Below are 115,343 nucleotides of genomic sequence, written 5' to 3' on the forward strand. Positions count from 1 at the left end.
GCCGACAGCAGAGGCAAGGAAACGCAGCGTCTCATGGATATCGGTGTACGTGCTGAAGGGCAAAGCAACCGTCGGGGCGATTTTGTCATATTGCTCCAAAATTTTCTCGTCGCCGGTCCACGTTACGATGATATCGGGCTTCAAGTCGAGTATTTTCTCAAGATTGCGTTCGCCTGTGCTTTCGATGCCGTCAATTTGGTCTTGGATAACTTTGTTCTCAAGCTCCCATGAGGTGGAGCCGACGGGCTTAATGCCCATGACAAGCATCTCCGGCAAATAGCCGTCTGTTACGATACGCTGCGGATTAATGGGCACCTCAACGTCTCCCCGATGCGTCTTTACGATGCGGGTCGTTGCTTCTGGAGAAGCTTCGGCCTCCACAGCTGCAGAAGGAGAAGGCGATGGCGAGTCCGAGGCAACGGCATTGCCGCTGCTATTGCTGCCGCCTGCCGAGTTTCCGCAAGCAGCGAGCGATAGTGCAAGTAGAAGCAAGGCAAACAATTTCGTAACTTTATGTAACTGATACATGTGATCCTCCGATAAAATAATAATGATTATCATTCGCGATGATAATTCTATTATAACGGCAGCGGAAGAGAAAGGTCGATGTGATAAAGTTGGATATTTGGCTGGGAAAATTGTTGGATTTATCCGTCTATTTTTGAACTTTCAGCTGCATCGGATAGTAGAAGCTCCACCATTATATCTAGCTGCTTCTCTAGCGACACTCCATCGTCCATCCAAAACTCATTCAGCTTCAGCAGATAGATTTTATGGCCCTGCTCCTTCACGAGCTGCTGCCAAAAGCTGCGCTCCATGAGTTTGCCTCTTACAGCCTCAGTGTCATCTGCTGGCACAATCAGAAACATATGCTTGGCGGCATAAGGCAGCAAATGCTGTTCCCGCAAGGCTAGATGGGTGTTCGCATCAATAACTTCCTTCTGAATAGCAGCGGGAGGCGTCAGCCCGAGCAGCTTATAAAGGATGAAGGCGGAACGAACAGGCGGATGAAGAATCATCCATGAATCATCATATCTTAGCTCATATAAGCCGAACGTATCATCAGGGGCTAAAAGCTGCGCTAGTCGCTGCTTCGCCGCTGCTCCTTGCTGCTGCAAGCCGGCTATCCAATTTTCCGCCTCCGCTGTACGTCCAAGCAGCCTGCCTATCATGCGCACCTCCTCCAGTTTGTCCATCTCGCCCCATGGCAGCATAATGACGGGAGCGATATGTTCAAGCGCCTTGAGCATATGAGGCATGTTGTAATGGTAGGTAGGCGCAATAATTAAATCAGGTGCTAGCACTCGAAGCTCCTCGACCTGCTCGATGTCTGCCAGCTCCATGATGCCTTGCAGCCGGCCACGCAGCAGCGACGAAGAGCGGAGCACCTCGCGCGGTGCGGCCAGCGGCTCAATGCCGACAGCAAGCAGAGCTCCAAGAAACTGCATGCCCACAATGCGCGTTGCATGCTTCCTGCTGCGGAAGCTGCTGGGCGACAGATGAGTGATTTTTTGGAACGTCTTGCCCAAATAGGAGCCGTCCGCAAAGCCGGTTTTATAAGCGATTTCCTGCATTTTATCGTTGGTGAGCAGCAGCAGCAGCTTGGCCTCGTCAATGCGCAGCCGGTATACATATTCGGCGAAGCTCCAGCCGGTTTCCTTGCGGAACAGCGAGGAGAAATAGCTTTCGTTGAAGCCGGCCATTTTCGCCAAATAAGCACGGCTGAGCGGCGAGCGGTAATGCTGCTTCATATAAGCAAGCACCTGATGAATAGGCTTATCCTTTTTCAAATAATGGTTGCTGTACAAATCGCGGGAAAAAAGCAAATCCAGCAGCTCATGCAGCATGAAATGCAGCCTTGGCGTATTTTGAATAGACCCTGTCAGCTTAACCACCTGCAGCAGCTCATGCAGCAGGCCCGCAGCCTGGCGCGGAAATTCGAGCAGCTGCCCGTGTTCTGGCAACTGCTCGCTGCTTAGCTCATAGACCAGCCGGCTTTTTCCACGCTCCGTTATTCGGTAGCTGTTGAACGAAATGCCGTAGATGGGCTGGAATGGCTTGCCATCCGTGCTTCTGAGATGCAGATTATTTTCTGCTTGCCGCAGCAAAATCGCTTGCCCTTTCTCTACTGGATAAGTATTGCTATCCGACCCGACAACGATTGCTTCCGTTGGAACGATAATCGCCGGGAAAGTCGTAAAGGCAAGGACGGACGGGCTCGTCGTCCCGTTATCTGCAAGCAAGGAGGCTCCAAGCAGCTCATAGGTAATGGGGTTCATCGTTAATCACCTGTTATTTTTATTTGCTACCCAGTCTATCATTGCTGAATAAAGAGTACAATTCACATTAATGCTTTTCATTCCGGCTCGATACTGATACAATTTTAATTGAAAACGTTTCTCAATAAAGGTGGGTAAATAAGGATGAAACATACGTTGGAAGCCCAACATATCGAATCTTTATATAATGAATGGATTGGTGTAGAGCTAGGCGTTCCGGTGGAGCAGCTTGCAGATACGGTTAAGCTTCCTGAGCAATGGGGAGACGGCTATTTGCAGCGCACGCGCCTGCGGCCGGGCATGGAGCTGCATACGATTGATGTGAAGCTGCATGAAAATCATATTTTTTATATTGACGTGCAGTATCCGCATTTGGAAATTTCATTAACGCAGCATGGCAATGGCTGTTGGACGATTGAGGGCAGGCGAGGGGAGCGGGCGATGGGCTCGGGCGGGACGCAAATGATCTATTTGCACGATACGCGCATCCATTTCGAGCAATTGCATTCGGATCGGTTGGCCCATATGGAGCTGCGAATCGATTTTAGAATATGGAAGCATCTATTCTCGTATTTCCCTTGGCAGGCTGGCGATACGTTTTATTGCGAGCAGCAGCAGCTGACACCGGAAATTAAGCAGGTGTTCGATCAATTGAAGAATTGCCCGTATACCGGCCCTATTCGGCAGCATTATTTGGAGGGCAAAGCGTTTGAGCTGATTGCCTTGTTCTGGTACGGGCTGGAGCAGAAGAGCGAGCTGGAATCCGCCGCTTCGCGCTTAAAGACAGCCGATGTGGAGCGGCTTCATCTGGCGAAAAACATTTTATACCACAACCGCACCAATCCGCCGGGCTTGCTGGAGCTGGCGCGCCAGACGGGACTGAATGATTTTAAGCTCAAGGCAGGCTTTAAAGAGCTGTTTGGCACAACCGTGTTCGGCTATATTCGCGAGGAGCGGATGAGGGAAGCGAAGCTGCTGCTGGAGCAGGGGAGAATGAATGTCAGTGAAGCGGCGATTATGGTCGGGTATACGAATATGAGCCATTTTGCCTCGTTGTTCCGCAAAACGTTTGGGGTTAATCCAAGCGAATATGCCAGGCAGCAGAGCCGCTCGATGTGAGTGGCAACCCGCTTGAAAAGTATAGGAGAGCCGGAGCCACGGCGACGTTAACGTTAGAAATGACGATAACGCCGCCACGGCTCCGGCTTTTTCTCATATAAAATGGCTGCTATGCGGCTGCATCTCCGTCCACCGTCAGGAATAATCCGTCCAGAGGTAGCTGATATTCATTAATGATGATAATGTTTCTCAATAGTAGTGTCATAAGGGGAGGATTTTCGCTTGAATATACAGGAATTGATTAAAGACAGAAGGACGATCCGGAAGTTTAATACACAGCCGCTTTCGCAGGAGACGATCCTGGAGCTGATGAATATCGCGGTGTGGGCGCCAAATCATAAGCTGCGCGAGCCATGGCGGTTCATTTGTGCGACTGAGATGGAGTCGAAGGCGAGGCTGGCGGATCATATGGTGGGTTCGCTGTCGGAGCTCAAGCGCTATAAGCTGATGCCGAGCAAAATCAAGCAAATGTACAAGGACAAAATTCAGCTAATACCTGCGGTTTTGTTCAAATATAGGAAAGGATATGATTTTCTCATCCATTCTCTATATTTCTCGGAATGAAACGCGCTGCGCCGCCAAATGACGGCGACAGCGGTTTCACCTTGGTCGTCGTGAAGGAGGAGAAAAGCAAGGTGAAGCGCGATGAGGATTTTGCAGCGGCGTGCGCATTGATTCAGAATTTTCAGCTGTGCGCTTGGGAGCAGGGCATCGGCATGGTGTGGTCGATTGATGACACGTTATGCGGAAGCGCGCCCTTCTGCAGCTCACTCGGAATACGCAGCGATGAGCGCATCGCCGGCATGCTGTATTTAGGGTACTTCGATCAGAAGCCAGCACCTGGCAACCGCATTTCGGCTGATAAAAAAATGACGTGGCTGTAGGGCAGCACGTCCCGATGATTTTTGCCTGAAGGAGAGGAAGCTATCATGGCTGGAAAAACAGCTGGAGAAATCGCAGGGAAAAAGGGAATCGCAAGGCTGCTGGAATTGGCGGGAGAACGCCGAGGGCTGCTTGCTGTATCAGGGATTTTTTCCGCATTAAGTGCCATATGCATGCTGATTCCATATATATCGGTCTATTTTATAATAAAAGAACTGCTGGAGCATGCGGCGAACCCGGCAGCAGCGGACAGCGGGCTAATGATTCGTTGGGGCCTCGTTGCACTAGGCGGCCTGTTAGCCAGTTTGCTCCTGATGTATGGCGGCGGTCTGGCTTCGCATATTGCGGCGTTTCGGATTTTGTATGGCCTGCGGGTGAAGCTGTCCTCGCATATTGGCCGTCTGCCACTCGGCTGGCTAAACAGCACCTCGACCGGAGCAGTCAAGAAGACGCTGGATCAAAATGTTGAGAAGGTCGAGACGTTCGTCGCGCATCAGCTGCCGGATCTCATTCATATGGCAGTCACGATCGTTATAATGATTATCGCCATGTTTTGGCTGAATGTGTGGCTCGCTGCTGCCTGCCTGATTCCGATTGTGCTGGGCTTCGTGCTGCAAATGCTGATGATGTCAGGCTCGAAGAAGCAGGAAAGCATCAAGCAGTATTATGATTCGCTGGAGCGGCTGAATGGTTCAGCCATTCAATACGTGCGGGGAATGCCAGTCATTAAAGTATTTGGGCAGACGGTGTTTTCCTTCCGTCAATTTTATGAGGATATGGTCAAATACCGGGATTTTTGCGTGAAATATACGGATCAATTTCAGTATGGTTTTTTATCGTTCAAAGTCGTTCTCGGCTCATTCACAGCCTTCATCCTGCCAGTAGGCGTGTTCCTGCTCCAGCGTGATCCGGGCAATGTGGCTTTTGCCGCTGTGCTGCTGTTCTTCCTCATTTTGTCGCCGGGCATTACCGCGCCGATGTTCAAGATTATGCATCTTGCATCTGGGCTGCGCGACATAAATGAAGGGGTTGAGCGAATTGACAAAATTTTCGCCGAGCAGCCCGTACCAGAGCCGGAATTTCCTAAACGTCCGGTTTCCTACGAGGTGACCTTTCATGATGTATCCTTCTCTTATGGACAGGCCGACAGTCTCGTGTTGTCCAACGTGAGCTTTGTGGCGCAGCAGGGGGAAGTAACGGCGCTCGTTGGGCCATCGGGGGCGGGGAAATCGACGGTGGCAAGCTTGCTTCCTCGCTTCTGGGATGTCCGTGAAGGAGCGATTCAAATTGGCGGCGTCGATATCCGCGATATGGCGACGGAGGAGTTAATGAATACGGTAGCGTTTGTTTTTCAGCAGACGTTTCTATTTTACGATACCGTCTACAATAACATTGCGATCGGCGTGCCTGATGCTAAGCCAGAAGCGGTATATGCAGCAGCGAAAGCGGCACAGTGCGATACGTTTATCACTCAGCTTCCGCAGGGCTACCATACGCTGATTGGCGAGGGCGGCGTTTATTTGTCAGGTGGCGAGGAGCAGCGTATTGCGGTAGCGAGAGCGATTTTGAAAAATGCGCCAGTGCTTGTGCTGGATGAAGCAACGGCTTTTGCCGATCCGGAAAACGAATTTGAAATGCAGCTTGCATTGAAGGAGCTGACGAAGGGCAAGACGGTTATCGTCATTGCGCACCGGCTGTCTACGATTCGCGATGCGTCGCAAATTATTGTCATGGACGAGGGCTGTATTGCCGAGCGTGGCAAGCATGAGCAGCTAGTCGCCGCCGGGGGGCTGTATTCGAAGCTATGGAACGCTTATACGGCAGCAACAGGCTGGCGAATTGGAGCAGGGAAGGAGGCAGGGAACAAACATGGGAATGCTGAGCAATATAACAGCAGGTAATCCAAAAGCATTATGGAAGCCAATTGCATATACAACGCTCTCCAACCTGGTAGCGATTATTCCTTTTATTATGCTCGTTGAGGTGGCGCAGCTTATCTTTACTTCGTTTGCCGAACCGGGTACAGCTCTTGATATGACGAGGCTTTGGTGGGTATGCGCCAGCATGATTGGGGCGTTGGTGCTGCTTTATTTAAGCGAAATACCCGCCTATCGCGCGCAATTCCGCGGTGCCTACACCGCAGCGGTCGATGGCAGAAGCCGTCTTGCGGAGCATTTGCGCAAGCTGTCGCTCGGGTATTTGAATAAGCGTGATCCCGGCGATCTCGCCAATATGATGATGGGGGATTTTGCGCTCGTTGAGCATGGTATTTCCCATGTGGCGCCGCAGCTGTTTGCCGCTGCCCTGACGCCGATTTTAGCTTTGATTGGGCTGTCGCTGCTGGACTGGCGGCTCGCTTTGGCGCTGTTCGCGACGCTGCCCTTTACGATTGTCATCGTACTGGCGACCTCGGGACTAACCCGTAGGCTGGGTGCGAACCATATGGCGGCGAAAATCAATGCCTCCAATCGGCTCCAGGAATATTTGAATGGCATTCAGGTGATTAAGGCTTTTAATTTGACGGGAGAGCGCTTCGTGCGGCTTGAGCAATCATTTAAAGATTTTATGCGTCACAGCATTCGGATTGAGGGGCTTCTGGGTCCAGTCGTGCTGAGTGCAATCGCCTTTCTTCGCGCGGGATTAACGCTAATGACCATTGTCGGGGTATATTTGCTTGCTGGAGGCAGCCTTAATTTGATCACCTTCGTTACCTTTTTGCTAATAGGCACGAGAATTTATGATCCGTTGACGACGGCGCTGACTAGCTTTACAGAGTTCCGCTACAATGAGCAGGCGGGAAAACGAATCATTGAGCTGATGAAGGAGCCCGTCATGCCTGGAGAGAAGCAGCCTCCTGCTGGTCATGATCTCGTTTTTGACAAGGTGACGTTCGGCTATAATGAGCATGCCGTTATTCAGCAGGCAAGTCTAAGCTTGCCGTCAGGCTCCTTCACCGCGCTGGTCGGCCCTTCGGGCAGCGGCAAAAGCACGATGCTGCGGCTGATTGCCCGTTTCTACGATCCAAGCGAGGGGCAGGTGCTGCTCAGCGGGGAGGACATTCGGGAGATGAACCCGGAGGCGCTGCTGCGCAAAGTATCCATGGTATTTCAGGATGTGTATTTGTTCCAGGATACAATTGCGAATAATATAAGTGTCGGCAAAGCTGGGGCGACCCAGCACGAAGTAGAGGAAGCGGCTCGCCAGGCATGCTGCCATAATTTTATTATGAAGCTGCCGCAAGGCTATGAAACGCTAGTTGGAGAAGGCGGAAGCACATTGTCCGGCGGGGAGAAGCAGCGCATTTCAATTGCGCGGGCGATACTGAAGGATGCTCCGATTGTGCTGCTGGATGAAGCGACGGCTTCGCTCGATCCTGAAAATGAAGCCGATATTCAGCAGGCGATCGACCGCCTCATTCAAGGGCGTACCGTTATTGCCATCGCCCATCTGCTCAAGACGGTTATGAGTGCCGACCAAATTATTGTGCTGGATCAAGGCCGAATCGTTGAGCAGGGCCAGCATGAGGAGCTATTGGGCGCGGACCGCTTGTATGCGCGGCTATGGAAGCTGCAGCAGCAGACGGCGGGCTGGCAGATTTCTTCTTAGATTTTGCATGGTGATTGGATAGAGAAAGGCCAAAAGGGAATGTCGAATGGAGCTTATCCATTCGGCATTTTTATTTTTGACGGGAGCAGGTTAAAGCTTATCATAAATGGTTGAATTATAAGAACATGTGTTCTATAATGTGGAGGGGTGACTGGAACGAATTGGAATGAGAGAGGGCTGGATCAGAGTATGCCATTAAATATTAATGTAGTTGAACGCATGGGGCATTATGGAGTGGCAGGTTTAAGTGCTGTGTTTATTCGGCAGGGGCAGTTGAGCGAGGCAGAGTGCTTTGGTGTTCTGGAGCAAGGAGCCTCGCATCTGGTGAATAGCGATACGATTTTCAACGCATGTTCCATTAGCAAGTTTTTAACAGCTATGCTCGTTATGAAATTGGTCGAGGATGGTCTTCTAGCATTAGATGAGGATGTAAATGATAGGCTCATTTCATGGAAGGTTCCGGGTCATCCATGGACTGCTAGCAGCAAAGTGACTCTTAGGAAGCTGCTTAGCCATCAAGCGGGCATTGTTGATCCAGAGGGAGGATTTGACGAGCTTCATTCCAGGGCGCTTTTTCCTCCAATGGTGGCGTTGTTAGAGGGAGAGACGTCTTATTGCAAAGTGCCTATTAAGGTGGAATATGAGCCGGGAAGCGACTTTCAATATTCAGATGCAGGCTATTGCATCATTCAGCAGCTCATAGAGGATGTTTCAGGGAAGCCCTTTGAAATCGTCATGAGCGAGCTTATATTTGAACCTTTACATATGAACAACAGCACGTTTCGTCCATCATTATTAGAAGCAATGAGCGGGAGAGTTTGCTGTGGACACGATAAGCAGGGAAAGGCAGTGGAAGGGAAATATCCGATTTATCCTTATCCGGCAGCAGCCGGGCTTTGGACAACGCCGTCGGACTTGGCCATTTTAGTTGTGGAATTAATGAATGCTCTTAAAGATCAAAGTGAAATAGGATTGTCCGCAAGCTATGCGAAGGAGCTCGTTACCCCTCAAGGCGTTACAGAATGGACGGGGCTTGGCCTTTTTCTAGACCATTCCAAGCATGAGCTGGAAATTTCCTCGCTCGGCTGGGGCGTAGGCTTTCAATGTATGCTAGTTGCTTTCCCATTCACAGGAACGGGAACCGTTATTATGACGAATACTGATTTAGGCATTCATCAGTTAAAAGGGATGATTGGGGAAATGATCTCTCCGTCTTGAGCCTGAGGCAATATCCGCTTTCCGTTCAGTGAAATACTGGATAAAGGTCCGTTCCGGTTACCCTGTCCATTCCTTTAAAGTTAAGGCAAGAAGCTAATAGGGAATGGATGGGATAATATGATTAGGAATTTAGGTGCGGAAGCGGGCTCGCAATGGGAGGAGCCAGCAAAGAAGGTTCGTCTGTTTCAGGGGGAGGGCCTGCTGGCGTCACTAGGCATATTTGGCTTTGTGCTGGCAGCGGTATGCGTGGTCTGGATGCTGCTCTATGGTGGCGAGGTTGCGCCAAAAGGGGATGTAAGCAAAGCGGCTTCCTTTAATGCGGCATTGGGTATTTTTTTGCTTTCGACAGCGGCGATATTGCCTTTGTCCGCTATGAGCACGAGAGGCAAGGCGATTTTTCGCTGGTCTTATGCGGTTCTTTCCATGTATTCGTATTTCGCTGAAAATGTACAAAATATGCGCGGCATGAATCCGCGTTTTGCAGAAGGCGGTACAGTCTTTGATATAGCTGTGGCAGCCGGTTTTAGCCTTGTGGCCATGCTGCTGATCGTGTTTTATTGCGTGTTGGCCGTTGCTTTCTTCCGCAGCAGATCGTATAAGCTAAGACCGGAGCTGGTGCTTGCCATCCGCTATGCGATGGTGGCGATATTGCTTTCCTTCGCCGCTGGCATTTGGATTTCCTTGACGGGGAGCCGCATGACAGGCGGGAATGGGAATATCATCTGGCTTCATGGTCTGGGTTTTCATGCGATCCAAGCTGTACCGCTTGTCGCATGGCTGTCGGAGCGCACGAGGCTGCGCCCGCAGGAGCGCCGCAAGTGGGTGCATGTGGCGGGAGCTGCCTATATACTGGGCTTGCTTGAAGTAGGCTGGCAAACTTGGATCGGCGGAGCCATGCTGGAATGGTCGCCGCTGCCGCTGCTCGCTTTGTTCTTCTTCTTGCTGTCTCTCGGGTCTGGCTGCTTTATGTTATGGCAGTCCGTAGCAGGCGGGAAGAGCGCAGAGGTGAACAGCCCGTCGCTGGAACGAGAGGGATAATACGTTACAGGGAGAAGCCTTGCATTCTTGTGCAGAGAATGCAAGGCTATTTTATGTTACTTTAAGTATAGTAGTGAGCAGAGGAGGGCTGGATAATGGATTGGGTATTACATATGAACGCAGCCATTGGCTATATTGAAGATCATTTGGCTGATGAGATTGATTATGCGGAAGCAGCCCATATAGCGGGATGTTCACTCTATCATTTTCAGCGGATGTTCCCCTACATTATGGAGGTGTCGTTATCGGAATACATTCGCAGACGACGGCTCAGTCTGGCAGCGTTTGAGCTGCAAAACAGCACGGTAAAGGTTATCGATGTGGCGCTCAAATATGGTTACGATTCCCCCGAAGCGTTCGCCCGTGCTTTCCAGCAGCTGCATGGTACTACACCGACTGCTGCGAGAAGTGCCGGTACAAAGCTGAAGGCCTATCCGCGACTATCCTTTCAAATTTCAGTAAAAGGAGCGGCAGCAATGAATTATCGAATCGAGGAGCTTGGCGCATTTTCTGTCGTTGGTCTTTCGGAGCAGGTGCGCAATAGCGAGGTGTTTGAGACGGTACCGCGTTTATGGGCTGAGGCAGCACAGGCTGGACTGTTTGAAAAGCTATGGGAAATCCGCGCAGCCGAACCCGGTATCCGTGGCATACTTGGCGTATGTGCGGACGGAGGGCACGGGCAAAATGAGTTTTTGAACTACATTTTAGCAATTGAAACAGAGCAAGAGGCTCCTGAAGCTATGGTCCGCCGAGAGTTTTCGCCATCATCATGGGTGGTATTTGAAGTGGAGGGCGGACCAGATCAGCTGGCCGGTATTTGGAAGCGGCTGTATACGGAATGGCTGCCTACCTCAGCCTATCGGCTCGCCGAATTGCCGGCTATCGAATGTTATTTGCCGCCAGAAGAAAACCGTAATGAGCTATGGGTGGCGGTTGAGGCGAGAGCTTAAGAGACCGACAGCCGAGCTGCTGCACGATTTAGTTGGCGAATAGCGCGCATTTCGGCAATCTAGTAAGTGTGAAATAAAGCAAAAGAAGAAGCCGTCTTCGCCTCGCAGCGCAGGTGGCTTCTTCTTTTTTACTTGGAGTCCTATCTATCCTACTGCCTGCTACTTGCTGTTCACTAAATGATCCGCATGAGTAATGCGGTTTCTTCCGCCCGTCTTTGAAGCATAGAGTGCAGTATCCGCTTTATGGATCAGCGTCTGGTCCGTGTCGCCCGGTGTAACGGTTGCTGCGCCAATGCTGACTGTAATACTGTACTCTCCCCAATCCATAGAAGCGGTTGTCGTGCAGTATCGTTCTGCGGCAACGATCGCTTTTTCCTGATTGGCGCCGGAAAGAATGATGACGAATTCCTCGCCCCCATAGCGGGCGGCAATGTCCTTCTCCCGAGACATCGTTTGCAGCAAACGGGCCAGATTGGTCAGCACAAGATCGCCGACGGGATGTCCGTAGGTGTCATTAATCTTTTTGAAATGGTCGATATCAATAATGAGCAGCGAGAAGGGCTGCTGTGTTTCTTGGAACAAGGCAAGCTGTGCCAGCAAGCTGTCCTGGAAAAAACGCCGATTTTTAAGCCCGGTCAGCGCATCCGTGGAGGCCATCGTTTCGAGGCGATGGTTGATCCCTAACAGCTCCTGCTGTTTAAGCTCATACTCCTCATGCAGGAGCTCGAGCTTCTTATTGGCTTCATGAGTGGCCTGATACAACTCTTCAAGCTTCGTCTTGGTTTGTAAAATATCCTTCTCGTGCTCGATTCGCTTGCGCATCACTAACACAACGCAGTCAATGAAGGTAACCCCGTCACGCTCCTGGCGAACCCCGTTCAGCAATACAGGCACATCTTCATGGCTGCTCGTCCGAAAAGAAAAGTACATTTCATCGACGCGCCCATACAATTGAATGTACGGATAAAAATACGTTTGAAAAAACATTTTGTTCGTCACCGACATGGTGGAATGAATATGCTGGCCAAGCAGCTCATCGCGCTCATAGTGCAGCATGTCCAGTAAAGTCTGATTAACCGATTGAATCAAGCCTGCGTCCGATATGGAGAAATATCCGCAGGGAGCTTTATCTAATTGAATATCCATATAAGGGCTGCCTTTCTTTAAAATATAGGAAAGGATATGATGTTCCCATCCTTCCTCTATATTTCTCGGATTGAAACGCGCCGCGCCGCCAGAGGACGGCGAAAGCCGTTTCACCTTGCCTACTAAACACTTGCTAAATATTCTTTAATCATCTGGCTCGTCTCTTCAGGCTGACTTAAATGCGGATAATGCCCGGTCGCTGTCATCTGCCGAAGGACGCTGTTTTTGAGATGGGCATGCAAGTAATGGCCTACTTCAACCGGAGCGATACTATCGTCGGTGCATTGAAGAATCAGTGTAGGCACAGATGCATGCTGAAGGCTGACACGGCAATCGGAGAAAAAAGTAACTTCTGCGAACTGCCTCGCGATATGCGGGTCTCTGGAGCAGAAGCTTTTTTCCAATTCCTCGCTTAATTCCTTGCGCTCGCTATTTTGCATGACAATGGGAGCCAAGTAGCTGGCCCAGCCAATGAAATTCATTTCCATCATGGAAAGCAATTCTTCTATATCGCGTTTGTCAAAACCTCCGTAATAATCCGGAAGATCGTTCACATAGCGCGGAGAAGGACCGAGCATAACGATACGCTCGAAATATTTAGCATCATGAATGGAAGCGAGCATGCCAATCATGCTGCTAACCGAATGGCCGACGAAAATAGCATCTCGCAAATCCAGCGTTTCCATTACATCCAGCACATCCTGGGCGTAGCCCTCTAGGTCATTATATTTTTTTGAATCGTAATTGTGAATTTGCGATTTTCCAGAGCCTACATAATCAAACAATACAATTCGATAGTTGTCTACAAAGCTAGGAACCATATAACGCCACATATCCTGATCGCATCCAAAGCCATGAGCAAAAACAATCGTTTTGCTGCCTGTACCCATTACCTTTACATTATTCCGTTCCAAAACGTCGATAGTCATATGAAGCTCCTCTCTGAAGCGCCCTGATGAAGGGATAGCGATGAATGTTGGCTTCTTGTTCATTATATCGGAAAATGGAGGAAGATTGATGATGGTTAGCAAGATTCAATGCTGGAACTAGAGAAATAAAGCATGAAGCAGACGTCACAGTTTGCTGGGGCTCAGGGCTATTTTCCAAAAAATGCGATTATAACTTAGCTGTCTGGGGTAAAAGGCCATAAAGCATAAAATATCCGGTACCGTGAAGAGATTCAAGTTTTTGCCAAGTTTGACCGATAAGTATAAGAGTGAGTTAAGCAGGGAGGAATAGCACGACCATGCCACAAACGATCAAGACTCTGCGCCAGCGGTGGGGTGGAGGCCATATAGAAGAATATCGCAAGTCCACCGCATCGTTCGCCCCCAAGCAGCAATTCGAAAGCATTTCCCTTCAAAATAAACCGTTGATTACGGCTTTCCACGATAGTCTCTCTACCATTAAGGATCATCTCACAGGCAATTATTTATTTCTGCTGACTGATGCGAAGGGCGTTCTGCTTGCCATGGATTACAGCGACAATTTGAAACAGACGGTTGCCAAATCGAAGCTGCGCCTTGGCATGTACTTTACTGAAAAAAGCTGCGGCGTCAATGCGATTTCGGCAGCGATGGCATCGAATGGACCGGTATATTTACTGCCGGAGCAGCATGGAAGCCCTCTTTTTCAAAGCTGGCACTGCTTCTCTACCCCTCTTGAGGTGAATGGGGAAACGGTCGGTTATTTGGATGTGTCCACGATTAATGCGGATATGAAAAGCGAGCTGATTGCGATAGCCAAGCTGATTCCGACCGACATGCTGTTCCGTTACGACAAGCAGCAGGCTGCGGAGGATTTGGACCAAGGGCTGGGCACGGTGCAATTAACGGAACGCCAGCTTAAGGTGCTGCAGCTGATCTCACAGGGAATGAAGGTCAAGGCGATTGCATTGAAGCTCAAAATTAAGGAGAGTACGGTCAATCATCATAAGCGAATGATTTTTGAGAAGCTTGGTGTGCAATCGAGTACAGAAGCGGTATCTATCGCCAGTAAATGCGCTTATTTGTAAAAAACAACCTATAGTTTTTTGTAGGTGGAAAATAATAGGGTCTATGCTACACTTTCGAAGTACACAAATAGAGAATATTTATCGGAGGGTATTATGTCTAAAATGTCTAAAAAGAAGCTAGGTTCCTTATCGCTGCTGCTCGTGCTTGTAGCTGTATTGGTTGCAGCATGCGGAGGCAGCACGAAAGATGTTGATCTAGGGACGACAGCAAAAGGAACGTATAGCAATGAATATTTCGGCGTATCGCTGAACTTCCCGGAAGAGTGGGAATATCAAGATGCTGAAACGATGAACCAACTGACTAGTGAGGTTGGAGAAGCGATTGTCGGCAACGATGATAAAAAGAAAAAACAGCTCGACTACGCTCAAACGAAGACGCTTAATTTGTTGATGGCTTCGCAATACCCGATCGGGGGAGAGCAGACGGGAGCATCCGTTATGGCGATTGCGGAAAAGCTGAGCATGCTGCAAGGCATCAAAACAGGCAAAGACTATTTGGAAGCATCCAAAAAATTCATGGTCGAGAGCCAATTGCCTTACGAATACAAAGATATCGTCTCGACGAAAGTTGGCGGCAAAGATTTTGATATGATGGAAGTTACAATCAATGCAGGCGAAGTGACGGTTACGCAGCATTACTACAGTGCGATTCTGGAAGGCTATGCGTTCAACCTGATTACGACTTATTTGGATGATGAAACGAAAAAAACGACGGACGATGTAATAAGCTCCGTTACGTTTAAATAAGCAAGCGCACTATTTGCGGTTGAAAATAGAGCATTAACAGCCCGGCAGCTGTCCTGAATGGACGCTGCCGGGCTGTTTTTTTTATATGGTTGCAGATATGTCGAGGCAAGGCTGTGTTTATCAGTACTTTACTCTACACTACACTAGTCTTCACTACACTAAGATAAATGCTTAACGCTGCGAATGAGGCTTACCAGAAAAATCTGCCCGCCAATACGTTTTCTTGCAGAAGCTTTAAGGTGTCGGCTGGTAGCTCTTTTTCCATGCGGGAAAGCACATCTGCTTTCTTGTAATATTCATTCGACATATGAATCGTCTGATGCTCATTTGAAGCATCCAGACGCAAAATGCGATCAGCGCCATTCTTCGCCGTCCACGGTGTCCATGCTGGCAGGAAGCTGGCATTTGGATTGCCGGTGTAGAGGAAGTTTTTCCAGTAACCGTGAATGGCTGCTGTCAGTTCATTGCGACCAGGCTCATTTTGCTCGGAGAAATAGCCGTCAGGGAAATACGCAGCAATGCCAGCTTTGCGTCCGAGAATGAAATCCATGTCAGCGCCGTGCGTTGCGCCAATCAACTGCTGCAGGCTGCTCGAAATGACGCCATCCTGTGTGCCCCATGCAAAACGGTACGCATAAACGGCTGGCTGTCCAGAGCGTGCCGTCAGTACCTCGGCTGCGCGCTCTGCATTGAAGCCGGAATACAGCTCGCTGCCATATTTGATAGCTGCTGCATATTGTGGCCCCTTCACCGGGTCCTTCAGCAGGCTGCCGTCAGCGAAGCCAGCAGCGAATGAGGGATCGCTCAAGGCGAAGGCGGAAAACTCCGTCGCTGTGCTGCCCAAAATCATCGGAAGCTGCGCATATTTGCCGCTCTTCAATACGTTAAAGCCCTCCGCTGGCAGCACCGTGCCATCGCTAAATAAATGCGGGAACGGCGCCATGCGGATGGCCGTTCCACCAAACTGCTGCACGAGGTCGGCAGCAGGCTGCTTGCGCAAATATGCCGCGAGCTGCTCGGCTGTTTGGCCAGCCACCCACTTGGCAGCCGCCGCTTCATCGGCGGCTGTGCCATCCGCAGCGGCCAGCTTCGCCAGCACGCTGTTCACCTTGGCGTCGCCGTCCGCCGTAGGCGCGGTCGTCATGCCGCCGCTGAGCACAATGGCTTTCTGAAACAGCCCTTGGCTCAGTGGAGAGATGACGGCCGCCATGACATCGCGGCCGCCGGCCGATTGGCCGGAAAGCGTCACATTGGCCGCGTCTCCGCCGAATCCGCCAATGTTGCCCTGCACCCATTTGAGCGCCTGGAAAATATCCAGCAGCCCATAGTTGCCTGAATCCTGAACCGCATCGCCTGTTGCTAGGGAAGGGTGATGGAAGAAGCCGAGCGCACCGAGGCGATAGTTGATCGATACGACGATGCTGTTCGTCGCTTCGGCAAGCAGGTCGCCTTTGAAATCTTTGCCGGAGCCGGTCATATTGCCGCCGCCGTGCGCGAAGACAAGAACGGGCAGGCTTGTGCTGCTGTCAGCCGGCCGCCAAATGTTCAAATACAGGCAGTCCTCGCTGCCTGCTGCCTTGCCAGCTGCGAGCTGGGTGCAATTCGCAGCGAAAGCGGTCGTCGCCAGCGTGCTTGTCCAAGCTGCTGGCGCTTGCGGTGCTTGCCAGCGAAGCTCGCCGACTGGCGCCTTCGCATAAGGCACGCCGAGCCAGCTAAGCGTGCTGCTCGCTTCATCCTTGGCGCCTTTAATCGCGCCATAGGCGGTCTGTTGCGTCACATCGGCAGTGAAAGGCGCTTGTGCCGCTTGTCTAATTATAATCGCGGCCAGCGTTTCGCCGCTGATTTTATGCTTTGCTTTCAGCGCTTGCGCCGTGGCGGTGGCAAGCTGGGCATTGGTCAGCTTGCCGCCAGTTTTCAATGCGGCTAGCCCCTGCTTGGCTGCAAAAGCCAGCACCTCGGCTTCTTTATAATCTATGCCAGCTTCATAGCCGAGCGCCTTCAGCAGCACCCGGGCATATTCCTGCGCGGTGACAGCCTGCTGTGGCGCGAAGCGGCCATCCTTATCTGCAAGCCAACCGAGATGCGGATGAGCTTTCAAATAGTTAATCAGCGGCTGAAGCACTTTGCCTGCTTTCGCCGCATCAGGGAAGGAATCGCTTCCCGAATAGCTAAGCGCTTCTTTCTCTAAGCCTTTCAAACGAAGAAACAGCGTCGCAGCTTGTGCGCGAGTCGCTTGCTTGCTCCAATATTTTTCGCTGAGCGCTTTGCCATTGCCCTTAATCATTCCTTGATCGATGAGCGACTGAATTTCGGCAGATACTGCCGCAGCAGCAGGCACCGTCATGCTCGCGTAGCTGTAAATGGGCATGCTTCCGAATAAAACAGCAAGCAGTAAAGCAACAACGCTTATTTGTCTGACCTTCCCCATTGTACAATCATCCTCTCTGTTGTCATCCTTTATGATGCCTTTTCATTATAAGAAGTTGCTTTCAATGCCACTACGACGATAACGACATCTAACATGTTCAAATCCGACTTATTGTAATCGCTTTCATTTAAATGATCATTTTGTATAAACGGGTTTGTCGAAATGCCGCCAAATATCGAACACATGCGTGCTCAGCGAGCTAAGCGAAAGCTGGCGGACGCTGCTGCATACCGTAGCCGATTATTTTGGACGAGTGGGGCAAGCAGGGCAGGTCATATACAGACGGAGGCAGAGGCTTTGCTGCTGTGGTTTTGTATGGAGATTTGGGATTATGCCCGTCGCCGGCGGTACAGATAGGTCCTGTTCCTTCCAAAGCGGTTGGTTCGCGCATGATCAAGATGACGCTTGAGGAGCTTGCGCTGCTATCAGCTGACCATCTGTTTATCACGTTCGACAAGTGGCACAGCCAAGCGGAAGGAGAGGAGCGCCGGCTGCTGGAGCAGCCCGAGTGGCGCAGCCTTCCCGCTGTACAGAATAGCTGTGTGTACGAGGTTGATTTTCTTCTTGGATGAACAATGGCGTCATTTCCAATAGTAAAAAAATCGATGATATATTGCGCGCGCTTGCTTGAAAAAATGCTCAAAGTCAGTCGTCGTCACCGACCAAATTCGATGATTGCGCGGCCCCGGCTGGATGGTTGAGGACCAGATGATGCGATAAGCCTGAGCGGCGGTATCAAAAAAGATTTCCGGCGCCCACGTATTTTGCGTATCCGGCTCCGCTTCCATAACGGGAATCAGCTTCGCCTCTTCCCAGTGCAGAAGATCGGCTGAACGCGCATAGCCAATGCTGCAGCTGCTCCAGCCATCGGTCCAAACGAGGTGGTACAGGCCGCGCTTCGGGTCTGGCAAAATAAACGGGTCGCGGATTAGCCCGCTGCCCAGCTCCGATTGAAAGACTGCCTCGCCGCCCGCGAAGTCGCGCCAGCTGTAGCCATCCTCGCTTTCGGCTAGAAACAGCCGCTCATCCGTTTCTTTAAAATAACTGAACATATACATGGCAGCACTCTTCCTTTGCTAGCTTATTTAAGTCCTGAAGTGGCGAAAATATGTAATAATATGAGCGCCGGCTCCGTCAATTCGAATATCGTTGGCACGTGGCGGCAAAAAACCTTCCGTACGGCTGCTCATATAATCCCAGTAAGGCTTATCTTTCATACGTTCCTGCTCATAAATGCCGTTAGGATTGGAATAATTGTAGATGCTCATGCGGTCGGTAATGATAATAATTTCGCTAATATCGGAGCGAGAGTAGGCCGTATTGGACAGCAGGTCAGTAATCGACTCATTGCTGCGGATTTGCTGATAAATGTCGGCGCCCCAGCGCCCGTCCTCCAAAATTTGAATCACATTTTGATTAATGACAATAGACAGTGCTAGCGAGCGAATCGACTGCATCTGCTGCGTCAGGCTCTCATTAGTCTGCTCCAGCTGTGACAGCGAAGCATCGCTAATTTTAGCGGACATTAGCTGTGAAGTAGAGTAGTAAACGATGATCGCCTGCACCGCAAGCAGCAGCAAAATAACCAAGCTGCTTACGATAACGAGCGTTGGCTGCAGCTTATAGCGCTTGAACCACTTCATCTTGTTGGCCTCCATCTAGGTTAAAGTGAAAATCTGAGCGAGAAAGTTAAAACCTATCTTACTGTTTAATGTTTCGGGTGGCAAGGAAGCGCTTGTGATTTAATTTGTAGGACTTTAGATGGGGGGGAGGTATAGGCGGCGAAAGACGCTTGCGAGAACAGTAAGGCTGCTGATAGCGAATGAAATAAGGGTTTTGGCAGTGCGATAATATGGAAAAAATCACAAGTGAAAGAAGAGGAGCGACTAGGCTTGGATAGCTCGCATAACGGCTGCTGAACGTAGAAAATTGGTTATTTATGCAGAAAATCAGCGAATTTAGGAGCATAATGAGGAGTTTGGTGAGTTTTTGTGACGAAAAGATCCGAAAAATGGATTGACAATATTTTATAAAATAGGGTAAAGTATAAAATAATTATGAAGCGAAGCACGCTTAAATCCTCCTGGGTTTTTTGCGTGCTTTTTTGCGCTTTATGGGGGGATGGGCTGTGCCATTTTACCTATGAAGGAGTCCCCGCATGAAGAAAAATCAATTTATGTTAACGGTTGTTGTCGCGCTTGCCTTTAATCCGGTTTTGCATGCCCAGGCAGCAGAGGCGAAGCAGCAGCTAAACGATATGGACGGCCATTGGGCCCGTATTCCCGTGGAGCAGGCGGTACAATCCGGTTATGTGAGCGGTTATGCGGATGGTACCTTTCGACCGAATAAGCTGGTAACTCGAGCAGAGCTGCTTGCCGCAGTCGTAAAAGCACAGCAGCTTAAGGTCGCCAATATGGACACGCCTTTTCTGGATGACACCGGATGGTTCCGCCCTTATTTGGCTGCCGGGTTGAAGCTCAGTCTATTGAAGATGACGGAATATGATTCTGCCAAGTTCAAGCCGAATCACGCGATCACGCGCGGAGAAGCGGCGAGGCTTTTCGTTCGGGCAGCAGGCGAGGACAAGGCGGGGAGCACGAAAGGCTATGTCTATATGTCCAAGCAGCTTGGCCTAATGAAGGGTGATACTGCCGGGAGGATCGGGATGGGCCGCAAGATGACGCGTGCGGAAGCGATTGTGGTCATTTATCGGTTGCTGAATTGGCAGTCTGCGCAGCTTCGGGCTGCTGGGGGCATTACGGAGCAGTCCGCTTATACATCTACGGGGGAGCTGAAGCAGCTGGTTTTGTCACTCGAAAGCTTTTCGGGCGATGTGATGGTTAGTGGTCAAACGGTGCTGCTTAATCCTGAAGGCAGCGGAAAACCTGCAGATTATAAATTAGTGTTGGAGTATGACAGCAGGAAAAAAGCAACGATGATATGGCTATATGAGAAGCCCTCATTACATAAGGAGTTGTTAATGGAACTCTTGGCCCGTTATGTAGGCGAGTCTGCGGATACGGCTTACCGGGATGCGGTCAAGCTGGACGCTGGAAAAGCGTTAGAGGCTAGACTGCTGAAAACCTATAAGGGGAAGAAAATCATAATGGACAAAAGTAGGGCCAGCAAGTCTTTGGCTATTATTATTTATGCAAACTAATCTAATCGGAAGAAGGTTAAATAAGATGGGGAAAATGGGATTGCAATGGTGGAAAGGCTCTATTGTATGGCTAGTGTTGGTGGCGGTAGTGTTTACGGTTACGTTGTCGTTAACGTCGGTAGATTCTAAAGTTGCTGAGGCAGCCGCGCCTGTGTTTAAGGATATTTCAGGACACTGGGCGAAGGAATCGATTGAAGCTGCGGTGAAGGCGGGAATTTTGAACGGGTATCCGGATCAAACGTTTAAGCCGCAAAATCCGATTACGCGTGCGGAGCTGCTCAAGGTTATTGCGCTGACGACGAAGGTGGAGGCAGCAGCAGCTCCTGCTGGCAAGCCGTGGTATGCAGGCTATCAGAAGGCGCTGACTGATGCGAAAATCTATGCCGCAGGCGATTTTACGGGCGATCTGAGCAAGGCGGTAACACGCGTGGAAATGGCTAAGCTCGCCGTACGCGGAGCAAATGCTGAGTATCGCGGAGCAAAGCTGACGGCGGATGAGTTGATGTTCCGCGCCGTGAACGCGGGCTTGCTATCGCGTACAGGAGCCAAGGCGGAAACGATAGACCCAGATGGTACGACTACTCGGGCACAAGCGGCGGTTATCGTCACGCGCCTGCTGAAGCTTGCTGGTGGCGGGAAGCTGTCGGTAGATCAGGGGGCTTCTAGTGCCGCTGAGATTAAATGGCATGATCATAATGTGATTACTATGTTAGGCCAAGATGATTTGGTGAAGCTACCGTTTACGAAGGAAATGCGGTCAGGTTTCGAAGTATCGATTCAGCAATTAGTAATTATGGATCCACTCGATAAAAACGGCTATTATGCTGAGTATTTGGAGGGTGCAGAGTATCAGATGAACGGTAAAGATTTAGATCCAAAAAAGACACCTGGGCTTGTCTTTGGGTATAAACTCGTAAGTAAAAACTTAATAGTTGATTCGAATAGAAGTGAAAGTGGCCCTTCTAGTTTCTATATGTATACTGAAGGCGAAGGGGATGTAGCTGCAACTCAAATTCAAGATAAATTTTATTATTATGACATGAAAACGATTGAACGCAAGGGCATATTTAAAAACAAAATGGAGCTTTATTTTGGTACGAAAAACAACGTCGAGTATAATTGGCAACTTCCTTTCGTTCCTAAGACGGTTATAGAAGCACAAGTGAAGAAATATGGAGGATTTCCAATTCATTTGAGAACATACAGTTCACAAAAAGACTACTATTTGACAGGAGTTAAAGATGTATGGGCAAAATAAAACCGTTATTATCATTACTACTGATCTTTTCCATAGTAATAGGTATTTTTCAGATTCAACCTCCAACGATATTGGCTGCTACCTCTGAAACTATCACAAAAAGTTATAAAGTAAAGTTAGGGGCAGATGGTCTTTTCGATTTAGCTTCTAGTAGAAGTAATGTAACTACTGTAAATGCACTGATTCCGGATGGCTATAAAATTAAATCCTTTGAACTTTGGTCAATGGTGGCTAATAGTAAAGGTGAATTGAAGTTAACCAATTCAGGGAGCGCTCAAAGTAATTTTAGTTATTCAAATAATGAAATAACAGTGAAAAAGTTTTCTGGAACAAAAGTAACCGCCACATCTGAAGGCTACAATCCAGATATGTATTTTGCCGTTAATAGACGATCAAACGGTAAAGAATGGGTCTTTAAAGGTGTTGATGGTGTAACTTACAACGTAACACCGCCTGCTGGCGATGCTTGTTGGCAGGGTAACATGTCCATTTGCCCAGGAATACTACCATCAAAAGATGTGACTGGAAAGACAATATCTACTCATATGAAAGATTCTCAAGGATGGGCTGTTGTTACAAACCCCCAGTTTGATGGTCCTCAGTATTACACATTTAATAACGAGTCGGTAATTATAAAGAAATTAATTCCATCAACCATTAAAATTACAGACGCACGAGTTACTTCGAAAAATTTCGAGAAGATATTTCACAAGATAGTAGAAGCTAAAAAAGGAAACGATGGTTATGGTTATATCTCAGTAGCTGTTCCGATGGATAAAACAAATATTAACTGGTCGTATAACGATTGTAATGGTTGCACAGGAAATGCTATAGGAATGAAATACCTTATTTCAGCATCAACTGATTGGACAGGACAAACCTACTATTACGAAGGTGAAGTCCGAGTCACATACGAAAAACTACCTCCAATAGACCAGCCCTACCTCGACTGCTCCTGCAAAGCTGATCCATCAACTGTTGCCTTTGCAGACAAAGACGTTACTGTAAACTCAACAATTACTGCAACGATAAAACAGCGAGGCTCGCTTAAAATAAAAAACTGGAAAGTATTTGGCCGCCTTGAAGACGGGACCCAATATCAGACGCAGAACATAGCTCAGGCATTGGACACGATCAGCTATAAATTTGCATTCACAATACCGAAAACCCAGTTGAGTGGCCGAGACAGCTTCACCGAGACATTTGTCATGCGCGCCATAGTCACATTCACGGACGGAACGACAGCGGAGCAGGCCATTGAATGCACGACGACCGTTACAAAGCCGGGAGCATCTACGCCAATCGCTACAGCTTCCAATGGAGGATCCGAGCCGACGCCTGCGCCAAGACCAATCCTCGAAGTGAATGCAAACTGGAGTCCAACCTCCATTTTCACCGGTGATCGGGCTACATTATCGGCGACAGCCCGAGGATATACCGATTATTCGTGGGAATTAACTGAAAATTTAGACGAATTTAATTTTGATCAAAAAGCTTTCTCTCATCCCACGGTGACCTTTAATGAACCGGGCGTTTATAAGGCTACGCTGAATGTATCTAACGACTATGAAAGCCAATCAGATACGGCGTTGCTTTATGTCAATGACCCGAAACCAGTCGCCATCATTTCTGGTGTAACGCGCTGGATTCAGGGGAGGTCCTTCCCGCAGCCTTATCATCTGAATAACTCGTTTTCACCACTGTCGGAGCGGGGAGTGACCATTGATTTCAGCAAGTCGGAAATTCGCTATAAGAAAAATGATAGTGGTCCTTATACGGTCGGTGTATGGCCTGCTAAAGCACCGGATCAGCTAGGAGCCTACACTCTTGAAGGCAAGGTCCATGATTCTCAAGGGAGAGAAAGCGAATGGACGGCTTATCCATTGGAGGTTGTTCCTGATCAGCCGCCTGTAGTGGCGCTTTTAGCTGCCGAGCAAGGCGTGCGCGATAACGAAAACACGATTTATATGGATGCAAGCAGCCCAGATGGCGACAAGCTGGAGCGCCTTTTGCTTGAAGAGCGTTACGATGGTGACAATGATGGGGATTTTAATGAGGAACCATGGCACACGTTGTATAACGGGACTTACAAGGAGGTGCATAGTGTAAAATATGCGACAGTTGGCAAGCGGCAGTACCGGGCAACGGTTACGGAGGATTATGGCTTGTCGGCACAGTCTGCTATTGTAGAAACGGACATTATTAATCGCGCGCCAAGTGTGGATTTTACAGCTATCGGCCTGACGCAGCAGCCGGATCAGGGGGAGAGCAGCGGTCCGCCAATTACCTCATATTCTCCGGAATCGATTTTGCGATCATGGGTTAATAAGACGCCATATGAAGGAGGGGCGACAAATAAGGCAAGCTGGAAATCAAATGGAGTTAATCTAACGACCCGCAATGCGCTATGGGCAGATTTTAATGGAAGCTATAACTTGGCGAAAAAGGTGAAGCCGCTGCCGGCATGGGAAGGCAGTATCGGTCAAATTTATGCTGGCTACAAAACGACAGTGATGACCGAGGCTGGGTATTATTATGCTTATAGCTACAAACCGCCAGAGTCTAAAAACTGGGTGTTTTCCATTCGTGATGTATGGACAGGCCAGATTGAACATACGTATGTGCATCCCGGAAGCACATTCAAAGGGGCATTTTATCAATATCATCCAGCCCAAATGAAGCAGGCTTATTTTCTAGAAGAAGGAACAGTGAATGTTTCTGGGGATGCGCTGCGCATATATGACATCGAGACCGGGCAGCTATTGGAGGAATACCCTAACATCGCACCCCCAGCGACTGGAGGTGCAGCGGGCAGCAGCTATTGGGACGATCCGAGCAATAAGGTCATCGGCACTGCTTTTTCGCCAGATCGGCAGTTTCTGTATGTCGCTTATCGGGAAAACAACGGAGGTCGGACGTTTGAAATTCGGCAAAAGCTTTATGTAGCTAAATATTCTATCGCACAAAAAACGCTGTATTGGACAAAGCTTGTACATGCAGGAATAGATTCATGGAACGTTTACCAGATCGGCAGTGTAGATGTCGATGCAAATGGCAATTTGTTAGTGGCTGCAAACATGCGCAGAGGTACGGAAGATAATTGGACGGCATTATTTTATGTCGTAAACCCTAATGGTCAGCTTATAGCCAATCATGTTACGGGCAATGGCATGCTTTCTGCTATTACGATGTCTGCTGACCGAATGAAAAGCTATGCGACTTCCATGCGTTTTGAGTTTGGAAATTACGGATATTCTCAGGTGAGTGGCGTTCTGTCTTACGGTACAGCAACGAATAGCTTTACGAGGCCGGAGAAAAACAGCGGCACGATTGATGTATTGAAATTCCCTTACGAGCTCGCGAAAACAGCGGTAAATAAGTCAGGAGTTATGGCAACGCCGTATGGTTTTTTGATAATGCCGGACGGTTCCATAACGAGAGGCGATGATAGAAATCCATATCGAATGCTGGACGATTTTATAGTTGCAAATGATAAAAGCCCGTCGCCAAGCGATCCGATCATGACGCAAATTTTATGGCCTAAAACAGGCTTAATCGGTCCTTTTTCACAGCCTTCGGATGAATTTTGGGCAATGGCATCTGGTGTGAAGCTATTTAATCAAATTACTTATCAGACATCGGGTGGCCAGCAAGTTTGGGCAAGCTCAACATTTCAAAAATTACAGCATTGGGCAGGTGTATTGGGCATTAATCAAACGCCGTCTTTAGGTGCGGAAACTTATGAGAACAAAGCCTATTTTGTGACGGAAACGATGAAATATTCAGATGGAAATGGCTATGATGGAGTTGCTTTTAACGCTTCATCCAATGTCCTTCCGAATGGTTCGGTTTTAGGCATCGGAACAGATGTTATCTATACGGGACCATATTCAGGCTCACTCACGAGCAAAAAAGTAGTTATTCCTTTCACAGGTGAATCAACAGGAGATTTGCCGCGTCTGCTAAACGATGCTACGGTTGAGATTGATAGTGAGGCATGGGGCGGACTGCTTTACGATCCGAATAGCATAATGAGAAATCAGGTGCTTGAATTTGAGCTATCCATTAATCATTTATCGAATGATAGACCAGTAGGGGCAGCTATTCAAATTCAAGATGAAAAAAATATGTACGCATTGGAGTGGACGAGCAGCTCCCTTACGCTTTACAAAGTGACGAGCGGCAACAAGACCGTTTTGGCTCAGGCAGCCATGCCGCTAAGTGCGGGTATCCCTTATGCTTTCAGGCTAGAATCGCTCGCAGGTGTACACCGAGTTTCTATTAATGGGGTTAACAAGCTTGAAGCGACGGACGCTACTTACAAAAAAGGTTCAGCAGGCTTAATGTCGCTTGGTCAGCAGCAAGCCTCGTTTAGCCAAGTGAAGCGCACCAATTATGGCGATTCTATTCCAGAGGAAACCTATGAAGCCGTGCTTATAGGCGAACAGATTTTATACAATAAGCTGTTTAATGATCCTGAGACGGATGCGAAATTGGCGGAAAAATGGAGCTACGCGCATAACCCAAAATATTTTGCCAATACGCTTGGCCTTAGCCAGTATGATGGGAGAGCATTTGGAACTGCGCTAAATTCGCTCGAAAAGCCCGGATTGTATGCCATTACTTATATGGCACAGGATAATCCCGGACTGGCTGATTACCGTTTGTTCTCGGAGCCGGTTACAAAATCGCTTTATGTGCACCGCAGACCGATTGCGCAGCCGGATATTTGGTTTACGGGCACCGTTTACGCTGGAGGGGAAGCGCTGGATTATTTGACGCACGATACGTCTTATGACCCGGATGTTCCCGGTTATTTGGCGGATCGTTTGTTTCGGACACGCTGGGCGGACGAAAGCGCCTGGACAACAGGGAAAAGATTGCTTTATAGCCGTCCCGGCATCGAGCTGATCGTTCAGGAGCAGGTGAAGGACATGCACGGAGCATGGAGCTTCTGGGCGGAGACGAGAGTTTATAAGGAGGCACTGCCTGCAGTCAATCAGTCCAAGCCAGAAATGGTCATTACCTATCCGGCAGGTTCTTCTTCCGCTCCAACAGTTGTCCTGGGCGATCCTAATCTGAAATGGTTATATCGGGATAAAGAAAATGATCCGCAGGAACAGTTTTATTTGAAACTAACTTATGTGGATAATGGCCAAACGGCGCTGGAGGTAGAATACCCGGGCAGTGATGTCAGCTTCCAGCTTGAAGCAGGCACGATAGATATTGGACGCAAGGTGAAGGTGCAGGGGCGTGTATTCAGTCGTGGAGCATGGTCGGATGATAGCAACGTCGTATATTTTATCATTGATTCGCCGCCCACAACGTACTTGCTTAGCTATAACGGGGCAACAACATCGGAGCCGATCTATACGAATAACAATCGTCCGAGCTTGCGAGTATTTACCGTTGATCCTGAAAATGATCCTATTACAGCAATCGATTATGAGGTATTTTTCCATGCTGTGGATCGTAGGGTGCTGGACACTAATATGGCGAGTGCTGCAGCCAGTCATATACCAGCATTCAATTTGCAGGAAGGTCTGCATTATTGGAAAGCGAGAGCCTATGACAGTTATGTATGGGGGCCTTACAGCAGCAACGGCTATTTCTTTGTGGATACCGTGCAGCCGGATGATGTGGAGGAGCAGCTCGAAATCAAACCGACCTCGGTAACGGTTAATTTTAATGCTTTTAGCGATGCGTCCCCATCCTCAGGCCATGCAGCTCGAGTCTTTTATATGCAAAAGGTTCATACAGATGGCAGTGTGACGACGATTGATTTAAATGGCGATGGTTCGGCCGAATACAGCATAGCCCTGCAGCAGGCGGCACGTTCTCATCAAGTAACAGGATTAATTCCCGGACAAGCGTATCGATTGACGGTCATAGATACGGATGTAGCGGGCAATCTAGGGAAATATGCGTATATTTATTTTGTGACCAATCGCCCGCCAACGATTGATGTAGACTGGTCTCCGAAACCGATTTTTGAAGGGGATATGGTAACGTTCGAGGCGATTGCAGCTGATCCGGACAAAGATACGCTGGCTCTAAAGATGGAGCTTCAGTCGCCTTCCGGGCAAAAATATGCGTACGAGTATACCGTTTCCTATCCTTACGCCAAGACAGGGCCGAAGCTCAAAATGGAGCAGACTGGCGCATGGCAGCTTAGCGTAACGGTAGATGACGGTTTAGCCGAACCAGTAACGATCTCCCAAACCGTTCAAGTGCAGCCGCTGAAAGTGGCGGGAATGGTCAATCATACGGACGATTGGAACAGCATTCGTAAATCCTATAACAAAAAGCAGGGCGGAGATGAAGAAACTCCGCGTGCATACAGCGTATTTTGGGCAGGCGAAAAGTTCATTTTGGTAGCGAATGCGACAGAAACAGGGACGGATACGAAGCCAGAGCGCGTTGAAGTTGCCATGAACAGCTATAAAACGAAGCTGGAGGTGAAAAATACGGCGGGCACATTATGGGCTGGCGCGCTATGGGATGCTTCCTTTGAAAAGCTTAACAAAGGAACATTAAGCTTCACATTTACAGCTCATTATAATAATGGAACAGTGAAGCAGGATGTTGTCCAGGTGTCGATAGATGGCACGATTAATGATGTTCTGGGTGTTCATCGCGTGCGATAGAGTTTATTTTGTGCAATTAGAATAATCAGGACGGCTCAGCTGGTCTATGCAGATTTGCTGGGCCGTTCCAATGTATAGCAGCAGGCTCTTAATTATAGCGAAATTAAAAGCAATATTTTGTTGTTGTCACTTTTTTGGTATAATTTGTTGCCAAATAGATTGAAGCAGTACGTAGATTGTCGAAACTGGAGGGAAAATGATGATAAAACGGCTTGATCATTTCGTTTTAACTGTCAGTAAATTAGAAGCGACTATACACTTTTATACACAAGTTTTGGGAATGAAGGAAGAGACGTTCGGTGTGAATCGAAAAGCTTTGCGTTTTGGTAATCAAAAAATAAATTTGCATGAGGCTGGAAAAGAATTTGAACCCAAAGCTGAGCACCCTTTACCTGGGTCTGCCGATTTATGTTTTATTACTGATATAAACATAGAAGAGGTCGTGCATCATTTACATAAAAATGGGGTTGAAATTGAGGAAGGGCCAGTAAAAAGAACAGGAGCCCTTGGCCCGATTGTCTCTGTTTATGTTCGAGATCCAGATCGGAACCTCATTGAATTATCACAGTACTTAGTATGATTCTATGAGAAGTAAAAAAGTTGATGGTAAGTTAAGGTCAGCCCTGCTTTATATTATCCCCTATAAGTAAACAGTGTGGAGCAAGCTCGTTACAATTTACTTATAGGGGATTTTTCATGAGTAAATTTTGCACAGGCAGATTTTCACTCAGTAGAGGCTGGTATGTTTTCGACTCCTGTGAAGTTAAGGAGAGGTGGATTCTATTAGACGTAAAAGCTCTTGGGGCTGGTCAATTAAAAAACTAGGTTTGCCGGATTCCAGCAGTTCCTTAGGGTCGAGTCCCCAAGTGACTCCGATTACCTTAATGCCGCATTTATGGGAAGCTACAATATCCCGCAGCTCATCGCCGACGTAGATCACGTCCTCCGGCCGGAGACGGTTTTGTTTCAAATAGGTTTGAATGGTTTTATGCTTGCCGAACAGACCGCTGGAGCTGCGTATGTCATGCAGGGTGTGAATGCCGTGGGGCTGCAAAAAATCTGCGACGTTGTTTGCAGCGTTGGATGTAATAACGGATAGCTTGATGCCGCTTTGCAGCAAATGGCTTAGTACATCTTGCATCCCGTCACAAAATGGAATCGAAGCAACATGCTCATTATATTTACGTTTGAATTCCTTGCTGATTTTGCGAAACAGCATAAACCGATAAAAGGGAACGTCAAGCGCTTTAAATCGCTCCTGCAAAGATAGCTGGCTCAGCTTCTTATATTCCTCTTCGGTTACAGGCTTAAAACGATATTGTGCCGCCATTTCATTATAGATGGTAAATACAGCGGCAGCAGAGTCGGCAATCGTACCGTCAAAATCAAAAATAACATGCTTGTACATACCAGTATCAGCTCCCTTGTTATGCCTATTTATACTATAAAAAGTAGACGATAACAACAAGGGTAGTTCATGACGGAGCTTTGCGGGTACGGGCATTTTAACATTTCTCTAGCCGTTGACCATCGAATAAATGAACATAGCGACAAGAATATTGACGATAAAAGCGGAGCCTGAGATAAGCAGGGAGAGGAGGACCTTCGCGGCAGTAGGAAGCTGGCTGCGGAATAGATTAACGTTTCCAAGCATGGCAATGGCACCAATTGCACCGCCTACAGCACCGCCCAAAAAGAGCAGCAGCAGAGGCAATGCGCTCAAAATCCATTCATAGCTCTTTAGTTTTTTGGCGAGCAGCACTTCGCGGCCATTCCATGTCACCTTCGGTACGTTATCAAGCATCGCCCGTCTAACCGTAATTTGCTGCGTCTCTCCATTGAGCGGGAAGAGGTAGCCATCATTTGATTTTTCAATTTTATTGCCATTAATAAATACGGAAAAGCGTCCTGCAAAACCAGTAGTAATTTTTAATTCAGTGTTTTCGGCCAAAATAGTTTGGAATTTCATAGATAATTCTCCTTCTGTTTATAAAAATATAATAATCCATATCCTAGTACTATTTCGATCTTTTTAACTAGAAAGTGAATAGTTCTATATTCCTAACTTTAGGAACAATACACTAATCAGAAAAAGAAAACAGCACCTGCCAGTAATCGGCAGATGCTGCTTGTTTGTAGCAATTAAGAGCGTTTAAAGATGAGGAAGCCATCTTCAACAGGAATCGTTTGTCCATTGATTGCGGAAGCTTCTTCGGAGAAGAGGAAAGCTACAACATCAGCAATTTGCTCCGGCTGAATGAGCTTTTTGCTCAGATGCTGCTCAGCAAGGAAATTTTTGAAATCATCGCCATCCTTGATAATCGGTGTATCGATGAAGCCTGGTGCGACTGCAGTTACGCGAATGCCCGCATCAGCAAGCTCCAGTGCTGCCGATTTCGTCATCATGACAACAGCAGCCTTAGCGGCTTGGTAAGCAAAGCTGCCTTTAGCAGCCATGTAACCGAAGATGGAAGCGGTGTTGATAATAATACCTTTAACACCAAGCTCTTTCATTTTCTTCGAGGCATAATAGATGCCCAGGTACACGCCAAATTGGTCTACAGAAATAACATGGTTGAAGTATTCTGGTGTGTGATCCTCAAAGGAGCGAATGTCGCCAACGCCGGCATTGTTGAAAATTCCATCAAGCGTACCGTGCGTTTCAACTGCTTTGTCGATCATGTTTTTAACATCTTCCACGCTGGAAACGTCAGCGCGAATTGCGGAAGCTTGTCCGCCAGCTTGCTTGATCAATTCAGCTGTTTCTTTGGCTGTAGCTTCATTGTAGTCGGAGGATACGACGATAGCGCCTTCGGCAGCAAGCTTCAAGGCAGTCGCACGTCCAATGCCGCTTCCCGCACCTGTAATGATGATGACTTTATTTTCAAGCTTCATTGTAGATAGTCTCCTTTTCGATTAGTTGTATATATTTATTTGCTATTGTCCAACCATACCGCCATCGACCGTATAAAGCGATGCCGTAACGAAAGATGCTTCATCGGACAGAAGGAAATTCATTACAGCAGCTACTTCTTCCGGCTCACCGTAACGGCCCATCGGCGTTGCGGCTTCATTGGCTTTTTTGAATGCCTCTGGATTGCCGAAGTTTTCTTCAATTTGGCGCATCATGCGCGTATTGATCGTACCTGGAAGAACGGCGTTGACACGAATGCCAAGCGGAGCAAGCTCATTAGCTGTAACGCGAGTCAAGCCGATTACGGCATGCTTGGACATGATATATGGGGACATGCCAGGTGCGCCCATGAGGCCCGCCAGTGATGAAGTGTTCAAAATCGCGCCGGATTTTTGTTTTTTCATAACAGGAACGACGTAGTGAAGACCAAGGAATACGCCGCGAACGTTAACGTTATATACAAGGTCAAGTGCTTTCACGCTTTGCTCTTCGATGAGCCCGGATGGACCTTCGATACCGGCATTGTTAGCGAAATAATCGATTGTGCCGAATTTTTCCACGGCTTTATTTACGTAGTTTTCAACATCTTCTTCTTTGGAGACGTCTGCTGCTACGATTAGGGAGTTGGAATCGTCAAGGCCAAGCTCGGCTACGACTTGCTGCAAAGCTTCAAGCTTCAAGTCTACCAGTACCAAATTAACTTTACGCTCTACAAAACGGCGGGCAAGCTCTTTTCCAATACCGCCAGCGGCGCCTGTAATGACTGTGGTTTTCGTTGTTGTTGTAACCATGTTTTATCGCATCCTTATCGTATAATTTAGTCGAGCGCAGCTTGTATGAATAAGTTGTATGTGTGCCATTACAGGTTACACTTCACAATGTTGTCACGACAATAATCAATACTTTCTTAAATGTCACGTAAGTGACAGGTAAAGAATGTATGTCTACTTATAGACGGAAATTGAACATATGAAACTTAATTGTTGATTTTTGCTTATGATGTATAAATGTATTCCACTGTATGCAAGCTTTGGGTGTTTAATAGGTGTGGGAGATTAGATAACATTTATTATGGAATATCGAATGAGGTATAATAGGGACAACATTACCTATAGGCTTTGGAGGCTGAGCGCATTGGCAACGGAGAAGCAACTGGACCGAAGGACGAGAAGGACGCGTCAAGCGATTAAAGCTGCATTCGTGTCGCTCATATTAGAGCGAGGATATGAGGCTGTGACCATACTTGATGTGGCAAAGCGGGCGGATTACAATCGCGGAACTTTTTATAAGCATTTTGTCGGCAAAGAAGAGCTGCTGCAAGAGATACGAAGCGAATTTCTGCTTGGCTTTGCAGAGACGTTGCTCATCCCTTACGAGGGGATGGATCTGGTAAAGGCAGAAGATATTTATCCTTCGGCGCTGCAGCTGTTTGACCATATTGAAAAACATAAAGATGAATTTCAGGCGCTGCTTTCCGTAGATCGCAGCTTTGGGTTTGAGCTTTACGACGTGCTTCGGGAGTCGATGAGGCGCGATATGCACATAACTATGGATGTGGGCAGCCCTGCTCTAGACTATGAAATTTTGCTCAGCTACCAGATGTCAGCTGCAATGGGCGTTATTCTTTATTGGGAAGAATCGGGCTTTAAATATTCGACCTCCTACATGGCTGACCAGTTAATTGGACTGGTAAATCGCAAAATGGACAAAATCACGTTCAAAAAAAATGCGCCAACGCCAGCTCCAACCGTAAGTGTCTATTCCCCTTATAATCAGTAAGCTTGCGTTCGTTAGGGTAAAGGACCAAGTTTTTGTTACAAATTTTCCTATTAATTGATATTGTAGGCTTAGCTAGGAAGATGTATAATTTTTCATAGGGGTCGTTCCCAGCTCTAACTATCGGGTATCTTGCTTGCAAAAGGGTCGGCTCTTCCAACCAAAATAGGGAGGAGGCGCGTCTGTCTAAAAATATAGACAAGTATAAGTCGTTATCTTCGTTTAAGTAGGTGGAACGACAGTACTTCGGATTTGTGAGTGGTTACCATACCCGAATAGGAAAAGGAGTGAATTAAAGAATGAGCAATCGTCAGCTTTACCCATTTATGAAAGCGCTTAAATTTCTAATTATCGTAAGTTTATTGCTTCCCCTTTACTGGGCAAAGCCTGTGCAAGCGGTGGAAACCGGGAATACCTTGCTTCAGCAAAGCGATTTTGAGGATGGTACGGTGCAGCAATGGGTTGGCCGCGGCAGTGTGGAGGTTTTGGCTGCAAATGCAGCAGCAGCGCGCAGCGGAGCATACGGCTTGGCGGTTAGTGGACGCACAAGCACTTGGCATGGGCCTTCTCTTGATGTGACAAGCCAGCTTGAGATTGGGCAAACGTATGAGTTTATTGGCTGGGTCAAGCTGCCTGCTGGAGCAGCAAACGCCAATATTTCAATGTCTCTTCAGCGCACATTGCCTGCTGGTACCCGCTATGAAAATATTGCATCTGGAGCGGTCACAGCGAGCGGCTGGACGAAGCTGCAGGCTACATTCAAAATGCTTGAGCCAGCCACACAGGTAGCGGTTTATTTTGAGGTGCCAGGAAGTGCAACCGCTTCCTTTTACCTTGATGATTTTCGTTTTGAGCGGCAGCCGGATCTTGGACCGATTATAATTGAAGACACCATACCGTCGCTTAAAGATGCCTTTGCCGGAAAATTTTTAATTGGCTCAGCTTTTACCAATGATGAGCTGCTGACCGTTCCGGATAAACAGCTGCTTTCCAAGCATTTTAACAGCGTCACACCTGGCAATGTGCTGAAGTGGGACAGCACGGAGCCGCAGGAGAATGTGTTTAATTTTACGGAGGCAGATGCTGCGGTAGCTTTCGGAGTGCAAAATGGCCAGCAAGTGCGCGGGCATACACTAGTCTGGCATTCACAAACACCTGACTGGGTGTTTCGTGATGCGAACGGAAATTTAGTCAGCAAAGCGGTGCTGTATGCACGCATGCAAAATCACATTCAGACTGTAATGGAACGATATGAGGGCAAAATTTATGCGTGGGATGTAGTTAATGAGGTTATCGATGCATCGCAGCCAGATGGCTTGCGCCGCAGCCTGTGGTATCAAATTGCAGGGGAAGAATATATTGAAAAAGCGTTCGAGTTCGCCCACGCAGTGGACCCGACCGTGAAGCTGTTCATTAACGATTACAATACACATGAATCGGCAAAAAGCCAGGCACTGTATAACTTAATTACCCGTTTGCAGGCCAAAGGCGTTCCGGTTGATGGCGTTGGCCACCAGACGCATATTAGTCTTTATTATCCAACACTTGCGGAAATTGAAAGCTCCATCATCAAGTTCAAAGCGCTTGGACTGGAGACGCATATTACCGAGCTCGACATTAGCGTCTATTCGGATAATTCGCAATCCTACGATACATTCTCCGCGGAGCTGAAGCAGCGCCAAGCCAACTTGTACAAAGCGCTGTTTCAGGTGTTTTTGCGGCATACGGACACCGTTACGAATGTAACCTTATGGGGCAAGGATGATGCGCATACGTGGCTTCGCACCTTCCCGGTAACCCGCAACAATTGGCCGCTGCTGTTCGATGAGCGTTTGCAGTCCAAGCCTGCCTATTGGTCGGTGCTGGAAACGGTCCAGACGCCTGAGGGGCCGCTCGTTCCTGCTGCACCGACTGGCCTAACAGCGACAGCTGGCAGCATGCAGGTTCAGCTTGCTTGGAATGCGGTAGCCGGCGCGACCTCGTATACGGTGAAACGGGCAACGACGAGCGGCGGGCCATATACGACGCTTTCTGCTGCTGTATCTGGCAGCGTCTATAATGACACAGCCGTTACGAACGGAACGACCTATTATTATATTATTCAGGCGGCCAACAGTGCTGGTACGGGAGCAGCCTCGGCTGAAGCCGTTGCTACACCGAGCGGTACGACCGGGCCAGAGCAGCCTTCTGGCGCCTTAGCGGTAGCTTATCGAGTAGGGGATAATAATGCAGGGGATAACCAGCTTAAGCCGCAGTTCATCATAAAAAATAACGGGACGACTCCCGTCGCAATGAGCGGACTAAAGATCCGCTACTGGTATACGATTGACGGGGAAAAACAGCAAAACTTCTTCAGCGACTATGCCCAAGTAGGCAACGGTAATGTATCGGGCAGCTTCGTCAAGCTGAGTACGCCGCGGACAGGCGCCGATTATTATGTAGAGCTGTCCTTTGGCTCTGGCGCGGGCAGCATCCCAGCGGGCGGGACATCTGGCGAAATTCATACGCGCATTCATAAGAGTGATTGGACAAATTTCAGCGAGACGGATGATTATTCTTTTAACTCGACACGGACGACTTATGCAGATTATACGAAGGTCACCTTGTATCAAAACGGAAATTTAGTGTGGGGCACGGAGCCTAGCTAATAGGGGAAACGAAAAAAAGGAAGTGCGGAAGGCAGATCGTTGCCTTTCTGCACTTCCTTTTTTAACGTCCTGCTGAACCAGCCTGTCCGCCAAAAGAAGACGATTATTTAACACGTGAGCAAGTCTATTATGCTCTACTCTTTCACTTATTCCAGCTTAGTTTGCTTGGCAGCTAATTTTTCAGCAATTTCTTCTGCCTGATAAATCGTCGTATAAGGATCAGCAGAAAGGTATTTATGAATATCGAGCTCATAAACCCGGTTATTTTTCATGGCATCCATCCCCGCCCATATTTCGGGAATATCTTCTTTATCACTGTTCTTGGACTTCATAAGCAGAAGATAATCGCCGACATATTCTCCGAACAGCTCGGAGCTGATATCCATGCTTTCCTCGCCTTTATCGATTAAGTCCTGCTTAATCTTTGTGGCAGGGGTGAGGCCGAGCAAGTCGTATACCGCTTTACCGCCTCGGTTTGCACTTTTTCCAACGATGCCTACATTAGTGAGCCAATTAAAATCAGCTATCGTAAAGGTGGCACCAGCTGGTACGGCAGCCTGTGCTTTTTTACGTGCGGCTTCTGCCCTTTGGGTAAACTGCTCGTTCCATGCTTTTGCTTCCGTCTGGCGATTCAAAATTTCGCCCATAGCGGTCACTTCCTCTTCCATGGAAGCATATTCGTCGGGCACGAAAACGACCGTCGGAGCAATTTTGGAATAGGACTCATAGGCATCTTTGCTCCATGTAATAATGAGATCAGGCTCAAGCTCTACCATTTTTTCAAGTGAAACCTGATTGTGATTTCCGATATCTGCTGTATTCTCCAGAGGTTTGCGCATAAATTCGCCATAATCGAGAAGGCTGTGAGGCACTCCGATAGGAGTGACGCCTACAGCGAGCACATGCCCAATATTCCAATCTACAATGATGCGCTCTGGCTGAGCAGGGATTTCGATCTCTCCAAGGGACGTGTTTATCATCCGGGTTTTCGGAATTTCGACTGCATCTTCCACTTGATCGGTAGTCTCTTGATTAGTGCAGCCAGAGAGAAATACTGCAAGTAACAGCATGGCGAGGCATGCCATTTTGTAAAAAGCTTGTTGTCTAAACATTTTGTACCCTCTTTCTAATTGATAACAATTTTCATTTAAATCCCACTTTAGATGAATTTTTCAGATTGTACAATGACCAATTCGGACCGAGGGCATACCCGTTTCGGAACTTGATATATATTTGTATTGAGAATTGTTATCATATATGATGAGAACGTATGCTTGTTTTGAAGCTAACGATAGGAGCTTTCTTAATGGATATAGAGCAGTATGCAGCGCTGTGGGACAATAGGCCAATTCGGCTATTGGATGTACGACGTTATGAATATGAAAGTAATCAGGTACCGAGCTCGCAAATATGCCCGTCCAACACTTTTTTATTTGTAACGCGCGGCCGAGGCATCGTGTGGCTGAATCAAGAAATGCACAGGGTTGATACCTGCTATGCCATTCATGGCAGCCAAGGGGCGCATTTAAGTGTCATAGCCGATGAGGCGATAGAGCTTTATTGGGTTGTTTATATGTTTTTGGGGCCTTTGCCCGTGGAAGCTGCGGATTTGAATGCCCACTTTGGCATGCAGCTGTCCTATCCTTCACCGCTTTTGGAGCATGTGGTGCAGCTGCAGAAGCAATGGGAAAACATTGATTATTTGGAGCGTATCCAATCGACCGCACAATTTTATCAATGGCTGTACGAGCTGTTAAAGCAAATTCGGCAGCATCGCGCGCTAGCTTTGAGCCCTGACCGAACCATGCAGGTCATCGGCTATTTGGCGGAGCATTATAAAGAGCAGATAACCGTTGAGCACGTAGCCGTTATTTTTCATTGCAGCCCCCGTTATTTAAATCGTCTGTTCCAAAATCGGCTGCATACGAGCCCGGGACGTGTGCTGTCCCAAATTCGCATGGCCCAAGCATCGAGGCTGCTCAGACAAACGGAAGCGACTCTGCAAAATATTGCCGAGCAAGTGGGATATGCGAATGGATTTACATTAAGCCGTTATTTTAAAAAAAATTTTGGAATTTCACCTATGTCTTATAGGGAACAGCTTAAAAAACACGGGCCAGCCTTTGAAATAGGAGCTGGAGATCTCGGTTCAGCTGTAAAGGTATGGTTAGGAACGGATAGCGAAGGGACGGCAAATCGGGCAAACAGCAAATCCATCGAAACCAGGACAAGAACGATTGCTACGCCAATGGGCAGCATTCAAGTTCCGGATAGGCCTAGTCGGGTAGTCGTGGATTGGGATATCGGCCACGTATTGGCGGTAGGGGTTACGCCGCTAGGAGCGCCGCATTCTTTGATCGGGAGCAAGGAGTGGTTTGCGCCCTATATGAATGCGGAGGTGAACAATATCGGCAACCATAACCAAATCTCTCTGGAAAAAGTGCTGGAACTGGAGCCGGATTTGATTATTACCTGGAACCCCTGTGCATACGCCTCGTATGCCCGCATCGCGCCAACGGTTGTTTTTCAAAGTGAAGCGTACCAGACTGTAGCGGAGGAAATTCAGGCGATGGGTCATATTTTGAATCGAAAAAAGGAAGCGGCTAATTGGCTGGACGAGTTCGCACGGCGAATTTCTCTAGTACGCCATCATGTAAGCACATATGTTTCGTCTGAGCGGACATTTACAATAGCTGACCCGAATTGGTCGGAGCATGTCGATTTGGTTGGGAACAGCAAAGGCCGTGGAGGCAGAGCTGCCTATGAGCTGCTGGGGTTCAAGCCTGCCGAAAAAGTACGCCGTGAGATCATGGAGCAGAGGCTTGAATACGCCCAAATTGAAAGAAGCGCGATTAGCAGGTTTCTTGGCGACTATTTGCTCATGCTGAATAGTTCGCAGGGCAGCCCTTCTGCCCAATCGATGCTAAAGTCTGAATTGGATAAAAAGCCGTCATGTGAAGTCATTTACTTGGAATGGAATAAATATTTTTTATCCGATCCTTTGTCGTCCCTACTGCAGGCGGAGGAAATCGCGCAGCGGATCACGGCAGTGGGTCCCATTCCTATGCGGTAATCAAACCAAACAGGACGAGGAGGAAGGAGGGATGGGAAGGGACACAGCAGCCCTTCATCCTCCAAAACCGCGAGCAAACATGGCATACATGTATGCTGAACAAGGAAGCCAAATGTTAAACCTTGCCCGAGTTTACCTGTGTATCGATGGAGCCGCCCTGAATAATAATTTGTACGGCAGCAGCGATTATAGGAGCTATTGGCAGGATGACAAGCTTTTCACCAAAAGCTTCATGCTCCTCCTGCATCGCAATCGTATCGGTGACGACGATTTCACTGATATTAGGCGATGCCAGCAAATTTCGTGCCCCTCCCGAAAAAAGCCCATGTGTCGCACAAACATAAGCATTCCCGGCGCCATTTTGCTTAAGGGCATTAACGACATTGACGATTGTATTCCCGGTATCAATCAAATCCTCAATGATAATCGGCGTTTTGCCCGCTACATCGCCAATAATATGCGTAATCTCCGTCTGGTTGTGGGCCGGGCGGTTTTTGATCATAATGGCGAATGGGCAATTGAGCTCGCCAGCAAGCTTTTCCGCTGTGGAAGCACGTCCTGCATCGGGAGAGACGACGACCGGATTTTCAATATTTTTGTTTTTTAAATGATGGATAATAAGGTCGAGGGCGGTTAAATGGTCAACCGGAATTTCAAAAAAGCCTTGAATCGGATCGGCATGAAGATCAATCGTTACGATGCGGTTCGCCCCTACGGTCGTCAGCACCTCGGCGACTAGCTTCGCCGAAATCGGCTCGCGTGGCGCGGTTTTTCGCTCTTGCCGGGCATAGCCGTAATAGGGCAAAATCAAATTGATTTTATTTGCCGAGGCACGTTTGGCAGCATCAATGAGCACAAGCAGCTCGACCAAATGTTCATTAACCGGATGGGACATCGCTTGAATAATAAAGACGTCGCAGGTGCGGATCGGCTCTTGGTAGGAAACGTGAATTTCGCCGCTTTGCTGGCGGGTAATAGCGACATCGCCAAGCGGCTGCCCAAGCAAAGAACAGACCTGCTCAGCGAGCTTGCGGTTGGATGTACCGGAAAAAAGCTTTATTTTTTGCATCTTAAGCCTCCTATAGGAAAAACGTTTCACCAATTTTTTGGCTTTGAAGCTTGTAGCTACGCAAAACGTTGACCATTGGCATCATAGTGCCGGACATCTCCGATGTGTCTTTACAGAAATTATTCGCGGCAATGAAGATTTATTCGATGATCATGTTTAGTATATTGAGCTCAAATTACAAATTGGATATGCTAGAGAGGATGAAACAGAGATGAAAAAGGAGTATGAAAAAGGAGCTGAGGGCATGGGCCAATCGTTGCGAGTAGCAGAGCTGACAGAGCTTGATGAGCATACGTTAGAGGAGTTAGCCGGGCTCATTGTCGAGGTCGTAGACGATGGAGCGTCGATCGGCTTCCTGCCGCCACTTAGCAGGGAGGATGCGAAAGGGTATTGGCAAGGCGTATTGGAGCCGGGCACTTTGCTGTGGGTTGCCAAGGAGGGAGAGCGAATTGTCGGTACCGTACAGCTCCAGCTGGCGCAAAAGCAAAATGCGTCCCACCGGGCGGAAATCGCCAAAATGATGGTGCAGCCCCAGCAGCGGCGCAAAGGCATTGCCAGACTGCTGATGCAGGCAGCGGAGGAGCGGGCTGTTGCGGAACAACGAAGCCTGCTCATCCTAGATACGCTAGAAGGAGCGCCGTCTAATATTTTGTACCAGTCGCTGGGCTTTATGGAAGCAGGGCGTATTCCGAAATTTGCCCGTTCAGGTGATGGCAACCTATATGCGACGGTATTATATTACAAAGAAATATAGTTGGTTTGATTGTCCAAAGCCCAATTAGGAGCAGCAGCTTGCCGCTCTTAATTGGGCTTTATATTGAAGCACCCTCACACTTACTGGGGCTTTGCAAACTCCCGGTCATAAATCGAGCTGACGAGATTTAGCACTTTGGCGCTTTGGTCAGTAAATTTCAGCGCAGAGGTTTTGCCATTTACAAGATAAGAGCCAGGCGCTGCGAGCTTCTGCTTGCCGACCGCTGCTTCATAAAGCAGGGAAGCGCCTTTGCTCGGATGCGGGAAAAATAGCTTCATGATGGGCTTTATATAAAAAGGCAAGCCGGAGCTTTTTCCTTTTCTAATCGTATTATTGCCGCCCGGATCAACGCTGATGATGCGCAGGCCTTCTGCAGCAAGGGCTGGAGCCAGCTCCTTTGTCCACAAGGAAAGAGCGAGCTTGGAGGTGGAGTAGGGACCGAACAGCTTCTTGAATTCCGTTGGGCGCTCCAACGTTTTCGCGTCGAATTTCTTTAAAGTTTTGAAAGAGCTGGTCGACGTATTAACGATCGTCTTATAGCTTCCTTTTTTGAGCAGCTCCTTCAGCTCCATAAAGACGGCATAAGGCGCGACCGTCTGCAAATCAAAATGCTGCTCCCGCCCTTGCTTGGTTATGGATAGCTCCGAGAAGCTGCCTCCTGCATTGTTGAATAGCACATCCAGCTTGGCTTCTGCTGCTTTAATTTGCTTCATTGCCTGCTTTAAGCTTGCAAAATCAGCTAAATCGGCTTTGTAAATGCGAAGCTGTCCCTTGCGCAGAGCAGCTTGAATCTCCTCATCGTCCTCTAGAAAATCGGAACGAATGAGCGCGGCAACATGCCAGCCTTCCCCAAGCAGCCTGCGAGTGAGCGCTAGCCCAATTCCATTGTTAGCGCCTGTAATGAGCGCGGTTTGTACATCTATTTGCTTGTTCATTATGTTTCCTCCTCGATAAGGTTGGCAATCAAACCAGCAGCTAGCTGTTGATGCTGCTCTTGATGGCATTAGCGTACAACTTGGAGGCGACTCCAAGTCAAGCAGTCAGGCAAAACTTTTTGAAACAAAGGACTTGCAAGTCTTTTTAAAAATATAAGAATTTATAGGTTTCACTCTTATAATCAGCTTATATTTCTCGGACTGAAACGCGCCGCGCCGCCAAAGGATGGCGACAGCCGTTTCACCTTGGATCGGATATAGTTTAAATCAAGTTAGTGATTGATCAATCAATACCAATTGAAAGGTTTGGTGCGTTTATGGCAAAAGGAACGGCAACAGCTGCCAGCAGGCGTTCCGACATCGTATCTGCGGCTATTGAGGTTTTTTCCGAGATTGGTTATTATCGCGCAACTACAGCGCAAGTAGCCGAGCGGGCTGAAGGTTATGTATCATCTGTTCTTCGAATCCGTTCCAGCATCTGATGAGGCAACGCGCAAAGCATGGCTGGAGCAGATTTCCTATATGGCAAGCAAGGCTTAATCGGGCAGCTTATTTCACTCATTTGTAATTGATCAATCAATAATTTTATAAGTATGTATATTGTAAAATAAGGCAGGCCGAAGTTCCCCAGGGAACGACGTGCTTGCCTTTTTTGAATTTATTTTTAGATTTGCGTGTAAATATTAAATGTAGAAACCAGTCGAATGCTGAAACATGTTACAATCTTTTCAAAAGAAAAATAAGCTTTCTAGCGGAGGCCATCATGCAGCCATTTACGAAAAGAGTTATTGAAATTATAAAACGCATTCCAGCAGGCACTGTCATGAGCTATGGGCAGATTGCCGAGCTTGCGGGAAGCCGCAGAGGAGCGCGCCAGGTCGTGCGGATTTTGCATACGCAGAGCAGCATCCATCAGCTGCCGTGGCACCGGGTTGTCAATGCGCAAGGCGAAATCGCCATCCCGAGTGAAGAGGGGAATATGGAGCAGCGGTCCCGCTTGGAGGAAGAGGGCATCGAGGTTAGTGCGCAGGGCAAGCTGGATTTGGCAAAATATCGTTTTAATCCGGCGCCAGCGGACATAATGGGAGCGTGGGATAACCTAGATCCAGACGATGTGGACCAAATGTTTTAAACCCGGATTCAGAGAAACGAGGCAGATGGATGCGTAAAATACAATCAAGCGGTTCGGGCAAAAAAGTGATCTTAACCGCAATAACGTTCGTGTTATTGTTGACGGCATGTGGACGCTCGGAGCAGCCAGCTCCATCCTCATTGCCTACATCCTCGGCAGCGCCACAGGACACGCCTATGGCAGCATTGCTGCCAGAGCAGCATTATGGTGACAAGCTGCAAATGCAGGACAAGCGGCAGAAGCTGTATCATTTTATAACGACTGAGCTGTCTGGAACCGCTGGCATTTATACGAACTTGCAGGATACGGAGCAAAATGCGGAGCTGACGACGGGGCATGAAATGCTTAGCGAGTCAGCGGGACTTATGATGCGCTTCAAAGCGTTAACGCAGCAAAAGTCTGCTTTCGAGGAGGAGTGGGCCCGCGCCAAGCAATCGTTCAATATGGAGACGGCATTCAGCTACCGCTTCAGCCCCAAGCTGCAAAAGCGTTATACGCTGAACGCAGCGGTTGACGATTTGCGCATCATCCGGGCGCTTTATGAGGCCGGCGATGTTTTTCAAAATGAAGGCTACAAGCAGGAGGCCGACAGCTTCGGCAAGCGTTTTTACGAGCATAATGTGAAAAATGGCTATTTGTATGATTTTTATGATGAAACATACAAAATAACGAATGATTTTATTACGCTCTGCTATATCGATTTGAAGACGCTGGGGCTGCTGCCTATCGAGGCGGGGGAGCGGCAAACGCTGATCGCTAATATGGAGAAAGTCATCAAGGACGGTTATTTAACGAATGAATTTCCTTTCTATGAGACGCGTTATGATTATGGCAAAGGTAAATACAGCTCGGATCATATTAATATGGTGGAATCTTTGTTAACTGTGCTGATATTAGCCGAAATGGGTGAAGAAAAACCCGAAAGCATCCGATACATAAAGGATAAGGTGAAGGCAGGTACGCTTTACGGCCAATACACGAAGGAAGGCGCAGCCACGACGGATACGCGCTCCACTGCCATCTACGCGATAACGGCGATGATTGGCTCCGTGATTGGCGACCAGACCCTATATGCCGACAGTATTGGCAAAATGAATGAGTTCCAAATCGAGGAGGTCGGAAGCCCGCTGCTCGGCGGCTTTGGCGACACGGCAGCTCAGCAGGCCTATTCCTTCGACAACCTAATGGCTTTGCTTGCTTATACTTACTAAAAGCATGGTGAAAAAGGATCATCACTGCGTGAAAGGTTTGGCTTACGATCGCTATTGCCACTGGATTTCTTGAATAAAAACGGATCTAGCTGTAGAAATCCAATGACAAATGCGAACGCTACCGCTTCTCCAGCTCAAACCTTTCACTCCGCTTGCCTTTTCAACATGCTTTTAAAAAAGATATTAAGAAAGAAGGCGCCCACCATGATAGCAGACAGGGCCAAGCACTATGCGCGGCAAGCCTACGCCTTATTGAATAGATACCTATCGCCTGCCAGCTTCGCTGCTTTGGCAGTGTTAATTATTACAATCATCGCCTTGTTCACGCCCCCGTATATTGGGATGGCGGACAATGGGGACTTTTTTCGTATTTTGTACAGCAACGGCTTATATTTTAACGCCCCGGATTATGACAGCCAATATCTCGGCTACTTTGTAAAGAAATTTGGCATTTTGCAATATTACAATGAAAATGGGACAACCTTTACGTCCTCGCAATCCTGGTTCATTCAATTGTCAGTTGCGCTGAATACGCTGCTGGCCAGCAGCCAGGTGTTCGATGTGCGTTTTCAGGCGGCCATATTGACGATTCTTTACGTCATTGCGATTTATTTGCTCGTTGAGAGCCTGACTTGGAAAATTGACCGGAAATACGGCTATATCATTGCGCTGCTGGCGATTTTTATGTTTGGCGATACGGGATATACGGCGTTTTTCAATTCTTTTTTCAGCGAAGGCATCGTGCTTATTATGATGATGCTCGTCTTTGCCTCAGGGCTGCTGCTTTACCGCCGCCGTTACAATGATTACGCGATGCTCGCTGTGTTTACAGTAAGCGGGTTTCTGCTGACGACGAGCAAGCAGCAAAATGCACCGGTTGGCGTCATTATTGCCGTCATCGGGCTGTTCTACCTGTTCATCCATGTGAAGCGGACGTTCCGCGTGCTAATGCTGACATCGCTCACCGTTCTGATGCTGGCAGGCATTGCAACGTATGTGCTCATTCCGAAGGAGTTCGTCAATATTAACAAATACCATGCGATGACGCGCGGGGTGCTGATGGGCTCAGACGATCCGGAAGGCGCCTTGGAGGCGCTCGGCATGGACAAGCAATATGCGATATTGAAGGACAGCATTTATTATGAGCCGTTTACGACGGTGGATGTGGATTCGCCGATTTTAGAGGAAAACTTCTATAGCCAGTACGGCTTTGGTGCGATTGTCGGCTATTATATCAGCCATCCGGATCAGGCTGGCAGCATGCTGAATTTGGCAGCGAAAAATGCATTCACCATCCGCCCCGCGGCGATGGGCAACTATGAGAAGTCAGCAGGCAAGCCGTTTGGCCAGCAGACGGTCTTTTTCTCCGGCTACAGCTTGCTCAAAGAGGCGCTTGCACCCAAAACCTTCGGTTTCATCGTCATTTGGATGATTGTCGTCGTTGGCGTATATATGCCGGCTTTCGTAGCGGCGATCAGGGCGCGAAATTTAAGGCGGGCTTCGCGCCTGCCACTCATCGTCATGATGATGCTGGCCGGCTTGTCCGGCATCTTCGTCTCGATTATCGGGGCGGGGGACGCCGATTTGGCGAAGCATGAATTTCTGTTTACCGCGGCTTTTGATCTCATTACGTTTTTGGTCATTGCAGATGCTGTGCGCCGCAGATTATGGCATAGCGAGCAGGAGAAGGATTCGCCAAACGAAATACATCTAGAGAGGGTGGGAAGGTGAGAAGGTGAAAAAAAGCAAATGTAGACAACCATTACCGAAAACGCTATTGCACCTGCTGCTGTTGCTCTGTTTGCTTTGTAGCTCTTCCATTTCTTCTCTCGCTGCTGCCGCAGAAAGAGAGGCGGAGCCGATCCGCGTGCTGCTGCTCTATGACAGCTTGGCCAAGGACTCGCCAAAGGCTGGCAATGTCGAGGCGCTGCAGCAGCAGCTTGCCGCTTTCGGAGCACAGGTCACACTCCTCTCCGTAGATGGTTACTCAGACGGCATGCTGGAGCAGTATAGCAAGGTGATTCTGGTGCGAAATGCAGCTGATATGGAGCTGACGAATGCCGCTTTTGTTCAGGATAGGGCAGCCTATCGGGGCGATTATTTTCACATCGGCGAGGAATTGCCTGCTCGGCAGCAGCAATCGCTGCATATTGCCATCGAACAAACACCGAGCGAGGAAACGATGCGGCTTGCGATTGGCCCATTTTCAGATGAGGCAGTGCGTGTGCAAAACACCCCGTACATCGTGATGGAGCAGACGGCAGCCAATCCTTCGGTGAATCTTCAGGCCGAGGCCTACGGCAGCTTTACCCCCAAGCAAAATAGCGGTGCGAACGGAAGCTCCCCCTACGCGGTGAGGAATGAGCATACGGCGTATGTGCCTTATTTTCAGAAGGGGAATTTGAGCGAGCTGGCGATGTCGTATGTGCTGAAGGATTGGCTGGGACTTGCCGAGCCGGGACTAACCTACTTGCTTTTTAAGGAAATTTACCCGTTTTCGGATTTAACGCTATTGGCCCAAATGGCCGATACTTTATATGATGCGGGCATTCCTTTTGCGATAAGCGTCCAGCCGGTGTTCAGCAATTCGGAGTTTCCGGCGATGCAGCGCTATCTGGAAACGTTGAAGTATGTCCAGTCGCGAAACGGCACTGTGCTGGTCAATGCGCCAGTCGTAGCTTCAACCATTGGTCAAAATGACCAGACGCTGAAAACGAAGATGACCTCGTTCATTGACGTATTAGCGGCTTACGGCATTGCCCCGCTTGGCATGGGAGCAGAAATGTATTGGTCCTACGATAAGGAATACGCTGTGGATGGCATGGGCTTCTTTAATTCGGCGGTGCTGCTGCCTAATCAGAAGCTGATGTACCGTTCGCAGACGAACGTTTCCCAGCCCTTCGCCTCATCGCTTTACAGCATAAGCCCGAGCTATCTTGCCAGCTTTGACCGTGAGGGCAAGGCTTGGGAGCCGCTTCCGATGAATACGGCGCTGACGTATGATTTTGCTGAAAATGAAGCGCAGCTCAGCGCCGATCTCGCCAGCATTACAGAGAGCTGGATGACCTTCGCAGATTATAAGCAACAAGGCCACGAGGTGCGAACCGAGGCGCATGTCATCCTGTCGCAAGGCGGCCATATGACCATTAATGGTCAAGCGGTTACCTTGAATGATGCGCTGCGGCAGGTCAGCTCTGATTTTGAATATGCAGATAAGGGCACGGTAAGCTTTACCACCTTGTTTAATGTGCAAAATAAAATTTTTATCGTCATTATTATTGTGTCGCTCTTCATATTCGGCTTCCTCTTTATGATCGGATACCGACTCTACAGACGCAAATACTTCAAATAAGGAGACAGCTATGACAATCGCAGACATCCTCATGTTGATTGCCGTTATCTGTATTTGGTCGCTTCTGCTCGTCAATGTGGTGCTGATAATCGCCGGATATTTATTTTATATTCAGAGCGAGGGGAAGCCTGTGCCGGAAATCAAGGGGGAGACCCCCTTCGTCACGATTATGGTTCCAGCCCACAATGAGGGCAAGGTCATTACGAAGACAGTAGAGTCGCTGCTTGCGCTTGATTATCCGCATGACCGCTACGAAATTATCGTCATTAACGATAATTCCTCGGATAATAGCGCGGCGCTGCTTGCCGAGGTACAGGACAGATACGTGGGACGCAATTTAATCGTTATCAACACCGACAAGGTGACAGGCGGCAAGGGCAAGTCGAATGCGCTCAACATTGGCTTTCAGCAGAGCCGCGGCGAGCTTATCGCCATTTATGACGCTGACAATACGCCGGAGCGCACAGCGCTTCGCTATCTGGTCGGTGAAATTACGAATGATGATACGCTGGGCGCGGTCATCGGAAAGTTTCGAACACGCAACCGCGATACGAATCTGCTCACCCGTTTCATTAACATAGAGACGCTGTCCTTCCAATGGATGGCGCAGGCAGGCAGATGGAAGCTGTTCAAGCTTTGCACGATACCGGGAACGAACTTCATTATGTGGCGCCATATCGTCGAGCGGATTGGCGGCTGGGATGTGAAGGCGATTGCCGAGGATACCGAAATCAGCTTCCGTATTTACATGATGGGGTACCGAATCAAATTTCAGCCGAAGGCCGTCACCTGGGAGCAGGAGCCGCAAACGGTCAAAGTATGGTTCAAGCAGCGAACGCGCTGGGCGAAGGGAAACATTTATGTCATTGTGAAAAATATCCCCTTGCTGTTTGACCGCTCGGCGACGAACATCCGCTTTGATATTTTATACTTTTTATCGATTTATTTTCTGCTTCTCACGTCGCTCGTTATGTCGGACCTGCTGCTCATACTTCACGCCTTAGGTTACGTACATACGACGATCGCCGGATTCAGCTCCTTTCTCTGGGTGCTGGCGGTCACGCTGTTTATTGTAGGCACTTATATTACGCTAACGACGGAAAAAGGCGAGCTGAGGCTGTCCAATGTGTGGATTATTATGCTGATGTACGTATCCTATTGCCAAATGTGGATGGTTGTTGCCGCTTACGGCTTATACACGTACCTCAAGGATTTAGTATTTAAGCGCGAAGCAAAATGGTACAAAACCGAACGTTATTAAAGCTGGAGGAGAGCATCATGAAAAGACGCATATTCGTCATTACCTTCATATGCATGGCGCTGCTGCTTGGACAGCTGGGCCAGCTTGGAGCAGCAACAGCAAGCGCAGCAGAGGCACCGGGAACAGAGAGTTATGATATTCCATTCATTACAGCAGATACATCCATGTCGGGTGTGTTGGCGACGCGCCAGGACTTTTTTCAAATACCGTCTTATTGGAATGTGAGCAGCGTCGTCGTCAATATGGACTATAAGGTGTCACAGCTCGCCGATAAGGACCGTTCCAGCGTCACTTTGGCGATCAATGGCGTAGCCTTCTATTCGTTCCGCCCGGATCGCACGGTAGAGAAAAAGCAGCGCCTGAGCGTGACGATTCCTCGCGAGCTGCTGGCGGAAGGCACAAACACGCTGTCGACAGAAGGAAGCATTCAGACGATTATCAATGATCAAATATGTTCGCCTGATGAGGAGCGGGACAATTGGCTCCAGCTATACAGCAGCTCCAGCGTGGATGTTCGTTATGTAAGCAAGCCGCTGGACGGCTCCATCCGTGATTTTAATGAGCGCTTTACAAGCCTCGACACGGTCAGCAAAAGCTTGAATACGATTGCAGTGCCGGCGCAGGCTTCTGCGAAAGAAATGGAAGCGGCCGTCTACGCACTGTCTGGCTTTGCCAAGGCGAATACGCTTCAGGACAAGACGATTCCGCTGCTTGCCTTCGATGATGAGTATTATGCAGGCAAAAAACTCATTACGGCTGTCGCCTTGTATGACCAGCTTCCAAGCGGGCTGAAAACGGCTGTCGGCACAGCGGATTTGAACGGTAAAGCGCTGATTCAGCTTGTGCGCCAAGGCGAGCAATGGGCGCTCGTTGTAACCGCGAAGGATGAGGCGCTGCTTGTGAAGGCAAGCCGCCTTGTGGCGAATCAGGCACTGATGAACCAGCTCAGCTCCGACCGCAAAATCGTCGATGAGAGCACCGATGTATCGACGCCTGTGGTCAACATTAGCCGCAATGTCGTTTTGACCGAATCAGGCGACGAGCTGAAGGGCCCTCGCCATCAGGAGAAAGCTTATTTTGTGTCGCTGCCAGCCAATCGTTCCATCGCTGACGCAAGCAAAATCAGTCTCGATTTCCGCTATGCGAAAAACTTGGATTTTGACCGTTCGATGGTGACAGTGCTCATCAACAATACGCCAATCGGCAGCAAGAAGCTGACGGAGGAGCTGGCAAATGGCGATTCGATTACATTGCCAATTCCGAAAAATCTGGACATTTCCGGCAACTTTTCCGTCGTTGTCGCCTTTGATCTAGAGCTGAAAAATGCCGTTTGCGTGCAAAATCAGAACCAAATGCCGTGGGCTTTCGTGACGAAGGATTCCATGCTGCAATTGAATACGAAGGATCGGACGGAGCTGTTGTTCAACAACTATCCGTATCCATTTTTAAGGGATGGAGCATTTAACCAGGTAGCGGTCGTGCTGCCGCAGGAGCGCGATTCCTATACGTATCGTACGGTAGCGAACCTGTTTAACCTGCTCGGCCAATATGCAGAGGGCAACACAGGAGACGTTCTCTTTTATAGCGATGATGTTGCTGCTGATGTTTTGAAAGCCCGCAACGTCATCGCGATCGGAACCTTCCAAAGCAACAAGGTGATTCGTGATCATAATGACGCGCTGTACTTCAAATATGATGCGAATGGCGCAGGCTTGCAATCCAATGAGAAAATGAGCATCGACTCCGATTATGGCAAGCGTATCGGGACTTTGCAGCTGATTGATTCCCCGTATGAGGCGGGACATGGTTTGCTCGCCGTTACGGGAGCGGACTCGGAATATTATTATTTAGCTTCCAAGCTGGTCGCCAGCCAAGGAACGGTATGGAAGGTGTTCGGCGATGGCGTATCGACGGACAAGGACGGCAACATTAACGCATTTCGTTTCAAAAAAGAAGCCGAGCCCGAGCAATCCTCCGTCATTAGCAATGTGATGGAACGCACCGATGTGCTCAGCTTCGTGATCGCGGCGGCACTTGTTATGGTACTGGTGCTCGTATCGCTGATTTTCCTGGCTCGCAAATATCGCAGAAGACGGGGTGATCGCGATGAGGCGTAATCAGAGCAGTCTTATTTCCGACAGCGGCTTCCTGCTGCTCATCGTCGTCAGCTTCATTTGCATCGTATTTACAGCGGGAGATCCTGACCGTTATTTGCAAAATGTTATTTTTCTGAATGTCGCTTTCCTGATTGCGATCATTACGTATTTCACGAATGTGACGACAGGGCTGATTCTCAACATTGTGTTTATTTTTGGCTTTGGTACCTATACGCTATATGGAACGCTTGTGGGGGGAGAGGCGGTCAGCGGCGGCAATTATTTCTGGCTCGTCATGACGCCGGTGTTCACCTTGGTGACGTGGATGTTCACGCTTGCAGGCAGACAGCTCCAAACGGAAAATGAACAGCTCAAGAAAACGAACAGCCGGCTGGCGACGATGGATGAAAATACGAATCTGCGCAACAGCCGCTCGTTCCAAAATGACGCCGCCGTCTTCATGGCGCTGTCCACCCGGTATCAAATTCCGCTCACACTGCTTGTTGTGAACGTGAAATATTGGGATGAGCTGCGGCGGATGGTCAGCGAGGAGCGGATGACGGAAGCGATCTTCGAGCTTTCGCAGATGAGCCAGACAAGCATTCGGACGAATGATTCGATTTATATGCTGAGCAAGGATAATCCGACTTGGGGACTGCTGCTGTTCACAGACCGCCAAGGGGCGAATATCGTCATCGAGCGCTTGCGGCATAAAATCCAGGAGTTTAATTCTGCCGAGTTTTCGCATAAATACAAGGTGGAGCTGAGCCTAAAAATCGGAGCGCTGCAATATGAGCCGGAAGCAATCCCGACGCCGCTTGATTTCATCGTGCAGGCGCGGAAGCAGCTGGAGTATGATGTGTAAGCTAGAAGGATAATGGGAAGACAGATGCCGAATGGATAGCAATCTGGCGGATAGCAAGTTATAGAGAATCCCTTGATTTCAAGGGGTTCTTTTTTTGCTGGTGATTGAATTTCAAGGGCAGAAGCTTTAGAGGAGTGAAGGATACGCTAAGCTGAAAATAATCACCTATTTTATTGAACCAGATCCGTGACGTCGAAAAACGAAATATTGCGGATTTGAGAAAAAAAGTGCATGAGAGAAAAAGTGTGCGTTCCTAACTTTTAAATAATTTTCTTGTGTTTTCTCGTTAGATATCCTGTAATCTCATTTTTTTAAAATCAACTTCACGGTTTCAGGTATAAGCTCGTCCAACGCAATATTAATTATTTTTAGCAATTTTTATGTGAAATGCGACAACCTTTCTCCATAACATCCGGAGAAAGACTGTCGCCCATAAAATACAAGATATAATTTTAACTTTATGAATGATACACAAATACCTAATTTACTTATTCAACATTTATTTTTTGTGCAAGTTCAATCAAATAGTCTAAATTTAGAGTTCCCGGAGAGGCAACCGTATAGAAATTTTCGTCTGTTATAAGATGAACTTGTTTACGGTTAGAAGCATCTTCGATTACTGCATGATGTCCATTCAACTCTATAACTTTAACATCATTAGCATTATACCAGGACTTAGTATCTTCAATTGCGGCCTGCTCGTCACCAAAGGCATTAGTAGACTGAGAGATTAAAACCTCATGCTTCCCGTCCTGAAGTTGATAAATGGCAAGAACCGTATCACCATGCTCTGTCCGCTCTGCCCGGATATCAACTAATTGAGAAATCGAGTTATCCGTGGTTTGACTAGTACTAGCCAAACTGCGGGAAGCATTGCTTCCAGCCAAGTCAAGTGGAATGTCAATTTGCTCTGTTATATTGGAAATATCTATTCGTGAATTATCAGACTGATCGTCAAGTGCGGGTGCTAATATTTCATCTTGTGCAACCAAAGAAAATTTTTGAATATCAGTTGCGTTATTTGAATTCGAAGCATTTACAACAATATTTCCACTGTCTACCTGTTTGAAAATCTTAGTAGTATCAATAGCAGCATAAGCAGAACCGCCCAATGTTAAAGTAAGCACTGAGGTTAAAATAATTACTGTTTTCTTGTTCATATCGTGTGTCCTCCTATAAATAAATTTTAATTAATAACCCCAGATGATACAATATTACCGTTAGATCTGTACCTTAAATAATACTCTACATCAGAACTTCCAGCGCCATTTGTTGATAAACGATAAAATGTTTCGTATGTGGTGCTTCCGGGATTTCGATATAATCTTCCCCATTGATCTACGTTAGTTGTATAACTAGTGAATTTAGACCAAGTTCCACTACCAACGACTCCATCACTTGAAACGCTGTTTGCCGTTTGAAAACTTTGAACTGCGGTTTTAGTATTTGCGCCGAAAGACTTGTCCACTGCACCTACTGTTCCTGAATATCCGGATGACCACAGATCCGATTGTAGAGCGCCTACATACCCACCACTTGAACCAGTTTGCAATGTTGGCCATGTAGCGCGATCCAATGAGGCCGCTAATACAGTCTGGGCTATTAATAAAGAAGAAGCAACTATACCAATTGTAATCAGAATCTTTTTCTTTTTAATCATAATAAATGTTATTCCTACTTGAAAACTAGTTTGGACCGGAAGCGCATCCAGAAATGTGCCTTCACTTAAAAATTTTATACAATATCATCCTAATTTACCATGGATCAAAAGACCTGATAATGTAAGATGTAGAGCTTTTATGAAAAACTGTTTTCTAATTCAACTGATATCACTAGCGTTGCATTATATTTATTTGAATATTCAAAATTTCCTGGACAATCTGCTTTCACGCATAAAAAACTTTACAATAGTTTGGAGAGGTAGACCTGTCCATAAATCCATTGCTAAGGAAATTAGCATGAAAATCATAAGCGATTATATTCATTTGGTAATTGGATTGCGCCAATTTGCGCAAAAATTTTCACAACCGCTAGCAGGACAAATACATGAAAAAGCTGCCCACCACCGCCTATCTCAAGTTCCGTAAATCACAGGAAGTTGTGTATCTGGTGTAACCGTCTTTTCGACAATTGGAGAAGCTCCGTACAAAATTTCGCCTTGTCCATTGTAGGAACTTCACTTACCAGCATATCAATATCATTAATTCTTACTAATTTGGTCTTTTCAGATGTTTCGGATAGTGATAGATCAAAGACAGAAGTGTCCCCGCCTCCGCCGATAAAAGTAAATGAGTTATTTTCTAAACCAATCGTTATCATCGTCTTAGGAATTCCGTCTAACGTAACAATAAAGCTCCATTGATCGAGTGGTTTAATAACATCTGAAATTTTTGTTGAACTGCTTTCTGCTAGTTTTTCTTGTTCAATTCCCCAAACTTGAAAACCTTCACCCAGTTTGGTAGTTTTAACTTCATCTGCGTTCTTAAAGTCATATTTCCAATAGCTTTTCGATATCATTTCTTGAAAATTCAATAGTTCTTTTTCAGCAGCAGCGAATACCGACATAGACGAAATGATAAATACAAAACCAATTACTAAACATAGTTTCATGAATTTTTTCATTTTAATTCCTCCTATTTTATACACCATAAGCCCACTTATCTTTGCGGCCTTCAATCCACGTTCGATCACCAAGGCCGCCATGTTACATTCAAATTTTAATGGATTACAAAATCCCTTCATACAGACTTGTTTGGAATCTAAAAAGTTTCTGTATATGGGAAAAATGAATTAACAGCAATAGTATGACTTTTCATCAAACGTCTGCATTGCTCTTCAGGTGTTTATCCGCTGATTGGAGCAAGGCGAAAAAATAGACCATAAAGCCGTGCAGAGCACCTTGAAAGCTATTCGCAATTTATGAAAGCTAAATTCAATATCAACTTAAGTTAAAATTAAAATAAAATGTCGAATATTAAGGAGGATTGTAAATTTAGATGTGGAATAGATAAATATGGTAATCATCTTTCTGGTTGATTTTAGGAGGGGATAGCAAGTGCTTACGGGCAGACTCCATATGGCACAGGCAGGGGAGAAGCATCATTCATTTCTATATCGTGTTTATGCGAGTACCCGCGAGGAAGAAGTAGAAGCATGGGGCTGGGAGGAATCGTTTCAGCAGGCCTTTCTGCGCATGCAATATGATTTACAGAAGCGCTCTTATGAATCGCAGTATCCGGATGCGGAGAACTATATTTTAATGAAGGATGATTTCCAAATCGGGGTTTGCATGCTTGTTCGCAAGGCAGATAGAATGATACTCGTTAATGTGGCACTGCTGCCAGCTTTCCGCAATTCTGGTTATGGCACGTACTTGCTTCAGGAGCTTCAGGAAGAAGCGGCTGAGAAAAAGCAGCCTATTCAACTGCATGTGATGCGGGGCAATGAGGCGCTCCGTTTGTATGAAAGGCTAGGGTTCCACAAGGTAGAGGAGCAAGGCATGCATATATTGATGGAATGGAAGCCATAGACTCCTAAGACAGGACAGGCCTCGGCTCACCTATTGTTTTTCAGCAGCTTTAAATGTTCAATCGGAGGGGATTATAAAATGAGCGAGGCTTTTATTGGTGAAATTCGCATGTTCGCTGGTAATTATGCTCCACAGGGCTGGGCGAAATGTGAAGGCCAAATTTTATCTATATCAGAGAATGAAACGTTATATATGCTATTAGGGACTACCTACGGTGGTGATGGCATGTCGACCTTTGGACTACCGGACTTGAGAGGTAGGGTTCCCATTCATAAAGCGACCAATTATCCCTTAGGCATGAAGGCAGGAACAGAAAACGTCACACTCTTAACTACTCAGTTACCTACCCACACTCACTTACCCCAAGTAGTCCAAACTATGGGCAGTGCCTCTTCTCCTCAAAATAATACCTGGGCGAAAGCAGCCGTATATTCCACAGGTCTTGATAGCAGCAACAATCCACTTCCACAGGCTCCTATGAATAACAACAATCTTTCTTCCTTCGGTGGCAGTCAGCCCCATAACAATATGATGCCTTCCTTGACCGTTTCTTTTATTATTGCACTTTTCGGGATCTTTCCACCCCAGTCTTAATTGTTTTATAGATCTCATTCTTTTTATATAGGAGGTTGAAAATGAATCCATTTGTTGGCGAAATTAGAGTGTTCCCATTTGGTTTTACACCGAAGGGCTGGGCTCCATGCAATGGGCAATTATTGCAGATATCAACAAACACAGCGTTGTTCGCCGTTCTTGGCACGTATTATGGCGGGAATGGAAGGGATAATTTTGCGCTTCCGAATTTACAAGGACGGGTTCCCGTTCATGTCGGACAGAATATTCCACTTGGTAGTATGGCAGGGGAAGCCAATCATACTTTAACGGTAAACGAGATGCCGATGCATACGCACCAGCTCGCTGCCTCCTCGGAAACGGCTGATCAAATATCTCCAGCGGGGAATGCTTGGGCAGACACACCTTATACGCCTTATGCGCCTCCTTCTGCGAACGTCACTATGAATGCAGGCGCTATCGCCACTGCAGGTGGCAGTCAGCCGCATAACAATATGCAGCCATTTTTGGCGCTGAATTTTTGTATCGCTATTACAGGAATATACCCACCAAGAAGTTAAAGGAGGCAGCCTTATCATATGGATGCATTTACAGGGGAAATACGCATTTTTGCGGGGAATTATCCACCAAATAATTGGGCGTTGTGCAATGGAGCTATACTGCAGATTCAATCCAATTCTGTTTTGTACTCTATTATTGGCGCGCAATATGGCGGAAATGGATCGACAACCTTTGCTTTGCCTAATTTAATGGGGATGGCTCCATTGGGACAAGGAGCAGGTCCCGGGCTTACGCCAACAACGGTAGGCGAGCAGGGTGGAGACGCTCAAGTAACGCTTCTCTCTACTGAAATTCCTGCCCATACACATGCTGCTAACGGAATTACGGCGGAGCAAAACTCCGATGATCCAGCCAATCATTATTGGGCGGAGACGAAAGCATCAGGACGGCCAGCCGTTCAGCGGCCGCTATATAAAGCAGCAAATAATACGCAAATGAATCCACTAGCGCTTACGCCAGCAGGCGGCAGCCAGCCGCATAACAATATGCAGCCGTATTTGGCAATGAATTTCATAATATGCCTTTATGGAGAATATCCTCCAAGAGGATAGAGGAAGCACAGGCTGATTGAGATGGGATAGTGATGGAAGTCTCTCTTTTGAGAAAAAGAGTGATTACTTGTGGCGGGTGCAGGAGATCTCGGCAGATGCCGGATATAGCACCCGCTTTTTGAGTGGACTAGTGAAGTTTGTAAAAAGTATGAAGATTTCTATTAGAACAAGGGGAGATGCGGTTATGAGGCATCAATTAGCGGGGCAGAAGGAAGGCAAAGTCACGATGAGGCGAGGAGAGTTTGGCAGCCCTATCAAGCGAGTTGCCGTTATGCTGCTCGTGCTTGCCGTTATGCTTAATCTGCTTCCGGCAAGTCTGAATGCAGCTGCGGGGACAGCGGATGGGACTTATGATTTTGGTGATACCTTAGGGGTAAATGATTCAGGCGGAACGGGCTTCAGGAAGCAGGGAGATAAGTTTGTCGTAACAAATGGCTTTGAACAGGACGGAACTTCTTTATACTCGGCGCATATGACGACTCCGAACACGACTGGCGAGCTCGTCATTAAGGCGGAAGGGCAAAATGTACTGAGCAGCTTTACCTTTAACAATTTAGGTATTTCTGCATATTCTGGTTTTCCGTATCCCCCCCAACTTAGTTTGCTTAGCATTACTTTAAAGGATGCTGGAGGCACAGTGATTGCTACGCGCTCGAACACAGGTAACGTTAACCTGCATGAGGGCGGAGTCATTAAGAAGTTTCAGGTTTCGACTTTATTAGGTAATGGAGCCTCGTACAACTACTCGAATGTTGCTTCTGTAACGCTTCAATGGCGCTTCTCAACTAGTGACGAGCCATCCAACTTGAACATTGATGATATTACTCTGACCAATATGATTAGCCCTGTCCCTCAAGACACCCCGACATTCAATCCGGCGGCGGGAGCAGTCGCGTTAGGAACAGAGCTGGAAATTGTATCGGCAGGAGCCGAGCATATTTACTACACGACAGATGGAAGCACGCCAGCGACAGCTGTAGGCGGCTCAACGCTGGAATATAATGCGGCAGCGAAGCCGACAATTAGCGCAGCGGTGACCGTGAAGGCAATTGCGACGAAGACAAATAAGCTTAATAGTGCTGTAGGCAGTGCAAGCTATACACAAGCTGCAACTGCGAATTTGACGGGCCTCGCGCTAAGCGGCAGTCCGAGCGGCTTTGCTTTTGCCGGCGGCACGTATGCGTATAACGGAGTGACAGTCGCGAATGGTGTTGCGAGCGTACAGGTGACACCGAGCGGGGCAGGCACGCTGACCGTAGACGGAACGACGGTACTGAGTGGAGTAGCTTCGACGGCAATTACGCTTACGCCGGGAGTGGAACGCACGATTACCGTTGTCGCAACAGAAACGGGAAAAAGTGCAAAAACGTATGTCATTAAAGTGACACGTGAGCAGGTAACCCAGGAAACGCCAACGTTTAACCCTATAGCGGGAGCGGTCGCTTTCGGAACGGAGTTAGAGATTCTGTCAGCAGGAGCCGACCACATCTACTACACGACGGACGGAAGCACGCCAGCGACAGCGGTAGGCGGTTCGACGCAGGAGTATAATGCGTCAGCGAAGCCAACGATTAGCGGAGCAGTGACCGTGAAGGCGATTGCCACGAAGGCGGGCAATTTGAATAGTGCTGTAGGCAGCGTGAGTTATACGCAGGCAGCGACAGCGAATTTGACGGGCCTCGCGCTCAGCGGCAGCCCAAGTGGGTTTGTGTTTGCTGGCGGAACGTACGCGTATAACGGCGTGACGGTAGTGAATGGTGTTGCGAGTGTAACGGTAACGCCAAGTGGATCAGGCACGCTAACCGTAGATGGAACGACGGTAGCAAGCGGAACAGCTTCGGCGGCGATTACGCTTACGCCGGGAGTGGAACGCACGATTACCGTTGTAGCAACGGAGACGGGAAAAAGTGCAAAAACGTATGTGATTAAAGTGACGCGCGAGCAGGTAGCGCAGGACACCCCAACATTTAATCCAGTGGCGGGAGCGGTGGCTTTCGGCACGGAGCTAGAGATTATATCGTCAGGAGCCGATCACATTTACTACACGACGGACGGAAGCACGCCAGCGACAGCGGTAGGCGGCTCGACCCTGGAGTATAATGCAGCAGCGAAGCCGACGATTAGCGCAGCAGTGACGGTGAAGGCGATTGCCACGAAGACAGATAATCTGAATAGTGCTGTAGGCAGCGCCAGCTATACGCAGGCAGCTACGGCGAATTTAACAGGCCTCGCGCTCAGCGGCAGTCCAAGTGGTTTTGTGTTTGCAGGTGGTACGTACGCGTATAACGGCGTGACGGTAGTGAATGGTGTGCCGAGTGTAACGGTAACGCCAAGTGGATCAGGCACGCTAACCGTAGATGGAACGACGGTAGCAAGCGGAACAGCTTCGGCGGCGATTACGCTTACGCCGGGAGTGGAACGCACGATTACCGTTGTAGCAACGGAGACGGGGAAAAGTGCAAATACGTACGTCATTAAAGTGACGCGCGAGCAGGTAGCGCAGGAAACGCCGACGTTTAATCCAGCAGCGGGAGCCGTGGCCTTCGGTACGGAGCTAGAGATTATATCGTCAGGAGCCGATCACATCTACTATACGGTAGATGGAAGTACGCCAGCGACAGCGGTAGGCGGCTCAACGCTGGAATATAATGCATCAGCGAAGCCAACGATTAGTGCAGCAGTGACAGTGAAGGCGATTGCGACGAAGACAGACAATCTGGACAGTGCGGTTGCGACCGCGAGCTATACGCAGGCGGCGACAGCGAATTTGACGGACGTTGGGCTGAGTGGTGCACCAAGCGGATTTGTTTTTGCAGGCGGGACGTATGTGTATAACGGCGTGACGGTAGACAATAGCGTCGCGAGCGTAACGGTGACGCCAAGCGGAGCGGGCACACTGACCGTAGATGGAGCGACGGTAGCAAGTGGGGCAGCTTCAGCGGCGATTACGCTTACGCCGGGGGTGGAACGCACGATTACTGTTATGGCAACGGAAACGGGAAAAAGTGCAAAAACGTATGTGATTAAAGTGACGCGCGAGAAAGTAGCGCAGGCAAAGCCGACATTCAATCCAGCAGCGGGAGCAGTCGCTTTTGGCACGGAGCTGGAGATTGTATCGGCTGGAGCTGACCACATCTATTACACGACGGACGGGAGTACGCCAGCGACAGCGGTAGGCGGTTCAACGCTTGCGTATAATGCGTTGGCGAAGCCGACGATTAGTGCAGCGATGACGGTGAAGGCGATTGCGACGAAGGCCGATTATTTCGACAGTGACGTCGAAAGCGTTAGTTATACGCAAGCAGAGGCAGCAGACCTCATTAATCTTTCCTTAAGCGGCAGTCCAAGCGGTTTTGTGTTTGCCAGTGGTACGTATGATTATATCGGATTGACAGTCCCGTATAACGTCTCCACTCTTACCGTGACGCCAAGCGGAGCCGGAACAATTAAAGTGGATGGCGCGACGGTAACAAGCGGTATCGCTTCTGCCCCAATTAGTCTGAATGCTGGCGTAGAGCAGACTGTATTGATTGTTGTAGAAGAAGCAGGAAAACTTTCTAAAACCTATACGGTGAAGGTGACGCGCTTAAATATTCATGTTCCTGGCGTACCTACTGGTGTCACAGCTACCCACGGCAACGCACAGGCAATCGTTAGTTTTACTGCCCCTGCCGATAATGGGGGGAGCCCAGTGAAAGGGTATGAAGTGACAGCGATGCCAGGAAATATTACAGCTTCTGGTATCAGCAGCCCAATAACGGTGACGGGACTTACGAACGGAACCAGTTATACGTTTACAGTAAAAGCACTCAATATTGCGGGCAGCAGTGCCCCGTCTGCTCCGTCTAATGCGGTAACACCGGCTGCTCCTTCTAGTGGTGGAGGCAGCAGTGGAGGCTCTAGCAATCCGAGTACGCCAACGACTAAAAGCGTAAATGTCCTTATAAACGGAATTGTGTATAACATAGGCTCGACTTCAACTGCGATGGTCAACAATCAAAGCGTAACGACATTGACCGTCAATCAAGCAGCGTTGAACAGCAGGCTTGCGGACGAAACAAGCGGAGTTGTCGTTACGTTTCCGGTAGATATCCAATCGGGTGCGTTGATTGTGAAGCTCAATGGGGATAATGTGAAGGTACTGGAGCAAAAACAAGCTCTTGTCAAAATTCAAACGGGAAGCGCCACTTATACGCTTCCTGTTGAGCAAATTACAGGCTCTTCTGATATACGAGAGCTTCTAAAGCAAACAGGGCTGGAACAATTGGAGTTTCAAATTGAGGTGGCAGCACTAACTCCAAGCAGGCTGCAGGAAGTGAAGTCAGCCGCTGCAAAGGGTGGCTTCGAGCTTTTTGGAGAGCCGTTTGATTTTACCGTCAAGGTTGTCAATGGGACGACACGGCAGGAGATTGCAAAATTTAATACTTATGTAGAACGTGAAATAGCGATTCCGAGTACTATTGATCCACAGCGAATTACAACGGCGATTGTGGTCGAGGCAGATGGCAGCATCCGTCATGTTCCAACAAAAATCGTACAGGTGAATGGCAGTTATTGGGCGAAAATATTCAGCCTTACTAACAGCACTTACGCTTTAGTCTGGAATCCAGTTAAGTTCCAAGATGCTGCTGGACATTGGGCTGAGCAGGCAATTAATGATATGGGCTCGCGTATGGTCATCAGCGGTGTAGGTAGCGATCGTTTTAATCCGAATGCGCCCATTACCCGTGCTGAATTTGCGGCTATTATCGTAAGGGGTCTGGGGTTGAAGCTGGAGACCGGGGCTTCCGGATTCTCTGATGTGCAGGCCGGCGCTTGGTATAATCAGGCGATTCAAACGGCTGTTGCCTACAAGCTGATTAATGGCTTTGAGGACGGAACCTTCCGGCCCAATGAGCCAATAACCCGCGAACAAGCGACGGTCATTATCGCCAAAGCAATGGCCGTCACCGGACTGAAAGCGGGATTGCCAGCGGGAAATACAGATGATATATTACGGCCTTATGCCGATGCGAATGAAGCGGCAGTGTGGGCGAAAAGCAGCCTTGCAGACAGCTTGCAGGGCGGAATTATTTCAGGCCGATCGGGTGCGCAGCTGGCCCCTAAAGCTTTTATCACCAGAGCGGAAATTGCAGTGATGGTGCAGAGGCTGCTCGCTAATTCGAAGCTGATTTAATAGTTTAAAACATTAAAACATGAAACAGCCCCTGAAGACTTATGTCTTCAGGGGCTGTTTGCGCTGCGGCAACCCGTAAAATTATATTTGATAAGCGCAGGGCTGGGTTTTTCCCTATTTTTTAACAAACGCTTGACATAGAAACGTATTATGCGCATAATACACTTAAAGTGTATGAACTACTTGGTACACACACTGGAACAAGAATGAGAGGTAACGGGATGAAGACAAATGAAGGCTGGACGGAAGTCGCTTTCAATGGCCGTGACCCGGTCTACTTGCAGGTCGTCAAGTTTTTTAAGGAGCAATTGGTCATTGGGAAAATGGAAGCCGGACAAATTATTCCCTCGCGAAGGGAGCTCGGCGCACTGCTCAAGATCAACCCCAATACGGCGCAGAAAGCTTATAAGGAAATGGAGGAACAGCAGTTGATCGTAACAGAAGGAAACTCGCCAAGCCGGATTACTACGGACGAGAACGTATTGCGGGCTATCCGCGCGGAGCTGATAGGCGAGGCTGTGGAGGCATTCGTTGCCTCTGTTCGTAAAATCGACGTTCCGGTGGAGGAGCTGCTGGAGCTGGTCAAGCATAAGTATACGGAAGATAAGCAGCTGAGTGGCGAGAAGCAGGGGGGAGGCGCGCAGTATGATTGAGGTGCGGGATATACATAAAAAATATCGTCGGCGCAAGGTGCTTGATGGTGTCTCCTTTCAAATCGAGAAGGGTGAAATTACCTGCCTGATTGGCACGAATGGAGCGGGCAAATCGACCATTATGAAAGCCATTATGGGGCTGACGCCGATCCGCAAGGGCGAAATCACAATGGATGGGCAAAAGCTTGGCAAGGAGCGGTATGAGAAAATTTCTTTTATCCCGGATCATCTGACGATGCCGCCTGCGATGAAGCTGGATGAAGCGATGGTATTCATGGCGGACTTCTACCGCAGCTGGAATGAGGATCGGGCCAAGGAGCTGATGACATTTTTTCAACTGGAAGGGAAAGAACGGATCGGCCATTTGTCCAAAGGGACGGCGGCGAAGTTCAATCTGCTGCTGGGACTTGCGCTGGATACCGAATATGTGCTGATGGATGAGCCGTTTTCCGGCATTGATATGTTCAGCCGAGCGCTCATTACGGAAGTTTTTTCGAGCCATCTAATTGAAGATCGCGGTGTGTTGATTACGACGCATGAGATCGCAGACGTTGAACATCTTATTGATCAGGCCGTGCTGTTGAAAAATGGTTCCGTTATCCGCAATTTTAACTGCGAGCAGCTTCGTATGGAGGAAGCCAAGTCAATTGTGGATGTCATGAAGGAGGTGTATCAGGCTTGAAGTTTTATTTGAAGCTGGTACATATGGAAGTGCACCGTTTTCGCTATTTGCTTGGCGGATTAATGGCGTTAACGCTTCTCATGCAATTTGGCGTAGTGCTGCTGTGGTCTCTTAGTGAGCGCAGCATTAGAACAGGCCCTGGCTGGAGTGAGAAATTGAATACGTATCATCCTTTCTCTGAGACCGGGAAGCTGACGTTTAATGAGCTGATGTTCAACAATCAATTTTGGTTTTCCTTTCCGGTACTGATCAGCATTGCAGTTATCGCCGGTTATGTTTTTCTCATTTGGTACCGCGATTGGCTGGGGCGCGATACGTTTATTTATCGGCTGCTGATGCTGCCGAGCAATCGCGGCTGCATTTACGCAGCGAAGCTGACAGCGATTTTGCTGTTTACGTTCGGACTGGTCTCCTTCCAGCTGCTGCTGCTTCCGCTTGAAATGATGCTGTTCAATTTGGTTATACCAGAAGCGCTGCGCGATCCTTCCTATTTGTCGCAGGCGATTTTGCAAAATCAAGCACTGAAAGTGCTCATTCCAGGCCAGTTTGATGCATTTGTGATGGCCTATGCGATTGGGATTTTGACCGTACTTGCTGCTTTTACGGTTATTTTGCTGGAACGAAGCTATCGGGTTATTGGCATTGGTTATGCTGTTATTTATTTGTTCGTATGCGGCGCCGCGCTGCTGGCTCCTATTACTTTGCAGCGGCCGGGGAATACGGCTTCCTATTTATATCCAGGGGAAACTTACTCTATTATGCTGGCGTTGACCGTCATTCTCGTTTTGGTATCCGTATGGCTTAGCATCAGACTGTTAAATAAAAAGATTACCGTGTAAGGAGGGGCAAGATGAAACGTTATATCACTACGCTGGCGCTCGTCCTGCTCGCAGCAGCAGGGTTCAGCACGTATTACGCTTTTGGCTCGGCAGACCATTTGCCGGAATATCGATTAGAGACGCTGGAAGGGGATGCGAATGAAGCGGCTAATCTGGTATTAGTCGGTTCGTATATAGGCGGGAAGGGCTCGCAGCCTCTAAATTTAACTGTACACGGCAGTGAGTATCGAAGCAGGAAGTCCCTTTATGAATCGTATATAACTGATGCTCGTGAGTGGTTTTATGAGCAAGAGGGCATGAGAGAGCTTATTGAAAAATATCCCGCTTTCATGCGGGGCAAAGCGGAGATAGGCAGCTTTTATCAGGATCAGGACTGGCTAGCCTACGCTGAAATTCCATACAATTCGGCTACTAGTGACCCGGAAGGAACGATAGAGGTAGAGATGCTGAATCGAAGCACTGGCAAGGTCGCAGACTATTCGATTGCATTAACTCCTTTTTCTCAGCAAGGCATGAGAGAGCATGCAACCATATATGATGTACAACTGCAAGCAGATGGTCTTCATGTGATGGTAAACCAATATGAAACAGATAATAGGCCATCAGGAGCAAAACAGTATTTTGATTATATAATCGATTCGGATAGCGGTCAGCTCATTAAAAGGATTGCCCTGGAATTTCTAGATGCTGCTGGGACCAAGCTGACTCCCCTTTCATCTGCAGCCACCCAAAATGATTATACAGCACCAAATGATTATTTTGTTTTAAGTATCGTTACGCAGGAACAGACGGGAGAAGCCAACAGCAGCAGCGTTCCGACAAACGTTCCGGCAGAACTTTATGTGTATTCGTATAAGAGCGGGATAACGCAGCGCTTGCCGGATGAAATGCAGAAATTGGATGCGCGTAGAATGGGGGGGCGCTACATTTCAGGCGGTGACCTCTATTTTACAAATTACAATGAGACGCTGATTGCGGTATCACGTTATAGTCTGGAAACAGGGGAAAGACGAGGTGAGACTTGGTCACTGTTGTCAAGCCAGATTGGCGAGGGCGAATTGCAGAGCTTTTTTATGAATGGAGAGCGTCTGTATGTTTTGCTCGGTAAGGAAGATGCTCGAACCGTTGTGGTAATGAATGCTGCAACTGGCGAGCCATTATATAAAGGCAGTGTGACAGCTGAGGGCAGCGAGGAAGAGAGACAGATCGCATTAAGCGATATGGCGCTAAATAATATGAGCATTAAAGAATAGACTAGCAAACATCCCAAATAAGAGGGTGAGGTGCAAGGCATGCAGGCAGCAGCTAGCCTGGATCATACGGTCGAGGCGCTCAGAGAGCTGGAAACTTGGAGCTATCAGTTGGCCTTTTATATTTTGCAGGATGAGCGGCTTGCCGCTGAAGCGGGCAAACAGGCGCTGCTTGCCATTGGCCAAGAGCAGGCCTTTCATCTCCAATCCCCCGCTGAGCGCCGAGAGAAAGTGAAAAAGATGATTATGCGCAAAGCGCTTATTGTAAGCGCAAGCAGCGGACGCCGTTCATAACGGTGTCCGCTGCTTTTTCTATTATTTTTATCGTTTTTTCTATTGCATCGACAAACGGGGATCGGCTCCAAAAACAGCAAGGCCACTCACCCTTGCACTAGGAGACGGGGGAATGCACCTGCCGATATTTGGACGGGGACAGCCCTTCGCGCTTCGTAAAGTGGGAGGTGAAATGGGACGTGTGGACAAAGCCGACCTCCTCGGCGATTTTGCCAATCGGATAGGAGGTTTGCGCAAGCAAACGCTTCGCCTGCTCCATGCGATAGACTAGCAAATATTCGACGGGCGTTACACCATACATCTTGCTCATACATTTGGCTAAATAATTAGGATGATAGTTTAAGTGAATTTGCAGCATTTTATTCGTAATGGGGAGTGCATAGTTTTGGCGGATGAACAGCTCAATCTTTCTGGCAAGAGCGGCGGTCGTAGAGTCTGAGGCTAGAGCCGGCTCCTCCTTCAATTCATGCAATAAGGCTTGAAAATGATCCTGCCTTTTCCAATTGCGCAAGGTGGGCGGCGCCTGCTCCAGCTGGGAAAAATGGCCCAGCAGGCTGAGAGCCTGAGCGGACAGACTTCTGTGTTTTTGGATAAAAATAGAGCTTAAATCGCGGTTGTGCAAATAGGCTTTTGCCCGGTGCGACTCCATGAGTGAGGCTTGCTCTTCAGCAGCAGTCTGCAACGATTCGCTTGTGCGCCAGCTTCCGAAAATTTGAAAATGAATCCAGACAATTTCGGTAGGCTCCGTGCATGGGGCAAAGCCGTAATGCAGCGCATCGGGGCGCAAAATGAGCATTTGCCCCTGCTTCAGACTCCACTGCTCCTCCTCCTCGCTAATAAATAAGGTGCCACGGGTGACCGCAATTAGATCAAAGACGCCAATGCTTCTGCGTCTAATATGCTGCTCGCCCGGCGCGTAGACGTTTGTACCACAATCGATAATGCAAGGAACCGGCGGTGTGATAAAATGCAAAACGGTTGGTTTCAACGTGCACCTCCATCATACTTGAGTCGGCTTTGTATGAATGAACAGCTTCGTTTTTTCTCTATCATACTCAAGGCGGCTCACAAACTCAATCGAAAAAATAGAAGGCAGGCAACTTGCGCAAAAAAAGGTTACACGTTTAGATTTTGGAAATCAGGTTGCGAATATGATAGTTTTGGTTGAAATCATTAAATCCTATTCAAAAATACCGTGCTATGATAATAAAAAAGCGCTTACATATGCTTGTGAAGTAAGCGGAAAGGGGTGCCTGCTGTTTCCTATTTGAATGAGGAGCTAGAATGAAGGAGCGGTTTCTCACTAAAAATCTAAACGATTAACAAGGAGGCTGTTTTGTGATAAAGAAGAGATGGAAGACGTTAACGGCTAGACGGACCATAGCTTTATTTTCAGCAGTAGCCATTATAGCGGGATTATTTAGTCCATTAATCGGGAAGGCCTGGGGTGCGGAAGCAGAGGGCGGCGGCTTGCAGGTGGAGATCGGAGAATATGGCGAAATCAGCTCGCTTAAAATCAAAGGCGATTTATACCCGACGGAATATGTGATGAACAAGACGGTAGCGCCGGAGCAAAATACAGCCGATCACCAATGGATGGGCGAGCTGATGTTTACGTATCGCTTGGGCGATAACGGGCAATGGAAGGAAGTGTCGACCAATCAATCAGGTGATGTGCGGCAGATCGCAAGAGATGGCGATGTGACAACCGTGACGTATGCGGGGTCGCAAAATGCTGGAGGCATAAAGGATTTCACTTTGGTGGAAACCTACACGCTAGAGGAGGATGGAACGCTAAACTGGACCATTCATCTGACGAATACGAGTGGGCAAAAGCTGGAGATCGGCGATTACGGCGTACCGCTTCCTTTCAATGAGCAGTGGAATTACGGGGATGCGATTTATGAAACGCGGGTCGTGAGCCACTCCTTTGTTGGCAATAACAGCTCATATATGACGGCAAGCCGTCCTAGCGGACTAGGCTCCTACCTGCTGATGACGCCGGATGCGCAGACGAAGGCCGGCTTTGAATACCAGGATCGGTGGCGGCAGGAGGAACGCCCGAACAGCAAATGGACGGGAGAAAGCGGCAAGTGGATAGAAGGGCTGAACGTCTATTACATTCACTCTAATGTGATCAAGAAGACGAACCGCGGCTATTTGCCGAATACAAGCCTCATCCTGGAGGCTGGGGCTGACAATCAGTATGGCTTTAATTTTCATGCTGTTGCTGATGAGCATCAAATGAAGCAGAAGCTGTATGAGGAAGGACTGGTCGATGTCAGCGTCGTTCCCGGCATGATCGTTCCGACTAATCAGAAGGCGAAGTTCGATTTGCGTACGAAGCAGACGATTAACTCCGTTAAAGATGATGCGGGCAACGACATTCCGCTGGTAGAGAGCAAGGCTGGCGACCATCATATTTACGAGCTGCAAATGACGAAGCTGGGGCCGAACGATATTACAGTCAATTATGGGGATGGCCTCAGCACCGTTTTGCAATTTTATGCGATTTCGCCTATCGATGAAGCTTTGGCGGCGCATTCTGAATTTATGGTGGATTCCATGCAGTGGCAGGCGCCAGGCGAAATTTATGACAAAGTGTTTGACGACTGGATGATGAACACGAAGAAGAAAATGGGCAATTTCAACGGCTATTGGGGCTGGGGCGACGATTGGGGGCTGACGCATGGGCAGTTTCTGGCGGAGAAAAATGCCCTCGATCCGGTGGCGAGAGAGGTCAAGGCAGTCGACGAATATTTGGAGACGGCGATTTGGACAAATTTGATGAACGGGCATCATGACGATTATTTGATCCATGACTTTTTAATGCCGGAGCCGAATACGACGCCGACCTATCGGGGTTATGCGTATCCGCACATTTACAACACCTTCTTCAGCATGTATAAAATCGTTAAAGAATACCCTGATCTCATCGACTATGAGCATGATGCAAATACGTATTTGCTGCGGGCCTACAATATTATGAAGGCGCTCTACGAAGGGCCGGTTGCCTACAACTGGAATACGGGATTGATGGGCGAGCTGACGACGCCGGCGATTATTCAAGCGCTGCAGGATGAAGGCTACGTCGTCGAAGCCAGCGATATCATTGGGAAAATGGCAACGAAATATAATAATTTTAAAAATACGAAGTATCCGTACGGCTCGGAATACAGCTATGACAACACGGGCGAGGAAGCGGTCTACACCCTTGCCAAAATGCAAAGCGATAATGCGGCCGAGCAGCTCAAAGCTCAAGAAATGATGGGCAAAATTAATGCCAAAACACGGGCCTCGCGCGGCCATATGCCGGTGTGGTATTACTACACGGACCCGGTTACGATTACGGGCGAAAACTGGTGGAATTTTCAGTACACCGTATCGCTCGCCGGTTATGCGATGGATGACTGGATTCGCTATCAGTCAAGCGGCAACCGGGAAGTAGAGCAGCGGCTTTCTTATGCGGCGAAAATCGCCAACATTGGCGCTATCAACACGGGACAGATCAGCGACGATCCGGCCAACTATGGCGCTTCGGCATGGACGTATCAAGCGGAGAAGGGCAATCTTGGCACGCTTGGACATGGCGGTGGCGCATCGCTCCCACTGCTTAACGGCTGGAGAGGCATGACGGGAGAATCCGACCTTGGCTTGTTCGGCGCTCTGCAAATTTTAAGCGCGGACGTTGCGATTGATCCGATTTTTGGACTGACAGGGTATGGAGCGAATGTGACGGAGGATAGCGGTTCTTATTCAATTGAACCGATAGATGGGCTTTATAAGAAAATAAATCTGATTACCGAAAAGCTGTATTTGACGCTTGAGCGGGACCAGTTTACGCATGCGGAACTGTCCAAAACCAAGGATGCAGCTGCGCTGAATATTAAAAATCTGACGCCGGGTACAGCGCATCAAGTTCATTTGACGCTGGAGGGCTTGAAGCCAGGAGCCTATGCCGTAACGGTGGATGGGCAGCCAGCAGGCAAGCTGAATGCGTTTGGGGCAAAAGCGATTCTTGCGGTAGATGCGCCAGCAGCCGCAAATTATACGGTTGAGCTGAGTGAAACGACGCCAGATCCGAATACAGCGCCAACGGTTCATGCGGGTGATGATCAGGAGATTCATTTGTATGATGATTTGGTGCTGAAAGGCAGTGTGCAGGATGATGGCCTTCCGGCCGGAAAGCTGACGGTGCAGTGGAGCATGGAATCCGGCCCCGTGGGCGGTGTGGTGGACTTCGGATTTGCGACCTCGTCTGTAACGACAGCCCAGTTTAATGAGCCGGGTAATTATGTATTAAAGCTCAGTGCAGATGATTCGGAGCTGAATGCCAGCGATACGGTGAGCATTACCGTTAATCCGCCAGCGGCCCTTCCGGACGTTATTGCAAGCTATAACTTTAATGAGACGTCGGGCACGATTGCCGCAGATTCTTCTGGCAGCGGAAAGGATGCTTCCCTTAAAGGCACGTCTGCATGGGCAAGCGGCCGCTCAGGCAACGCCGTCAAAGTAGGCGGTACGGACGGTTATGTGCTGCTGCCGGACAATGTGCTGGGACTTACGGAGAAAATTACGGTTGCGGCTTGGGTGAAGGCCGATCAATTGAATGATTACTCCCGATTGTTTGATTTTGGCACAGGAACGCAATCCTATATGTTTTTGGCGCCGAAGGTAGGCTCCTCGATGCAATTCAGCATAACGACGGGCGGAAACCAGCCGGGAGCCGAGCAATCGATTACCGGACCCGCGCTGACTACGGGCGAATGGAGGCACGTAGCGGTAACGCTGGATGGTTCGCTGGGCATTTTGTACGTGGACGGCGCAGAGGTAGGACTCAATGACCATATGACATTAACGCCGAGAAGCCTCGGCAAAACGAAAAACAACTACATCGGCAAATCGCAGTATAGCGATCCTTATTTAAATGCCAGCGTCGATGATTTTCAGCTGTTCAGCCGTGCTTTAACTGCGGCGGAAATTGCGGCAATGGTTGCTCCGCCAGTTGATGAAATCGAACGCATTGAAGAGGTGCAGGTGTCCACTCCAGTGGACGTAGCTCCGAAGCTGCCAGCATCGGTTAAGGTTTATTTGAAAGATGGAAGCTCCATTGATGCATCGGTGAGATGGAACGACATTCAGCCGGAGCAGTACACGGAAGCGGGCAGCAGCTTTACGGTAAAAGGCCTCGTTATTGGCACAAGCTTGGAAGCGACGGCAAATGTAACGGTAATGGCCCGAGAAATACAAGGTTATCCTTCGCTCGTTGTTCGCTACAATTTCGATGAGACGGAAGGAACGATCGTCCAGGATGCATCCGCTTCGGCGCTGAATGGCACGATTAACGGAGAATTGGGCCGGGTAAACGATGGACATACCGGAGGAGCGTTGCAGTTTGATGGCGTTTCTGGCAATTTTGTAGACGCGGGCAATAGTGCGGCTTTGCAGCCTAGCAGCTTGACACTGTCCTATTGGATTAAACGGACAGAAAATATGAATGACCGCGAAAATGTGCTGCTCTGGTTCAAGCCGGAGAGCAATTATGCAGGCAATGGCTTTTTCTTGACCTACAATGGCAACTCGAGCATTTTTTATGTCGATGGCGCCAACGGTTTTTATGTTAAGCAATCGCCGAATGATTTTCTGCCGCTGAATGAATGGACGAATGTCGTCATTACATTTGATTCCGCGACCGGCGAACGGGCGATTTATAAAAATGGGGTGGCGCAGACGCTGGGCACAGACGGCACACCGAGGAAGATAACCGCTACTGCGGATATCAAAAAGATCGGCGTATCCGGTTATGGCAACGGGGCGCAGCTGCATGCGGGCCTTGATGATTTCCGGATTTACAATGGGCCGATGACGGCCTCGCAAGTGAAGGGTCTGTATGAGGGCAAAGATATTAAAGGCGTAGATCAAGCAGCAGCAGCAACGACCGTTGGCACTGCGCCAAGCCTCCCGGCAAGCGTTCAAGTGACGTATGAGAACGATGCGACTGGAACTGCCTTTGTCGTCTGGGATGCAATAAACGCGGAGCAATATGCGGCAGAAGGCAGCTTTGCTGTTGCGGGAACGGTTGATGGAACCTCGCTCCGTGCGGAGGCCATTGTGACGGTGACGGAAGCAACGGTGGAACCGACGCCGACGCCGACACCAGCACCAACCGATACGCCGGTGACGCCAACACCGACACCAGCACCAACCGATACGCCGGTGACGCCAACGCCGACACCAGTGCCAACGGATTCGCCAGTGACGCCATCGCCAACGCCGTCACAAACTGCGACACCAGCACCAGCAACGTCGAGTCCGACTACATCATCGACGCCAACACCAGCAACGTCGAGTCCGACTACATCATCGACGCCAACACCGTCACCATCGGCAACGCCACTACCAGCAACGAATCAAGTGGTGACGGGCAATGAGCTGGCAAGCGGCAATGGCGGGATCGTTAAGCTTCAGCTTGCCGCTGGCAAGAGCAAGCTTGTACTTCCCACGAATGCCGGCACATTGCTGGGAACTTCAACACTTCGAGTAGAAAGCAGCGGAGTAGTGCTTGAAATTCCAGCAAGCGTGCTTGCGGATTTGGCAAAGCTTATTGGAGCAAATGAAGCTGCAACAGCGCAAATTATTTTGTCTTTGGATAGGCTGGAGCAGAACGTTCAATCCGGCAGCTTAAAATCATCCGGGGAAGCTTACGCGTTTACTTTGCTGATCCGCACAGCAAATGGTACGGAGAAGGAGCTGGCCAATTTCTCCTCGCCAGTCGGCATTCAATTGAGCTATAACGCGAGCGCGGATGAAGAAAATCTGCTGGGCATTTACTGGTACAACGAAAACGATCAGAAGTGGGAGTATGTCGGCGGCAAAATCGACAAGGCTGCCAAGCTAATCAGCACCTCCGTGCCTCATTTCAGCAAATATGCGGTCATGTCTTATGAAGCAGCTTTCAGCGATGTGCCTGCTTCGCATTGGGCGTATGATGCGGTCCGTTCATTAACGGCTAAGCATATCGTCCTCGGGCTTTCAAATGAACGGTTTGCCCCGCAAAAAACGACGACCCGCGCTGAGTTTACAGCGATGCTTGTCCGGGCGCTCAAACTGGATACCGCTGTCGCTGGCACAACTGGCGCAGAGCAAAAGTTCGACGATGTATCATCTGACAACTGGTTTTATGATGAGGTAGGGGCAGCGGTAGCTGCGGGACTCATTCAAGGGAAGGATGCACGGACGTTCGCTCCGAATGAAGCGCTGACGAGAGAACAAATGGCTAGCATTATGGCCCGAGCTTGGGCGATGCTGAATGATGACGAGCAGTCTGCCAACCAAACGGCTCTGGACTTCGCAGATGCAGGCGACATATCGGAATGGGCAAAGCAAGCAGTAGCTTTAGTTACCGAGCTGGAAATTATGAATGGCAAAAATCAAAATCGTTTTGATCCAGCTGCTATTGCAACGCGGGCTGAAACGGCCCAGGTTATTAACAAGTTTCTTCAAAAGCTGGAGTAGTCAGTAAAGATAGCGATTGACGTAATAATAGGGTCGTCAAGCCATACGAAGAAGAGCCATCCCGATTCATAGGGGATGGCTCTCTTTTTTGCATAGATATGGTTCAATCAAAGCTCTATTCTGCATCCGGGCTGCTGAACGTCACGTTGATTTCCACGATTTCGGAGCGGGAGCCGAGACGAATCGGCGGTCCCCAGAAGCCGAAGCCGGAGGAAACGATCGATTGCAGCTTTTCCTTTTTCAAATAGCCCCAGTCATTCTCGAACACGAGCTGCGTAATGAAATTCGCCGGAAATATTTGGCCGTGATGCGTATGGCCTGACACCATCAGATCGACACCCAGCTCATCGGCAATATCAAAATCGTAAGGCTGATGCTCCAGCAAAATGAGCGGCTTGGCGGCATCCATGCCTTGAACGAGCTCACTCAGCGGAGCGCGCTCCGTATCGGAATGATCCTTGCGTCCAAGCAGCATGAAACGGTCATCAATGGTAACTGACTCGTCATACAGCACCTTCATGCCACCCGCTTCAACGGCGTTAATAATGTCCTCGATATGCCCATTATATTTATCATGGTTGCCGAGCGATGCGTACACACCGTAGGGCGCCTCGATCGTTGCCATGATTTTATCAATCCCATTGTCCAAATACGGCTGGATTTGATCATCCAAAATATCGCCAGGAAACAGCACGATATCCGGCTTCAAAGCATTAAGGCGCTCGACGAGACGGACGGCATGATCTTTCCCGGACAAAATGCCAAAATGCATATCGGAGGCCATGACGATTTTTAAAGTGTTTTTAGCTGGATCGCTGTCCTGTGCGCCTTTGGGAATCGTAATATCATACGTGCGGACAACGGGGCTGTAAGCTAGAAACGAACCGTAGCCGAGCAGCGCTAGGAGCAGGACGGGGACGGCAATGCCGGACCATTTGGACACCGACTCGCGTGGCAATGACGTAAAGCGCAGCAGTCGTGCGATGAGCTGTACGGAAGGAATAATGAGCAGCAATAAGCAGAAAATAGCGAGCCAGTACATGCCAATCGCAATTAAAATAGCATTTTGCGTAATCATCGCGATGATAAAAGTGCAGGGCAGCGCAGCGGCCACGACCGTATAAATGAGCTTGCGGGCCCTCGTATGCAGCGGCTTAAGCCACCGCCAAATGCTCCAGCTTTGATAAAAAACGAGCGAGCCGAAAACGGCAAGCATGACAATACCCATAACAATAAACATGATAACTCTGCTACTTAAAATATGGACAAATATATCCATATCAAGAATATTCCTTCTTCAACGCGCCTGTTCTCGACAAACTACCGTCTACTAACATTTGATATAGCGCTCCAAAGGCTTAAATTCCCGACTAGCCATCGGTACATATCTACATGGACTTGTTTATGCCACTTTATAGATTTTAGCGTTTTTCAGATTCACAGCAGCATTCCTATCTCGATCCATCTCGTTTCCGCAATGATTACAAACATAAATACGATCTGACAATTTCAAGTCCGCTTTCTTATGTCCACAACAACAGCAAAGTTTAGAGGAAGGGTAGAAACGATCAACCATTCTCAATTCAATCCCATTAGCTTTACATTTTACATCGAGTTTAACCTTGAATGGATGGAAGCATTGCTGTGCTACTGCTTTTGCTAAATGCCGATTCTTCATCATTCCTCTAATATTCAAATCTTCAATTGTAATATAGCGTGGTTTTTGCTTTACAATTGTATTAACGGTTTGGTTAATATGATTTTCTCGAATATTTGTGATTCGCTGATGAAGTTTCTGTACCTTCAGAACTTGTTTTTGGATATTTTGTCTAGTAGCAGTTTCCTCCTTTTTGTTTTTAGATTTTTTATTACTTTCGTATTTTCTAGAAAGTTTACGTTGTTGACGCTTTAACGACTTCTCCAACTTTTTCATGTTGAGTATTTTGTTTATATTCTTAACTGGTTTATTTTGATTGGATAGAATAGCAAAATCTTTAATTCCTAGATCAATTCCAATACCATCACTATAATTAGCATTTGTCTTCTCGATCTGCTCATCTACTAAAACAGACACATAGTATCTTCCAGCTCTTTGCGAGAGGGTTCCACTTTTAATGATTGATTTTGTAGGCAAATAGCCAAACTCTTTTAACTTTACCCATCCAAGTGTAGGTATTTTGATTCTGTGACGTTCGCATGGAATGATCATCTTCGCATCATTCTTAACAAAGTACATCTTAACATCTTGATTCTTTTTCTTTTTGAATCTTGGGAATTTACTTTCGCCTTTAAAGAAACGTTTATAGGCTTTTTCGGCATTCATAACAGACTGTTTCACTGCTTTAGCATAAACCTTTTTAATCCATGAGTATTCAGGATGGCTGGGAATGAACTCATTATTAAGCCATTTAGAGAAATCTATTCCTGACATAAATTTATCGCCATTTTTGTATCTTTCTTGATTATGTGCAAGATAAAAGTTGTAGACAAATCTGCAAACACCGACAGTCTGATTGAAAATTTGTTTTTGTGAGTCGTTTAGTTGAATTTCCGTTTTGTATGATTTCATTTGAATTCATCCTTCATTATCCCATCTTTGAAGTGTCTTTACGGATATATTTAACAATTCAGCGAACTCTTTAGGTTTGTAATTTTTGTTTTCCGTATATACAGTTTATTACTCTTGTATATGTTTATCAACATTATTGCTTACTGTTTAGTAACTCCCTTTTATGTCTCTTTCTATGTTTTTACGTAATTAGTTATTTTCTGCTGAAGGCGATGCTAAGGCCAATTAGGCCGAATACGGAGCCTTCGACGATATTCAGTTTGCTGGACAGGCGTGGACGTTTGAAAATAAACCGGCGCAGCACATCGGCAAACATGCTGATCAGCGTAAAAATAACGATGGCTTGCAGCACAAATATGAGTCCCAGCGCGATCATTTGCAGAGAAGCATAGCCACTTGACTCATTGACGAATTGCGGCAGCAGCGCAAGAAAAAACAAGGAAACCTTAGGATTCAGCATGCTCATGAAGATGCCTTTTTTGTATAAGGAGGCATAGGCCAGTTCATCGGCGGTGCCAAGCGCGAGGGGCGATTGCTTTTGCCGAAAAGCTTTATAGGCCAAATAAAGCAAATAGGCGGCACCGGCATATTTCACGACGGCAAAGGCAACTGCCGATTGGTAGACAATTGCGGAGATGCCGAGAGAGGCTGCGGAAATATGGGCGAAGAGGCCGGTGCATAGGCCAAGCGTTGTGATGATTCCTGCTTTTTTGCCACGGGCGATGCTTTGGGTGAGCACGTACAAATTGTCTGGTCCCGGCATTAAGGTAAGCAGCACCGCAACGCCTAGAAATGATAAGAGGGAAGCCCATTCCAAGGTCAACACATCCTGTTCTATCAAAAAGTTACTTACTTCCTTTAGTATACTAGGAACGGCTCCCCGATCTCAATCTATACACTTTACTAGAGTCAACCGCGTGCCAAGCTAGAGGGAATGATAAAGGCAAACACTGCGTTTCATGATATTATTGTGAAAGCATTCAAGGGTTTATTGCAAGCTAGACAAAGCGATTAAAGCCAGATTTAGAAATATGGAGGAATGTGGAATGAACCATTCGTCAGATGAACAGTGGCTGGACTGGGTAAAACGGGTTCAAGCACTTGCGCAAAATGGGCTTGCCTATTCGGAAAATGCTTTCGATATTGAGCGCTATGAGGAGCTTCGGGCTATTTCGGTTGACATGCTGGCGTTTGCAACAGGCATAGGCCGGGAACAGCTAAAGCATACTTTCGCCAGCGATACGGGATATGCGACGCCGAAGGTCGGCATTCGCGGCGTTGTTTTCCAGGATGAGCGGATTTTAATGATCAAAGAAAAGCAGGATCAGGCGTGGGCGCTGCCGGGAGGCTGGGCGGATGTTGGCATTTCTCCTTCTGAGGTTGCAGTGAAGGAAATTTGGGAAGAATCCGGCTTTAAGGTTAAGCCAAAGCGGCTGCTAGCGGTGCTGGATAAAAAGAAGCACGAGCATCCACCAGATATTTATCATATTTACGACCTGTTTATTGAATGTGAAATTATTGGCGGAGAAGCGGCAGTTGGGCCGGAGACGACCGATGTTGGTTTTTTCACGGAGGATGCGCTGCCTCCATTATCGGTGCAGCGCAACACCGAGCGGCAGATCAAGATGATGTTCGAATTTTTGAAGCAGCCGGATAAATCGGTCGTGCTGGATTAATCGAAATAAGGGCAGCCCTGCCAGTAGTTTTTAACTACTAGCGAGGCTGCCCCTATTTGATAGGCTGAGTTGGATTCAACGATTAGTTTTTAGAGAGGAGATTGTACAACACCTGTGCCACCTGAGCGCGCGAGGAGACCGTTTCAGGGTTGATTTTGCCACCTGATCCTGTAATGATTTCATGATCGGCCAGCTTTTGAATAGCCTCTTGTGCATAATCGGCAATCTGGTTCGCATCACTGAAGCGGGATAAGGACGTGTTTGCGCTGCCTTCAGGCAGCTCGCCAAGCTTGTCAAGCGAGCGGTACAGCAGCGTAAACAGCTCCTGCCGCGTAATTTGGTGATCCGGCTTAAACTGATTGTCGCCTACGCCAGTAGTAATGCCAAGACGTTTTGCCGCAGCCAGGTAGCCCGTATAATAGGTGCCAGAAGTTCCCTTGTCAATCATTATTTACTTAACCTATTGAAATTGTCGGATATAGTGGAGGAGAGCTAGCTGCAATCCTGCCAGATCCCCTTATTATTTTTTAATCCATAGCTTAGAAAAATCCAGCCAGCCGAAGGAATCGATAGCCAGCCCTTGAAGGGCTAGCGGCAGCTGCGTCTGGAACCGGGAATGGTACAGATAAAGCAGCCAATTATCCTGCCGCAGCCACTGCTCGGCTTCCTCAACAATTTGGGCGCGCTCGGCAGCGGTTGGGAGGCTGACATAGCGGGCAAGTATGCTCCGCAGCTGTTCTCGCTGTTCCCTAGTCAAAAAATGATTCAGATTGCTGTCTTCATTATAGAAAAGCCGCAGCAGACCTAGCTCTGTATCGTTTTCCAGTATTTCAGTTGCCAGCATCAAATGGGCAGATTGCGCGAGCTTTTGGGGCGAGACCTCGGCAATGACATAGGGATGTAGGTTCAACTGAAGGCCGATAGCAGCTGCCCGCTGCTGCAGCCAAAGCATGTCCTGCTGCTCAACAGGCCTCCCGTGGTAATACAGCTCAATGGCTTCACCGGCATAGCCGCTTTCTCGGAGCAGCGCCTCCGCATCAGCCAGCGAGCCGGATTCATAGGAAGCGAGCTCGCTGCTGGCAACTAGAAAGCTGTTGGCAGGTACGGCGCGATTGCCTCCGAGCTCCGCAATCAACAGCTCGCGGTCAAGCAGCAGCCGCAGCGCTTGGCGGAAGGAAGACTGATGCTGGATGCCCGGCATGCTGAAGTTGAAAACTAAATAGCGGCAGCCATCAAGCAAGGAGTCCATCGCTCTATTATTTTCCGCAGCATGATCACCGGATGCGGCGTCCAAATGCGGCAAGGAAAATTGCCGCTCCCGAGGCGCATCCGAAGGAATATGCCATACTTCCACGAGGTCAAGCCAAGCCCGCTCGCGAAAATAGTGGTCGAACGCTTCAAGCCGCAGCACCTGCGCTGCATTTTCCACCATCTTGAAAGCGCCTGTCCCAAGCATCTTTTTCTCAGAAAATGGTTCATTATGCGGCAAAATCGACATGGCCGCACAGCTGAGAAAATGCAGCAGAAACGGATTAGGCTGCCGCAGCCTGAAGATCAGGCAATAATCGCTGACGATTTCAATGTCCACGATATCCTCATATTGCCAGCAGGAGGGAGAATGGACCTCCCGCAAACGCTCCAGCGTGAATCGCACATCCTCGGCCGTTAGAAGCAGCCCGTGGTGGAAGCGGACCCCTTTGCGCAAATAAAAGGTCCATGCCGTGTAATCTTCGTTGTTTTCCCAAGCGTGGGCAAGGGAAGGCAGGAAGCGCTGCGACGCCGAATCAAAGTCGATCAGGCGGCTGTAGATCTGCTCGAGTAGAAACACCTCGGTAACGGTAAAAGCAAAGGCTGGATCAAAGATGCCCAGCTTCCTCGTCACGGTAACCCGAAGCACGTCAAGATTGGCGGCACCTGCCTGCTCCAGCTGGAAGCCCATGCGATTTTCCAGCATGGCGCGCAGCTTGTCACGCAAGGCAGGAGGCAGCTCGTGGCTGGAGATGAAAGCGATGGCCTCCTTCATTTTTCCCTTAGCAAGCAGCTCGTTGAAATGCTCCGTCAGTACATCCTCCAGCTCGCGGATAACCGTCAATTGCGAAATATGGCCGCGTCCCACCCCCGCGCTCCACGCCGCAAAGCCTTCCTCCACCAGCCTGCGCAGCACCAGCTTGACGTTGCGAGGCGTACAGTTCAGCACCTCAGTCAGCTCGCCAATCGTAATCGGTATCGTTGCGCCTTTGTGCTGCTTGCCGGGCAGCGACAGAAGCAGGCTAATATAATGCTCTTTATGTTTCATCCTATACAATCCGTCCTTTGCTCTGGCTGGCGCAAGCGCGCCCCATAAAAGGTGAAATTTTAATTTCAATCTTACTCTTTTTATTCTCGTTTTCCCAGCTAAAATTAAGTCTACACAGAAAGAGGGGAAACGAACATGTTTATGCAGCTAGACCGCAACATTAAAATTCGGATTTTGACGACCTTCCTGACCCGCTGCGTAGAGGCGATGATTTTGCCGTTTATGGCGATTTATTTTACCCAGCGGCTGGGGGCAGGAATGGCTGGCTTGCTGCTGCTCATTAATTTGCTCGTGCAAATTACAGCGAGCCTGTACGGCGGCTATATGGCAGATCGTTATGGACGAAAAAAGGTGATGGCATACGCGCAAATAATCCGCTTGATTTCCGTCCTCGTCATGACGCTTGCCAACTCGTCCTTTCTTGATTCCACTTGGCTGACCTTTTCCATGATACTGCTGCTTAGTCTCTGCAATGGCATGTTTAATCCAGCGGCCGAGGCTATGCTGATTGACGTCAGTACAAAGGAAAATCGCGCTTTTATTTATAGCATTAATTTCTGGGCGATCAATTTGTCGATTTCGATTGGCGCACCGATCGGCGGCTTTCTGTTCGCGACGCACCGGACCGAGCTGTTTATGATTATGGGGCTGGCGAGTCTGGCTACACTTATGCTGACGTTATTTTTAATTCGGGAAACCCATTTTCCAGATGCGGAAAGCAGGCTGCAATATAGCAGCAATGGCCCGATTCGCAATATGGTGCTGAATTACAAGCTGGTAGCGCAGGACAAGCTGTTTATTATCTACAGTGTGGGCGGGATGCTTATTCGCTCGCTGGAAATCCACTTGTACAACTACATTAGCGTCCGCCTGCAAAAAGAGTTCGAGCCCCAGCAGCTGCCCATGCTGGACAACTTCACCTTCGAGCTGACAGGCATTCGGCTTGTCAGTCTGCTGCAAGTAGAGAATACGCTTATCATCGTCTGCCTCGCGATTTGGGCAGCCAGCTTTGTCCGCCGTTTCCGCCCAGCACGGATTATGTATATTGGCGTTATTTTGTACACGCTTGGCTTTACGATCGTCGGCTTCAGCAATTCTGTATGGCTGCTTATCGTATCGATGCTGGGAGCGACGGTTGGCGAGCTTATGTTCACGCCGATTAGACAAGCCTATTTGGCCGGCATTGTGAAGGATCATGCGCGAAGCTCCTACCTTGCGGTCAACGGTTTGCTGGGACAGTTCGCCGGAGCCTTCGGAGCTATCGGCATTAGCCTGGGTGCCGTGCTGCATTCGAGCTACATGGCATTAATCATTTTTGTAATGGGCATGACGGGACTGCTGCTGACGCATTATGTATTTCAGCGGCTCGCGCCAGAGACGACTCGTCCGCAAGGTTCAGCACCGAATGCTGCGAAAGTTTAGAAGCGGATATTTTTTGGAAGCGAAGAAAATAAAGGAGGTTGTGCAGCATGAGCAAAAAACAATGGGCTGGCGCGATGCCAGCCGTACAGTTCAGAGTAGCAAGGCCGACGAACCAATTGGCTAAGGTGGCTGCTTTTTATGAACAGGGGCTGGGCCTGGAACGAGTTGGCTCTTTCGAGGGGCATGACGGGTACGACGGCATGATGTTCGGTCTGCCGGGGGCGGACTATCATTTGGAGTTTACGCAGCATGTCTCTGGGCCGCCGCTTGCCCCGCCGTCTGAGGATAATCTGCTCGTATTTTACATTGAGGAACGTCAGCAGCAGCTCTTAATAGCAGAGCGTCTGCTGGAGCTAGGCTACCCCGAGGTGGAGCCGGAAAATCCTTATTGGAAGCAAAAAGGCATCACCATCGCCGATCCCGACGGCTACCGTATCGTGCTGCAAAATACGTCTGGGCTGAGCTAATTGAAAGTTGATCTAAAGAAATATGATTTGGAGAAATCAAAACCTAAGCTAAAAAAGCTTTGCTTACTTGTATCTAAAAGTGAGCAAAGCTTTTTTAGCTTGTCTAGGTTAACCAAACCAATTTGTCTTAATAGGGAGCGGAGAGGGCATAGTTTATGTTTTGTTTATGTTTCGGGATATTTCTCGTTGAATGGATTTGCCCCAAAGACAAGCCAATTAAAATGTAGTTAACGTTGAAAATTAAAAATAAAAGAATTATAATATTATCAAATGATAGTTTTTGCTATCAATTGATAATATTATTTGTCTTAGGTTTTTTCAATGCCGATCAAGTATTAGACCCATCTCTTCTGACACTTCAAGGCTGGTGAACTTCAGCCTACAAGTGATGCTGAAACTACACAGCTAGGGGCGCCCACTTCTTGATTGGAGGACTGTGGTTCCGCTATTTTGGCTTTTGATCCAATTTCAGGCCATAAGTGGACAGGAAATCCGTTATGTTTCTCATTATCCCGTCAATATAGCCATTTACAGCGTATTAGCGGCTCCTGAGTCCACATCCAGTGCCGCAACCCGTGATTCAGTTGAAATAACGGCTGCTGTGTCCGCCAAGTCTATTTTTGTGAAGGGAGTCAACTGCTGAACCGATGAACTTGAACTTGAAGCTGCCATTCGGTAAGTATGCTCACGTTCATGAGGGGAGACTTTCCCGGTCATGGAGGCAACAAGTTTGGCACTAAATACGATCTGGAGCCGGCTCGATTACGTTTGATTACGCGCTCTAGCTTCCCTTCACCACAAATGTTTGAAAACTGTTGAACACATGAAGAGAGGAATGATAGAAGATGAAAGAAAAAATCTCTATTCCCCACCCCCCAACGTATGGTCCGCTCGGCAATTTGCCTTTGATTGACATAGACTCGCCAACCTTATCGCTTGGAGCATTGGCAGATAAGTACGGACCTATTTTTAAATTTACTGCACCAGGACTATCCAGTTTAATCGTGTCAGGCCATGAGCTCGTGGCTGAGGTATGCGATGTGACCCGATTTGACAAATATGTATACAACGAGCTGCAGAACGTTCGCGCCTTCGGCGGCGACGGATTGTTTACTAGCTGGACGCATGAGCCGAACTGGAAAAAAGCGCACAACATACTGCTTCCTACGTTCAGCAAGCAGGCGATGAAGGGTTATCATTCCATGATGATCGACATCGCCGAACAGTTAATCCTCAAGTGGGCACGGCTAAATCCGCAAGACTCCGTCGATGTAGCCGATGATATGACCCGATTGACGCTGGATACGATTGGACTGTGCGGGTTCAATTATCGATTCAACAGCTTTTATCGGGAAGATCATGCCCCGTTTGTCCAAAGCATGGTTCGCGCCTTGAACGAAGCGATGCTCAGAGGCTCCCGAATGAAAATTCAAAATATGTTAATGATCAAAACAAAACGCCGGTTTGAAGAGGATATTCAAACGATGTTCACGCTCGTGGATAAGATCATCGCCGAACGAAAGGCAAGCTCCGAGCCGGGACAGACGGATTTACTGGCACGCATGCTGGAAGGCAAGGACCCGGAAACCGGAGAGATGCTGGACAACGAAAACATTCGTCATCAGATCATTACCTTTCTAATTGCTGGTCATGAGACGACGAGCGGGCTGTTATCCTTCGCGATATATTTTCTGTTGAAAAATCCGGAAGTGCTTTTGAAGGCTCAGGAAGAAGTGGGCCGAGTGCTGACAAGTGAAACCCCGCAATATGAGGAGGTTCTTCAGCTTAATTACATCCGATTAATATTAAATGAATCGCTGCGATTGTGGCCGACAGCACCAGGATTTGACGTTTATGCAAGGGAGGATACGGTCATTGGCGGGAAGTATCCCATTGCAAAGGGACAGAGCTTTAGCGTGCTTCTGCCTCAGCTTCATCGTGATCCGGCTGCTTGGGGAGAGGATGCAGATCTTTTCCGGCCTGAGCGATTCGAAGATCCGGCCAAGGTTCCCCATCATGCTTACAAGCCTTTTGGAAATGGAGAGCGCGCCTGCATCGGTATGCAGTTTGCCCTCTATGAAGCCACATTAGTACTGGGCATGGTGCTAAAGCATTTCGACTTAATCGATTACGACAATTATATATTGGATGTAAAGCAGACTCTGACACTGAAGCCTGGTGATTTCCAGATTCGGGTTAAACCCCGTCAGCAGATATCCACGAGAGGAACCGTAGGAATAACAGACGCAGCAGAGACCAATTCTGGAGATTCACGATCTGTTGCTGCGGACCAGACTAGACCGGCCATAATCGGAACATCGAGCGGCAATGAATCGCTGCTTGTTTTATATGGCTCAAACCTGGGTACATCGGAAAGTATTGCCCGTCAGATCGCGAGTACAGCTGTTAGTTACGGAATTCATAGTGAGGTGGCGCCACTCAATGAATGGAGTGGGAGATTGCCGGGCAAAGCCATTGCGATTATCGTTACGGCTTCATACAACGGCAAGGCGCCTTACAATGCATCGGCATTCGTGGATTGGCTGAAAGAAGCAGGAACAACTGAAGGGCAAGGCGTTCGATATGCGGTATTAGGCTGCGGAGACCGAACTTGGTCGGGAACGTACCAGAGCATCCCGCGCTTTATTGATGAGAGGCTGGATGCTTTAGGTGCCAAAAGACTTGTATCCCGAGGTGAAGTCGATGCAGGGGGCGATATGGAACAGCAGGTCAAGGAGTGGCTGGATGCGATGTGGCGGGCGGTTACGGATGAGCTTGGCATACAAGTGAATCGCATGGAGATGGCCAATCCAAGTACGCTTCAGCTGCAATTTGTTGAGGGGCCGTCTCAAGTGCCTTACGAAAAAACCTATCAGGCCTCCTATGCGACTGTTCAGAACAACCGGGAACTGCAAGCCTCTGAAAGTGGACGAAGCACGCGCCACATCGAACTTCTTCTTCCCGAAGGCATCAGCTATCGCGAGGGCGACCACATCGGTGTGCTGCCGCTTAACCGGGACATAAATGTAGACCGCATTCTGAAGCGGTTTGGCATGGATGGCAGCGAAATGATTTGCTTGAGCAAGGGCGGTTCACAGCTGACCCATTTGCCCTTAGAACGATCCGTCAACGTGCGTGAGCTGATCAAGTCCTGTGTGGAGCTTCAGGCGCCCGTCACACGTGCTCAGCTGCAGGAATTGGCCATTCATACCGTTTGTCCGCCCCATCGTCGTGAGCTGGAGGCCATGATGGAGGATGAGCGCTACACCCAGTATATTTTAGGCAATAGAGTAACGATGCTGGAGCTGATTGAACAATATGAGGCCTGCGAGCTTCCTTTTGTCAGGCTGCTGGAATTGCTGCCTCCGCTGAAGCCGAGGTATTACTCTATATCCAGCTCTCCTCTGCTCCATCCGAGAGAGGTTAGCATTACGGTAGGCGTCGTCAAGGAACCGGCATGGAGCGGCAAAGGAGAGTATGCGGGAGTCGCCTCTACTTATTTGGCTGATCGTGTACCAGGCGACCGTGTTCTCATGTTTGTACAGACGCCAGAATCCGGGTTTGGACTGCCAGAAGAAGCAGCTGCGCCAATCATCATGATCGGTCCAGGAACGGGCGTTGCTCCATTCAGAGGATTTTTACAGGCGAGATCCGTCTTGAAACAGCAAGGGGTGGCACTCGGTGAAGCCCATCTGTTCTACGGGTGCAGGAACGAAATGGATTTCCTGTATCGAGATGAGCTGATCCAATTCGAACAGGAGGGTGTTGTGAAGCTTCATACCGCTTTCTCGCGGGTGCCTAGTGAACCCAAAACCTATGTACAGGATTTAATGAAGCAGGTGTCTTCATTACTGATGGATCTAATAGAGCAGCGTGGCAAAATATATGTGTGTGGGGACGGCAGCCAAATGGCCCCTGCTGTGGAGGAGACATTAAAGGCTGCGTATGAGAAAAGGCATGGAGCAGGGCCTGAAGCAGGCGACCGCTGGCTCGAACAGTTAGAGGAGGAAAGCCGGTATGTAAAGGATGTATGGGCCGGCAATTCCAAGCCAACCGTGTCCTAACATACGGCAGTATGATGTAAAGACCAATGAAAGCTAAACCCGAAGCGTCATCCCTGGAGATAGCGCTGCAGCAAGCCATTTCTCCGGGGAGACTTTTCAGTTGAGACTAAGCCATCTATAGCAGGGAGCGGATTCAATTTTGGAACAGTCAGCCGCATTCGTGCTTATGTTATAATTTCAATGTAATATTCCTACCATATGATTGGACAATGAATCCATTACACCATAATTCTCTCCAAGGAGTGAACAAATATGAGAACAGAAATGTCATCGATCAAGCAATCGAGGCTTAACTCTATTCTGGATGAAGCAACCAAGCTGCTTATAGAGAAGCCCAATGCGTCGATGAATGAAATTGCAGATTCGGCAGGAATCGGGATCGCTACGCTGCATCGGTATGTGGAAAGCAGGGAGCAATTGATGATTTATTTGGGCTTGCGCGCAATCGAGGTCGTCAGTGAAACTATGAAGGACATTCGGCTCGATGAGGATAACTGTGAAAACTACATCCCGATGCTCATTGAAGCGCTCATCCCATTAGGGGATAAGCTTCACTTCATTGCCCATGATACAACCATTAATTACAACGAGGAGATTATTGGAGCAGATCTAAAGCTGAGGGAGCCCGTGCTGCATGCAATCGGCTTGCTGCAGCAAAAAGGTTATTTTCGCCATGATGTAGATAAGAACTGGATTGTGAATGTCCTGTATTCCCTCCTGTTCCTGACATGGCAGCAAGTCGTAAGCGGGGATATTGCTAGAAAATCCGCAGCAGCCTTGGTCGTGGACACATTCTACCATGGTTTTAAAACTCCCTGATTCCCTTATTTACATAAGCCCGGCCAAGCACAGCAAAACGGCCCTCTGCGCCGTATTAGGGGGGACGAGAGAGCCGCTTGCTCGTTCTATGATAAAGGTTATTGAACGTTTGCGTAGAAGTTCGAATAATTAAGCTGGCCGCTGCCATTTGTAATTTCGGTGCCATATTCTATGCTGCTGACGTAGCGGGTTGTTGGGAAATAGCTTTTGCCAACGAGATAATCGGTAAAATTTTTCACATTGATGGTGAAGTTATCCGTTGGCGTGCTGCACCATGTTGCCGTACCTGTGGTATGCAGCCAAATATCATAGGCATTGTTATATTGGCCATTCGTGGCAGGATCAATAGAATAGGTTACTCCGCTGTTAATCGCTTTATTGTCAGAGAGCCGCGTCGGCAGTCCGCTGCCCGGTGTATAGCCTTCTGTCCAGTGCCAGCCGCTTACAATCAAAGGGAAAGCTTTTACGCCGCCTGTTGTAGTTGACCAGTTCCACACATATCCAAAGTTCGTATTGCTGTTATGATAAACGGTCTGCCACCAGCCGGAAATGCCCGAGCTGCCCCAAGAGTTGTTGAATAAATAATATTTATTGTTGTTAAAATTTAGTTTGGCATAAGGTGTGGAGTTATCGATTTTGTAAAGCGCTTTCATTTAGTATTTTAGCAATATGTGGAGGGAGTAAACACCCCGAAAATTAGTGATTTAATCATACTATTTTTAGGGTAACTGTTAATATGAGGTATCCTTGAAAAAAGAAAATTTGAAGTTTTCTGGGCATTTTGCCCTAAAAACTAAAGTTTTCCCGCACGAAATCCGAAGTTAATTATAGGGTGGAATTCCTTGTTATTGGAAGGATGCGTGTGAAGATGAATAACAAGAATATCGTGCAATATTTTTATGAGCATCAATTTCTCCCGGCGCTGGATCAGAAGATGACTGCGATTGAAGAAGAGCTTCAGCATCATCAGGAGCAATGGATCAATCAGTTTCTGGAAACCTTCAAGCGTATTTGCTTGCGAATTAGGGAAATGCAGGATTCGGATCAAAAAGGCCCGATTTCGCTTATCCATTTTTGCTTGCTGCGCAGGTCGATGATGGATCATTCCTGTTATTTCATTGAAGCGTATTCGGAAAGATGGTATGAGAACTCGGCGCCGCTGTTTGAGGAATATGATGCCGCTTGGCTATATCACTCGCTGCCGGCGTTTATACAGGAAATGACCGAATCGTACGAAGGATACGGGGAATGTGCCAAGTCTACAGAATTTGAAGCGATGATGCTGAAAGCAGTGGGCTGTTACCATTTATTTGCGGTTGCGCTGCTGCGGGCAGCGATGCCGGAAGCCATTATGCTGGAGGAATATAAGTCTATTAAACGAGAGCTCGCTTTGCGTATCAGCATTGGCGAATATACAGATCTTAGCGAGGATGTGCTGGTCGATTATCAAGGCTTGCAGGATGTGAAGGAAATTCGCAGGCGGCTGGAAGAGAGCAAGGCAAGCAGCATTGCTTATGGATGCTACCGTAATTTAAAGCTGCCCCAGGTGCGAGCGGAGTCGAATGATTTGCGGTATGCGGATTTTAGTGGCAGCGATCTGCAGGGGAGCCGCTTTCAGCGCTGTGATCTGATGGGTACGAGATGGAATGGCTGCCTTGCACCCAAGTCGGATTTTCGATATTCGTCGCTGCCGGAAGCAGATTTTCGCCATGCCGATTTGCGAGGAGCCGTGTTTGATTACGTGCGCGGCCATGAGCCGAGAGATCATCGGAGGCCGGGAATGATGGGCGTGCGTTTCGATCATGCAGATCTGGAAGGGGCGAGCTTCATTGGAGCGACCTTTGGCCGGACAAGCTTTGAAGGAGCAAACCTTCAGCATGCGTTATTTTCCCGTCAAATAAAAGATAGCTACAGCTTTTCAGATGAACAGATTCATAGCATACGGTGGGTTGATTAAGCGAGCATGGGAGGGAATTCATAAGCTAACAGAAATAAAAAAAGCCTAGAAGCGCGGCACATGCGCTTCTAGGCTTTTTGTTTTAAAGGCTCGTCAAAAAAAGCTTATTGGAAAGAACTGCTGCTCTTGTGAGCTGGAATCAGCTTTGCCGCATACGGCATAAAAAACTGCAGGATTGCACCGCCTAGGCAGACGGTTAATAACGTTCCAATCCCTATGGGCCCATGAAATAGAAAGGCCATCAATAAGAAAAAGAGCTGAATCAACGTTCGGGAAAGCAGAATGCCCATGCCGCTCCTATCCCGAATCAGAAGCATTAAGTGATCCATAGGAATGGGCGCGACCTGCGTCTGCAAATAACAGGCAATGCCTGCTCCAACGATCAGTAAGCCGAATCCCAGAAACAGCAGCCTGCTTAGCCACATCTCCGGCTGGGTGAAGGCTTGCAGCACATAAAGCCACAGATCGATGCCGAGGCCGGCAATAAAAGCGGTAAGCAAGCCTTTAAATTCGGGCCTTGTTTTGGATAATAGCGAGTTGCCGCCAACCATGATAAGGGCAATAATCATTTCCCAGCTGCCCACCGTAAGCCCGATTTGGTTGGCTAGGCCGACCAGAAGCGCATCAAACGGCGATGCTCCAAAGCCCGATTCAATCGTGAGGGCGATGCCCAGAGACATCATTAAAATGCCTGTCGTATAAAAGAAATATTTCACTTTATCCCATCTTTTCCTGAGCCCTCGGCAGCTAATCCTTTTACCATTAATACATGCGGAATCCCGTCCTCCATAAATAGGTCCGAGACGGTTTCATAGCCCAGCTTATGATAAAAGCCTTCTGCCTGCTGCTGTCCATGCAATTTGAATCGGCCATATCCGAGCCCCTTGGCTATTTCCTCTAAAGTTTGCACGATCACTTTTCCCAGCCCAAATTGCCGGTACGGGGGCAAAATACAGATGCGCTCAAGCTTGGCAAATCCATCTACCGTTCTTAAACGCCCAGTTCCGGCCGGTTTTTCGTTATAATAAACTAAAATATGCTGTACCCGTTCCTTCAGCGCATCAAAATCGTCGAATTCATCAAATTCATCCTGCAAGGGAGTGCCTTGCTCTTCGACAAATACTTGCTGGCGGATTTGCAAAGCAATGGTTAAATCAGCTTGAGTTTGTATAATGCTTGAATACAAATGTCTCACTCCTTTTCTGTATAGGTATAAGTGCTAGCATTAAAGCTTTTTAATAGTATAAATGAATTGAATTTTGTTGTAAATGCAACAAAAAGAAAAAGTGAGGGGAAATGAGACCAATGAAAGATATTCTTCGTGAAATCGGCATGATTGCTCGGGCTTTGGATTCCATCAGCAACATTGAATTTAAACAATTTGATCTGACAAAAGGGCAGTATTTATATGTGGTGCGCATTTGTGAAAATCCAGGCATCATCCAAGAAAAGCTGGCGGAAATGATTAAGGTCGATCGCACGACTGCTGCCCGGGCTATCCAGAGGCTGGAGGAGCAGGGCTTTATCGTGAAAAAAGAGGATGACAGCAATAAAAAAATTAAAAAACTGTTTCCGACAGAAAAAGGCGAAGCCGTTTATCCATTCCTCAAGCGCGAAGGGGAGCATTCCAATGCGGTTGCATTAGCTGGATTTTCAACGGAAGAGGCGGATAACATCTTGCAGCTTCTTCAGCGGGTGAGAAAAAATATTGAAGTGGATTGGGAATTTGTGAAAAAAGGAAACAAACGCAAATATTAATGCAGCTTGCGGTCACCTTTCTTTGGTGTCAGGTGTTCTAGAGAGTATACAAACCAAGAAGGAGGTGCTCACAACGCATTATAATCAATTGGAAGCATCGGAGCTGGAACGGCTAATCAGCGCTGTTCAAGCAGGGGAGACGGAGCATTACGCTGCGATTGTACAAGCTTTTCAGCAGCCGCTATATCATTATTGCTGGCGGATGCTGGCGAATCGGCAGGACGCAGAGGATGCGGTTCAAGATATTTTTGTCAAAGCGTATGAGGCAATAGCGGGATATGTGCCCAAGGTGCATTTTTCGGCGTGGCTGTACCGTATTGCCTATCATCATTGCCTGAATTTGCTGCGAAGGCGGCGTTTGCAAAAGCAGTGGCTGCGTTTGTTTCGTCCGAGCGAGATGACGGCTGCAAGCGCGGAAGAGGAGCTGGACAATCGGCTGTATACGCCTGCGCTTGCGGCAGCTCTTGCAGCATTGTCGCTGGAGGAGCGAAATTTGCTTGTTTTGCGAGTGTTTGAGGAAAAATCGTATGCCGAGCTTGGTGTCATTATGGGAAAAAAACCGGATGCGCTGAAAAAGAGGATGAGCCGCATTAAGCAAAAAATTAAACAGCAGCTGCAAAATAAGGGGGAAGAGGCATGGAGCGAATCCGCTTCGATCATGAATACAACGATATAACGAGCAGAGCCGCAGCAAATGGAGGACTTCCAGCTATCGATGTCACTGAAGCGGTAATGAAGCGAATTACAGGGGAAGCTGCGTCAGGCAGGAAGGGACAGACGTCCTTTATGCGCCCCGTAATGAAGCGTACGACGGCATTCAGCGGAGCACTCATGCTGCTGCTCTTGCTATCGGTTAGTGCCTATGCGGCAAGCCAGTATATTGAAATTCGCAATTCGGCTGGCGAAATTAAGGTGAAGACGATCGAGGAAATAACGCCGCAAACAGACAGTGCAGACAACAAGGCGTACCAAAACTATTTAAATAAAGCCCAAAAATTTGCCAAGCCGGGCGAGCTGGTTGCTTTTTATGTGTTAGGGAAAGAAGATGAGGCACTGTACACCTACAAAGAAAAGCGGTTGGGCACCTATGCCGCCTTTAAACAGGAGGCAAATCGGACTGGCGCGCAGCTGCTGCCCCAGAAGCTGAGCGGCTACAGCTTTGTTTCCGGCAAAGTAGCTCCTTATATTCCTAGTACCGATGCGGACAAGCAGACGGCAGCCTATAAGCAAGTGCTGTCGGAGCTGAAGGCACAGGCTGCTGCCGGAGCAGATGGAAAGAAGCTGTTCATGAAAGCTGTGCCATGGAATAAATCGGGCGTGTTAAGCGCGGTTTATACCAAGGGGCATTATAAATCGGAATTAACCAAGAACCCTTTGGATGGCGGTGAAATATATTTATTGCTGCCTTCCGGTCAAAATGCCGAGAAGATCAAGGTAGAAGGAATAGAAGTAATATATAATAAGCGGACTATTAGCGAGAAATACAACTATCATTATGCCCAGTGGTACGACGAGAAGCAGGATGCTTTTTATTTGCTTACAGATCTCGGGAATAAGAAGTTAACGAAAGCGGAGCTGCTGGCGCTGGCTGGCGAATCGATTAAGGTGCTTAAATAGGCTTTGATTTAGAAGCCAAACGTTTGCTTTAAATCAGCGGCATCTGCTGGCAGGGCGAGGACGATTTTAGACGGATCAGACGTAGAATAGGTAACTTTAATGACTGTGCCCGGCTGCAGACGGGCTAGCATTGTATCCCTTATCTCCTTCGTCATGGTCACTTGAAACGTGTCCCCGTCCGCCTTCGTTATCGCCAGATCCAGCCGCAGCTTGAGCTTGTCGTTCGGCGTGCTGCAGAGCGGGGTGGCATTCAGCACTTTGGCATAGGCTGCCCCATTCTGAAAGGAAACAGCCTCGACAATATAATGATTCCGAAGCCTTTGGCCATTAAGAGAATGAACAGCGGCATGCCAAGCCAATAAAAAGGGTCCTGCCAAATATAGTTGGCGATAGCGGCATACAGGCCAAGAGCGACCATTTGCAAAATGCCAATCCATCTCATCCATTTATGCATCGCGGGTTCCCCCTTCGTCCTTTTCTAAGGCGTCAGCAAGCCCATGTAAATCAGCTCGGAAGGATTAGCAGGGTTTTGGCCAAGCCCGATTAGATCGCCGGGGCGCGGGATTTGCAGCTTGGAGACGAGGGTTTCCATCGTTTTCTGATAGCTGCGACCGTCTGGCTCGGTGACGTTAAGTGCAAGAATGACAATCGGATCAAAGTTGACGAGCTTGCCTGTATCGGTAATCGAAAGCACGGTCGCAGTTGCGGCTATAGGAATTGCGCCAGTGGACGCCATATGCGCCTGCTTGGCTTGATTGAGGCTTTGATTCATCATGTCACGATGCTCCTTAGGGACAAAACCTTTCATCATCATGCCAGTGAACCCCTTGTTAAGCTTCTTATCCGCATACTCCAAAGCCTCTTCTTTGCTTTTCTTCTTTCCGAATAAGTTAAACATAACAACACCTCATTTTCATCGTATTTTGTAGCTTAATTTAAGTATGAGGCAGACTGGAAATCCTTTCAATACAATCGGGCACATGTAAACAAATCTTAAAAAACGATGCTTGAGCAGCGAAAATGGGTCGTTTTTTTGTGCCGGAAGGCGCTTTGAGCAAAAAAACAGCCCGTTTCGGCGATTCAATGAGCCACATCGCCCATTGTTTTGCGGCATTCGCTGCGGATGCCTTCTTGCTTCGCCTATTTATTTCGCAATAAATAGACCAATTTGCGGTAATACAGCGCTGATTCCTTGTAGCGGCGACTGTCTTCGGAGGCGACAGCGAGCGTTTCATAAAGCTGCTCCAGACGCATCGTCTGCTGGGTCTGCTCGAAATAGGGCAGGCAGGATAGGGCAGCCTCTATAAAAGCTTCCCTTTTATCGCTCGACAGGGCAAGCTGGCTTTCATAAAAAACGGCGGTCCTTTGCTGATCCTCCGTCAGCGGGTAGCTGGCAAGCAAGCTAAGCCCTTGCGAGAGCAGGCCCCAGTTTTTGGAGGCGAAGGCCACCTCGCAGCGATAGATCAGTAGAAGCGGCGCAAGCAGCTGCTTCATCTCGTCCGTTTCCTGCTGCGCGAGCTCTTCAAAGCGTGCGATTTCATCGGATGCTTTATCCAGCTCGCCGAGGTGCGTCAGCATAATGATGCGATTATTCATAATGGACGGAAACAGGTCGCCAGGGCTAGGCGTATAGACGAGATGGGCTTCCGCCATCGACAAAGCGAGCAGAGCTTCCTCATAACGTCCCATCGCAAAGCAGCAGCCGCTGTAGGCCAGATGCTGGCCGGATAATCGATGATACAGCCGTTCGCTGTACACATACTGCATCGTTTGCTCATAAATCGCTTTAGCCGATTCATATTGCTTGCTGTAAACAGAGGCTTCCATTAAAAAGTTTTGCACCGTTAACCAAATTTCCGAGCCTTTTTCCACAAGTGTGCTTAAACGCTGGCTGTTATTTAATGCTTCAAAATATTGATTTTTGGAGCGGTAATGCTGAATCTTATACAAAAATAGCGCCTTTTTGAGCGGAATGGGCAAATCCGGGTCATCCTCACGCCCAAACTTCTCTAAATAATAGTGAAGATAAGTACGGTGAATATATTCATAAGCATCGCCATTATTTATCTGTTGATAATAGACGGCTTTCATTAAAGCGGTAGTCAGCTCAATCGTCAGCGCGTCATTTTTGTCATCAAGCTCATTGACATCAGTCTCAGCCAGCGCTGGAACAGGCTGCGACAGCCGGGTGAAAATCTCCTCAGCGCGCTCAAGCGTGACCTCATCCTGCAAGGCGGCTTGAGTTAAATACTCGGGCGAGACGGAAAGGCGGGCAGCAATCAGCTTAGCCAAATCGTCGGCAAACGGATAACGCTCCGCCAAAATATTGGCGAAATGCGCTTGCGTCACCAGCCCCTCGACCAAATCCTTGCGCGCTAAACTGCGTTTTTTACATAAAAACTCAACCCGTTCCTTTAGCAAATTCATCCTCCTCAGGTTAATAATCTTTCATCTTGCCCATCTGGTTGCATCATTTATCTTATAATAGTAACTTACCCCAAGCTCCAAGGGGAATAACCCGATGCTAAGGAGCTGCGAGGAAATTAGCGGTACTTTTTTCGTCGCAGTCTCTAACGACTAGAAGGAGGAAAAAAATGCAGTTCAAAAAACGAATATTGGCTTCATGGATGGTGATGTCGCTTTTCATAGGCGCGGCCATTCCCTTCTCCAATGCTGTTATCGCGGACAAGGTTCCACAGATTGTGCTCGGCAGCGATTTTGAAGATGGCAGCCTGCAAGGCTGGAAAGCCAGAATCGGACATGAGAAGCTTAGCCTCAGCAAGCAAGAGGCGAACACCGGCAGCGGGAGCATGCTGGTAGAGGGGCGAAAGCGAACCTACAATGGCCCCATGCTCGATCTTAGGAAGCAGCTGCTCCCTAATAAAGAATATGAAATATCGGCGTACATTAGGCTGAAGGAAAAGCCTGCCAAAGATATAACGATGCAGTTGACCGTTTATAAAAATTCAGGGGCGGCAAGCTGGAGCCCGCTGAAGCAAATGACAATCAAGAAGGAGGAATGGCAAGAGTGGCATGAGCTCAAGGGAACGTTTCTTCATGGAGACACCCCATCCGAGCTGAAGCTGTACCTGGAAACGCCATACATAACGGATGATACAGTTGATACGACAGCTTTTTATGTGGATGATGTATCGATTGCGGTTATTTCTGACATGGCGATAGAGGACGATATTCCGGCAATAAAGGAGGTTTATAAAGACGATTTTACGATTGGAGCGGCGGTATATCCGTGGCAAATGGAAGGCATTTATGGCGATTTGCTCAAAAAGCATTTCAACAGCTTAACCGCAACCTACGAGATGAAGCCGAAATTTCTGGCACCGAAGCAGGGGCAATATGCCTTCGCGGCAGCCGATCGTTACGTCCGTTTTGCACAGGCGAATGATATGGTGGTGCGCGGCCATGCGCTGATTTGGCATACGGATGCGGCGGAATGGATGTATTGGGACAATAATGGCAAGCCAGCTAGCCGAACGCTGGCGCTATCGCGTATGAAGCAATATATCGAGAAGGTCATGAAGCGCTACAAGGGCAAGGTGTATGCATGGGATGTCGTGAATGAGGCGATTGCGGACACCGGCGGCGATAAAAACGGGCTTCGCCAAACGTCATGGTATAAAACGATAGGACCGGATTACATTGAAAAAGCGTTTGAGTTTGCTCGCGCCGCCGATCCGTCCGCCAAGCTTTATTACAATGATTATGGTACGGAAACGCCGCAGAAGCGTCAGGAGATTTATCAGCTGCTTAAGCGCCTGAAGAGCAAAGGACTGATTGACGGCGTAGGGCTGCAATCCCATTATAAGCTGGAGTCGCCATCGGCGCAGGAGATCGAGAAAACGATCAAGCTGTATGCTGGGCTCGGCTTGGACATTCAAATTACGGAGCTGGATATTGATACCCGGATCAGCTTCGGCACGGCAATACCGGAGGCGATTGCGGTACAGCAGGCCTACCGTTACAAGGAACTGCTGGAGCTTTATAAAAAATACAGCAAATCGATCTCATCTGTGACCTTCTGGGGTGTGCAGGATGAGAAGACGTACAACAATCAAGCGCTTTTATTTGATACGGAACTGCAAGCTAAGCCAGCTTATTGGGGAGTGGCAGATTCGTCCCAGCTGCCGTCAGATCCACAAAGCCGGACGGCTGCTCTAAGGGCTTCGCCAAGAGTGCAGCAGACAGCCGATCCCATTTGGGATCAAGCGGTCTCCTCTCAGCTTACGCAATTGGGCAACGAGAAGACGAGCTTTAAGACGCTATGGGATGGGACAAATCTTTATGTACAGGTCATTGTAGCGGACAAAACCCGCGATGACGCTGATCAGGTAGAGCTGTATGTTCAGGAAAATGGGCAGGAGGGCAGCGATAATGCACAAGAAGCAAGCCGGCTGATTTTCCCTCGTCTGAATCATCAAAAGGGCAGCTATTCTTATGTAACTAGAGCGCTTGCCACTGGCTATATGGTGGAAACGGTCATTCCTTGGCAAGCAGTCAAGGGCTCAAATGGGCGGGAAATTGGTTTTGAGGTGAAAATCATAGATGGATCGTCCGGCGCAAGCAAGCCCATCTATTGGAACGACAGTGCTTGGCCGAGCGATTCAGTGGGCAAGCTGGGAGCGGTCTGGCTGGCCGATATGCCGAAATAAGGCTGAATCACCGCCGGAGGTGTTCTTAACCGACAGATAGACTGCGGCGAACGCCTTTGCCTTGGCTTTTGAGCTTGGTAATTAGAGTGGGTCTATAGCGATTGAGGATAAAGCGGATGACAAAATAGCCGATTAAGGAAAAAACAATGCTATTGACGATGGAGCCAATCAGAAAATTCATGCCCAAATGGCCGAAGGAAGCAAAATGTCCGACCTTATGCGTAACCGGCGGCGCAAGCGCCATATGGGCGGGATGGTTGGCGGCTGGAGCGCCGACGAGGCGATTCAGCCAAAATCCGACTTTATAATTCAAATAAAAAAGTCCCGGCCAAGTAAAAGAGCCGATCGTCGAAAAAATAACGCAGGCGGCCAAATTGCCGCGAAGCAGCCGAGTCAGCAGCAGGGAGATCGGCAGTCCGACGATAAAAGTCGGAAACCAGCAGTGCAGAAAACCGAGTACGCTGCCAAGCGCAACGACATGGTCGCTTTTTTTTATACGGAGCAGGCGCAAGCAATAATATTTGAATTTTCGCAGCATTTTTGTTCTCACGATGAACGGCTCCCAGCTGTATATGATGAAAGTATCATAACATATTCGTGTGGTGGAACAAAGACAGATGCTGCTTCGGAAGGCTGCGTTTTCGCCAAAAAGAGACAAAAAAGCAGCATACCGACAAACAAGCCTCTAAATACGCTGCAATAGCGTATTTAGAGGCTTGTTTAAAATATAAGGATTTATAAGTTTCACCCTCGAAACGGCAGCTTTGCCGCCAAAGGACGGCGACAGCCGTTTCGCCAAAACGATGGCGTCTAATAGAAAGGACGCCACAGGCGTTTTTCTTATGACCCTTTATTTGTAATAGGAGGTTGTGAGCGGAACGAATACAGCTCCGTCCTCTTTGGCATCGGCATAAACGTACAGCTGGTTTGCGCCGCCGATATCCACTTCAACCGTGACAAGGCCGTCGGCCACGTTAATTTCTGTCGTTTTCAAAATCGTATCCGTACCCGTGTCCTTCACCGTTAACTTGCCCAAGTCTTGCCCAACGGCTGCGATTTGAAGATACAGCTTTTGGTACTTTTTCTTAGGCTCCAAAATAAACGAGCTTGAACGGGAGCTTTCTGCATTATCAAATAGGGCTTCTTTATAATCTTTGCCGTTATAGGTTGTTTGCGCAGAATCTTTCGTGCGGTACGTATTGGTGGTCAAGGAGCTTGAGATGGAAACGCCTTCTACTTTTTCACCAAGCTGAATCAATTGCGTCTTGCCATCATAGTCAACCGCAACGCCAAGCGCATCGGAAATTGATCTTACTGGAAGATAGGTTGTGCCTTTATAGCTAATCGGAACAACGGTATTATTATTGCCATCCCGCAGTTGCACAGGCTTGCCATCCACCTTAAAGGCAATGTCTTTATTCAAATAAGCTTTAATTTCTTGCAGCTTCGTTGCGCCGTAAGCACCTGTTGCCATGCTTGCAACAATCGTCGTGCCAAGAACTACAGCTATCGTGAGCTTTTTCAAAATAGGCCACTCTCCTGTTCTGGTTTGAAAAAATGGTCGTACGCATATCTAATGCTTGGAAATGCTTACCCTATTATAGGTGCGGTGCAACATAGGGACAAGCCCACTGGGACTATTTTCCTCTAAAAATAAGTCTCTAGAAATGGATTTGTTTTTGAAACGCGAGCCGTACATGCCACGTACAAGGAAGGAGAAATGTGGTTAATAGGTATAGAAACGGAACATGATAAGGAGGAGAAAAAATGTCAGGTGTTTGGATTCAGCATTCGGTTATTTTTAGCTTGAAGCACGCGGAGGGCTCCGATGAGGAGCAGCGCTTTCTGGAGGATGGACGTACCATTTTGAGTTCGATTCCGGTCGTTCGCGATTTTGAGGTGTATTTGCAGGTAAGCCCTAAAAACGATTATCGTTTCGGCTTTTCCATGGTATTCGAAAGCAATGAGGATTATGAAGCTTATAATGCGCATCCAATGCATGTAAAGTTTGTTGAGGAGCGCTGGGTTACGGAAGTAGAGAAGTTTCTGGAAATTGATTATCAGAAACATGTCACGGTCGTTTAGAAGGAGGAGACAACGTTGGAATTGCTGTTGGAATATGGCTGGGTATTAGTGGTCTTGGTTGTTCTGGAGGGTTTGCTGGCAGCAGATAATGCGCTCGTGCTAGCTGTAATGGTTAAACATCTTGATGAGAAAAGCCGGAAGAAGGCGCTGTTTTACGGATTGTTCGGCGCATTTATTTTCCGTCTAGCCTCCTTGTTCGTTATCTCGCTGCTTGTGAATGTATGGCAAATTCAGGCACTCGGAGCGCTGTATCTCTTATTTATTTCAATAAGCAATATCATTAAGTTTTTACGAAGGTCCAAAGAGGCCGAAGAGGAAGAGGAGACAGAGGAGCAGAAGGAGAAGAAAAACTCCAAAGCTGGCTTCTGGTGGACGGTTCTGAAGGTCGAAATCGCTGATATCGCCTTTGCGATCGATTCTATTCTGGCAGCGGTAGCGCTGGCAGTGGCCTTGCCTCCAAGCGGTCTGATGCAAATCGGCGGCATGGACGGCGGACAGTTTATCGTTATTTTCCTCGGCGGTTTTATCGGGCTTGTCATTATGCGTTTCGCGGCGAACTATTTCGTGAAGCTGCTGCATTCCCGTCCCGCGCTGGAGCTGACAGCATTCGTTATCGTCGGCTGGGTCGGCGTTAAGCTGGCCGTGCATACGATGGCGCATCCATCCATCCACTGGCTGTCGCATGATTTTGTAGAAGGCTCTGTATGGAAAGCGACCTTCTACATCGTACTCGTCCTGATTGCTGTTGTTGGCTGGTTCTTGTCGGGCCGCAGCAAAGTGGAAGGCGAGCATGGAGATGGATCGGGAAAAGCCGCAAGCTTGGATAAACATACGGGTTAATCAAATGACATAAACCGTTTAATAAATGAATGAATGAATAAATGAATGAACAAGGGGAGCCATCTACACAGCTTTATGCTGTGAGGTGGCTCTTTTATTCCGCATAATTTGACAATTGCCTGTCATGCATTGCCGAGTGGACGAGAAAGGCATATAATTAAAACGGCAAACATCGTACTTTTTCGTACAAATATGAACATTAGGGGAGGCTGTACTTGTGAAGAAAATCAAGGTGCTTCAACAAATTGTAGATGCTGGCGTCGTCGCTGTACTTCGCGCTGATTCGCCGGAGGAAGTTGTAGAAATGTCCCGCCATGCGATAAAAGGTGGGATTAAAGCGATTGAAATTACGCTGACCGTACCGTTTGCGCTGCGTGCGATCGAGCAGCTCAGCAAGGAATATTCGGTAGATGCGGACCCGCAATCGGATCAATTTGCTATTATCGGAGTGGGAACGGTACTTGATCCAGAATCGGCACGCGCGGCGATTTTGAGCGGCGCGGAATTTGTCGTTTCTCCGGCACTTAACCCTGATACTATAAAGCTGTGCCATCGTTATGCCATTCCAGTTATGCCGGGCACGATGACCGTTAATGAAATTCAACATGCGCTGGAGCTGGGTGTTGATGTTGTGAAGCTGTTCCCTGGCAATCTGTATTCGCCAAGCGTTATTCCTTCGATTAAAGGGCCTTTGCCGCAAGCGAATGTCATGCCGACTGGCGGCGTATCGCTGGATAATCTCGGCGAATGGGTGAAAGCGGGCGCGGTTGCTGTTGGCATCGGCTCCGATTTGACGAAGGAAGCTGTGAAAACAGGCGATTACACCTTAATTGAGGCAAAAGCACGCGCTTATATGGAAGCTTACCGCAGCGCGAAGCGCTAAAATTAACGTTCGGCCGCTGCTTTTTATGTAAGCGCATTAGCGAAAAGCGGCAGAAAGCGGCTATTGCAAGGCGAGTGGGCAGCCTATTCGCAAGCAATTAAAGGGCTTTTGACGCATTTGGATGGCGAAAGCCGTTTGCGTTTGATAAAGTAGGAGTAGGTTGTTCAAGATTTTTAAGGAGGCTACTTAAAAGATGGAATATCGGATTGAAAAGGACACAATGGGTGAAATTCAGGTTCCTGCGGACAAGCTGTGGGGCGCTCAAACGCAGCGCAGCTTGCAAAACTTCAAAATCAGCGGAGAGCAGATGCCGATTGAGGTCGTTCATGCTATGGCTATTATTAAGAAAGCTGCAGCTATCGCCAATGAGAAGCTGGGCGTGCTGGATGCAGAGAAATCTGCGGTTATCGGTGAAGCGGTAGATGAAATTTTGACTGGCCGCTGGGATGAGCATTTCCCACTCGTCGTTTGGCAGACGGGCAGCGGTACGCAAACGAATATGAACGTCAATGAAGTTGTAGCTCATCGCGCCAATCAACTGCTTGAGGAGCGCGGCAGCGCCGTTCGCATTCATCCAAATGATGATGTTAACCGCTCCCAAAGCTCTAATGATACGTTCCCTGCGGCGCTGCATATTGCTGGCGTAGTAGCGGTGGAGCAGCGCCTGATTCCGGCTATTGATGTGCTGGCAAGAACGCTGCAGGACAAGGCTGAGCGTTTCAACGATATTGTGAAAATAGGCCGTACGCATTTGCAGGACGCGACTCCGATTACGCTTGGCCAAGAAATTAGCGGCTGGTACGCCATGCTGGTTAAAACTCGCAAAATGATCGTGCAAAGCGTAGACGAAATGCGCGAACTGGCGCTAGGCGGCACAGCGGTCGGCACAGGCCTTAACGCGCATCCGGATTTCGCGGTGCAGGTAGCGGAGGAAGTAACGACGCTTACGGGCAAAACGTTTATTACAGCAGAAAATAAATTCCACTCGCTAACGAGCCACGACCAAATCGTCTATACACACGGTGCTGTTAAAGCGCTGGCGGCTGATTTGATGAAAATCGCCAATGACGTTAGATGGCTGGCAAGCGGTCCGCGCTGCGGAATTGGCGAAATCTCGATTCCTGAAAATGAGCCGGGCAGCTCGATTATGCCAGGTAAAGTTAACCCGACGCAAAGCGAAGCGATTACGATGGCGGTCTGCCAAGTTATCGGCAACGATGCAACGATTGCTTTTGCGGCGAGCCAGGGCAATTTTGAGCTGAACGTATTTAAGCCGGTTATCATTTACAACTTCCTGCAATCCGTTGCTTTGATGGCGGACGGCATGATTTCCTTCAATGACAACTGTGCGGTTGGCATTGAGCCGAACGAAGCCGTGATCAAGCGCAATCTCGATCAATCGCTCATGCTCGTAACAGCGCTTAATCCGCATATCGGCTATGAAAATGCAGCAGCCATTGCGAAAAACGCGCATAAAAAAGGGCTGACGCTGAAAGAATCGGCAATTGCGAGCGGCCTCTTGACGTCCGAGCAGTTCGACGAATTTGTGAAGCCGGAAGCGATGATTGGCAAACGCTAAGCCAGTGACACAGCAGCAAGTGCTGCATTGTTCTTGCTAGTGGTACGATAAAATTTTAAATAGGTATAAAATTTAGCCTCTAGTGTCCTAAGAAGTATAGGATGCCAGGGGCTTTTTTCTGTGGAAAATGGGATGAAAACAGACTGAACAATTGATTCTCGACATATTGAACATTTGATCATTCGGAGGGGCGACAAGCGAAATGTTAAGATATTATATTCATTTTCATGACCGAATGTTAAGACAATGTAAATTTAGATAACAATTAAAGATAGCTTAACAATATTTTTTTGTCAAAATGTTTACAATAGGCCTACTCTACTTTATATTAAATATTAAATAGAGAGAAAAAGGTTTCTTTTTTTCATTGATTCATAATAATATGAAATTTTGATAAGGGGTTGATGAATGAAAAATGCACAAATAGCAAAATAGTTGTGGATTTTTCTTATTTTCATCTGATTAATTGCACAAAATGACAACAAGATTCGACAAAACGATATTAATGTCATATATATGTGAGAAAAAAGAACTATCTATGGAATTAACCTAGGAAAAAAGGAGAGATTGTCTATGAGGCGAAAGTTTCAGGCGTTTAAGCGGCCAGTAAGCCTGTTTTTGGCTGCTATTTTGCTTGTAGGAACGATATTGGGTGGTTTTGGTGCACCTGTGCAAGCGGCTGTAAGCAATGACAACATTGTCATTTCACAAGTGTATGGGGGCGGCGGCAATGGAGGCGCGCCACTCAAACAGGACTTTATAGAATTATACAATCCAACCGATTCACCGATTTCCCTCGCAGGCTGGAGTGTGCAATATGCTTCGGCTGCAGGAGCTTTTACAACGAATATACACAATTTAAGCGGAACAATTGCCGCTAAAGGCTACTTCCTTATTCAAGAGGCGGCGGGAGCAAGCACGACGGCTGCTGATCTGGAATCGCCAGATGCAATTGGTACGCTTAATATGGGTGGTACCGCTGGTAAAGTTAGGCTGCTTAATGCAAGCAGCGCAGTGATTGATCTAGTTGCTTACGGTTCAACAGCGACTGGTGGAGAAGGTGCTCCAACTGGCGATTTGGGTGCTGCATTAGCAGCTATCCGCAAAGCGCTAAATCCGGGTGACCGCGCGCTGGATACGGATAACAATAACGCCGACTTTACAGTAGCTGCTCCAAGCCCTAGAAATTCTTCTTACGGCGTGGTTGCAAGCGTAACGGCTAGTCCAGCGGCGGGCGAGGTTCCAGCAGGAACATATGTAACCTTGTCTACAGCAACGGTTGGATACAGCGTGTATTACAGCGTCTACAGCCCGGATGCGCCGGTTGCTCCGGAAAATTTTGCAGCTTATGCTTCGCCTATCGAAGTTACAGCTCCAATGACCATTCATGCGTATGTGAAAAATGCAGAAGGCACGATTAGCGGCCTGACTGAATTTGCCTATACGCTTGCGAACCTTACACCGGTTGCGATTTCGGATGTGCGAAGCGCGGCAGTAGGCTCTAAGCTTGTGACGCATGGGACAGTTTCCCATCGCACAGAATCTGGCGGCAAAGTAAATCTGTTTGTTCAGGATGCCACTTCTGCTGTCGTTGTTAGAGGCGCGGATTCAGGTGCGCAGCCAGGCGATGACATTGAAGTTTACGGTCAAACCTCGCTGTACAATGGCATGCTGCAGTTGGACACGGATCTGGTAACAGGCGGTTATGTGACAGTTAACGGTCAGGGTCCGGTTCCTGGGCCAACGGTCATTACTTCAACGGCTTTTGGCACGGGTGATGCGGTTCGCAATTTGTCCGAAGGCCGTCTGGTGCAAATCAATGATATTACAATCAAACGTGCGGCAAGCGGCGTGTTTTATGCGACGGATGCTGCCAGCAGCCAGGAAATTGCAATTTATTCCTCGGATGCGGCGTTTGCTCTGAACAAAACGTTTGAGCAAGTAACTGGCGTAATGACGTATTACACGGGTGTCGGTATGGAGCTTGTTCCAAGAAACTCTTCCGATATCGTAGAGCGCAAGCTGTCTGTAAATGCCAGCGTACCTTCTGGCGGTATTGCCACGGGCGGAACGGTTGCGCTCAGCACGCTGATGGATGGCGGCGTCATTCATTTTACAACGGATGGCACTACGCCGACAGCGGCAAGCGCAGTCTACAGTGCGCCAATTGTCATTAATGCAGATACAACGATTAAAGCAATCGTAGTGGCGGGTGCCGACACGAGCTCTGTATATACATTCGAGTATACGGTGCTGCAAAACACAAACGGCATCAAAATTCATACGATTCAAGGCAAAACCCATCGTTCTATTTATGAAAATGTAGCGGTAACCAATGTTTCCGGTATCGTTACATCGGTAAGCGCAAGCAGCTTCTACATGCAGGAGCCAGATAGCAGCATCGATAGCGATCCTGCTACTTCAGAAGCGATCCAAGTGTATAAAGCGGCTCACGGCGTTGCCGTAGGAGATGCGGTCACGGTAGATGGCACTGTTGTCGAATATGGCACGAGCCCGGCTCTGACAGTTACGCAAATTACCGCTACAAATGTTACGAAGGGACTTCCTTCGCAGACATTGCCTGCGCCAATTGTTATTGGTACAAATGGACGTATCGTACCGAACGCCATTGATACCGACAGCTTTGGAGCATTTAATCCCGATGGCGATGCGATTGATTTCTTCGAAAGCCTGGAAGGCATGCGCATCCAGTTGAATGATGCCCGCATTACTGGCCCTTATGCCAACTCGGTTACGCCAGTGACTTTCGACAATGGCGCTAACAATCCGATTAAAACCGATGCAGGCGGCATTGTGCTTACAGGTGATGGCACGCAGCCATTCGACAGCAGCCTGAATCCGCAGAAAATGTATATTGCGGCTAAGCCGGCTGGCCAGGATATTAAAACAGGCGACCAATTTAATGGCCCGATTACAGGTGTACTGAATTATACGAGCAATTTATTCAAGCTCATTCCGGATGGCTCATTGCCAGCTATTACGTATTCTTCCCGTGCGCAGGGTGTTGCGTCCACGGTAGCTGCGGCTGACAAGCTGACAATTGCAACGTTCAACGTAGAAAATTTCAGCAGCAGCCAAACGGCTAAAGCTGCAAAAATCGGCGGCATTATTGTAAACAACCTCAAAACGCCTGACATTATTGGGCTTATGGAGGTTCAGGATAATAATGGCGAAACAAACAATGGCGTTACGGATGCGAGCCAAAGCTTCCAAGCGTTAATCGACGCTGTTGTTGCCAAAGGCGGCCCGACTTATGCTTATACGGACATTGCTCCGGTAGATGGGCTTGATGGCGGAGCTCCGGGCGGAAATATCCGCGTAGGGTACTTGTACAATACAGCGCGTGTAACACTTGCGACTGGAACGAAAGGCGACTCGACAACTGCTGTACAGGTGAAAGGCGATGGCAGCCTGTCTGTGAACCCGGGCCGAATCAGCCCGACGGATACAGCCTTTAATGCTTCGCGCAAACCGCTTGCCGCTGAATTTAATTTCCAAGGCAAACGCGTTGTAGTCATTGCAAATCACTTTAATTCCAAAGGCGGAGACGGCATTCCTTGGGGAACGATCCAGCCGGTTATCCGCAGCAGTGAAACACAGCGTGCTCTGCAAGCTGGAATCGTAAATTCCTTCGTATCGCAGCTTGTGGCTAGCGATCCTAATGTGAACGTTGCGGTATTAGGCGATTTGAATGACTTCCAGTTTTCGAAGACGCTTGATATTTTGAAGAAGGACGCTCTGACTAATCTGGTTGAGACAATGCCGGAGAAGGATCGTTATTCTTATATTTACGATGGCAACTCCCAGACGCTTGACCACATTCTGGTTAATGATGCTCTGAAAGACTATTCCAATATAGAAGTTGTCCATGTCAATGCAGACTATACAGATTCAATGGGACGCGTGAGTGACCATGATCCGCTGCTTGCCCAGCTTGATCTTGGCAGCAAGCCATCCGTGGATGATGATAGCCTCTCGCTGCGTGTGCTGCACACAAACGATACGCATGCGCATCTCGACAATATGGCTCGCCGTGCAACGGCAATCAATAGCTTGCGCGATAAAAACACACTGCTGCTGGATGCGGGCGATGTATTCTCGGGTACGCTCTATTTCAATCAGTTCAAGGGTCTTGCTGATCTATGGCTTATGAATTACTTGAAGTACGATGCGATGACATTCGGCAATCATGAGTTTGATAAAGATGCGGCGACGCTTGCTGCTTTCGTTAGAGGTGCGAATTTTCCATTCGTAAGTGCGAATGTGAATTTCAGCGGCGAAGCGGAGCTTAGTAGTCAGTTCGTCAACAGCATTCCGCAAGTGAATGGTACGGCGAATGATGCTAACATCTATCCGGCTATCATTAAAGAGGTGGATGGCGAGAAAATTGGTATTTTCGGTTTGACGACACCGGATACAGCGCTTCTTGCTTCACCTGGCGGTGTGAAGTTTAATGATGTTAAAGCAAGCGCAGAAGCAACGGTTGCTCAGCTGGAGTCAATGGGCATCAACAAAATTATTGCTTTGTCGCATATTGGTTATACCGAGGATCAAAAGCTTGCGGCTGCGGTAGACGGCATTGATATTATTGTCGGCGGCCACTCCCATACGAAGCTGGATGAACCGACTGTTTACCGCAAGGATGCCAATGCAGCGGCGACGCTGATTGTGCAGACTGGTGAATACGGTGTGAATTTAGGCCAACTGGACGTTAAGTTTGATGCGGCTGGCAAACTTACCGTTTGGGCTGGCAAGCTGGTCAATGTGGATCAACAGGTGAATTCCCAATATGTATTTGCTGCCGATTCTGTGGCGGCAGCCAAGCTGCTTGAATACGAGGCCCCAATTAAAGAGATTGCGAAAACAGTAGTAGGCAAAACGATTGTCGATCTCGATGGGCTTCGTAAAAACGTCCGCAGACAGGAAACAAATCTGGGTAACCTGGTTTCGGACGGTATGCTGGACAAGGTGAAAAATAGTGCGCTAATCGACAAAACAGGCATTGCTGGTTTTGTTGCAATTCAGAATGCTGGAGGTATCCGCCAGTCCATTCCGGCAGGTGACATTACGCTCGGCAATTTGCTTTCGGTTATGTCTTTTGGTAACAATCTGACGGCGCTGAAGATGACGGGTGCGGAAATTACTTCGGCACTAGAAAACGGCGTCAGCGGATCTACACCAACGAGTGAAGAAGGTAGATTCCCGCAAGTAGCGGGCATGCGCTTCTACTATGATATGACGAAGCAGCCGGAGATTTATAATTCGGTGACAGGTGAAATCACGCAAGTAGGTAAGCGGGTTATGAAGGTTCAAGTACTGAACGATAAGGGCGTTTATACGGATATTGACGAAAATGCCTATTATATCGTAGCGACCAATTCCTTCATGGCAAACGGTGGCGACTTCTACCTGTCGATGAAGGCAGCCAAGGATGCTGGACGCTTCTATGAAATGAACCTTGTAGACTATGAAGTATTTAATGAATACTTGACGAAAATCGGTACGGTTAACATTGGTGTAGAGGGACGTATTACTGATGTGCAAGGCGCATTTGATCTGCGCGTACTGCATACTAATGATACCCATGCCCATCTTGACAACGCGCCGCGCCGCATGACAGCTGTCGACCAGATGAAAAATGATAATACTCTACTGGTAGACGCAGGTGATGTGTTCTCGGGCACGCTTTACTTCAACCAATTCAAAGGGCTGGCGGATCAATGGTTTATGAACCAAATGGGTTATGACGCTATGACTTTTGGAAATCATGAGTTTGACAAGGATGCGGCAACGCTGGCTGCGTTCATATCCGGTGCAGAATTTCCTTTCGTTAGCGCAAACGTTGATTTTAGCGGCGAGGCTGAATTGGGCTCCCTGTTCTCGCAAGGAATTAAGACGATATCGGATGACTCGGAGAACGGTAAAATATCTCCGGCTATCATTAAAGAGATCGATGGCCAGAAGGTTGGTATTTTCGGTCTGACGACGCCGGATACAGTATTGCTTGCATCGCCGGGCAAAGTTACCTTCAAGGATGCGGTAGCGAGCGCGCAAGCAACGATCACAGCTCTTGAGCAAGCGGGAGTCAATAAAATTATTGCCCTGTCGCATCTAGGCTACACAGAGGATCAGAAGCTTGCAGCAAGTGTGGAGGGTCTGGATATTATCATCGGCGGTCACTCACATACGAAGCTGGATGAACCAACCGTGTACCGTAAAACAGCTGATGCAGCAGCTACGCTTATCGTGCAAACAGGTGAGTATGGCGTGTATCTGGGCAAGCTGGATGTGTTGTTTGATGACCATGGCGAACTTGTTGTTTGGGACGGCAAGCTGGTCAATGTGGATCAGCAAGTGAATTCCCAATATGTATTTGCTGCCGATCCTGATGGTGCTGCAAAGTTGGCTGAATACGAGGCCCCAATTAAAGAGATTGCGAAAACAGTAGTAGGCAAAACGATTGTCGATCTTGATGGGCTTCGCAAAAACGTTCGCAGACAGGAAACAAATTTGGGTAACCTGGTTTCGGACGGTATGCTGGACAAGGTGAAAAATAGTGCGCTAATCGACAAAACAGGCATTGCCGGTTTTGTTGCAATTCAAAATGCTGGAGGTATCCGCCAGTCCATTCCGGCGGGTGACATTACGCTCGGCCATTTGCTTTCGGTTATGTCTTTTGGCAATAATCTGACAGCACTGAAGATGACAGGTGCGGAAATTACCGCGGCACTGGAAAACGGCGTCAGCGGATCTACGCCAACGAGTGAAGAAGGTAGATTCCCGCAAGTAGCAGGCATGCGCTTCTCCTTCGATTCGACAAAAAAACCTGAGATTTATAACTCCGTTACTGGTGTTATAACTCAAAATGGTGAAAGAATCGTGAAAGTAGAAGTATTGAACGAGCAAGGGAATTATGTAGCAATTGATCCAAATGCGTATTACATCGTAGCGACAAACTCATTCATGGCAAACGGCGGTGACTTCTACCTTTCTATGAAGGCGGCGAAGGATGCTGGACGCTTCTACGAAATGAATTTAGTTGATTACGAAGTATTTAACGACTATTTGGAAAAAATTGGTACAGTAGATATCGGTATTCAAGGAAGAATTACTGATCTGTTAGGCTCTGGAAACCCGGGCACAGGAAATCCTGGCACGAGCAATCCGGGAACAAGCACACCTAGCCCGAGTCCAACACCTTCTGTATCCCCAAGTCCAGATCCGAGCCCGACACCAACTCCGGTTGTGCTTAAGGACGTAGCAGGACATTGGGCAGAGCAGTCGATTAAGCAGGCGGTAGAGCAAGGAATTGTAAAAGGATTCACCGACGGTACGTTCCGTCCAGAGGCGAATGCGACTCGTGCAGAGTTTGTAACGATGGTAAGCCGTGCATTTAAGCTGGAAGCTGCAACGACAGTGCCGAATTTCCGCGATGCGGATGCAATTCCGGTATGGGCACGCTCCTTCGTAGCACAGCTGTTAGAAGCGGGACTTATTAGCGGTTATGCGGACAATACGTTCCGACCAAGCAACCCATTGACCCGAATTGAAATGACGGCCATTATGGTACGTGCACTAGACCTTCCGGTTGATCCGGCGGCAACGGTAGATTTTGCCGATGCGAAAGATATTCCGGCTTGGGCAGTTCCTTATGTAGCTGCGGCAGCCAAAGCAGGCATTGTACAGGGGGTGAACAATAAGTTCAATCCAAATGCTAAGGCAACGAGGGCTGAGGTTGTCACCTTGCTGCTGAATGCAACGAAATACGCTGAAGCAAGCAAATAAGTAAAAGGCAGTTCATGAAATAATCGAGGCCGTCCCAAAGCAGTATTTACACTGCTTTGGGACGGCCTTTGTTTTGATTAAACAGCAGCTCCATCAGAAATTTGAGCAATTTGTTCATTAAGCTGACCGCTGCATAAACCGCCATGATAGCAAATAACATGCTGGATGGGGTAATCTGCAAGTGCTTTGAGTGATAGCAGCGCCATTCCATAATCGAGCGTGGCAGCAGGAGCAGGAGGGGTGAGCTTGCCATTTTCTGCGATGAGCGCATCTCCTGCTATTAAGGTTTGGCTCGCGTGATGATATAAGCTGATATGTCCGGGTGTATGTCCCGGCGTATTAAGAATGCTGATGCCGCCGCATACATCAAGCTTGTCGCCGCCCAGTAGGCGCGCTGTCACATTTGCGTGGGGCGGATGCTCCAGCATTTTTCGAAAAGCGGCGCGGAACGCAGCGGGCGTTTCCGGCGGAAACATCAGGTCGAGGTTCGCGAGCGCCTCGTCGGTTATTTTGATCAGACGCTTGCGCCCTTCGATGTAGGGCTTCTCGATGTCGCTGCTCCACACACGCGGAGCGTAATCAGCCTGCTCAATTACAGCTGGCAGACTGCCAATATGATCAATATCTTGATGGGTAAGTACGATGTCGGTTATTTGCTCGAGGAGAACGCCTTCTTGTGCTGCGGCCTCCCGAATCAATGGAAGCTGCCCAGGATGGGCAGTGTCTATAAGGATTTGGCGATTATTATCCCAAATAAGGGTAGGGTAAATGGTTGTGGGTTTTCCCATAATGGTGGCTGTAATCTCCAGCATGGCAATGCCTTTTGCAAGTAGCATACGATCCCTCCGATGAACATCAGCTCAGATTGTGCTTGGCCAAGCTTTTATATCATAAGGGATAAATATAGGAGTGTAAATAATAAAATATTATATTATACCACATAAAAATATTTTTGTCAATATACAAATGAGGTGGCCGCTAAGCGGGGTGGAGGGGCGCGGATTATGATATGATAGTTGGAAAGGGCGGCTTTTCCAAGTGTTATTTGGTAGGAGAAGCTGGCTTGGAACAACTATTTCTGATGTAAAGTAGGTTATTGCGATGCATTTATTATCAGTCGAACATATTACGAAAAGCTACGGGGAAAAAATGCTGTTCGAGGACGTTACCTTCGGTCTCGAGGATGGCGACAAAATTGGCATTATCGGCGTCAATGGAACGGGCAAATCGACGTTTCTTAAAGTGATTGCCGGGCTTGAGCCAGCCGATGCAGGCAACATTTCCATTGGGAACCGGGTGACCATTCGCATGCTTTCGCAGGACCCGGTGTTCGCTCCAGGGGAAACGGCGCTTGAGCATGTGCTTGGCGGCGATTCGCCTCAGCAGCGTGCTGTGCGCGAGCATGTGGAGGCGCTTGAAGCGCTGGAGCTTCATCCAAGTGATGAGGCGCTGCAGCAAAGGCTGATCAAAGCGAATCAGCGGATGGATGAATTCGACGCTTGGACGCTGGAGAGTGAAGCGAAGATTGCGCTCGCAAAGCTTGGCATTCTTCATTTTGACGAGAAGGTCGAGACGTTTTCCGGTGGACAGCGCAAGCGGGTAGCGATGGCGGCGGCGCTGCTTCAGCCTTCGGATATTTTGATTTTGGACGAGCCGACGAACCATATTGACAATGATTCTGTCGCTTGGCTGGAAGGTATGCTGCAAAAGCGCAAAGGCGCGCTGCTTATGATTACCCATGATCGCTATTTCCTTGATCGGGTCAGCAATCGGGTCATTGAGCTGGACGGCGGACGCGCTTATTTCTATGAAGCGAACTACAGCCGTTTTCTAGAGCTTAAGCTGGAGCGGGAAGAGCGCGAGGCGGCAACAGAAAGCAAACGCAAAAACCTGCTGCGCAGCGAGCTGGCCTGGATTAGGCGCGGAGCCAAGGCGAGAACGACAAAGCAGAAGGCGAGAATTGATCGCTTCGAGGATTTGAAGGCGCAGGCGCCTAAGCAAAGCGCGGGAAAAATGGATGTATCGGTTGCTTCGACCCGCCTCGGACGCAAAATCGTCGAGCTTGAAAAGGTGACGAAACGTTTTGGCGAGCGGACGCTCATTCGTGATTTCAGCTATATTGCCGTACCGGAGGACCGTGTAGGCATTATCGGACGCAATGGCAGCGGCAAATCTACGCTGCTTAAGCTGATTGAGGGCAGGCTGCAGCCGGATGAAGGTACAGTTGAACTGGGCCTCACCGTTAATCTGGGCTGGTTCTCGCAGGAGCATGAAGAGATGGACGAGTCGCTGCGCGTCATTGAATTTATCCGCGAAGGTGCGGAGCAGGTGAAGACGGCGGATGGCTCGCTCATTTCAGCAGGGCAAATGCTGGAGCGGTTTTTGTTCCCTCCTGCGATGCAATGGAGCCTGATCAGCAAGCTGTCAGGCGGCGAGAAGCGCCGTCTCCAACTGCTTCGCGTGCTGATGAAGGCGCCGAACGTGCTCCTTCTCGATGAGCCGACGAATGATTTGGACATTGCGACTTTGGCCGTATTGGAAGATTATTTGGATGATTTTCCGGGCGTCGTATTCGTCGTATCCCATGATCGTTACTTCCTTGACCGGACAGTCGATAAAATTTTATCCTTTGAGGATGGCGTCATTACGCAGCATACAGGCAACTATAGCGAATATCAGGAGTTTGTAGAAAAGTATGGCTCGGCGGCGGCTGGTACATCGCCAGCAACAGGTGGCGCCTCGGCGGGCGGAAGTACGAAATCTGCTGCTGGGGCAGGCTCGGCGAGCGCTGCTGGAAGCAAGAGTGCGGCGGGGGAATCAAACGCAAAAGCCGGAACGGGCGGCGGCAAGGAACGTGCGCTCAAAATGTCCTACAAGGATCAAAAGGATTTTGAGCAAATTGACGGCTGGATTGAGCAGGCTGAAAATGATCTTGCGCACATTGTACAGCGCATGGAGGAATCCGGCAGCGATTCGGTGCTGATTCAGCAGCTATCGGAGGAGCAGCAGCAGCTTGAAGAAAAGCTGGAGCAGCTCATGGAGCGCTGGACTGAGCTTAACGAGCTTGCGGAGCAAATTGCTGCTCAGAAGAAGGTTTAATTAAAAGCGAGCCTATAAAACGGGAGAGGGAGATGGAGATGTTTTCAGAAGTACGCAACATTTATTGTATTGGGCGGAATTATCGTTTGCATGCATTAGAGCTGGGCAATGAGGTGCCTGAATCGCCAATGGTATTTACAAAGCCGACTCATGCGCTTGTGCCGATGGATGGCAGCGTAGTGGAGCTGCCGGGCGATCAAGGCGAGGTGCATTTCGAGCTGGAGCTGGTGCTGCGTGTGGGCCGGGCGCTTCAGCCGGGCATGGATCCTGATGCATGCATCGACGGTTTAGCGATGGGGCTTGATATGACGCTTCGCGATGTGCAAAGCAAGATCAAGGCCAAAGGCCAGCCATGGCTTCCGGCCAAAGGCTTCAAAGGCTCCGCTCCCCTTGGCGCATGGCTGCCGTATCCTGGTGCGGAAGCGCTGAAGGCGCATGATTTTGCGCTGCTTCGCAATAATGAAGAAGCACAGCATGGCAATTCTTCCGATATGCTGTTTGATATTGGCACGCTGCTCCGGCATATTAATGACAACTACGGACTTGGGCCCGGTGATCTTATTTTTACCGGAACGCCAGCAGGTGTTGCGGCCTTGCAGGATGGCGACAAACTCTCGGCATTGTGGCAAGGCAAAGAAGTGGCTAGCTGTTCAATTAAGCTCAAATAATCGGTCGGATTCAAGCAACTAAAAAACCTTCAAACCCGCGCAGGTCGCAGAGTTTGAAGGTTTTTTTGCGTCGCAGCCTGCCCTTGGGGGAGAGGCTGTGACAGCTAATTATGTGGTTCGCCTATACGTTTAGGCGGCCTGATTTTTTTTGAATTAAGCGTTAAAAGCTTTCAGCATCCATACATGTTTCTCAAGCGCGGTGTGAATCGCAAGCAGCATATCGGCTGTCGTCTCATCATTCGCTTCTTGCGCAATCGACATGCCGGCTTTGAGCTCCTCGATAATCGTCGAGAAGTCCGTTATAAGAGACTCAACCATAGCAGTAGCGGTTTCTTTGCCTGTAGCATCTTTGATGGAAGCCGTCTCCATATATTCTTTCATTGTTGCGACAGGCTTGCCTTCCAGTGCAAGCAGGCGCTCAGCCAGCTCATCCACATTCAAAGCGGCCTCTTCATAAAATTCTTGGAACTTCACGTGCAGGGTGAAAAATTGCGAGCCCTTCACATACCAATGGAAGTTGTGCAATTTAATATAAAGGACACTCCAGTTAGCGATTTGTTTATTTAAGACCTCATGTGTTTTTTTCATGATCGTTCATCCTTTCGTTTCCTGATTTTATGTTTCGTAAAGAGCAGCTTGTTTGGCGAGAACGCAACGGCTGGAATGGCTGTTGTTTAATTTATAATAATTACTTATTTATAATTATTAAAAATAACAAGCGTTTTGTCAAGCTCGCCTCACTGCATTCATCCGATAACATACTATAAACGTCCGGGCATTATTTTAAACAAGCTGCTAAACAAACAGGGCTATTTTATGCGTTTCATTGTCTTTTTAACCAAAGGCGGTATCCGCCATAAGACAAGGCGAAAAAAGCGGCGTATACGCCCGCGAATAAGGCGAAGCTGGCCCAATCTTTAAACATATTTTGTCCCATATAAGCAAATAGCAGCATAAACGGGATTTTGCCAAGAGCCGATGCAACGGCATAAGGAAGCAGCCGTACAGAAGTAACCGCAGGATAAATATTGACGACCATATGCGGAATGATCGGAATTAGACGCGCTGTCAAAATCGTCAGAAATGGCCGTTTTTCCATCGTGGCCTGAAGCTTATCCAGTTGGCTGAATTTATGGAGGAAAGCTTGTCCCTGCTCACGGAAGAGATAGCGAGCCAGCAAAAATATGATGATAGCAGCAAGTGAAGCAGCCAGCCAGCTAATCAATGCCCCGAGCAGCGGACCGTACATAAAACCGAGTAGGGCAATTATAATTTTGAACGGAACGACGGGTACGAGTACGAGAAACAGAGCGACGAGAAAGACGATAAATACAGAGGGCGTGTCATTTTGCAGCCAATCGAGCAGATTGTTTTTGTATATAAAAACGGTGGCGAGCAGTAAAGCATAAATAATGGCGGAAACCCATTTCAACATAACTATCTCCTTTAGCATGTCCTAAGCGGTACTTCTTTAATCTTAGCCTTTGCATAGTAATGGGTGCAACAAAGGATAGTGTGAAATGCCAGTACCACATAAACTTGGTACTAGCTGGATGCTGGCCTTTCGCTAAAATAGGAAAAAAAGCCTATGGGGCATAGAAGGGGAAGCATTCGTTGAAAGTGAGAGATTGGAGTACGATTATTTTAGCTGCGATACTTATTAGCTTTCCGATTATTTTTTTTACTTGGCTCACTTCTGGAGTCGTCATTTTTTTAACAGGCTCTAAGATATATGGAGTATTAGTCATCACGGCTTCTGCGCTTATAAGTATCTTTTATTTTCTAGCTTATATTGATGTGCTAAAAGAAAAGGTTTTCTGGTCATTGTGCGGTTCAGCTATTCTAATCATTGCAATTTCATTTGTCA

The 115,343-nt window shown here is 48.3% G+C and carries 91 protein-coding genes and 4 pseudogenes (2 of these 95 cut by a window edge); 58 read left to right on the top strand and 37 right to left on the bottom strand.

Annotated features, from left to right (window positions below; genetic code table 11):
• Both AC6B99_RS00475 and AC6B99_RS00480 read right to left on the bottom strand, forming a co-directional pair.
• Positions 1-528: the 5' portion of an ABC transporter substrate-binding protein gene (locus AC6B99_RS00475; RefSeq protein WP_496662496.1), read on the bottom strand. The gene continues 486 nt to the left of window position 1, outside the view; 528 of the gene's 1,014 nt are visible here — the first part of the coding sequence; it begins with the start codon at positions 526-528; its stop codon lies off the left edge, out of view.
• 119 nt (positions 529-647) lie between these two features.
• Positions 648-2,279: a helix-turn-helix domain-containing protein gene (locus AC6B99_RS00480; protein ID WP_496662497.1), complete on the bottom strand. Its 1,632-nt coding sequence runs from the start codon at positions 2,277-2,279 to the stop codon at positions 648-650.
• 144 nt (positions 2,280-2,423) lie between these two features.
• On the opposite strand from AC6B99_RS00480, the gene AC6B99_RS00485 reads away from it, so the two are divergent.
• From AC6B99_RS00485 to AC6B99_RS00520, 8 genes are all read left to right on the top strand, one after another.
• Entirely contained in the window at positions 2,424-3,398 is a 975-nt protein-coding gene (locus AC6B99_RS00485) for a helix-turn-helix domain-containing protein (RefSeq protein WP_494864715.1), read from the top strand.
• 222 nt (positions 3,399-3,620) lie between these two features.
• The gene (locus AC6B99_RS00490) at positions 3,621-3,962 is read left to right on the top strand and encodes a nitroreductase family protein (RefSeq protein ID WP_056031170.1); all 342 of its coding nucleotides are present in this window, start codon (positions 3,621-3,623) and stop codon (positions 3,960-3,962) included.
• A complete protein-coding gene (locus AC6B99_RS00495) occupies positions 3,959-4,282 on the top strand; it encodes a nitroreductase family protein (RefSeq protein WP_496662498.1) in 324 nt (107 codons plus the stop codon). Before AC6B99_RS00490 ends, AC6B99_RS00495 begins: the two co-directional genes overlap by 4 nt.
• 45 nt (positions 4,283-4,327) lie before the next feature.
• Positions 4,328-6,181 carry an ABC transporter ATP-binding protein gene (locus AC6B99_RS00500; protein ID WP_442952503.1) on the top strand — a complete coding sequence of 618 codons (1,854 nt, stop codon included), beginning with the start codon at positions 4,328-4,330 and terminating at the stop codon, positions 6,179-6,181.
• Entirely contained in the window at positions 6,150-7,886 is a 1,737-nt protein-coding gene (locus tag AC6B99_RS00505) for an ABC transporter ATP-binding protein (RefSeq protein ID WP_496662499.1), read from the top strand. The genes AC6B99_RS00500 and AC6B99_RS00505 overlap by 32 nt, the downstream gene beginning before the upstream one ends.
• 189 nt (positions 7,887-8,075) lie before the next feature.
• Entirely contained in the window at positions 8,076-9,104 is a 1,029-nt protein-coding gene (locus AC6B99_RS00510) for a serine hydrolase domain-containing protein (RefSeq protein WP_496662686.1), read from the top strand.
• Between the two features lie 117 nt (positions 9,105-9,221).
• Positions 9,222-10,142 carry a hypothetical protein gene (locus AC6B99_RS00515; protein WP_496662500.1) on the top strand — a complete coding sequence of 307 codons (921 nt, stop codon included), beginning with the start codon at positions 9,222-9,224 and terminating at the stop codon, positions 10,140-10,142.
• A 95-nt stretch (positions 10,143-10,237) separates the two neighbouring features.
• Positions 10,238-11,092 carry an AraC family transcriptional regulator gene (locus AC6B99_RS00520; RefSeq protein WP_056031155.1) on the top strand — a complete coding sequence of 285 codons (855 nt, stop codon included), beginning with the start codon at positions 10,238-10,240 and terminating at the stop codon, positions 11,090-11,092.
• A 159-nt stretch (positions 11,093-11,251) separates the two neighbouring features.
• Here AC6B99_RS00520 and AC6B99_RS00525 read toward each other — a convergent pair whose 3' ends face one another.
• Positions 11,252-12,238 carry a diguanylate cyclase gene (locus AC6B99_RS00525; protein ID WP_494864727.1) on the bottom strand — a complete coding sequence of 329 codons (987 nt, stop codon included), beginning with the start codon at positions 12,236-12,238 and terminating at the stop codon, positions 11,252-11,254.
• A gap of 122 nt (positions 12,239-12,360) precedes the next feature.
• Entirely contained in the window at positions 12,361-13,167 is an 807-nt protein-coding gene (locus tag AC6B99_RS00530) for an alpha/beta fold hydrolase (RefSeq protein ID WP_494878844.1), read from the bottom strand.
• A gap of 317 nt (positions 13,168-13,484) precedes the next feature.
• Here AC6B99_RS00530 and AC6B99_RS00535 point away from each other — a divergent pair, with 317 nt between their 5' ends.
• Both AC6B99_RS00535 and AC6B99_RS00540 read left to right on the top strand, forming a co-directional pair.
• Positions 13,485-14,252 carry a helix-turn-helix domain-containing protein gene (locus AC6B99_RS00535; RefSeq protein ID WP_496662501.1) on the top strand — a complete coding sequence of 256 codons (768 nt, stop codon included), beginning with the start codon at positions 13,485-13,487 and terminating at the stop codon, positions 14,250-14,252.
• 93 nt (positions 14,253-14,345) lie between these two features.
• Positions 14,346-14,999 carry a hypothetical protein gene (locus tag AC6B99_RS00540; protein ID WP_494864733.1) on the top strand — a complete coding sequence of 218 codons (654 nt, stop codon included), beginning with the start codon at positions 14,346-14,348 and terminating at the stop codon, positions 14,997-14,999.
• A gap of 190 nt (positions 15,000-15,189) precedes the next feature.
• Here AC6B99_RS00540 and AC6B99_RS00545 read toward each other — a convergent pair whose 3' ends face one another.
• Entirely contained in the window at positions 15,190-17,427 is a 2,238-nt protein-coding gene (locus tag AC6B99_RS00545; protein WP_496662502.1) for a carboxylesterase/lipase family protein, read from the bottom strand.
• A 245-nt stretch (positions 17,428-17,672) separates the two neighbouring features.
• Between AC6B99_RS00545 and AC6B99_RS00550 the strand changes: the two genes are divergently transcribed.
• The gene (locus AC6B99_RS00550; protein WP_496662503.1) at positions 17,673-17,999 is read left to right on the top strand and encodes a TroA family protein; all 327 of its coding nucleotides are present in this window, start codon (positions 17,673-17,675) and stop codon (positions 17,997-17,999) included.
• A gap of 9 nt (positions 18,000-18,008) precedes the next feature.
• On the opposite strand, the gene AC6B99_RS00555 is transcribed toward AC6B99_RS00550, so the two are convergent.
• Positions 18,009-18,485: a glycoside hydrolase family protein gene (locus AC6B99_RS00555; protein ID WP_494878841.1), complete on the bottom strand. Its 477-nt coding sequence runs from the start codon at positions 18,483-18,485 to the stop codon at positions 18,009-18,011.
• Positions 18,486-18,512: 27 nt separating this feature from the next.
• Entirely contained in the window at positions 18,513-19,070 is a 558-nt protein-coding gene (locus AC6B99_RS00560) for a hypothetical protein (RefSeq protein WP_056031140.1), read from the bottom strand.
• A 515-nt stretch (positions 19,071-19,585) separates the two neighbouring features.
• On the opposite strand from AC6B99_RS00560, the gene AC6B99_RS00565 reads away from it, so the two are divergent.
• The 4 genes from AC6B99_RS00565 to AC6B99_RS00580 all read left to right on the top strand — a co-directional run bounded on the left by AC6B99_RS00565 (position 19,586) and on the right by AC6B99_RS00580 (position 29,072).
• Positions 19,586-20,587 carry an S-layer homology domain-containing protein gene (locus tag AC6B99_RS00565; RefSeq protein WP_494878840.1) on the top strand — a complete coding sequence of 334 codons (1,002 nt, stop codon included), beginning with the start codon at positions 19,586-19,588 and terminating at the stop codon, positions 20,585-20,587.
• A 25-nt stretch (positions 20,588-20,612) separates the two neighbouring features.
• Positions 20,613-21,845 carry an S-layer homology domain-containing protein gene (locus tag AC6B99_RS00570; RefSeq protein ID WP_496662504.1) on the top strand — a complete coding sequence of 411 codons (1,233 nt, stop codon included), beginning with the start codon at positions 20,613-20,615 and terminating at the stop codon, positions 21,843-21,845.
• An 836-nt stretch (positions 21,846-22,681) separates the two neighbouring features.
• Positions 22,682-28,492 (top strand): PKD domain-containing protein, encoded by a 5,811-nt coding sequence (locus AC6B99_RS00575; RefSeq protein ID WP_496662505.1) that lies wholly within the window; start codon positions 22,682-22,684, stop codon positions 28,490-28,492.
• Between the two features lie 199 nt (positions 28,493-28,691).
• A complete protein-coding gene (locus tag AC6B99_RS00580) occupies positions 28,692-29,072 on the top strand; it encodes a VOC family protein (RefSeq protein WP_063892469.1) in 381 nt (126 codons plus the stop codon).
• Between the two features lie 183 nt (positions 29,073-29,255).
• Here AC6B99_RS00580 and AC6B99_RS00585 read toward each other — a convergent pair whose 3' ends face one another.
• The 4 genes from AC6B99_RS00585 to AC6B99_RS00600 all read right to left on the bottom strand — a co-directional run bounded on the left by AC6B99_RS00585 (position 29,256) and on the right by AC6B99_RS00600 (position 32,197).
• A complete protein-coding gene (locus tag AC6B99_RS00585) occupies positions 29,256-29,900 on the bottom strand; it encodes an HAD hydrolase-like protein (RefSeq protein ID WP_494864749.1) in 645 nt (214 codons plus the stop codon).
• 108 nt (positions 29,901-30,008) lie between these two features.
• Entirely contained in the window at positions 30,009-30,461 is a 453-nt protein-coding gene (locus AC6B99_RS00590; protein WP_056031120.1) for a hypothetical protein, read from the bottom strand.
• Between the two features lie 173 nt (positions 30,462-30,634).
• On the bottom strand, positions 30,635-31,387 hold the full coding sequence (locus AC6B99_RS00595; protein WP_494878835.1) for an SDR family oxidoreductase: 753 nt from the start codon (positions 31,385-31,387) through the stop codon (positions 30,635-30,637).
• A gap of 42 nt (positions 31,388-31,429) precedes the next feature.
• The gene (locus AC6B99_RS00600; protein WP_496662506.1) at positions 31,430-32,197 is read right to left on the bottom strand and encodes an SDR family NAD(P)-dependent oxidoreductase; all 768 of its coding nucleotides are present in this window, start codon (positions 32,195-32,197) and stop codon (positions 31,430-31,432) included.
• A 343-nt stretch (positions 32,198-32,540) separates the two neighbouring features.
• Here AC6B99_RS00600 and AC6B99_RS00605 point away from each other — a divergent pair, with 343 nt between their 5' ends.
• Together AC6B99_RS00605 and AC6B99_RS00610 are read left to right on the top strand one after the other, a co-directional pair.
• Positions 32,541-33,185, top strand: coding sequence for a TetR/AcrR family transcriptional regulator (locus AC6B99_RS00605; RefSeq protein WP_496662507.1), 645 nt, complete (start codon positions 32,541-32,543; stop codon positions 33,183-33,185).
• A gap of 296 nt (positions 33,186-33,481) precedes the next feature.
• A complete protein-coding gene (locus tag AC6B99_RS00610) occupies positions 33,482-35,830 on the top strand; it encodes an endo-1,4-beta-xylanase (protein WP_496662508.1) in 2,349 nt (782 codons plus the stop codon).
• Between the two features lie 146 nt (positions 35,831-35,976).
• On the opposite strand, the gene AC6B99_RS00615 is transcribed toward AC6B99_RS00610, so the two are convergent.
• On the bottom strand, positions 35,977-36,942 hold the full coding sequence (locus AC6B99_RS00615; RefSeq protein ID WP_496662509.1) for an ABC transporter substrate-binding protein: 966 nt from the start codon (positions 36,940-36,942) through the stop codon (positions 35,977-35,979).
• Between the two features lie 194 nt (positions 36,943-37,136).
• Here AC6B99_RS00615 and AC6B99_RS00620 point away from each other — a divergent pair, with 194 nt between their 5' ends.
• Positions 37,137-38,903: an AraC family transcriptional regulator gene (locus tag AC6B99_RS00620; protein WP_496662510.1), complete on the top strand. Its 1,767-nt coding sequence runs from the start codon at positions 37,137-37,139 to the stop codon at positions 38,901-38,903.
• Between the two features lie 115 nt (positions 38,904-39,018).
• Here the strand turns inward: AC6B99_RS00620 and AC6B99_RS00625 are convergent, their stop codons facing one another.
• Complete coding sequence (locus AC6B99_RS00625) at positions 39,019-39,972, bottom strand: ribose-phosphate diphosphokinase (RefSeq protein ID WP_494864763.1); 954 nt, start codon at positions 39,970-39,972, stop codon at positions 39,019-39,021.
• A 244-nt stretch (positions 39,973-40,216) separates the two neighbouring features.
• Between AC6B99_RS00625 and AC6B99_RS00630 the strand changes: the two genes are divergently transcribed.
• Entirely contained in the window at positions 40,217-40,726 is a 510-nt protein-coding gene (locus AC6B99_RS00630) for a GNAT family N-acetyltransferase (RefSeq protein WP_056032909.1), read from the top strand.
• Positions 40,727-40,806: 80 nt separating this feature from the next.
• Here AC6B99_RS00630 and AC6B99_RS00635 read toward each other — a convergent pair whose 3' ends face one another.
• Positions 40,807-41,661, bottom strand: coding sequence for an SDR family NAD(P)-dependent oxidoreductase (locus AC6B99_RS00635; RefSeq protein WP_056031095.1), 855 nt, complete (start codon positions 41,659-41,661; stop codon positions 40,807-40,809).
• A 317-nt stretch (positions 41,662-41,978) separates the two neighbouring features.
• On the opposite strand from AC6B99_RS00635, the pseudogene AC6B99_RS00640 reads away from it, so the two are divergent.
• The 8 genes and pseudogenes from AC6B99_RS00640 to AC6B99_RS00675 form a co-directional block, all read left to right on the top strand.
• A pseudogene (locus AC6B99_RS00640) lies at positions 41,979-42,098 on the top strand (TetR family transcriptional regulator); the annotation flags it as partial.
• Between the two features lie 326 nt (positions 42,099-42,424).
• A complete protein-coding gene (locus AC6B99_RS00645) occupies positions 42,425-42,793 on the top strand; it encodes an MGMT family protein (RefSeq protein WP_494864767.1) in 369 nt (122 codons plus the stop codon).
• Positions 42,794-42,822: 29 nt separating this feature from the next.
• Positions 42,823-44,004 (top strand): hypothetical protein, encoded by a 1,182-nt coding sequence (locus AC6B99_RS00650; protein ID WP_496662511.1) that lies wholly within the window; start codon positions 42,823-42,825, stop codon positions 44,002-44,004.
• A gap of 204 nt (positions 44,005-44,208) precedes the next feature.
• Positions 44,209-45,735, top strand: a complete 1,527-nt coding sequence (gene wsfD, locus AC6B99_RS00655; RefSeq protein ID WP_496662512.1) for a glycan biosynthesis hexose transferase WsfD — start codon at positions 44,209-44,211, stop codon at positions 45,733-45,735.
• Between the two features lie 4 nt (positions 45,736-45,739).
• Positions 45,740-47,356 carry a hypothetical protein gene (locus AC6B99_RS00660; RefSeq protein ID WP_496662513.1) on the top strand — a complete coding sequence of 539 codons (1,617 nt, stop codon included), beginning with the start codon at positions 45,740-45,742 and terminating at the stop codon, positions 47,354-47,356.
• Positions 47,357-47,366: 10 nt separating this feature from the next.
• The gene (locus AC6B99_RS00665; RefSeq protein WP_494878829.1) at positions 47,367-48,617 is read left to right on the top strand and encodes a glycosyltransferase; all 1,251 of its coding nucleotides are present in this window, start codon (positions 47,367-47,369) and stop codon (positions 48,615-48,617) included.
• A 17-nt stretch (positions 48,618-48,634) separates the two neighbouring features.
• Positions 48,635-50,734 (top strand): cellulose biosynthesis cyclic di-GMP-binding regulatory protein BcsB, encoded by a 2,100-nt coding sequence (locus tag AC6B99_RS00670; protein WP_496662514.1) that lies wholly within the window; start codon positions 48,635-48,637, stop codon positions 50,732-50,734.
• Entirely contained in the window at positions 50,724-51,578 is an 855-nt protein-coding gene (locus AC6B99_RS00675; protein ID WP_056031074.1) for a diguanylate cyclase domain-containing protein, read from the top strand. Before AC6B99_RS00670 ends, AC6B99_RS00675 begins: the two co-directional genes overlap by 11 nt.
• 488 nt (positions 51,579-52,066) lie before the next feature.
• Here AC6B99_RS00675 and AC6B99_RS00680 read toward each other — a convergent pair whose 3' ends face one another.
• The 3 genes from AC6B99_RS00680 to AC6B99_RS00690 form a co-directional block, all read right to left on the bottom strand.
• Entirely contained in the window at positions 52,067-52,738 is a 672-nt protein-coding gene (locus AC6B99_RS00680) for a hypothetical protein (protein WP_496662515.1), read from the bottom strand.
• Between the two features lie 26 nt (positions 52,739-52,764).
• The gene (locus AC6B99_RS00685) at positions 52,765-53,238 is read right to left on the bottom strand and encodes a peptidoglycan-binding domain-containing protein (protein ID WP_496662516.1); all 474 of its coding nucleotides are present in this window, start codon (positions 53,236-53,238) and stop codon (positions 52,765-52,767) included.
• Between the two features lie 428 nt (positions 53,239-53,666).
• A complete protein-coding gene (locus tag AC6B99_RS00690; protein WP_496662517.1) occupies positions 53,667-54,200 on the bottom strand; it encodes a hypothetical protein in 534 nt (177 codons plus the stop codon).
• 433 nt (positions 54,201-54,633) lie between these two features.
• Between AC6B99_RS00690 and AC6B99_RS00695 the strand changes: the two genes are divergently transcribed.
• The 10 genes from AC6B99_RS00695 to AC6B99_RS00740 all read left to right on the top strand — a co-directional run bounded on the left by AC6B99_RS00695 (position 54,634) and on the right by AC6B99_RS00740 (position 65,686).
• On the top strand, positions 54,634-55,107 hold the full coding sequence (locus tag AC6B99_RS00695; RefSeq protein WP_496662518.1) for a GNAT family N-acetyltransferase: 474 nt from the start codon (positions 54,634-54,636) through the stop codon (positions 55,105-55,107).
• A 78-nt stretch (positions 55,108-55,185) separates the two neighbouring features.
• Positions 55,186-55,701, top strand: coding sequence for a phage tail protein (locus AC6B99_RS00700; protein ID WP_496662519.1), 516 nt, complete (start codon positions 55,186-55,188; stop codon positions 55,699-55,701).
• Positions 55,702-55,742: 41 nt separating this feature from the next.
• Positions 55,743-56,240, top strand: a complete 498-nt coding sequence (locus AC6B99_RS00705) for a phage tail protein (protein WP_056031064.1) — start codon at positions 55,743-55,745, stop codon at positions 56,238-56,240.
• An 18-nt stretch (positions 56,241-56,258) separates the two neighbouring features.
• Positions 56,259-56,792, top strand: coding sequence for a phage tail protein (locus tag AC6B99_RS00710; protein ID WP_496662520.1), 534 nt, complete (start codon positions 56,259-56,261; stop codon positions 56,790-56,792).
• Between the two features lie 184 nt (positions 56,793-56,976).
• The gene (locus tag AC6B99_RS00715) at positions 56,977-61,968 is read left to right on the top strand and encodes an FN3 associated domain-containing protein (RefSeq protein WP_496662521.1); all 4,992 of its coding nucleotides are present in this window, start codon (positions 56,977-56,979) and stop codon (positions 61,966-61,968) included.
• Positions 61,969-62,189: 221 nt separating this feature from the next.
• On the top strand, positions 62,190-62,621 hold the full coding sequence (locus AC6B99_RS00720) for a GntR family transcriptional regulator (protein WP_056031055.1): 432 nt from the start codon (positions 62,190-62,192) through the stop codon (positions 62,619-62,621).
• Positions 62,614-63,303: an ABC transporter ATP-binding protein gene (locus AC6B99_RS00725; RefSeq protein WP_056031052.1), complete on the top strand. Its 690-nt coding sequence runs from the start codon at positions 62,614-62,616 to the stop codon at positions 63,301-63,303. Before AC6B99_RS00720 ends, AC6B99_RS00725 begins: the two co-directional genes overlap by 8 nt.
• Positions 63,300-64,142, top strand: coding sequence for a hypothetical protein (locus tag AC6B99_RS00730; RefSeq protein WP_496662522.1), 843 nt, complete (start codon positions 63,300-63,302; stop codon positions 64,140-64,142). Before AC6B99_RS00725 ends, AC6B99_RS00730 begins: the two co-directional genes overlap by 4 nt.
• 11 nt (positions 64,143-64,153) lie before the next feature.
• Positions 64,154-65,395: a hypothetical protein gene (locus AC6B99_RS00735; RefSeq protein ID WP_056031045.1), complete on the top strand. Its 1,242-nt coding sequence runs from the start codon at positions 64,154-64,156 to the stop codon at positions 65,393-65,395.
• 39 nt (positions 65,396-65,434) lie between these two features.
• The gene (locus tag AC6B99_RS00740; RefSeq protein ID WP_494864799.1) at positions 65,435-65,686 is read left to right on the top strand and encodes a hypothetical protein; all 252 of its coding nucleotides are present in this window, start codon (positions 65,435-65,437) and stop codon (positions 65,684-65,686) included.
• A 97-nt stretch (positions 65,687-65,783) separates the two neighbouring features.
• Here the strand turns inward: AC6B99_RS00740 and AC6B99_RS00745 are convergent, their stop codons facing one another.
• Positions 65,784-66,674: a helix-turn-helix transcriptional regulator gene (locus AC6B99_RS00745; protein WP_496662523.1), complete on the bottom strand. Its 891-nt coding sequence runs from the start codon at positions 66,672-66,674 to the stop codon at positions 65,784-65,786.
• Between the two features lie 482 nt (positions 66,675-67,156).
• On the opposite strand from AC6B99_RS00745, the pseudogene AC6B99_RS00750 reads away from it, so the two are divergent.
• From AC6B99_RS00750 to AC6B99_RS00760, 3 genes and pseudogenes are all read left to right on the top strand, one after another.
• Positions 67,157-70,921, top strand: a pseudogene (locus AC6B99_RS00750) (DUF5695 domain-containing protein); the annotation flags it as partial.
• Between the two features lie 189 nt (positions 70,922-71,110).
• Positions 71,111-72,754, top strand: a pseudogene (locus tag AC6B99_RS00755) (LamG-like jellyroll fold domain-containing protein); the annotation flags it as partial.
• Between the two features lie 18 nt (positions 72,755-72,772).
• Complete coding sequence (locus AC6B99_RS00760; RefSeq protein WP_496662687.1) at positions 72,773-73,201, top strand: S-layer homology domain-containing protein; 429 nt, start codon at positions 72,773-72,775, stop codon at positions 73,199-73,201.
• A gap of 115 nt (positions 73,202-73,316) precedes the next feature.
• Here AC6B99_RS00760 and AC6B99_RS00765 read toward each other — a convergent pair whose 3' ends face one another.
• From AC6B99_RS00765 to AC6B99_RS00780, 4 genes and pseudogenes are all read right to left on the bottom strand, one after another.
• Positions 73,317-74,441, bottom strand: a complete 1,125-nt coding sequence (locus AC6B99_RS00765) for a metallophosphoesterase (protein WP_496662524.1) — start codon at positions 74,439-74,441, stop codon at positions 73,317-73,319.
• A 162-nt stretch (positions 74,442-74,603) separates the two neighbouring features.
• Positions 74,604-75,770, bottom strand: coding sequence for an RNA-guided endonuclease InsQ/TnpB family protein (locus tag AC6B99_RS00770; protein ID WP_496662525.1), 1,167 nt, complete (start codon positions 75,768-75,770; stop codon positions 74,604-74,606).
• Between the two features lie 9 nt (positions 75,771-75,779).
• Positions 75,780-75,857, bottom strand: a pseudogene (locus AC6B99_RS00775) (IS607 family transposase); the annotation flags it as partial.
• Between the two features lie 106 nt (positions 75,858-75,963).
• On the bottom strand, positions 75,964-76,587 hold the full coding sequence (locus tag AC6B99_RS00780; RefSeq protein WP_494864883.1) for a LysE family transporter: 624 nt from the start codon (positions 76,585-76,587) through the stop codon (positions 75,964-75,966).
• Positions 76,588-76,816: 229 nt separating this feature from the next.
• On the opposite strand from AC6B99_RS00780, the gene AC6B99_RS00785 reads away from it, so the two are divergent.
• Positions 76,817-77,446: an NUDIX hydrolase N-terminal domain-containing protein gene (locus AC6B99_RS00785; RefSeq protein WP_494864806.1), complete on the top strand. Its 630-nt coding sequence runs from the start codon at positions 76,817-76,819 to the stop codon at positions 77,444-77,446.
• Between the two features lie 82 nt (positions 77,447-77,528).
• Here AC6B99_RS00785 and AC6B99_RS00790 read toward each other — a convergent pair whose 3' ends face one another.
• Positions 77,529-77,894 carry an S-layer homology domain-containing protein gene (locus AC6B99_RS00790; RefSeq protein ID WP_494864808.1) on the bottom strand — a complete coding sequence of 122 codons (366 nt, stop codon included), beginning with the start codon at positions 77,892-77,894 and terminating at the stop codon, positions 77,529-77,531.
• Positions 77,895-77,966: 72 nt separating this feature from the next.
• Complete coding sequence (locus AC6B99_RS00795; RefSeq protein ID WP_496662526.1) at positions 77,967-79,742, bottom strand: ABC transporter substrate-binding protein; 1,776 nt, start codon at positions 79,740-79,742, stop codon at positions 77,967-77,969.
• Positions 79,743-79,877: 135 nt separating this feature from the next.
• Here AC6B99_RS00795 and AC6B99_RS00800 point away from each other — a divergent pair, with 135 nt between their 5' ends.
• A complete protein-coding gene (locus AC6B99_RS00800; protein ID WP_496662527.1) occupies positions 79,878-81,164 on the top strand; it encodes an MDR family MFS transporter in 1,287 nt (428 codons plus the stop codon).
• A 47-nt stretch (positions 81,165-81,211) separates the two neighbouring features.
• A complete protein-coding gene (locus AC6B99_RS00805) occupies positions 81,212-81,631 on the top strand; it encodes a VOC family protein (protein ID WP_496662528.1) in 420 nt (139 codons plus the stop codon).
• A 528-nt stretch (positions 81,632-82,159) separates the two neighbouring features.
• Here AC6B99_RS00805 and AC6B99_RS00810 read toward each other — a convergent pair.
• Positions 82,160-82,303, bottom strand: coding sequence for a hypothetical protein (locus tag AC6B99_RS00810; RefSeq protein WP_496662529.1), 144 nt, complete (start codon positions 82,301-82,303; stop codon positions 82,160-82,162).
• A 173-nt stretch (positions 82,304-82,476) separates the two neighbouring features.
• Here AC6B99_RS00810 and AC6B99_RS00815 point away from each other — a divergent pair, with 173 nt between their 5' ends.
• A complete protein-coding gene (locus AC6B99_RS00815; protein ID WP_496662530.1) occupies positions 82,477-85,695 on the top strand; it encodes a bifunctional cytochrome P450/NADPH--P450 reductase in 3,219 nt (1,072 codons plus the stop codon).
• 252 nt (positions 85,696-85,947) lie between these two features.
• The gene (locus AC6B99_RS00820) at positions 85,948-86,514 is read left to right on the top strand and encodes a TetR/AcrR family transcriptional regulator (protein ID WP_056031020.1); all 567 of its coding nucleotides are present in this window, start codon (positions 85,948-85,950) and stop codon (positions 86,512-86,514) included.
• Between the two features lie 98 nt (positions 86,515-86,612).
• Here the strand turns inward: AC6B99_RS00820 and AC6B99_RS00825 are convergent, their stop codons facing one another.
• A complete protein-coding gene (locus AC6B99_RS00825; protein WP_496662531.1) occupies positions 86,613-87,167 on the bottom strand; it encodes a glycoside hydrolase family 12 protein in 555 nt (184 codons plus the stop codon).
• Positions 87,168-87,382: 215 nt separating this feature from the next.
• Here AC6B99_RS00825 and AC6B99_RS00830 point away from each other — a divergent pair, with 215 nt between their 5' ends.
• Positions 87,383-88,471 carry a pentapeptide repeat-containing protein gene (locus AC6B99_RS00830; RefSeq protein WP_056031015.1) on the top strand — a complete coding sequence of 363 codons (1,089 nt, stop codon included), beginning with the start codon at positions 87,383-87,385 and terminating at the stop codon, positions 88,469-88,471.
• Positions 88,472-88,575: 104 nt separating this feature from the next.
• Here AC6B99_RS00830 and AC6B99_RS00835 read toward each other — a convergent pair whose 3' ends face one another.
• Positions 88,576-89,187, bottom strand: coding sequence for a YczE/YyaS/YitT family protein (locus AC6B99_RS00835; RefSeq protein WP_496662532.1), 612 nt, complete (start codon positions 89,185-89,187; stop codon positions 88,576-88,578).
• Entirely contained in the window at positions 89,184-89,657 is a 474-nt protein-coding gene (locus tag AC6B99_RS00840; RefSeq protein ID WP_496662533.1) for a GNAT family N-acetyltransferase, read from the bottom strand. The genes AC6B99_RS00835 and AC6B99_RS00840 overlap by 4 nt, the downstream gene beginning before the upstream one ends.
• Positions 89,658-89,776: 119 nt before the next feature.
• Between AC6B99_RS00840 and AC6B99_RS00845 the strand changes: the two genes are divergently transcribed.
• The 3 genes from AC6B99_RS00845 to AC6B99_RS00855 all read left to right on the top strand — a co-directional run bounded on the left by AC6B99_RS00845 (position 89,777) and on the right by AC6B99_RS00855 (position 91,846).
• Positions 89,777-90,229: a MarR family winged helix-turn-helix transcriptional regulator gene (locus AC6B99_RS00845; protein WP_056031006.1), complete on the top strand. Its 453-nt coding sequence runs from the start codon at positions 89,777-89,779 to the stop codon at positions 90,227-90,229.
• A 64-nt stretch (positions 90,230-90,293) separates the two neighbouring features.
• On the top strand, positions 90,294-90,905 hold the full coding sequence (locus AC6B99_RS00850) for a sigma-70 family RNA polymerase sigma factor (protein WP_494864823.1): 612 nt from the start codon (positions 90,294-90,296) through the stop codon (positions 90,903-90,905).
• Entirely contained in the window at positions 90,866-91,846 is a 981-nt protein-coding gene (locus tag AC6B99_RS00855; protein WP_496662534.1) for a hypothetical protein, read from the top strand. Before AC6B99_RS00850 ends, AC6B99_RS00855 begins: the two co-directional genes overlap by 40 nt.
• A gap of 8 nt (positions 91,847-91,854) precedes the next feature.
• Here AC6B99_RS00855 and AC6B99_RS00860 read toward each other — a convergent pair whose 3' ends face one another.
• From AC6B99_RS00860 to AC6B99_RS00875, 4 genes are all read right to left on the bottom strand, one after another.
• On the bottom strand, positions 91,855-92,103 hold the full coding sequence (locus AC6B99_RS00860; RefSeq protein ID WP_494864826.1) for a hypothetical protein: 249 nt from the start codon (positions 92,101-92,103) through the stop codon (positions 91,855-91,857).
• The gene (locus AC6B99_RS00865) at positions 92,097-92,300 is read right to left on the bottom strand and encodes a hypothetical protein (RefSeq protein WP_155972821.1); all 204 of its coding nucleotides are present in this window, start codon (positions 92,298-92,300) and stop codon (positions 92,097-92,099) included. The genes AC6B99_RS00860 and AC6B99_RS00865 overlap by 7 nt, the downstream gene beginning before the upstream one ends.
• A gap of 24 nt (positions 92,301-92,324) precedes the next feature.
• Complete coding sequence (locus AC6B99_RS00870) at positions 92,325-92,744, bottom strand: hypothetical protein (protein ID WP_056030995.1); 420 nt, start codon at positions 92,742-92,744, stop codon at positions 92,325-92,327.
• A 242-nt stretch (positions 92,745-92,986) separates the two neighbouring features.
• Positions 92,987-94,273 carry an XRE family transcriptional regulator gene (locus AC6B99_RS00875; protein ID WP_496662535.1) on the bottom strand — a complete coding sequence of 429 codons (1,287 nt, stop codon included), beginning with the start codon at positions 94,271-94,273 and terminating at the stop codon, positions 92,987-92,989.
• Positions 94,274-94,440: 167 nt separating this feature from the next.
• On the opposite strand from AC6B99_RS00875, the gene AC6B99_RS00880 reads away from it, so the two are divergent.
• The gene (locus AC6B99_RS00880; protein ID WP_496662536.1) at positions 94,441-96,516 is read left to right on the top strand and encodes an endo-1,4-beta-xylanase; all 2,076 of its coding nucleotides are present in this window, start codon (positions 94,441-94,443) and stop codon (positions 96,514-96,516) included.
• Between the two features lie 25 nt (positions 96,517-96,541).
• On the opposite strand, the gene AC6B99_RS00885 is transcribed toward AC6B99_RS00880, so the two are convergent.
• Together AC6B99_RS00885 and AC6B99_RS00890 are read right to left on the bottom strand one after the other, a co-directional pair.
• Positions 96,542-97,066 (bottom strand): DUF2062 domain-containing protein, encoded by a 525-nt coding sequence (locus AC6B99_RS00885; protein ID WP_150131510.1) that lies wholly within the window; start codon positions 97,064-97,066, stop codon positions 96,542-96,544.
• A gap of 300 nt (positions 97,067-97,366) precedes the next feature.
• On the bottom strand, positions 97,367-98,041 hold the full coding sequence (locus AC6B99_RS00890; protein WP_056030985.1) for a stalk domain-containing protein: 675 nt from the start codon (positions 98,039-98,041) through the stop codon (positions 97,367-97,369).
• Positions 98,042-98,283: 242 nt separating this feature from the next.
• Between AC6B99_RS00890 and AC6B99_RS00895 the strand changes: the two genes are divergently transcribed.
• From AC6B99_RS00895 to AC6B99_RS00915, 5 genes are all read left to right on the top strand, one after another.
• Entirely contained in the window at positions 98,284-98,601 is a 318-nt protein-coding gene (locus AC6B99_RS00895) for a Dabb family protein (protein WP_494864835.1), read from the top strand.
• 15 nt (positions 98,602-98,616) lie between these two features.
• Entirely contained in the window at positions 98,617-99,441 is an 825-nt protein-coding gene (locus AC6B99_RS00900) for a TerC family protein (protein WP_056030979.1), read from the top strand.
• A gap of 217 nt (positions 99,442-99,658) precedes the next feature.
• A complete protein-coding gene (locus tag AC6B99_RS00905) occupies positions 99,659-100,324 on the top strand; it encodes a bifunctional 2-keto-4-hydroxyglutarate aldolase/2-keto-3-deoxy-6-phosphogluconate aldolase (RefSeq protein ID WP_046232188.1) in 666 nt (221 codons plus the stop codon).
• A gap of 193 nt (positions 100,325-100,517) precedes the next feature.
• On the top strand, positions 100,518-101,903 hold the full coding sequence (gene fumC / locus AC6B99_RS00910) for a class II fumarate hydratase (protein WP_056030976.1): 1,386 nt from the start codon (positions 100,518-100,520) through the stop codon (positions 101,901-101,903).
• A 573-nt stretch (positions 101,904-102,476) separates the two neighbouring features.
• Complete coding sequence (locus tag AC6B99_RS00915) at positions 102,477-109,709, top strand: 5'-nucleotidase C-terminal domain-containing protein (RefSeq protein WP_496662537.1); 7,233 nt, start codon at positions 102,477-102,479, stop codon at positions 109,707-109,709.
• A gap of 77 nt (positions 109,710-109,786) precedes the next feature.
• Here AC6B99_RS00915 and AC6B99_RS00920 read toward each other — a convergent pair whose 3' ends face one another.
• Positions 109,787-110,545 carry an MBL fold metallo-hydrolase gene (locus AC6B99_RS00920; protein WP_496662538.1) on the bottom strand — a complete coding sequence of 253 codons (759 nt, stop codon included), beginning with the start codon at positions 110,543-110,545 and terminating at the stop codon, positions 109,787-109,789.
• 265 nt (positions 110,546-110,810) lie between these two features.
• On the opposite strand from AC6B99_RS00920, the gene AC6B99_RS00925 reads away from it, so the two are divergent.
• A complete protein-coding gene (locus AC6B99_RS00925; protein ID WP_496662539.1) occupies positions 110,811-112,808 on the top strand; it encodes an ABC-F family ATP-binding cassette domain-containing protein in 1,998 nt (665 codons plus the stop codon).
• Positions 112,809-112,846: 38 nt separating this feature from the next.
• Entirely contained in the window at positions 112,847-113,476 is a 630-nt protein-coding gene (locus tag AC6B99_RS00930) for a fumarylacetoacetate hydrolase family protein (RefSeq protein WP_056030964.1), read from the top strand.
• A 153-nt stretch (positions 113,477-113,629) separates the two neighbouring features.
• Here AC6B99_RS00930 and AC6B99_RS00935 read toward each other — a convergent pair whose 3' ends face one another.
• Both AC6B99_RS00935 and AC6B99_RS00940 read right to left on the bottom strand, forming a co-directional pair.
• Complete coding sequence (locus AC6B99_RS00935) at positions 113,630-114,064, bottom strand: Dps family protein (RefSeq protein ID WP_056030961.1); 435 nt, start codon at positions 114,062-114,064, stop codon at positions 113,630-113,632.
• A gap of 235 nt (positions 114,065-114,299) precedes the next feature.
• Positions 114,300-114,911, bottom strand: coding sequence for a TVP38/TMEM64 family protein (locus tag AC6B99_RS00940; protein WP_496662540.1), 612 nt, complete (start codon positions 114,909-114,911; stop codon positions 114,300-114,302).
• Positions 114,912-115,096: 185 nt separating this feature from the next.
• Here AC6B99_RS00940 and AC6B99_RS00945 point away from each other — a divergent pair, with 185 nt between their 5' ends.
• A protein-coding gene (locus AC6B99_RS00945; protein ID WP_496662688.1) for a PstS family phosphate ABC transporter substrate-binding protein crosses the window boundary here: on the top strand, positions 115,097-115,343 show its start. The gene runs 923 nt beyond the window's last position; the window shows 247 of its 1,170 coding nt (coding positions 1-247); the start codon lies at positions 115,097-115,099; its stop codon lies off the right edge, out of view.

The sequence above is a fragment of the Paenibacillus liaoningensis genome (assembly GCF_059609455.1).

Excerpts from the sequence above, each read along its gene's own strand:
- AC6B99_RS00510 (WP_496662686.1), top strand. The coding sequence starts at position 8,076 with ATGCCATTAAATATTAATGTAGTTGAACGCATGGGGCATTATGGAGTG.
- AC6B99_RS00690 (WP_496662517.1), bottom strand. The coding sequence starts at position 54,200 with ATGAAAAAATTCATGAAACTATGTTTAGTAATTGGTTTTGTATTTATC.
- AC6B99_RS00610 (WP_496662508.1), top strand. The coding sequence starts at position 33,482 with ATGAGCAATCGTCAGCTTTACCCATTTATGAAAGCGCTTAAATTTCTA.
- AC6B99_RS00620 (WP_496662510.1), top strand. The coding sequence starts at position 37,137 with ATGGATATAGAGCAGTATGCAGCGCTGTGGGACAATAGGCCAATTCGG.
- AC6B99_RS00530 (WP_494878844.1), bottom strand. The coding sequence starts at position 13,167 with ATGACTATCGACGTTTTGGAACGGAATAATGTAAAGGTAATGGGTACA.
- AC6B99_RS00480 (WP_496662497.1), bottom strand. The coding sequence starts at position 2,279 with ATGAACCCCATTACCTATGAGCTGCTTGGAGCCTCCTTGCTTGCAGAT.
- AC6B99_RS00575 (WP_496662505.1), top strand. The coding sequence starts at position 22,682 with ATGAAATACCTTATTTCAGCATCAACTGATTGGACAGGACAAACCTAC.
- AC6B99_RS00795 (WP_496662526.1), bottom strand. The coding sequence starts at position 79,742 with ATGAAACATAAAGAGCATTATATTAGCCTGCTTCTGTCGCTGCCCGGC.
- AC6B99_RS00650 (WP_496662511.1), top strand. The coding sequence starts at position 42,823 with ATGCGTAAAATACAATCAAGCGGTTCGGGCAAAAAAGTGATCTTAACC.
- AC6B99_RS00915 (WP_496662537.1), top strand. The coding sequence starts at position 102,477 with ATGAGGCGAAAGTTTCAGGCGTTTAAGCGGCCAGTAAGCCTGTTTTTG.
- AC6B99_RS00590 (WP_056031120.1), bottom strand. The coding sequence starts at position 30,461 with ATGAAATTCCAAACTATTTTGGCCGAAAACACTGAATTAAAAATTACT.
- fumC (WP_056030976.1), top strand. The coding sequence starts at position 100,518 with ATGGAATATCGGATTGAAAAGGACACAATGGGTGAAATTCAGGTTCCT.
- wsfD (WP_496662512.1), top strand. The coding sequence starts at position 44,209 with ATGATAGCAGACAGGGCCAAGCACTATGCGCGGCAAGCCTACGCCTTA.
- AC6B99_RS00735 (WP_056031045.1), top strand. The coding sequence starts at position 64,154 with ATGAAACGTTATATCACTACGCTGGCGCTCGTCCTGCTCGCAGCAGCA.
- AC6B99_RS00815 (WP_496662530.1), top strand. The coding sequence starts at position 82,477 with ATGAAAGAAAAAATCTCTATTCCCCACCCCCCAACGTATGGTCCGCTC.
- AC6B99_RS00560 (WP_056031140.1), bottom strand. The coding sequence starts at position 19,070 with ATGAAGTGGTTCAAGCGCTATAAGCTGCAGCCAACGCTCGTTATCGTA.
- AC6B99_RS00930 (WP_056030964.1), top strand. The coding sequence starts at position 112,847 with ATGTTTTCAGAAGTACGCAACATTTATTGTATTGGGCGGAATTATCGT.
- AC6B99_RS00710 (WP_496662520.1), top strand. The coding sequence starts at position 56,259 with ATGGATGCATTTACAGGGGAAATACGCATTTTTGCGGGGAATTATCCA.
- AC6B99_RS00810 (WP_496662529.1), bottom strand. The coding sequence starts at position 82,303 with ATGGCAGCTTCAAGTTCAAGTTCATCGGTTCAGCAGTTGACTCCCTTC.
- AC6B99_RS00615 (WP_496662509.1), bottom strand. The coding sequence starts at position 36,942 with ATGTTTAGACAACAAGCTTTTTACAAAATGGCATGCCTCGCCATGCTG.
- AC6B99_RS00630 (WP_056032909.1), top strand. The coding sequence starts at position 40,217 with ATGGGCCAATCGTTGCGAGTAGCAGAGCTGACAGAGCTTGATGAGCAT.
- AC6B99_RS00500 (WP_442952503.1), top strand. The coding sequence starts at position 4,328 with ATGGCTGGAAAAACAGCTGGAGAAATCGCAGGGAAAAAGGGAATCGCA.
- AC6B99_RS00595 (WP_494878835.1), bottom strand. The coding sequence starts at position 31,387 with ATGAAGCTTGAAAATAAAGTCATCATCATTACAGGTGCGGGAAGCGGC.
- AC6B99_RS00800 (WP_496662527.1), top strand. The coding sequence starts at position 79,878 with ATGTTTATGCAGCTAGACCGCAACATTAAAATTCGGATTTTGACGACC.
- AC6B99_RS00675 (WP_056031074.1), top strand. The coding sequence starts at position 50,724 with ATGAGGCGTAATCAGAGCAGTCTTATTTCCGACAGCGGCTTCCTGCTG.
- AC6B99_RS00935 (WP_056030961.1), bottom strand. The coding sequence starts at position 114,064 with ATGAAAAAAACACATGAGGTCTTAAATAAACAAATCGCTAACTGGAGT.
- AC6B99_RS00785 (WP_494864806.1), top strand. The coding sequence starts at position 76,817 with ATGAACCATTCGTCAGATGAACAGTGGCTGGACTGGGTAAAACGGGTT.
- AC6B99_RS00580 (WP_063892469.1), top strand. The coding sequence starts at position 28,692 with ATGATAAAACGGCTTGATCATTTCGTTTTAACTGTCAGTAAATTAGAA.
- AC6B99_RS00880 (WP_496662536.1), top strand. The coding sequence starts at position 94,441 with ATGCAGTTCAAAAAACGAATATTGGCTTCATGGATGGTGATGTCGCTT.
- AC6B99_RS00805 (WP_496662528.1), top strand. The coding sequence starts at position 81,212 with ATGAGCAAAAAACAATGGGCTGGCGCGATGCCAGCCGTACAGTTCAGA.
- AC6B99_RS00680 (WP_496662515.1), bottom strand. The coding sequence starts at position 52,738 with ATGAACAAGAAAACAGTAATTATTTTAACCTCAGTGCTTACTTTAACA.
- AC6B99_RS00495 (WP_496662498.1), top strand. The coding sequence starts at position 3,959 with ATGAAACGCGCTGCGCCGCCAAATGACGGCGACAGCGGTTTCACCTTG.
- AC6B99_RS00765 (WP_496662524.1), bottom strand. The coding sequence starts at position 74,441 with ATGTTTATTGTTATGGGTATTGTCATGCTTGCCGTTTTCGGCTCGCTC.
- AC6B99_RS00505 (WP_496662499.1), top strand. The coding sequence starts at position 6,150 with ATGGGAATGCTGAGCAATATAACAGCAGGTAATCCAAAAGCATTATGG.
- AC6B99_RS00570 (WP_496662504.1), top strand. The coding sequence starts at position 20,613 with ATGGGGAAAATGGGATTGCAATGGTGGAAAGGCTCTATTGTATGGCTA.
- AC6B99_RS00535 (WP_496662501.1), top strand. The coding sequence starts at position 13,485 with ATGCCACAAACGATCAAGACTCTGCGCCAGCGGTGGGGTGGAGGCCAT.
- AC6B99_RS00820 (WP_056031020.1), top strand. The coding sequence starts at position 85,948 with ATGAGAACAGAAATGTCATCGATCAAGCAATCGAGGCTTAACTCTATT.
- AC6B99_RS00685 (WP_496662516.1), bottom strand. The coding sequence starts at position 53,238 with ATGATTAAAAAGAAAAAGATTCTGATTACAATTGGTATAGTTGCTTCT.
- AC6B99_RS00870 (WP_056030995.1), bottom strand. The coding sequence starts at position 92,744 with ATGTTTAACTTATTCGGAAAGAAGAAAAGCAAAGAAGAGGCTTTGGAG.
- AC6B99_RS00740 (WP_494864799.1), top strand. The coding sequence starts at position 65,435 with ATGCAGGCAGCAGCTAGCCTGGATCATACGGTCGAGGCGCTCAGAGAG.
- AC6B99_RS00625 (WP_494864763.1), bottom strand. The coding sequence starts at position 39,972 with ATGCAAAAAATAAAGCTTTTTTCCGGTACATCCAACCGCAAGCTCGCT.
- AC6B99_RS00600 (WP_496662506.1), bottom strand. The coding sequence starts at position 32,197 with ATGGTTACAACAACAACGAAAACCACAGTCATTACAGGCGCCGCTGGC.
- AC6B99_RS00545 (WP_496662502.1), bottom strand. The coding sequence starts at position 17,427 with ATGGGGAAGGTCAGACAAATAAGCGTTGTTGCTTTACTGCTTGCTGTT.
- AC6B99_RS00770 (WP_496662525.1), bottom strand. The coding sequence starts at position 75,770 with ATGAAATCATACAAAACGGAAATTCAACTAAACGACTCACAAAAACAA.
- AC6B99_RS00855 (WP_496662534.1), top strand. The coding sequence starts at position 90,866 with ATGGAGCGAATCCGCTTCGATCATGAATACAACGATATAACGAGCAGA.
- AC6B99_RS00760 (WP_496662687.1), top strand. The coding sequence starts at position 72,773 with ATGCTTGTCCGGGCGCTCAAACTGGATACCGCTGTCGCTGGCACAACT.
- AC6B99_RS00670 (WP_496662514.1), top strand. The coding sequence starts at position 48,635 with ATGAAAAGACGCATATTCGTCATTACCTTCATATGCATGGCGCTGCTG.
- AC6B99_RS00525 (WP_494864727.1), bottom strand. The coding sequence starts at position 12,238 with ATGGATATTCAATTAGATAAAGCTCCCTGCGGATATTTCTCCATATCG.
- AC6B99_RS00705 (WP_056031064.1), top strand. The coding sequence starts at position 55,743 with ATGAATCCATTTGTTGGCGAAATTAGAGTGTTCCCATTTGGTTTTACA.
- AC6B99_RS00665 (WP_494878829.1), top strand. The coding sequence starts at position 47,367 with ATGACAATCGCAGACATCCTCATGTTGATTGCCGTTATCTGTATTTGG.
- AC6B99_RS00485 (WP_494864715.1), top strand. The coding sequence starts at position 2,424 with ATGAAACATACGTTGGAAGCCCAACATATCGAATCTTTATATAATGAA.
- AC6B99_RS00555 (WP_494878841.1), bottom strand. The coding sequence starts at position 18,485 with ATGTATATGTTCAGTTATTTTAAAGAAACGGATGAGCGGCTGTTTCTA.
- AC6B99_RS00875 (WP_496662535.1), bottom strand. The coding sequence starts at position 94,273 with ATGAATTTGCTAAAGGAACGGGTTGAGTTTTTATGTAAAAAACGCAGT.
- AC6B99_RS00845 (WP_056031006.1), top strand. The coding sequence starts at position 89,777 with ATGAAAGATATTCTTCGTGAAATCGGCATGATTGCTCGGGCTTTGGAT.
- AC6B99_RS00790 (WP_494864808.1), bottom strand. The coding sequence starts at position 77,894 with ATGATTGACAAGGGAACTTCTGGCACCTATTATACGGGCTACCTGGCT.
- AC6B99_RS00895 (WP_494864835.1), top strand. The coding sequence starts at position 98,284 with ATGTCAGGTGTTTGGATTCAGCATTCGGTTATTTTTAGCTTGAAGCAC.
- AC6B99_RS00635 (WP_056031095.1), bottom strand. The coding sequence starts at position 41,661 with ATGAACAAGCAAATAGATGTACAAACCGCGCTCATTACAGGCGCTAAC.
- AC6B99_RS00925 (WP_496662539.1), top strand. The coding sequence starts at position 110,811 with ATGCATTTATTATCAGTCGAACATATTACGAAAAGCTACGGGGAAAAA.
- AC6B99_RS00540 (WP_494864733.1), top strand. The coding sequence starts at position 14,346 with ATGTCTAAAATGTCTAAAAAGAAGCTAGGTTCCTTATCGCTGCTGCTC.
- AC6B99_RS00565 (WP_494878840.1), top strand. The coding sequence starts at position 19,586 with ATGAAGAAAAATCAATTTATGTTAACGGTTGTTGTCGCGCTTGCCTTT.
- AC6B99_RS00515 (WP_496662500.1), top strand. The coding sequence starts at position 9,222 with ATGATTAGGAATTTAGGTGCGGAAGCGGGCTCGCAATGGGAGGAGCCA.
- AC6B99_RS00700 (WP_496662519.1), top strand. The coding sequence starts at position 55,186 with ATGAGCGAGGCTTTTATTGGTGAAATTCGCATGTTCGCTGGTAATTAT.
- AC6B99_RS00920 (WP_496662538.1), bottom strand. The coding sequence starts at position 110,545 with ATGCTACTTGCAAAAGGCATTGCCATGCTGGAGATTACAGCCACCATT.
- AC6B99_RS00715 (WP_496662521.1), top strand. The coding sequence starts at position 56,977 with ATGAGGCATCAATTAGCGGGGCAGAAGGAAGGCAAAGTCACGATGAGG.
- AC6B99_RS00645 (WP_494864767.1), top strand. The coding sequence starts at position 42,425 with ATGCAGCCATTTACGAAAAGAGTTATTGAAATTATAAAACGCATTCCA.
- AC6B99_RS00725 (WP_056031052.1), top strand. The coding sequence starts at position 62,614 with ATGATTGAGGTGCGGGATATACATAAAAAATATCGTCGGCGCAAGGTG.
- AC6B99_RS00825 (WP_496662531.1), bottom strand. The coding sequence starts at position 87,167 with ATGAAAGCGCTTTACAAAATCGATAACTCCACACCTTATGCCAAACTA.
- AC6B99_RS00720 (WP_056031055.1), top strand. The coding sequence starts at position 62,190 with ATGAAGACAAATGAAGGCTGGACGGAAGTCGCTTTCAATGGCCGTGAC.
- AC6B99_RS00585 (WP_494864749.1), bottom strand. The coding sequence starts at position 29,900 with ATGTACAAGCATGTTATTTTTGATTTTGACGGTACGATTGCCGACTCT.
- AC6B99_RS00865 (WP_155972821.1), bottom strand. The coding sequence starts at position 92,300 with ATGCATAAATGGATGAGATGGATTGGCATTTTGCAAATGGTCGCTCTT.
- AC6B99_RS00830 (WP_056031015.1), top strand. The coding sequence starts at position 87,383 with ATGAATAACAAGAATATCGTGCAATATTTTTATGAGCATCAATTTCTC.
- AC6B99_RS00520 (WP_056031155.1), top strand. The coding sequence starts at position 10,238 with ATGGATTGGGTATTACATATGAACGCAGCCATTGGCTATATTGAAGAT.
- AC6B99_RS00940 (WP_496662540.1), bottom strand. The coding sequence starts at position 114,911 with ATGTTGAAATGGGTTTCCGCCATTATTTATGCTTTACTGCTCGCCACC.